104 protein-coding genes and 3 tRNA genes (1 of these 107 running past the window's edge) are annotated in these 115,343 nt (G+C 67.4%); 52 read left to right on the top strand and 55 right to left on the bottom strand.

Translation table 11 applies throughout. The features are described from left to right. The 3 genes in view from AU194_RS04025 to AU194_RS04015 are tightly spaced (at most 60 nt apart) and all read right to left on the bottom strand, a layout consistent with a single transcriptional unit that may run on beyond the window. Positions 1 to 468: the 5' portion of an SDR family oxidoreductase gene (locus tag AU194_RS04025; RefSeq protein ID WP_369804020.1), read on the bottom strand. The gene continues 408 nt to the left of window position 1, outside the view; the window shows 468 of its 876 coding nt (coding positions 1-468); it begins with the start codon at positions 466 to 468; the stop codon falls past the left edge of the window. A 60-nt stretch (positions 469 to 528) separates the two neighbouring features. Further along, positions 529 to 1,500 (bottom strand): tripartite tricarboxylate transporter substrate binding protein, encoded by a 972-nt coding sequence (locus AU194_RS04020; RefSeq protein ID WP_231743153.1) that lies wholly within the window; start codon positions 1,498 to 1,500, stop codon positions 529 to 531. Positions 1,501 to 1,556: 56 nt separating this feature from the next. Further along, a complete protein-coding gene (locus tag AU194_RS04015; RefSeq protein WP_059087939.1) occupies positions 1,557 to 1,913 on the bottom strand; it encodes a hypothetical protein in 357 nt (118 codons plus the stop codon). A 104-nt stretch (positions 1,914 to 2,017) separates the two neighbouring features. On the opposite strand from AU194_RS04015, the gene AU194_RS04010 reads away from it, so the two are divergent. Continuing rightward, positions 2,018 to 2,566, top strand: a complete 549-nt coding sequence (locus AU194_RS04010; protein ID WP_059087938.1) for a TetR/AcrR family transcriptional regulator — start codon at positions 2,018 to 2,020, stop codon at positions 2,564 to 2,566. On the opposite strand, the gene AU194_RS04005 is transcribed toward AU194_RS04010, so the two are convergent. Next, positions 2,563 to 2,991 (bottom strand): Lrp/AsnC family transcriptional regulator, encoded by a 429-nt coding sequence (locus AU194_RS04005; protein ID WP_231743152.1) that lies wholly within the window; start codon positions 2,989 to 2,991, stop codon positions 2,563 to 2,565. The two genes, AU194_RS04010 and AU194_RS04005, sit on opposite strands and share 4 nt — an antisense overlap. Positions 2,992 to 3,173: 182 nt before the next feature. Here AU194_RS04005 and AU194_RS04000 point away from each other — a divergent pair, with 182 nt between their 5' ends. From AU194_RS04000 to AU194_RS03970, 7 genes are all read left to right on the top strand, one after another. Continuing rightward, on the top strand, positions 3,174 to 3,440 hold the full coding sequence (locus tag AU194_RS04000) for a hypothetical protein (RefSeq protein WP_059087936.1): 267 nt from the start codon (positions 3,174 to 3,176) through the stop codon (positions 3,438 to 3,440). A gap of 15 nt (positions 3,441 to 3,455) precedes the next feature. Beyond that, positions 3,456 to 4,553, top strand: a complete 1,098-nt coding sequence (locus tag AU194_RS03995; protein ID WP_059087935.1) for a thiamine pyrophosphate-dependent dehydrogenase E1 component subunit alpha — start codon at positions 3,456 to 3,458, stop codon at positions 4,551 to 4,553. Beyond that, positions 4,550 to 5,548 (top strand): alpha-ketoacid dehydrogenase subunit beta, encoded by a 999-nt coding sequence (locus AU194_RS03990; protein ID WP_059087934.1) that lies wholly within the window; start codon positions 4,550 to 4,552, stop codon positions 5,546 to 5,548. The genes AU194_RS03995 and AU194_RS03990 overlap by 4 nt, the downstream gene beginning before the upstream one ends. Positions 5,549 to 5,564: 16 nt before the next feature. Next, positions 5,565 to 6,830 carry a dihydrolipoamide acetyltransferase family protein gene (locus AU194_RS03985; RefSeq protein ID WP_059087933.1) on the top strand — a complete coding sequence of 422 codons (1,266 nt, stop codon included), beginning with the start codon at positions 5,565 to 5,567 and terminating at the stop codon, positions 6,828 to 6,830. Between the two features lie 15 nt (positions 6,831 to 6,845). Continuing rightward, a complete protein-coding gene (lpdA, locus tag AU194_RS03980) occupies positions 6,846 to 8,228 on the top strand; it encodes a dihydrolipoyl dehydrogenase (RefSeq protein WP_059087932.1) in 1,383 nt (460 codons plus the stop codon). A 90-nt stretch (positions 8,229 to 8,318) separates the two neighbouring features. Then, positions 8,319 to 9,086, top strand: coding sequence for an enoyl-CoA hydratase/isomerase family protein (locus tag AU194_RS03975; protein ID WP_231743151.1), 768 nt, complete (start codon positions 8,319 to 8,321; stop codon positions 9,084 to 9,086). 43 nt (positions 9,087 to 9,129) lie between these two features. Then, positions 9,130 to 10,695: an AMP-binding protein gene (locus AU194_RS03970; protein WP_059087931.1), complete on the top strand. Its 1,566-nt coding sequence runs from the start codon at positions 9,130 to 9,132 to the stop codon at positions 10,693 to 10,695. A gap of 24 nt (positions 10,696 to 10,719) precedes the next feature. Here the strand turns inward: AU194_RS03970 and AU194_RS03965 are convergent, their stop codons facing one another. Both AU194_RS03965 and AU194_RS03960 read right to left on the bottom strand, forming a co-directional pair. Beyond that, positions 10,720 to 11,511 (bottom strand): FadR/GntR family transcriptional regulator, encoded by a 792-nt coding sequence (locus tag AU194_RS03965; RefSeq protein WP_231743150.1) that lies wholly within the window; start codon positions 11,509 to 11,511, stop codon positions 10,720 to 10,722. A gap of 66 nt (positions 11,512 to 11,577) precedes the next feature. Beyond that, the gene (locus tag AU194_RS03960) at positions 11,578 to 11,967 is read right to left on the bottom strand and encodes a thioesterase family protein (RefSeq protein ID WP_059087930.1); all 390 of its coding nucleotides are present in this window, start codon (positions 11,965 to 11,967) and stop codon (positions 11,578 to 11,580) included. Positions 11,968 to 12,177: 210 nt separating this feature from the next. Between AU194_RS03960 and AU194_RS03955 the strand changes: the two genes are divergently transcribed. From AU194_RS03955 to AU194_RS03945, 3 genes are all read left to right on the top strand, one after another. Continuing rightward, complete coding sequence (locus AU194_RS03955) at positions 12,178 to 13,557, top strand: MFS transporter (protein ID WP_059087929.1); 1,380 nt, start codon at positions 12,178 to 12,180, stop codon at positions 13,555 to 13,557. A 93-nt stretch (positions 13,558 to 13,650) separates the two neighbouring features. Beyond that, positions 13,651 to 15,027, top strand: coding sequence for a wax ester/triacylglycerol synthase family O-acyltransferase (locus tag AU194_RS03950; protein WP_059087928.1), 1,377 nt, complete (start codon positions 13,651 to 13,653; stop codon positions 15,025 to 15,027). A 166-nt stretch (positions 15,028 to 15,193) separates the two neighbouring features. After that, the gene (locus AU194_RS03945; RefSeq protein WP_059087927.1) at positions 15,194 to 17,647 is read left to right on the top strand and encodes a WD40 repeat domain-containing protein; all 2,454 of its coding nucleotides are present in this window, start codon (positions 15,194 to 15,196) and stop codon (positions 17,645 to 17,647) included. A gap of 62 nt (positions 17,648 to 17,709) precedes the next feature. Here AU194_RS03945 and AU194_RS03940 read toward each other — a convergent pair whose 3' ends face one another. Continuing rightward, positions 17,710 to 18,360, bottom strand: coding sequence for a DUF2293 domain-containing protein (locus tag AU194_RS03940; RefSeq protein ID WP_059087926.1), 651 nt, complete (start codon positions 18,358 to 18,360; stop codon positions 17,710 to 17,712). Between the two features lie 29 nt (positions 18,361 to 18,389). Further along, positions 18,390 to 20,450 carry an MFS transporter gene (locus tag AU194_RS03935; protein WP_231743149.1) on the bottom strand — a complete coding sequence of 687 codons (2,061 nt, stop codon included), beginning with the start codon at positions 20,448 to 20,450 and terminating at the stop codon, positions 18,390 to 18,392. A gap of 118 nt (positions 20,451 to 20,568) precedes the next feature. On the opposite strand from AU194_RS03935, the gene AU194_RS03930 reads away from it, so the two are divergent. Beyond that, positions 20,569 to 21,234 (top strand): TetR/AcrR family transcriptional regulator, encoded by a 666-nt coding sequence (locus tag AU194_RS03930; protein ID WP_059087924.1) that lies wholly within the window; start codon positions 20,569 to 20,571, stop codon positions 21,232 to 21,234. On the opposite strand, the gene AU194_RS03925 is transcribed toward AU194_RS03930, so the two are convergent. The 5 genes from AU194_RS03925 to AU194_RS03905 all read right to left on the bottom strand — a co-directional run bounded on the left by AU194_RS03925 (position 21,231) and on the right by AU194_RS03905 (position 30,215). Beyond that, on the bottom strand, positions 21,231 to 22,241 hold the full coding sequence (locus tag AU194_RS03925) for a TIGR03617 family F420-dependent LLM class oxidoreductase (RefSeq protein ID WP_059087923.1): 1,011 nt from the start codon (positions 22,239 to 22,241) through the stop codon (positions 21,231 to 21,233). The genes AU194_RS03930 and AU194_RS03925 overlap by 4 nt on opposite strands. 98 nt (positions 22,242 to 22,339) lie before the next feature. Next, positions 22,340 to 25,696 carry an ATP-binding protein gene (locus AU194_RS03920; RefSeq protein ID WP_059087922.1) on the bottom strand — a complete coding sequence of 1,119 codons (3,357 nt, stop codon included), beginning with the start codon at positions 25,694 to 25,696 and terminating at the stop codon, positions 22,340 to 22,342. Beyond that, positions 25,689 to 26,378, bottom strand: a complete 690-nt coding sequence (locus AU194_RS03915; protein ID WP_059087921.1) for a DUF4194 domain-containing protein — start codon at positions 26,376 to 26,378, stop codon at positions 25,689 to 25,691. The genes AU194_RS03920 and AU194_RS03915 overlap by 8 nt, the downstream gene beginning before the upstream one ends. Then, positions 26,375 to 27,811: a DUF3375 domain-containing protein gene (locus AU194_RS03910; protein ID WP_059087920.1), complete on the bottom strand. Its 1,437-nt coding sequence runs from the start codon at positions 27,809 to 27,811 to the stop codon at positions 26,375 to 26,377. The genes AU194_RS03915 and AU194_RS03910 overlap by 4 nt, the downstream gene beginning before the upstream one ends. A gap of 73 nt (positions 27,812 to 27,884) precedes the next feature. Next, a complete protein-coding gene (locus tag AU194_RS03905) occupies positions 27,885 to 30,215 on the bottom strand; it encodes an AAA family ATPase (protein ID WP_059087919.1) in 2,331 nt (776 codons plus the stop codon). A gap of 78 nt (positions 30,216 to 30,293) precedes the next feature. Here AU194_RS03905 and AU194_RS03900 point away from each other — a divergent pair, with 78 nt between their 5' ends. The 3 genes from AU194_RS03900 to AU194_RS03890 are packed head-to-tail and all read left to right on the top strand — an operon-like array spanning position 30,294 to position 32,437. Further along, positions 30,294 to 31,175 (top strand): alpha/beta fold hydrolase, encoded by an 882-nt coding sequence (locus tag AU194_RS03900; protein ID WP_059087918.1) that lies wholly within the window; start codon positions 30,294 to 30,296, stop codon positions 31,173 to 31,175. Between the two features lie 9 nt (positions 31,176 to 31,184). Next, positions 31,185 to 31,838, top strand: a complete 654-nt coding sequence (locus AU194_RS03895; RefSeq protein WP_059087917.1) for a TetR/AcrR family transcriptional regulator — start codon at positions 31,185 to 31,187, stop codon at positions 31,836 to 31,838. Next, positions 31,835 to 32,437, top strand: coding sequence for a TetR/AcrR family transcriptional regulator (locus AU194_RS03890; protein WP_059087916.1), 603 nt, complete (start codon positions 31,835 to 31,837; stop codon positions 32,435 to 32,437). Before AU194_RS03895 ends, AU194_RS03890 begins: the two co-directional genes overlap by 4 nt. On the opposite strand, the gene AU194_RS03885 is transcribed toward AU194_RS03890, so the two are convergent. Genes AU194_RS03885 through AU194_RS03870 form a run of 4 tightly spaced genes read right to left on the bottom strand, consistent with a single transcriptional unit; the run spans position 32,438 to position 35,667 of the window. Next, on the bottom strand, positions 32,438 to 33,304 hold the full coding sequence (locus tag AU194_RS03885) for an LLM class F420-dependent oxidoreductase (RefSeq protein WP_059087915.1): 867 nt from the start codon (positions 33,302 to 33,304) through the stop codon (positions 32,438 to 32,440). A gap of 55 nt (positions 33,305 to 33,359) precedes the next feature. Then, a complete protein-coding gene (locus AU194_RS03880) occupies positions 33,360 to 34,349 on the bottom strand; it encodes an SDR family NAD(P)-dependent oxidoreductase (protein ID WP_059087914.1) in 990 nt (329 codons plus the stop codon). 39 nt (positions 34,350 to 34,388) lie between these two features. Further along, positions 34,389 to 34,967, bottom strand: coding sequence for a YdcF family protein (locus AU194_RS03875; RefSeq protein WP_059087913.1), 579 nt, complete (start codon positions 34,965 to 34,967; stop codon positions 34,389 to 34,391). Positions 34,968 to 35,019: 52 nt separating this feature from the next. Then, the gene (locus tag AU194_RS03870; protein ID WP_059087912.1) at positions 35,020 to 35,667 is read right to left on the bottom strand and encodes a DUF3060 domain-containing protein; all 648 of its coding nucleotides are present in this window, start codon (positions 35,665 to 35,667) and stop codon (positions 35,020 to 35,022) included. Positions 35,668 to 35,814: 147 nt separating this feature from the next. On the opposite strand from AU194_RS03870, the gene AU194_RS03865 reads away from it, so the two are divergent. The 8 genes from AU194_RS03865 to AU194_RS03830 all read left to right on the top strand — a co-directional run bounded on the left by AU194_RS03865 (position 35,815) and on the right by AU194_RS03830 (position 42,869). After that, positions 35,815 to 36,033 carry a hypothetical protein gene (locus AU194_RS03865; protein ID WP_059087911.1) on the top strand — a complete coding sequence of 73 codons (219 nt, stop codon included), beginning with the start codon at positions 35,815 to 35,817 and terminating at the stop codon, positions 36,031 to 36,033. 44 nt (positions 36,034 to 36,077) lie between these two features. Further along, on the top strand, positions 36,078 to 36,545 hold the full coding sequence (locus AU194_RS03860) for a carboxymuconolactone decarboxylase family protein (RefSeq protein WP_059087910.1): 468 nt from the start codon (positions 36,078 to 36,080) through the stop codon (positions 36,543 to 36,545). A 69-nt stretch (positions 36,546 to 36,614) separates the two neighbouring features. Continuing rightward, complete coding sequence (locus AU194_RS03855) at positions 36,615 to 37,967, top strand: ABC transporter substrate-binding protein (RefSeq protein ID WP_059087909.1); 1,353 nt, start codon at positions 36,615 to 36,617, stop codon at positions 37,965 to 37,967. Beyond that, positions 37,964 to 38,833: a carbohydrate ABC transporter permease gene (locus AU194_RS03850; RefSeq protein ID WP_059087908.1), complete on the top strand. Its 870-nt coding sequence runs from the start codon at positions 37,964 to 37,966 to the stop codon at positions 38,831 to 38,833. Before AU194_RS03855 ends, AU194_RS03850 begins: the two co-directional genes overlap by 4 nt. Next, positions 38,830 to 39,621, top strand: a complete 792-nt coding sequence (locus AU194_RS03845) for a carbohydrate ABC transporter permease (protein ID WP_059087907.1) — start codon at positions 38,830 to 38,832, stop codon at positions 39,619 to 39,621. Before AU194_RS03850 ends, AU194_RS03845 begins: the two co-directional genes overlap by 4 nt. Further along, positions 39,618 to 40,658 (top strand): ABC transporter ATP-binding protein, encoded by a 1,041-nt coding sequence (locus AU194_RS03840; RefSeq protein ID WP_059087906.1) that lies wholly within the window; start codon positions 39,618 to 39,620, stop codon positions 40,656 to 40,658. Before AU194_RS03845 ends, AU194_RS03840 begins: the two co-directional genes overlap by 4 nt. A 9-nt stretch (positions 40,659 to 40,667) precedes the next feature. Continuing rightward, a complete protein-coding gene (locus tag AU194_RS03835) occupies positions 40,668 to 41,618 on the top strand; it encodes an alpha/beta hydrolase (RefSeq protein WP_059087905.1) in 951 nt (316 codons plus the stop codon). Between the two features lie 60 nt (positions 41,619 to 41,678). After that, positions 41,679 to 42,869, top strand: coding sequence for an acyl-CoA dehydrogenase family protein (locus AU194_RS03830; protein ID WP_059087904.1), 1,191 nt, complete (start codon positions 41,679 to 41,681; stop codon positions 42,867 to 42,869). Here the strand turns inward: AU194_RS03830 and AU194_RS03825 are convergent. From AU194_RS03825 to AU194_RS03750, 16 genes are all read right to left on the bottom strand, one after another. Then, positions 42,866 to 44,062, bottom strand: coding sequence for an SfnB family sulfur acquisition oxidoreductase (locus AU194_RS03825; RefSeq protein WP_059087903.1), 1,197 nt, complete (start codon positions 44,060 to 44,062; stop codon positions 42,866 to 42,868). The genes AU194_RS03830 and AU194_RS03825 overlap by 4 nt on opposite strands. Then, the gene (locus AU194_RS03820; RefSeq protein WP_059087902.1) at positions 44,059 to 45,228 is read right to left on the bottom strand and encodes an LLM class flavin-dependent oxidoreductase; all 1,170 of its coding nucleotides are present in this window, start codon (positions 45,226 to 45,228) and stop codon (positions 44,059 to 44,061) included. Before AU194_RS03820 ends, AU194_RS03825 begins: the two co-directional genes overlap by 4 nt. Before the next feature lie 10 nt (positions 45,229 to 45,238). Then, positions 45,239 to 46,690, bottom strand: coding sequence for an LLM class flavin-dependent oxidoreductase (locus AU194_RS03815; RefSeq protein WP_059087901.1), 1,452 nt, complete (start codon positions 46,688 to 46,690; stop codon positions 45,239 to 45,241). A gap of 507 nt (positions 46,691 to 47,197) precedes the next feature. Continuing rightward, on the bottom strand, positions 47,198 to 49,561 hold the full coding sequence (locus AU194_RS03810) for a lysylphosphatidylglycerol synthase domain-containing protein (protein WP_059087900.1): 2,364 nt from the start codon (positions 49,559 to 49,561) through the stop codon (positions 47,198 to 47,200). A 2-nt stretch (positions 49,562 to 49,563) separates the two neighbouring features. After that, entirely contained in the window at positions 49,564 to 51,357 is a 1,794-nt protein-coding gene (locus tag AU194_RS03805; protein WP_059087899.1) for a sulfatase-like hydrolase/transferase, read from the bottom strand. Further along, positions 51,350 to 51,772, bottom strand: coding sequence for an SRPBCC family protein (locus tag AU194_RS03800; protein ID WP_231743159.1), 423 nt, complete (start codon positions 51,770 to 51,772; stop codon positions 51,350 to 51,352). Before AU194_RS03800 ends, AU194_RS03805 begins: the two co-directional genes overlap by 8 nt. 63 nt (positions 51,773 to 51,835) lie before the next feature. Further along, positions 51,836 to 52,210, bottom strand: coding sequence for a MerR family transcriptional regulator (locus AU194_RS03795; RefSeq protein ID WP_059087897.1), 375 nt, complete (start codon positions 52,208 to 52,210; stop codon positions 51,836 to 51,838). Next, entirely contained in the window at positions 52,211 to 53,701 is a 1,491-nt protein-coding gene (locus AU194_RS03790) for a SulP family inorganic anion transporter (RefSeq protein WP_059087896.1), read from the bottom strand. Between the two features lie 230 nt (positions 53,702 to 53,931). Beyond that, on the bottom strand, positions 53,932 to 55,602 hold the full coding sequence (gene recD, locus AU194_RS03785) for an exodeoxyribonuclease V subunit alpha (protein WP_059087895.1): 1,671 nt from the start codon (positions 55,600 to 55,602) through the stop codon (positions 53,932 to 53,934). Continuing rightward, positions 55,599 to 56,534: an NYN domain-containing protein gene (locus AU194_RS03780; RefSeq protein WP_059087894.1), complete on the bottom strand. Its 936-nt coding sequence runs from the start codon at positions 56,532 to 56,534 to the stop codon at positions 55,599 to 55,601. The genes recD and AU194_RS03780 overlap by 4 nt, the downstream gene beginning before the upstream one ends. Before the next feature lie 13 nt (positions 56,535 to 56,547). Continuing rightward, complete coding sequence (locus AU194_RS03775) at positions 56,548 to 56,868, bottom strand: STAS domain-containing protein (protein ID WP_059087893.1); 321 nt, start codon at positions 56,866 to 56,868, stop codon at positions 56,548 to 56,550. Positions 56,869 to 56,978: 110 nt separating this feature from the next. Beyond that, entirely contained in the window at positions 56,979 to 60,296 is a 3,318-nt protein-coding gene (gene recB, locus AU194_RS03770; RefSeq protein WP_059087892.1) for an exodeoxyribonuclease V subunit beta, read from the bottom strand. After that, the gene (gene recC / locus AU194_RS03765) at positions 60,296 to 63,544 is read right to left on the bottom strand and encodes an exodeoxyribonuclease V subunit gamma (RefSeq protein ID WP_059087891.1); all 3,249 of its coding nucleotides are present in this window, start codon (positions 63,542 to 63,544) and stop codon (positions 60,296 to 60,298) included. The genes recB and recC overlap by 1 nt, the downstream gene beginning before the upstream one ends. Positions 63,545 to 63,579: 35 nt before the next feature. Beyond that, a complete protein-coding gene (locus AU194_RS03760) occupies positions 63,580 to 64,818 on the bottom strand; it encodes an MFS transporter (protein ID WP_059087890.1) in 1,239 nt (412 codons plus the stop codon). A gap of 1 nt (position 64,819) precedes the next feature. Continuing rightward, entirely contained in the window at positions 64,820 to 65,686 is an 867-nt protein-coding gene (locus tag AU194_RS03755) for a hypothetical protein (protein WP_059087889.1), read from the bottom strand. Positions 65,687 to 65,825: 139 nt separating this feature from the next. Beyond that, positions 65,826 to 66,791: a magnesium transporter CorA family protein gene (locus AU194_RS03750; protein WP_059087888.1), complete on the bottom strand. Its 966-nt coding sequence runs from the start codon at positions 66,789 to 66,791 to the stop codon at positions 65,826 to 65,828. A 30-nt stretch (positions 66,792 to 66,821) separates the two neighbouring features. Here AU194_RS03750 and AU194_RS03745 point away from each other — a divergent pair, with 30 nt between their 5' ends. Next, positions 66,822 to 67,184 (top strand): LapA family protein, encoded by a 363-nt coding sequence (locus AU194_RS03745; protein ID WP_231743148.1) that lies wholly within the window; start codon positions 66,822 to 66,824, stop codon positions 67,182 to 67,184. Here the strand turns inward: AU194_RS03745 and AU194_RS03740 are convergent, their stop codons facing one another. The 4 genes from AU194_RS03740 to AU194_RS03725 all read right to left on the bottom strand — a co-directional run bounded on the left by AU194_RS03740 (position 67,185) and on the right by AU194_RS03725 (position 70,881). Next, complete coding sequence (locus AU194_RS03740) at positions 67,185 to 68,717, bottom strand: HD domain-containing phosphohydrolase (protein WP_059087886.1); 1,533 nt, start codon at positions 68,715 to 68,717, stop codon at positions 67,185 to 67,187. 18 nt (positions 68,718 to 68,735) lie between these two features. Further along, positions 68,736 to 69,476 (bottom strand): hypothetical protein, encoded by a 741-nt coding sequence (locus tag AU194_RS03735; protein ID WP_059087979.1) that lies wholly within the window; start codon positions 69,474 to 69,476, stop codon positions 68,736 to 68,738. A 112-nt stretch (positions 69,477 to 69,588) separates the two neighbouring features. Beyond that, on the bottom strand, positions 69,589 to 70,179 hold the full coding sequence (locus AU194_RS03730) for a TetR/AcrR family transcriptional regulator (RefSeq protein ID WP_059087885.1): 591 nt from the start codon (positions 70,177 to 70,179) through the stop codon (positions 69,589 to 69,591). Between the two features lie 6 nt (positions 70,180 to 70,185). Then, a complete protein-coding gene (locus AU194_RS03725; protein ID WP_059087884.1) occupies positions 70,186 to 70,881 on the bottom strand; it encodes a crotonase/enoyl-CoA hydratase family protein in 696 nt (231 codons plus the stop codon). Between the two features lie 174 nt (positions 70,882 to 71,055). On the opposite strand from AU194_RS03725, the gene AU194_RS03720 reads away from it, so the two are divergent. Next, the gene (locus AU194_RS03720) at positions 71,056 to 71,634 is read left to right on the top strand and encodes an HD domain-containing protein (protein WP_059087883.1); all 579 of its coding nucleotides are present in this window, start codon (positions 71,056 to 71,058) and stop codon (positions 71,632 to 71,634) included. On the opposite strand, the gene AU194_RS03715 is transcribed toward AU194_RS03720, so the two are convergent. Together AU194_RS03715 and AU194_RS03710 are read right to left on the bottom strand one after the other, a co-directional pair. Then, on the bottom strand, positions 71,624 to 72,622 hold the full coding sequence (locus AU194_RS03715; RefSeq protein WP_059087882.1) for a DUF2235 domain-containing protein: 999 nt from the start codon (positions 72,620 to 72,622) through the stop codon (positions 71,624 to 71,626). The genes AU194_RS03720 and AU194_RS03715 overlap by 11 nt on opposite strands. Positions 72,623 to 73,059: 437 nt before the next feature. Continuing rightward, positions 73,060 to 73,710 carry an MBL fold metallo-hydrolase gene (locus AU194_RS03710; RefSeq protein ID WP_231743158.1) on the bottom strand — a complete coding sequence of 217 codons (651 nt, stop codon included), beginning with the start codon at positions 73,708 to 73,710 and terminating at the stop codon, positions 73,060 to 73,062. Positions 73,711 to 73,883: 173 nt separating this feature from the next. Here AU194_RS03710 and AU194_RS03705 point away from each other — a divergent pair, with 173 nt between their 5' ends. From AU194_RS03705 to rplA, 13 genes are all read left to right on the top strand, one after another. Next, a complete protein-coding gene (locus AU194_RS03705; protein WP_059087880.1) occupies positions 73,884 to 74,348 on the top strand; it encodes an Rrf2 family transcriptional regulator in 465 nt (154 codons plus the stop codon). Continuing rightward, a complete protein-coding gene (locus AU194_RS03700) occupies positions 74,345 to 75,532 on the top strand; it encodes a globin domain-containing protein (RefSeq protein ID WP_059087879.1) in 1,188 nt (395 codons plus the stop codon). Before AU194_RS03705 ends, AU194_RS03700 begins: the two co-directional genes overlap by 4 nt. 117 nt (positions 75,533 to 75,649) lie before the next feature. After that, positions 75,650 to 75,722: transfer RNA gene (locus tag AU194_RS03695), tRNA-Thr, on the top strand. A 31-nt stretch (positions 75,723 to 75,753) separates the two neighbouring features. Further along, a tRNA-Met gene (locus tag AU194_RS03690) sits at positions 75,754 to 75,827 on the top strand. Positions 75,828 to 75,873: 46 nt separating this feature from the next. Then, positions 75,874 to 76,041 carry a 50S ribosomal protein L33 gene (gene rpmG / locus AU194_RS03685; RefSeq protein WP_011558336.1) on the top strand — a complete coding sequence of 56 codons (168 nt, stop codon included), beginning with the start codon at positions 75,874 to 75,876 and terminating at the stop codon, positions 76,039 to 76,041. A gap of 50 nt (positions 76,042 to 76,091) precedes the next feature. Next, positions 76,092 to 76,571: a (3R)-hydroxyacyl-ACP dehydratase subunit HadA gene (hadA, locus tag AU194_RS03680; protein WP_059087878.1), complete on the top strand. Its 480-nt coding sequence runs from the start codon at positions 76,092 to 76,094 to the stop codon at positions 76,569 to 76,571. Continuing rightward, positions 76,558 to 76,986: a (3R)-hydroxyacyl-ACP dehydratase subunit HadB gene (hadB, locus tag AU194_RS03675; RefSeq protein ID WP_059087877.1), complete on the top strand. Its 429-nt coding sequence runs from the start codon at positions 76,558 to 76,560 to the stop codon at positions 76,984 to 76,986. Before hadA ends, hadB begins: the two co-directional genes overlap by 14 nt. 14 nt (positions 76,987 to 77,000) lie before the next feature. Next, the gene (gene hadC, locus AU194_RS03670) at positions 77,001 to 77,522 is read left to right on the top strand and encodes a (3R)-hydroxyacyl-ACP dehydratase subunit HadC (protein ID WP_059087876.1); all 522 of its coding nucleotides are present in this window, start codon (positions 77,001 to 77,003) and stop codon (positions 77,520 to 77,522) included. Between the two features lie 109 nt (positions 77,523 to 77,631). Then, positions 77,632 to 77,704, top strand: a tRNA-Trp gene (locus AU194_RS03665). 81 nt (positions 77,705 to 77,785) lie between these two features. Next, on the top strand, positions 77,786 to 78,229 hold the full coding sequence (secE, locus tag AU194_RS03660) for a preprotein translocase subunit SecE (RefSeq protein WP_059087875.1): 444 nt from the start codon (positions 77,786 to 77,788) through the stop codon (positions 78,227 to 78,229). Between the two features lie 81 nt (positions 78,230 to 78,310). Beyond that, positions 78,311 to 79,087 (top strand): transcription termination/antitermination protein NusG, encoded by a 777-nt coding sequence (gene nusG, locus AU194_RS03655; RefSeq protein WP_369804021.1) that lies wholly within the window; start codon positions 78,311 to 78,313, stop codon positions 79,085 to 79,087. Between the two features lie 37 nt (positions 79,088 to 79,124). Then, positions 79,125 to 79,553, top strand: coding sequence for a 50S ribosomal protein L11 (gene rplK / locus AU194_RS03650; protein WP_059087873.1), 429 nt, complete (start codon positions 79,125 to 79,127; stop codon positions 79,551 to 79,553). 140 nt (positions 79,554 to 79,693) lie between these two features. Further along, positions 79,694 to 80,401, top strand: a complete 708-nt coding sequence (gene rplA, locus AU194_RS03645) for a 50S ribosomal protein L1 (protein WP_059087872.1) — start codon at positions 79,694 to 79,696, stop codon at positions 80,399 to 80,401. An 86-nt stretch (positions 80,402 to 80,487) separates the two neighbouring features. Here rplA and AU194_RS03640 read toward each other — a convergent pair whose 3' ends face one another. The 8 genes from AU194_RS03640 to AU194_RS03605 form a co-directional block, all read right to left on the bottom strand. After that, complete coding sequence (locus tag AU194_RS03640) at positions 80,488 to 80,676, bottom strand: hypothetical protein (RefSeq protein WP_059087871.1); 189 nt, start codon at positions 80,674 to 80,676, stop codon at positions 80,488 to 80,490. A 66-nt stretch (positions 80,677 to 80,742) separates the two neighbouring features. Continuing rightward, the gene (locus tag AU194_RS03635; RefSeq protein ID WP_231743147.1) at positions 80,743 to 82,701 is read right to left on the bottom strand and encodes an ABC transporter ATP-binding protein; all 1,959 of its coding nucleotides are present in this window, start codon (positions 82,699 to 82,701) and stop codon (positions 80,743 to 80,745) included. After that, on the bottom strand, positions 82,698 to 83,450 hold the full coding sequence (locus AU194_RS03630; protein ID WP_157575882.1) for a TlpA disulfide reductase family protein: 753 nt from the start codon (positions 83,448 to 83,450) through the stop codon (positions 82,698 to 82,700). Before AU194_RS03630 ends, AU194_RS03635 begins: the two co-directional genes overlap by 4 nt. Then, the gene (locus tag AU194_RS03625) at positions 83,450 to 83,725 is read right to left on the bottom strand and encodes a hypothetical protein (protein ID WP_059087869.1); all 276 of its coding nucleotides are present in this window, start codon (positions 83,723 to 83,725) and stop codon (positions 83,450 to 83,452) included. The genes AU194_RS03630 and AU194_RS03625 overlap by 1 nt, the downstream gene beginning before the upstream one ends. 148 nt (positions 83,726 to 83,873) lie before the next feature. Beyond that, positions 83,874 to 84,569: a Crp/Fnr family transcriptional regulator gene (locus AU194_RS03620; RefSeq protein ID WP_059087868.1), complete on the bottom strand. Its 696-nt coding sequence runs from the start codon at positions 84,567 to 84,569 to the stop codon at positions 83,874 to 83,876. 10 nt (positions 84,570 to 84,579) lie between these two features. After that, the gene (locus AU194_RS03615) at positions 84,580 to 85,437 is read right to left on the bottom strand and encodes a S8 family serine peptidase (protein ID WP_157575881.1); all 858 of its coding nucleotides are present in this window, start codon (positions 85,435 to 85,437) and stop codon (positions 84,580 to 84,582) included. After that, the gene (locus AU194_RS03610; protein WP_059087867.1) at positions 85,437 to 86,309 is read right to left on the bottom strand and encodes a GAF domain-containing protein; all 873 of its coding nucleotides are present in this window, start codon (positions 86,307 to 86,309) and stop codon (positions 85,437 to 85,439) included. Before AU194_RS03610 ends, AU194_RS03615 begins: the two co-directional genes overlap by 1 nt. Positions 86,310 to 86,323: 14 nt before the next feature. Beyond that, entirely contained in the window at positions 86,324 to 88,714 is a 2,391-nt protein-coding gene (locus tag AU194_RS03605) for a RyR domain-containing protein (RefSeq protein WP_157575880.1), read from the bottom strand. Positions 88,715 to 89,012: 298 nt separating this feature from the next. On the opposite strand from AU194_RS03605, the gene AU194_RS03600 reads away from it, so the two are divergent. The 6 genes from AU194_RS03600 to AU194_RS03575 all read left to right on the top strand — a co-directional run bounded on the left by AU194_RS03600 (position 89,013) and on the right by AU194_RS03575 (position 97,826). Further along, positions 89,013 to 90,533 carry a sensor domain-containing protein gene (locus tag AU194_RS03600; RefSeq protein ID WP_059087865.1) on the top strand — a complete coding sequence of 507 codons (1,521 nt, stop codon included), beginning with the start codon at positions 89,013 to 89,015 and terminating at the stop codon, positions 90,531 to 90,533. Between the two features lie 244 nt (positions 90,534 to 90,777). Beyond that, on the top strand, positions 90,778 to 91,275 hold the full coding sequence (locus AU194_RS03595) for a hypothetical protein (RefSeq protein ID WP_157575879.1): 498 nt from the start codon (positions 90,778 to 90,780) through the stop codon (positions 91,273 to 91,275). Positions 91,276 to 91,303: 28 nt separating this feature from the next. Continuing rightward, positions 91,304 to 91,762 (top strand): hypothetical protein, encoded by a 459-nt coding sequence (locus AU194_RS31620; RefSeq protein ID WP_157575878.1) that lies wholly within the window; start codon positions 91,304 to 91,306, stop codon positions 91,760 to 91,762. 930 nt (positions 91,763 to 92,692) lie between these two features. Beyond that, positions 92,693 to 92,971: a hypothetical protein gene (locus AU194_RS03585; protein WP_231743146.1), complete on the top strand. Its 279-nt coding sequence runs from the start codon at positions 92,693 to 92,695 to the stop codon at positions 92,969 to 92,971. Positions 92,972 to 93,177: 206 nt separating this feature from the next. After that, positions 93,178 to 94,944 (top strand): DUF4012 domain-containing protein, encoded by a 1,767-nt coding sequence (locus AU194_RS03580; RefSeq protein WP_059087861.1) that lies wholly within the window; start codon positions 93,178 to 93,180, stop codon positions 94,942 to 94,944. Positions 94,945 to 95,693: 749 nt separating this feature from the next. Continuing rightward, positions 95,694 to 97,826 carry an acyltransferase family protein gene (locus AU194_RS03575; protein WP_197417506.1) on the top strand — a complete coding sequence of 711 codons (2,133 nt, stop codon included), beginning with the start codon at positions 95,694 to 95,696 and terminating at the stop codon, positions 97,824 to 97,826. Between the two features lie 135 nt (positions 97,827 to 97,961). On the opposite strand, the gene AU194_RS03570 is transcribed toward AU194_RS03575, so the two are convergent. After that, complete coding sequence (locus AU194_RS03570) at positions 97,962 to 98,954, bottom strand: endonuclease/exonuclease/phosphatase family protein (RefSeq protein WP_059087859.1); 993 nt, start codon at positions 98,952 to 98,954, stop codon at positions 97,962 to 97,964. A 112-nt stretch (positions 98,955 to 99,066) separates the two neighbouring features. Next, positions 99,067 to 99,252 carry a hypothetical protein gene (locus tag AU194_RS03565; protein WP_197417505.1) on the bottom strand — a complete coding sequence of 62 codons (186 nt, stop codon included), beginning with the start codon at positions 99,250 to 99,252 and terminating at the stop codon, positions 99,067 to 99,069. Positions 99,253 to 99,625: 373 nt separating this feature from the next. Between AU194_RS03565 and AU194_RS03560 the strand changes: the two genes are divergently transcribed. After that, positions 99,626 to 100,954, top strand: a complete 1,329-nt coding sequence (locus AU194_RS03560; RefSeq protein ID WP_059087858.1) for a UDP-glucose/GDP-mannose dehydrogenase family protein — start codon at positions 99,626 to 99,628, stop codon at positions 100,952 to 100,954. 21 nt (positions 100,955 to 100,975) lie between these two features. Here the strand turns inward: AU194_RS03560 and AU194_RS03555 are convergent, their stop codons facing one another. Then, on the bottom strand, positions 100,976 to 101,503 hold the full coding sequence (locus AU194_RS03555) for a hypothetical protein (protein WP_059087857.1): 528 nt from the start codon (positions 101,501 to 101,503) through the stop codon (positions 100,976 to 100,978). A 323-nt stretch (positions 101,504 to 101,826) separates the two neighbouring features. Between AU194_RS03555 and AU194_RS03550 the strand changes: the two genes are divergently transcribed. After that, positions 101,827 to 102,768: a glycosyltransferase family 2 protein gene (locus AU194_RS03550; protein WP_059087976.1), complete on the top strand. Its 942-nt coding sequence runs from the start codon at positions 101,827 to 101,829 to the stop codon at positions 102,766 to 102,768. Between the two features lie 53 nt (positions 102,769 to 102,821). Here the strand turns inward: AU194_RS03550 and AU194_RS30900 are convergent, their stop codons facing one another. Beyond that, on the bottom strand, positions 102,822 to 103,418 hold the full coding sequence (locus AU194_RS30900; RefSeq protein ID WP_197417504.1) for an SGNH/GDSL hydrolase family protein: 597 nt from the start codon (positions 103,416 to 103,418) through the stop codon (positions 102,822 to 102,824). 396 nt (positions 103,419 to 103,814) lie between these two features. Here AU194_RS30900 and AU194_RS03540 point away from each other — a divergent pair, with 396 nt between their 5' ends. After that, positions 103,815 to 104,558: a WecB/TagA/CpsF family glycosyltransferase gene (locus AU194_RS03540; RefSeq protein ID WP_082698457.1), complete on the top strand. Its 744-nt coding sequence runs from the start codon at positions 103,815 to 103,817 to the stop codon at positions 104,556 to 104,558. 80 nt (positions 104,559 to 104,638) lie between these two features. On the opposite strand, the gene AU194_RS03535 is transcribed toward AU194_RS03540, so the two are convergent. Next, complete coding sequence (locus AU194_RS03535) at positions 104,639 to 106,123, bottom strand: lipopolysaccharide biosynthesis protein (RefSeq protein WP_059087854.1); 1,485 nt, start codon at positions 106,121 to 106,123, stop codon at positions 104,639 to 104,641. Next, positions 106,120 to 107,217 carry a polysaccharide pyruvyl transferase family protein gene (locus tag AU194_RS31615; RefSeq protein WP_157575877.1) on the bottom strand — a complete coding sequence of 366 codons (1,098 nt, stop codon included), beginning with the start codon at positions 107,215 to 107,217 and terminating at the stop codon, positions 106,120 to 106,122. The genes AU194_RS03535 and AU194_RS31615 overlap by 4 nt, the downstream gene beginning before the upstream one ends. A gap of 100 nt (positions 107,218 to 107,317) precedes the next feature. Here AU194_RS31615 and AU194_RS03530 point away from each other — a divergent pair, with 100 nt between their 5' ends. The 5 genes from AU194_RS03530 (at position 107,318) to AU194_RS03515 (ending at position 113,451) form a co-directional block, all read left to right on the top strand. Next, a complete protein-coding gene (locus AU194_RS03530) occupies positions 107,318 to 108,334 on the top strand; it encodes a glycosyltransferase family 2 protein (RefSeq protein ID WP_231743145.1) in 1,017 nt (338 codons plus the stop codon). A 321-nt stretch (positions 108,335 to 108,655) separates the two neighbouring features. Then, complete coding sequence (locus tag AU194_RS31610; protein WP_157575876.1) at positions 108,656 to 108,946, top strand: hypothetical protein; 291 nt, start codon at positions 108,656 to 108,658, stop codon at positions 108,944 to 108,946. Continuing rightward, positions 108,943 to 109,857: a hypothetical protein gene (locus AU194_RS03525; RefSeq protein WP_059087853.1), complete on the top strand. Its 915-nt coding sequence runs from the start codon at positions 108,943 to 108,945 to the stop codon at positions 109,855 to 109,857. Before AU194_RS31610 ends, AU194_RS03525 begins: the two co-directional genes overlap by 4 nt. Before the next feature lie 190 nt (positions 109,858 to 110,047). Further along, positions 110,048 to 110,800 carry a class I SAM-dependent methyltransferase gene (locus AU194_RS03520; RefSeq protein WP_082698455.1) on the top strand — a complete coding sequence of 251 codons (753 nt, stop codon included), beginning with the start codon at positions 110,048 to 110,050 and terminating at the stop codon, positions 110,798 to 110,800. Positions 110,801 to 112,017: 1,217 nt separating this feature from the next. Beyond that, positions 112,018 to 113,451 carry a polysaccharide biosynthesis tyrosine autokinase gene (locus AU194_RS03515; protein WP_082698454.1) on the top strand — a complete coding sequence of 478 codons (1,434 nt, stop codon included), beginning with the start codon at positions 112,018 to 112,020 and terminating at the stop codon, positions 113,449 to 113,451. 42 nt (positions 113,452 to 113,493) lie between these two features. On the opposite strand, the gene AU194_RS03510 is transcribed toward AU194_RS03515, so the two are convergent. Together AU194_RS03510 and AU194_RS30895 are read right to left on the bottom strand one after the other, a co-directional pair. Continuing rightward, positions 113,494 to 114,531, bottom strand: coding sequence for a nitroreductase family protein (locus AU194_RS03510; RefSeq protein ID WP_059087851.1), 1,038 nt, complete (start codon positions 114,529 to 114,531; stop codon positions 113,494 to 113,496). After that, positions 114,528 to 115,343 (bottom strand): polysaccharide pyruvyl transferase family protein (locus tag AU194_RS30895; protein ID WP_197417503.1); only part of this gene is annotated, 816 nt, incomplete at its 5' end. The genes AU194_RS03510 and AU194_RS30895, both read right to left, overlap by 4 nt.

The following is a 115,343-nucleotide window of genomic DNA, read 5'->3' as shown; positions in this document are numbered from 1 at the left end:
GCGCTCGATCATGCCCGGTGCCAGCCCGCGGATGAGCCGCAGCGGCGCGTAGTAGTTGAGTTGCATGACCCGCTCGACGTCATGCCACCGTTCCAGTGAGTCGCCCAGCGGCCTGCGGATCGAACGCGCGGCATTGTTGATCAGGACATCAACGGGGCCAACGGTTTTCGTCAGTGCGTCGACCTCGTCCAGGTTCGCCAGGTTGGCGGGGCAGGCCGTTGCGGCGCCACCGGCGGCGCGGATGCGCGAGACCAGCTCCGCGAGCAACGTCTCGCGCCGCGCCACCGCGATCACGAACGCGCCCTGCGCGGCGAGCTTCTCCGCGGCCGCGGCGCCGATCCCCGACGACGCGCCCGTCAGCAGGATCCGCTTACCCCGCAGGTCGACCGGGTCACGAGCGGGCCATCGGGGGAGGGGACGCATCCCGGCCAGCCGCAGCGCTCTCTTGATGCTCGTCACCGGCGCCACCCCCCGTCCGCTGACAATGTAGAGCTCAACGGAACGCGGCGTCGCAGAATCAGCAAATGATCAGGGGCCGGCTTCCGCGAGTGCGGTCTTGACGTCTTCCTGTGTCTCCGCCAGGAAGGTCTCGAACTCCGCGCCCGTCTGGAACGTGGTGGTGAACTGCTTCTGCGCGGCGATCTGCTGCCAGGTCGGGGACGCGACCATCTCGCCGAGCACCTTCTGCCAGTAGGCGACCGCGACCCCCGGCATGTCCGGCGGACCGTAGAGACCGCGCCAGTTGGCCAGCGTCACGTCGAGACCCTGCTCGCGGGCGGTCGGGACGTCGAAGCCGGGCAGTCGGTTCTCGGACAGGACCGCGAGCGCGGCGAATTCGCCGGCCTTCACGTCGTCGACGACCTCGCTGACACCGGTGATCGCCACCGGGATCTCGCCCGCGCGCAGTGCGACCTCCTGGTCGCCACCGCCCTCGAAGGGGATGTAGTTGACGGTCGACGGGTCGCCACCCGCGGCCGCCACCAGGAGATCGAACGGGGCCTGGTCGTCGGTGGCGGCTCCGATCGGCAGGGCGGGGTCGGCCTTGATCGCCGCCATCACGTCACCGATGGTCTTGTACGGGCTGTCGGGTGCGGTGACGACGACGTAGTACTCGGTGATGAGGCGCGCGATCATCGTGACGTCGGTGTAGCCATACGGCGACAGTCCGCGCAGTTCGTTCATCATCATCGACAGCGAGGTGACCGACACCTGGTCGTCCCTGCCGCGATACTGCTCGACCATCGTCGCGAGGAACACCGCGCCGATGCCGCCCGGCCGGTTCTCCACCGGCAGCGGCACATCGACGAGGTGCTCCTTCTGCAGGGCGTCCACGACCGCGCGGATCGTGATGTCGAATCCGCTGCCGGGGTTCGAACCCGCCGTCATCGTCACCGGTCCCGACGGGTATTCGGTTGCGGCGTCGGCGGTTTGCGACTCTCCGCAGCCGGCCAGGACGAAGCAGGCGGCCAGGACGGCGCCGCACAGGGCACGAATCTTCACCGGGAAAGCTGTACACGCATATGGCGTCGCGCGGGGCCGATTCGGCCGTTGTGTGATCAGGCGGCGCGGCGCTCGGACTGTGCGAGGACCGGCTCGGGCGCGTCGTCGGTTTCTGGCGCACCGCGGTAGTGCGTCAGGTACGCGTCGATCTGATCGCGCTTCAGCGGCGTTGCGAAGATGTTGATGCCGGGGATGTCGATGCCACTGTCGTTGACCTTGGCGCGCATGCGGGCGCCCATGGGGAACAGCACCACGGCTGCGGCGAAGGCCGCGATCACGGCGATGCCGAACACGCCCGTGAGCGAACCGTCTGCGGTCAGTGCGTAGACGAACAGCCCCAAGGCGACGAAGCCCACGAGGAAGGACAGATAGGCCAGCAAGGTGACTGTCTCGGCCCGCAACTTCTTGAACACGTTCTCTCCACCTCTCACTACAAAACGCTACGCGTATCGTATCGCTACGGATAGTGTAGCGTTTTTCAAGCGGCGGATATTCCGCCGCAGGTGGGAGAGCGCGAATGGTGCAGCGACGGGATGTCGACGCCGGCATCGCGGAGGCGACCCTGGAGCTGTTGCGGACGAAGGGGCCGAGGTCGGTGACCGTCGAGGCCGTCACCGCACTCTCGGGCATCGCGAAGACGACGATCTACCGCCGGCACAGCGACCGCCGCGACATGCTGTCGGTCGCACTGTCGCGGGTGACCGCCCCGGAACCGTTGGCCCCCGACACCGACGCGCCCGACCGGCTGCGCTGGATCATCCGCGAAGCGGTCCGCGCGATCGAGGACGGGATCGGCAACGGCGGCTTCGCGGCCCTGCTCACCGATGACGACCCCGAGTTCACGGCGGTGTTCCGCCGCATCCTCGTCGATCAGCGGTCGGAAATCGAGGCGGTGATCGACGCGGGCAAGGCCGACGGATCGTTCCGCGCCGACCTCGACGGCGCGGAGTTGATCGACGCGGTGGTCGGTGCGCACATCACCGAACGTGCCCGCACGGGTGCGTGGGCCGAAGACTGGGAGCCGAGACTGTTCGACCTCTTCTGGCCCACGGTGAGGGCAGGCTAGGCACGACTCCAGGAGTTGAGCACCACCAGCGTCTTCGTGCCCGTCACTCTTCCGTTGGTGCGCAACAGATTCACGACGCGCTGAAGATCGTGGATGTTCACCGCCCGCACCCGGATGATCGCATCCGGGTCTCCGGCGAGTGTGAGGACCTCGGTCACCTCCGGCACGCCTTCCGCGATGGCCAGGATCATCTCGAGATCGAGGTTGCCCGCGACCCGCAGTTCGACGACCGCCTCGAGCTCGCCGTCCATGGCCGTGTTGATCCGCGCTGAGTAGCCGGTGATGACCCCGGTCTGCTCGAGCCGGTCGATGCGCCGCTTCACTGGCGCGACGGTCAGCCCGATCCGGCGGGCGATGTCGCGCACCGTGCGGCGGCCGTCTTCGCGGAGCAGGCGGATGATCTCCCGATCGATCTCGTCGAGCACTCGCTCACGATGCACTAAACAGCGCATTGCTGCAACGAAGTACGCGCAAAAGGTGCGACGTAGTTGTTGGAAGTTGCGCCTCAGGTCCCAATCGCTATTCGGATATTGCTCACCGTTTCGGCGGCACCCTAGCGTCATCTCCCAAGTCCGGCGTCGGCCGGCCACTCCAGGGAGGTGTCTCGATGCCGGAACAACAGCTCGCCATCGTGACCGGCCCCGGGCGCGCGGTGCCCGCCCGGCTGACCGGCATGGTCCTGCCCCTGGACATCGAGATCATCCACATGACGTTCGCGCACCCACCGCAGTCCGACCGCTGGGACGTCCGGCTCACCGTCCGGGTGCCCACGCGCGAACGCCTCGACTTGTTGATCGCCCGGCTCAACCGCCTGATCGACGTGATCGAGGTCAGCGCAACGCAATCCGCGTGCTGTCTGGCGCACGCACTCTGAGACGGAAGGCAGGACATGACGGATCTGGTCGACGCGCCGATGGTGGATACGGCGTTCAATTCGCCTTGGCAGGTGCTCGACGCCGACGGCGCCCTCCACGACCACGCGCACACCACCGCCGGCCGCTGTCGCGCCTTCTACCGCGACATGGTGCTCGCCCGGCGACTCGACCAGGAGGCCTATCACCTGCAGCGGCAGGGTGAGCTCGGTCTGTGGCTCTCATGTCGCGGGCAGGAAGCCGCGCAGGTCGGCAGCATCCGTGCGGTGCGCCCCAGCGATCACGTGTTCCCGTCCTACCGCGAACAGGCCGCCGCCCTCTGCCGCGGCCTCGGACCCGCCGAACTGCTCACCCAATGGCGAGGGACCGCACACGGCGGGTGGGATCCGCAACCGTATCGGTTTCACATCTCGTCGCTCGTGTTGAGCACGCAACTGTTGCACGCCACCGGATATGCGCTCGGTGTCGCCGCCGACCGGCGTAAGGACCCCACGCTCGACGAGATCGTGCTCTGCTACTTCGGCGACGGATCTGCCAGCCAGGGCGATGCCAGCGAAGCGCTCAACTGGGCTGCGGTGACCAATGCGCCGATCCTGTTCTTCTGCCAGAACAACCAGTGGGCGATCTCCACCCCCTCGGCCGCCCAGAGCCGAACCCCCTTGCACGTCAGGGCAGCCGGCTTCGGGTTGCGCACCACTCTGGTCGACGGCAACGACGTCGTCGCCGTCCATGCGGCCACCGCCGCGGCCGCCGACCGCATCCGTGCCGGCGGGCCGCCCGAGCTGATCGAGGCCGTCACCTACCGCATGGCCGGGCATTCGACGTCCGATGACCCCACCCGCTACCGCAGCGCAGACGACGTCGCGGTCTGGGAGGCGCGCGACCCACTGGTCCGGGTGCGGCGCCTGCTGGACGCGCAGGGCTGGGCCGACGAGGCGTTCCACACCGCGCTCGAGGAGGAGGCCACCGTGCTGGCCGAAACCACCCGCACCGCGTGCCGAAGCCTCGACGCACCCGCGCTGGAGGACACCTTCCTCAACACCTTCGTCCGCGAGACCGCGGCCCTGCGTGCCGAACGCGAGCAATACACGACGTGGAGGAATTCGTTCGCATGACCACCGCCGTTCCCGAGACCCTGTCCCTGGGCGCCGCCCTGAACGCCGGCCTGCGCCAAGCCATGCGCGACGACGAGTCAGTGGTCCTGATCGGTGAGGACATCGGTGCGCTCGGCGGCGTCTTCCGGGTCACCGAGGGACTGCAGACCGAATTCGGCGCCGACCGCGTGATCGACTCTCTGCTCGCCGAATCCGGCATCGTGGGGACGGCCATCGGCATGGCGTTGCGTGGCTACCGTCCGGTGTGCGAGATCCAGTTCGACGGGTTCATCTACCCGGCCTTCGACCAGATCGTGTCCCAATTGGCGAAACTGCGCGCCCGATCCGGTGGCCGGCTCACCGTGCCGGTGACCATCCGCGTCCCGTGCGGCGGTGGGATCGGCGCCGTCGAACACCACAGCGAATCCAACGAGGCCTACTTCTGCCACACCGCGGGTCTGCGGGTCGTGGCGTGTGCGAGCCCCGGTGACGCGCACACGATGATCCAGCAGGCCATCGCCTGCGACGATCCCGTGATCTTCTTCGAGCCGAAACGACGCTACTGGGACAAGGCGCCCGTCGCATTGGAAGCCGTTGCGACGGAGGAACTCCCGATGGACCGCGCCCGCGTCGTGCGCGCCGGGACGGACTGCACGGTGGTCGCCTACGGCCCGACGGTGCGGGTGGCGCTCGACGCGGCCACCGTCGCCGAAGCCGAGGGCAGGTCGCTGGAGGTGCTCGATCTGCGGTCGCTGTCGCCGCTCGACCTCGAGACGATCACCACCTCGGTCGCCAAGACCGGGCGGTTGGTCGTCGTCCACGAGGCGCCCACCTTCGTCGGGCTCGGCGCCGAGATCGCAGCATCGGTCACCGAACGGTGCTTCTCGGTGCTCGAGGCGCCCGTGCAGCGCGTCGGCGGCTGGAACATCCCCTACCCGCCGGCGCGCATCGAAGAGGCCTACTTGCCCGACCTCGACCGGGTGCTCGACGCAGTCGACGCCACCTACCAGTACTGACCAGCGAAGGATCGTCATGGCGCCCGCCCTCCAGTTCGCTCTGCCCGACGTCGGCGAAGGACTCACCGAAGCGGAGATCGTCACCTGGCACGTCAAGGTCGGCGACCCCGTCGATGTCAACGACACCCTCGTCGAGGTCGAGACGGCGAAATCCCTCGTGGAGCTGCCGTCTCCGTACGCCGGTGTGATCGCCAAACTTCATGTGCAGGAGGGCGACACGGTCGACGTCGGCACCGTGATCGTCAGCTTCGTGGGGGACGGCGAGGAACCGGTCGAGCACCCCGCCGAGCCCGCCGAGCTAGAGGAGCCCGAGGAGGAACGCCAGCCGGTGCTGGTCGGGTACGGACCCAGCCGGGCCAAGGTGGCGCGCCGCCCGCGCAAACCGGGCTTCCGTCCCGGCGATTCGGTGCCGCGCCAGGCCGCCTCCGGCCGGCCGCACGCGACGCCGCCGGTCCGGGTGCACGCCAAGCGTCTCGGGGTGGAACTGGCTTCGGTGGCGGCCACCGGTGCGCATGGACAGATCACCCGCGCCGACGTCGACAACGCCGCACAGGCGCGCATTCCCGCTGCAGGCGTGGATGATTCGGCGGAGACCCGAATCCCGATCAAGGGTGTCCGCAAGGTCACCGCCGAAGCCATGGTCTCCTCCGCGTTCACCGCCCCGCACGTCACCGAGTGGGTCACCGTCGACGTCACCGAGACCCTGGATCTGCTCGAACAGCTGCGTGGCGACCGGGCGTTCGCCGGCGCGCGGCTGACACCGCTGGTACTCATCGTCCGCGCCACGCTCTCCGCGCTACGGGCCCATCCGGAGATGAACGCCAAATGGGACGGCGAAGCCGGGGACATCGTGCGGTACCGCGACGTCAACCTCGGCATCGCCGCCGCGACACCGCGCGGTCTGCTGGTGCCGAACATCAAGGCGGCGCAGAAGCTGAGCGCCCGCGAGCTGTGCGACAACCTCGACGAGCTCATCGTCGCAGCGCGGGAAGGTAAGACGCGGCCCGAGGCGATGGCCCGCGGCACCTTCACGATCACCAACATCGGGGTGTTCGGCGTCGACGGCGGCACCCCGATCCTCAACCCCGGCGAGGCCGGCATCCTCTGCGTGGGCCAGATCGTCCGCAGGCCATGGGAACACAGCGGCGAGATCCACCTGCGCAGTGTGTGCACGCTGTCGCTGTCGTTCGACCACCGGCTCGTCGACGGACAACTCGGCAGCGCGGTGCTCGCCCACATCGCGCGGTTGCTCAGCCAACCGTCGCTCGCACTCGTCCACTGACCCGACGGAGAGAACATGACGGAGACAACAGTCGATCTGGTGATCCTCGGCGGAGGGTCCGGCGGGTACGCGTGCGCACTGCGCGCCGCCGAACTCGGCCGGTCGGTGGTGCTGGTGGAGAAGGACAAACTCGGCGGCACCTGTCTACACCGCGGGTGCGTGCCGACCAAGGCGCTGCTGCACGCCGCCGAGGTCGCCGACGCCGCCCGCGACGGCATCAAGATCGGCGTGCAGTCGCAGTTGAACGGCATCGACATGACCGCGGTCAACACCTACAAGGACGGTGTGGTCGCGCGTCTGCACAAGGGCCTGCAGGGCTTGGTGAAGTCGCGCAACATCCAGATCGTCGAGGGCGCAGGCACATTCGTCGGGCCGCGGTCGGTCGAGGTGGGCGGAGGCCGGTGGACGGGGCGGCACGTCGTCCTCGCGACGGGGTCGTATGCGAAGGTCCCCGCCGGAATCGAACTGGGCCCCCGCATCGTCACCTCCGATCAGGCCCTCACGCTCGATGAGGTGCCACGCCGGGTGGTCGTGCTGGGCGGCGGCGTGATCGGCGTCGAGTTCGCCTCGGTGTGGCGGTCGTTCGGCGCCGAGGTCACCGTCGTCGAAGCGCTGCCGCGGCTGCTGCCGAACGAAGACGAGTCCTCGTCCAAACTGCTCGAACGGGCTTTCCGTCGCCGTGGGGTCACGGTGCACACCGGGGTCACCCTGACCGCGGCCTCGGCGGGCGCCGACGACGTGACCGTGCGCCTGGGCAACGGCGAGACCATCGCGGCGGATCTCCTCCTCGTGGCTGTCGGGCGCGGACCCAACACCGCCGGCCACGGGTACGAAGACGTCGGCGTCGCGCTCGACCGGGGTTTCGTCGTCACCGATGACCGGCTGCGGACCACTCTCGACGGTGTTTACGCCGTCGGTGATGTCGTTGCCGGGCTGCAATTGGCGCACAGGGGTTTTCAGCAGGGCATCTTCGTCGCCGAGGACATCGCCGGACGCGACCCCCGCCCGATCGACGAGTCGGGCATTCCGCGAGTCACCTATTGCGAACCCGAGGTGGCCTCAGTCGGCCTGACCGAGGCGGAGGCGAGGGCGCGGTTCGGTGAGATCGACACCGTCGTCTACGACCTGGCGGGCAATGGCAGGAGCCAGATCCTGCAGACCAGCGGAGCGGTCAAGCTGATCAAGGCCGGCGGCAGGGGAGCCGCGGGCGCGATCGTCGGGATCCACATGGTCGGCGCCCGCGTCGGAGAACTGATCGGCGAGGCCCAGCTGGTCTACAACTGGGGGGCCGAGCCCGCCGATTTGGTGTCGCTGCTGCACGCGCACCCCACACAGAACGAGGCGCTCGGCGAGGCCTACCTCGCACTGGCCGGCCAACCTCTGCACGCGCACTCCTGACCGTCCCCGCCCCGTGCGCGGAGCGGCGTCCCTGTTGACACATGACAAAGGTCTAGCCAGACTACTGGCCAGACCACTAAAGGAGGAAGCGTGAGCGGAGTGGATCCGGTACTCGTCGACCGCGACGGCGGCGTCTCGGTGATCACGTTGAACAGGCCCGACGTGCTGAACGCGCTCAACGTCGAGCTGCTCGGATCGTTCGTCGACGCGTTGCGCCGCGAAACCCATTGTGCGGACGCGGTGGTCGTGCAGGGTGCGGGCCGGGCGTTCTGCGCGGGTGAGGATCTGACCGAGACGCTGGCGCCGGAGACCGGTTCGGCCGACGAACTGCGCGTCGCATTCGATCAGCTGCAGGACATCACCCGGCTGATGACCGGGGCCGCGTGCCCCGTGGTGGCCGCGGTCCACGGCTACGCGATCGGAGGCGGTGCGGAAATCGCGCTGGCCGCCGACTTCGTGATCGCCGGTCCGCGGGCCAAGATGAAGTTCCCGGAGTCGGTCATCGGACACGCACCGACCGGGGGCATCACCGGACGTCTTCCCCTGATGGTCGGTGTGCTGCGCGCGAAAGACCTGCTGTTGACCGGTCGTTGGGTCGAGCCCGCGGAGGGTCTGACGATCGGCCTGTACACCGAGCTGGCCGACGACCCCCAGGCCCGCGCGTGTGAGCTGGCGCGGTCGTTGGCGGGTAATCCGCGCCGCTCCCAGTCGAGCGTGAAACGCGCCGTCGAACTCGCCGCGCACGCCGGCCAGGAACTCAACCTCCGCATGGAGGTCGACATGGCCTCGTACTGCTTCGAATCCGCTGAGACCGAGCAGAGCTTCGCCGATTTCCGGGCGCGTGAACGCACCCGCTGACAGCCCCCAATTGACCACCCGTCGAGGAGAGAGCCGACCCACCATGCACGATGACGCCACGCTGACTTCCGCGCTCGCCGAGGCCGCGACCCGATGGCCGGACCGGACCTTCCTCAAGATCGAGGGCCGGTCGGTCACGTTCGCCGAATTCGAGGATGCGGCCGGCCGCCTCGCGGGCGGACTGCGGGAGGTGCACGGCGTCGGGCGGGGCGACCGGGTCGGGGTGTTCATGCGGAACTCGCTGGCCTGTGAGCACACATGGTTCGCGTCGAACCGCCTCGGCGCGGCGTGGGTGCCGATCAACACCGAGTTCAAGGGCCTGGGCCTCGAGCACGCGGTGCGGCTGGCCGACGCCAAGGTCTTCATCGCGGACGCGGACCTGCGCGACGTGTTGGTGGTGGCGCTGGCCAGCGCCGGCATCGACGCGCCGGTGGTGACATCCGGGTCCGCGCAGAACGCGCCGGATCAGTTGGGCAACCTGTACCGGCAGAGCGTGCCGCCGGTCGAAGTGCGGCACAGCGACGTCTCGGCGCTGCTCTACACCTCGGGCACCACCGGACGGTCGAAAGCCTGTGTGCTGTCGCATCGTTACTTCACCTCGCAGGCCCGCATCGCCATCCGGGACTTCGGCCTGCGCCAGGACGACGTGCTGTACTGCCCGTTCCCGCTGTTCCACGCCGATGCCACCGCGCTGACCACCGTGCCCGCGCTGCTGCTCGGCGCGACGGCGGCAATCAGCCGACGGTTCAGCGCGTCGCGGTTCTGGGCCGAGGTGCGCGAGACCGGCGCCACCGTATTCGATTTCATGGGCGCGACGCTGTCCATCCTGGCCAAGGCCGAACCGCGGCCCGACGACGCCGACAACCCCGTCCGCCTCGCCTGGGGTGTTCCCGTGCCGGAGTCGGTGGAGGCGTTCGAGAAGCGCTTCGGGCTCACCGTGGTCGAGCTCTACGGGTCGGTCGAGGGCAACATCCCCATCACGCAGCGTTTCGATCAGCCGCGGGTACCCGGATCCTGTGGCCGGGTGGTCGAGGAGTTCGAGGTCCGCATCGCCGATGACGTCGACGAGCCGGTTACGCCGAACACCGTCGGCGAGTTGCTGATTCGGCCCAAGGTGCCCTACACCACCTACTCCGGGTACTACGAGAACCCGGCCGCCACCACCGAGGCCCAGCGCAACATGTGGTTTCACAGCGGTGACCTCGCCAAGATGGACGAGGACGGCAACGTCTACTTCATCGGCCGGAAGAAGGAGGCCATCCGGCGTCGCGGTGAGAACATCTCCGCCTTCGAGGTCGAGGAGAGCGTCCGCGAGCACCCCGCCGTGCTCGACTGCGCGGCCTACGGGGTCGCCTCGGACCTCACCGAGGAGGACGTGATGGTCGCGATCGTCTTGAAGCCCGGGGCGTTCGACACCAGCGAGGACGAGATCTGGTCGTTCTGCCACGAGCGGATGGCCCGTTTCCAGGTCCCGCGCTACATCGAGTTCGTCGACGCGCTACCCAAGACGCCGACCGGCAAGGTGGAGAAGTTCAAACTGCAGGAGGCCGGCGTGGGCCCGAGCACGCGCGAATTCGAACTGCCGCGCCCGGTGGCGGTCTCCGGGTAGGGGCGCGGGCCGGACGCCTTCGCCTCACCCGAACGGAATGTGAGCGGCGAAGGCGTCCAGCGGAGCGCGCCGGTCGTCGGGGATGAACTGGCCGTAGTGATCCATCATGTCGCGCAACGCCATCCGCGCGGCCTGGGCCCCGTTGCGCTGTTCGATCTGGTCGAGCACCAGCGCGTGCCGCCGGCAACTGTCGAGCATGAGCTGTTCGATGTCGTAGGCCGCCTTGAGTTTCGCCTCGATCAGGTTGAGCACCACGCCGCAGGCGACCTCGTTGCACACGCGCAGCAGCCCGCTGCCCGCGGCCTCGGCGACCGAGCGGTGGAACTCGACGTCAGCGGCCGAGAAAGCCTCGTATCCACGGGGAACCGCCCGTGCGGCCGCCGCGTGTGCGGTCTTCATCCGCTCGAGCTGTTCGGGCGTGTGCGACACCGCAGCCAGGAACGTCGTCGACCCTTCGATGGACATCCGAAACTGGACGACATCGGCGAGGTCGAACTGCTCGAGGTGCACCATCGTGGTCAACGACCGGTTCAACGCGGCAGGTGAGAACTCCTGCACCTCTGCGCCGCCGGTCGGATCGCCCTGCCGAGATTTCACCAGGCCCTGGCTCTCGAGGACGCGCAGGGCTTCGCGGATGGTGGCGCGACTGACCGCGAACTGAACGGTCAGGTCGCGCTCGCTCGGAAGGCGTTGGCCGGGGCGCAGATCGCCGCGCAGGATCGCGCTTTCGATCTGCTCGACGACGCTCTCGTACGCGCGGATACGTTTGGCCGGCGTGAACTGCTGCTGCGGTTCGCCGGTGCTGCTCTTCGCCACGACTGCGCCCCTGCCTACCGATTGGTGAAGTGGTCCGACCACCTCCACCGTACCGCCCTCGGGTGGTCAGCCAGTCAGTTCCGCCGCACGGCTCGCCAGGCGCTGCTCGATCCTCTCGGCCAGGACGACCGCGCGGCTGTGGCTCACAGTCGCGCATACGTCGTCGCCGTCGTACACCTGTACCTCGAATCGAAGTCGGCGGCCCTCCCGTTCGACGAGGCGCGCCTGGGCGGTCAGCGTCGCACCGACGGGGCTGGGCAGCTGGTGCTCGATGGTCGCGGCGGTGCCGACGGTGACCTCACCTTCCGTCAGCTCGGGTGCAATCACATTGTGGCACGCCACTTCTGCGAGTCCGAGGACGAACGGTGTGGAGGCCGCGCGGGGAAAGTGGTCCCCGAACCCGGCGGCGGTGTCCGACTCGCCCACGGTCCGCGATAACGATCCTGTCAACGACATGTGTACTCCTTGTTGAACTCGCAGGTGGCGGGGGCGGAGCCACCGCCGCACTTCAGGGAATCTTCTCGAAAGCCGCGACACGGCGGCCATCTCAGTTTACTTTTACTACTGGCTAGACCACTACACCCGGTTTAGTTTGAATGTCCCGACTCTGCGGCCGCGCCACCCCTGTGGCCGCGGGGGCGGGCTCTGCCACCAAGGAGATCGAACGTGAAACCACACGTCCTTGACGACGCTCCACTGTCGGGATTCCACAAGCGACTGGCGCTGTTCGCCGCCGGCGGGCCGCTGCTGGACGGCTACATCCTCAGCAGTATCGGTATCGCCCTGGTGACTGCCGGGCCGCAGCTCAACCTGTCGGCGGCCATGGAAGGTCTGGTCGGCGCCGGCGCGCTGATCGGCATGCTCTTCGGTGGCGCGGTCTCGGGCTTCCTCACCGACCGGTACGGGCGTCAGGTCATGTACACGTTGGATCTGGGGCTCATCGCGGCGATCTCGATCGCGCAGTTCTTTGTGACCGAGGGCTGGATGCTGTTGGTGGCGCGCATCTTCATCGGGGCGGTGGTGGCCGCCGACTATCCGATGGCGTCGTCCCTGCTCACCGAATTCGCGCCGCGGAAGTATCGCGGCCCCTTCCTCAGCGGCCTGGTGTGCATGTTCTTCGTCGGCGCGGCCGGCGCCTACTTCGTCGGCGACGCGATGATGCGCTCCCTCGGCGACGACGGTTGGCGATGGTTCCTCGCGAGCGCCGCGGTCCCCGCGTTGGCCCTGCTGGTGCTGCGTCTGGGCACGCCGGAGTCGCCGCGGTGGCTCATCAGCCGTGGCCGTGCGGAGGAGGCCCAGCGCGTCCTCACCCGGATCTACGGATCCGACGTCAGCGTCGCGGATCTGCAGCTCGAGACCACCGCGAAGGCCACGTGGCGCGATCTGCTGCGCGGCGGATACCTGGGCCGGCTGCTCTACGTCGTCACGTTCTACACCTGTTCCAACATCCCGGTTTTCGCGATCTACACCTTCGGTCCGGACATCCTCGCCGCATTCGGCATGAGCGGAATCTCGCACAACATGGGCGCTGCCGTCCTGGAGTTCCTGTTCCTGATCGGGGTCGTCGCCGCGCTGTGTGTCATCAACAAGAGCGGACGGCGACGCATGGTGATCTGGGGATCGTTGTGCGCCGGGCTCTCGTTGTTGGTGCTCGGCGTCGCGCCGGGTGCGTCGACGCTGATCCTGGTCGCCGCGTTCACCGGCTTCGCGATCTTCAACGGCGGTCCGCAGGTGCTCACGTGGGTGTACCCGAACGAGTTGTTCCCCACCGCGGTCCGCGCCACAGCCGTCGGGCTGATCACCGCCTTCACCCGCGTCGGATCGGCCGTCGGCGTCTTCCTGGTGCCGCTGTCGCTGGAGCACCTCGGAATCGGCGGCACCATGGTCGTCGCGGCCGCATTGCTGCTCTTCGCCGCCGCGATCTCGGTCGTGTGGGCACCGGAGACCACGGGTCTGAATCTCGACGAGGCCAGCAGTATCAAGGCGGGCGGACCGGCCATGGCCGCACGCGCAGCCGATACGCCCGCGACGACGTCGACCCTTTGACTCCGAGCCACGGGCGGAGCGGTGGCAACGCTCCGCTCGGGGTCGGCGGCGACGACTGTTTGATCGAGACGCAAACGTGGGTACTGCACGCGAATGGAGCGGTTGAGCGGCCTGGACGCGGGCCTGTGGTACAGCGAGTCAGCCGCGGTACCGCTGCACGTGTGCTCGATCATCGAGTTGGATCCGTCGACGGTCCCCGGTGGCTACACCTTCGAACGCTTCCGCAGCGATCTCGCAGCGCGGATGGCGGCGCTGCCGGAGCTGCGGGCCAAGATCGCCGACAGCCGGCTCAATCTGGACCATCCGGTGTGGGTGGAAGACCGGTCCTTCGATGTGTCCCGACACGTGAAACGGGTCAGCTTGCCGTCGCCGGGCGGGCGCAAGGAACTGGCCGAACTGTGTGCCCACATCGCGTCGATACCACTCGATCGCGGCAAGCCGCTATGGGAGATGTGGGTGATCGAGGGCGTCGGCGACACCGAGGACAGCGGTGCGCTCGCGCTGATGCTCAAGTTGCACCATGCCGCGGTCGACGGGGTGTCGGCGGCCCATCTGCTCAACCAGCTGTGTTCGCCGGATCCTGACGCGCCACCCCCCGACCCGGTCGAGGGACCGGGTGACGCGACGCCGTTGGAGATCGCGGGCGACGGGCTGCTGCGGTTCCTCACTCGGCCGTTGCAGCTGGCGAGGGCCCTCCCGGGTACCGCGTCGACGGTCGTCCGGACCGTGGGCCGTGCCGTCAGTGGAACGGCCATGGCCGCGCCGTTCAGCGCTCCGGCAACGCGCTTCAACGCCGAGCTCACACCTGAGCGCACCATCGCGTTGACGCAGCTGAGCCTCGACGACGTCAAACGTGTGAAGAACGCGTACGACGTCAAGGTCAACGACGTGGTGATGGCGCTGTGCGCCGGCGCGCTCCGGGGGATGCTGCAGGAGTTCGGCGAGCTACCGGACCGTCCGCTGATCGCCGTGGTGCCGTCGTCGGTCCGTGACCAGTCCGACCGGCCGGGGCGCAATCAGCTGTCGGGAATGTTCTGCAACCTGCACACCGACATCGAGGATCCGCTCGACCGGCTGCGTAAGATCGCTGAATCCAATTCGAATGCGAAGCAACATAGTTCGTCGCTCGGCCCGACGCTGTTGGTGGATCTGGCCGAGCTGCCGTCGCGCGGTGCGTTCGGCTGGCTGATGAACTTGATGGCGCACACGCCGCTGAGCCGCACGGCGATCCACAACCTCGTGTTCTCGAACGTGGCCGGCCCGCCGATGAAGCTGTACACCTGCGGCGCCGAGGTCAAGGCGCTGTATCCGCTCGGTCCGATCTTCCACGGCTCCGGGCTCAACGTCACGGTGATGTCGCAGGGCGGGCAGATGAATGTCGGCATCATCTCGTGCCCGCAGCTTGTCGACGACCTGTGGGATCTCGCCGACCGCTTCGACACGGAGTTGAAGACACTGCTCAACCGTTGACTCCGCCCCGCCGGCGCGTGTGTGTCGTTCGAACGGGGGAAACTGCTTGATTTAGCTAGCACATAGCTGACGGTCGTGTTAATTGTATTCCGGCAAACACGACCGGGGGAACTACATGGCAAGTCAGCGCAGCGCACGGTGTTCGAAGAATGGGCATCGCAACCGCGTGGAGCCATATCAGTGGCTCGGCGCGGGCGCGGTAGCTCTCGGGCTGGGTATCGCAGTCGCTAACGGAACGGGTGTTGCCTACGCCCACGACGAGAGCGGGCCCGCCCCCTCCCCGTCGTCCTCGCAGGACGCTCGGGACAATGACGAGAACGCCGGTACCGCCGACGATAACGACACCGGCGATGAGAACGACGACGCCGGCGAGGAGAACGACACCGGCGACGAAAGCGGCGATCTCGATACCGACGACCGCGATACCGATGACCTCGATACTGAGGACCTCGACACCGGCGACGACCTCGACACGGATGTCGACACCGGCGGGTTGGAAACGGAGTCGACGCAGCACACCCTCACGCTCGTCGAGGAAGCTCCGGCACCGGTGCTGACCCCCGCCGTCGCGGAGATGCCGGCAGTCGAGGTCGAACCGATGCTGCCCGAGAGTCCGGTATCCGAAGTGCTTCCGGAGTTGATCGGCGACGACACCGGTCCGCAGGCGCCTACCGCGCCCGCCGCCCCCGCGCTGAGCGAAATCGCGGTGGCCGCCTATCGGCCCGAGAATCAGCGCGGCGCGAGCGCGGCTCCGGTGGCCCTGCAGACCACCGGCGAGTCGGCCCCCTCCGGCAACGCGCCGCTCGCGGCGGCAGCGACGCCGTCGGGGGTCGTCGACCGCGTTGAGTTCGGTAGCGGTCTGCCGTACGCGGTGATCGCCAGCCCCGACGGGCGCAGGGTCTTCGTCATCACCATGACGGGGCCGGGCGGCACCGCGTTGCCGATGAGCACGGTGCACGGCATCGACACAGCGACGAATCGGCGGCTCGGCGATCCGGTCGAAGTGGGATACGTTCTCCAGAGCGGATTCTCGACGTCGGCAAAGCCCTATGCGTTCAGCCCCGACGGGAAGAAGCTGTACGTCTCGGCGATCGGTCAGGGTGACGACGGGCGAATCTACAACAGGATCGTCGTCATCGACGCGGTCAGCGGGCAGGTCGCCGGGGACGCCATCGATCTGGGTAACACCACCGCGACCGGACTGGTGGTCAGCCCCGACGGCAGACGCCTGTACACCGCCAACACGGACAGCACCGTCACAGTGATCGACCTGCAGCACGACAACATCCAGGTCGCCACGATCCCGATCGGCGTCTTCGCGGGAGCCTACGGGTCCGGGACACTCGACATCGTCATCAGCCAGAACGACGCCCAGACCGTGTACGTCGCGGACTACGCCGAGCGGGCGGTGTACGTGATCGATCCGGCGACGAGCACCGCGGACCCCGACCCGATCCTGACCGAGGGATATCCGATGGCGTTGGCGCTGTCGCCTGACGGCGCCAAACTGTTCATCAGCACCATGACGTTCGAGCCGCTCGGGTCGACGACGAACCAGGCGAGCCTGACCGTCGTCGACACCGCCACGAAATCTGTTGTGGTGGAGGTGGACTTCGGTGACCGCTCGACTTCGCCGGCGACCAACGGCGTCATCCTCGTGAGCCCGGATGGCAGATACGTCTACACCGAAAGCTCCACCAACACACCCGGGGGCACTCCATCGGGGACGCTGTGGAAGATCGACACGACGACCGGGGCGGTGCATTCGCTCGTGAGTGGTGTGTTCCCGTCCCCGCCAGTGCTGAGCCCTGACGGCACCCGGTTGTACATACCCACCGCCACGGTCGTCGGCGACGAGGCCCAGATGGCCATCGGAGTGGTGAGCACAGCAGACGGGACGATGCTCAGTCGAATCGCGATCGACCCCGGGGCGCTGACGTCCGCGGTGGTCAGCCCCGACGGCAAGCGTCTCTATCTGGGGCAGATGGTAGGGAGCCTGGGTGGAGACCCCACGAGTCTTAGCGGACAACTCGCGGTCGTCGACACCGGCACGAGCAATGCGGTAACGCCGCCGAGGGCCGTCAACCCGATCACGTTGATCGTCCGGAGCGTCGCCAATGCGGTGCGGGCGTCGGTGGAGGCCATCGCGCACGCGATGCGCCAGACGGTTTCGACGGTGACAAGGGCGCTCGACACGCTCAACGACAGTGCGCGTGGATCCATCGTCGGCTTCGGGCAGCAGGTGACCAACGCCGTGCAATCGGTGGTTCAGGCGGCGCGCAACGTCGGGAGTTCCTTCGGCGGAGCGGTGCAGGAATGGGCGCGAGACAGTTTGAATTTCGCATACGGGGTGGGACAGGTCGTGCAGGCGATTCCCGACGCCGTCGTTAAAGGGTTGCAACAGGCGCAGCGCGACACCCAGAAGCGGCTCGACAATCTCTCCGCGTTGGCCAAGACAGCAGAGGGTGGACTGGCCCGCGTAGCGCAAGAGGCTAAGAAGGTTGCCGCCCCGATGGTGAAGCGAATTGAGGGATATGTCAACAAGGCGAAGGCAGTGGTCAAACTCGGGTGGGTTTTCGTTGTCTACGACTTGCTTTTCAACGGACCGAAGGTGTCTTAGTGACCCGTTGACCCTGCGCTGAGGGCCCACGCCACTCGCGTTTCGTCGCCGTGTACGCAGAGTCAGGCGTCGAGGGCCGCGAACCCGTCCCGCCACGCACTGAGCACACCCTCGACCCGCGCGCCAACCGCCGTCAGCGCGGCCTCGCGATCGACGCCCGCCATCAACAATTCGTCGAAGTCGGTGTCCACATGGCGGACCGACGCCTCGACCGCCGCACGCACCGCGTCCCCGTCCATCTCCGGGGCAGCGCGGCGTGGGCGCAAACTGAGTGCCACGGCGTGCAGCGCGATGGCGGCCGCGCGGTCGGGCGGACACCCGGGGAAGTGCTCAGCGATCACGGCGGTGGCCTCCGCCTGCGGCTGCGCGAGCCGGTCACTGAGGGAAGCCCGGAAATCACTGTCCGCCAGACACTCCCGTGCCGCGAACTCGACGGCCGCCGGCTCCACCAGGATGCCCCGTCGCTCATGGCGCATCCGGCGCAGGTTCATCTGCATCACGACCGCCGACATCCGGCTCGCCTTCCTGGCGTGCCGGGTGAGCGTGGCGTCACCGCACGGCAGGAACTCGAGGTGGCCGAGCCCGGCACACCACAGGCACACCCCGCGCTCCTTGCCCTTGAGGAAGAAGTCACCGGCCGCACTACATTCGTCGCACTCCCACGCGTGCTCGGTCGAGAGCACCGTCTTGGAGAGACGCGCCACCTTCGCCATGGCGTCCACGCTATGACGAGGGTCCGACACTACCGCCGGTAGCGCAGCGCCTCGGTGCGTGCCGTCGGGTCCACCACGCCGCGATGCGGTACGCGCAGCGGACGGGTCGGGCCCACGGTCCGCGCCAACCGCGGCGAGCGCAGCGGCGCCGTCTCGGCGTGGGGCGCGACGTGCGGGGGAGGGGTCACGCGTTGCCGGCGGTGCAGATCGTCGATGCCGTCGGACAACCGGCCGAGATAACCGATCAACGCCGCGACGTCACCGTCGTCCCACCGCGACAGCACCTCCTCGAGACCGCTGATGTTGGTCGACCGCTGGTGCTCGAACACCGCACGTCCGTGTCGGGTGAGCGTAAACCGCGGCGGCGCAGTCGGATCGGTCGTCGGGACGCGCCCGACAAGACCGTCGCGGATCAACGCCGACACCCGCTCCTCGACCGGCCGCACCTCGGTGCTCAGCGCATTGGCCAGCTCGGCCAGCGTCATCGCAGCCGTGCCGCCGAGGTAGGCGGCGATCACGTAGTCGCCGCGGTCGAGCCGGTGCGGCGTCGACGACACCCCCAGCGACACCGCGGACTGCCGGCCGACCGCGGTCATGACGTTCTCCAGCCGTTGCGCGCGGCGGCGGATCGCCGACGGCGACAGCACCGGCTCGGCGGCAGCCTGGGGCGCCGGGGCCGGGGCCGGCGTGGCCGACGGGATGGTCGCCGCGATCAGCGCGGCCACCACGGCCGCCACCCCGGCGATGATCAACGCGATGCGGAAACCGTTGAGCGACGGGATCATGTGCCCGGCGACGACCACCCCGGTCTGCACCAGGACCGCGCTCATCGCCGCGCTCGACACCGAGGTGCCCAGCGAGCGGGCGAGCGAGTTGATCCCGTTGGCGGCCGCCGTCTCCGACACCGGAACCGCGGCGTTGATCAGCGTCGGCAACGACGCGAACGCGAACCCGACGCCGATGCTGACCACCACCGTGAACGCCAGCACCCCTGCTGCGGAGCCCAGAAGTTGTGTGCCGCCGAGGTATCCGACGGCGATCACCACGCCACCGACGACGAGAGTGAACCGCGGGCCACGCGAGGCGATGATCTTCGCCGCGATCGGCGCCGAGGCCATCATCGCCAGACCGCTTGGCGCCATCCAGAGCCCGGCCGCGACCATGCTCTGCCCCAGGCCGTATCCGGTCGCGCTCGGCAACTGCAGCAGCTGCGGGCCGATCAGCGACATCGCGAACATCCCGAAGCCGATCGCGATCGACGCCAGGTTGGTCAGCAGCACCGGCGCTTTGACCGTCGTGCGGATGTCGACCAGCGGGGTCGGCGCGCGGTACTGCCACCACCCGAACGCCACGAACACCGCGAGCGATCCGATCAGCAGGCCGATCGTCAGCGGGCTGGTCCACCCCCAGTTGGCGCCCTTGGAGATCGGCAGCAGCAGCATCACCAGGCCGGCGGCCAGACCGACGGCACCGAGGAAATCGAAGCGCCCCAGGCTCTTCGACGGCACCACATCGGGGACGAAGAGCGCGAACAGTGCACACGAGCCGAGGCCGAGGATCGCCGCGCACCAGAACAGGGCGTGCCAGCTGAAGTTCTCGGCAATGACCGCCGACAGCGGCAGACCCAATGCGCCGCCCACCCCGAGCGAGGCGCTGACCATGCCCATGGCGCCGCCCACCCGCTCGGCGGGCAGGGCGGCGCGCAGCACGCTGATGCCCAGCGGGATGACGGGGGCGCCGAAGCCCTGCAGCGCGCGGCCGACCACGAGCGGGATCAGCGAACTCGTCAGCGCGGCGATGATCGACCCCGCGGTCAGCAGCACCGCGCAGGCGACGAGCACCCGTTTGGCGCCGAACATGTCGCCGAGGCGGCCGAACATCGGTGTCGCGACCGCACCCGTCAGCAGCGTCGCGGTCACTGCCCAGGAGGCGTTCGCCGACGACGTGCCGAGGATGTCGGGGAGTTGCGGGACGAGCGGTATGACCAGCGTCTGCATCAGCGAGACGCTGATGCCTGCGGCGGCGAGTACGGCGATCAGCGCCGCTCCGCCTTGGGGCGGCGACGGGCGTTCCACCATCTGAGTAGCCACGGAGATGTCCTCGGGAAGAAGTCGGGTACTTGGGCGACCGGCCAGAAATGGCACCGCGGTCGTTGCAATACTCGGGAAACAATAGCACCGGAGGCGTTTCATTCGTCATACTGGTGGGGTGAATCACCCGGCCGCCGCCGCGCCGCATCGCCGCGAAACCCCTGTGCGTGCTGGTCGTCCGACCCGCGAGCAGGCGCTACGGCGTGGCGAGGAACTGCTCGACTGCGCGCTGGAGGTGTTCCTCGGCCGGGGCTACGACCACGCGACGATCGACGGGATCGCCGCTACGGCGGGGATGGCCAAGCGCACGATCTACGCCCGCTATGCCGACAAGGAGTCGCTGTTCCGCGCCGCGGTGGAACGCGCGATCGACCGCTGGGTGGTGCCGGTCGAGGATCTGCACGCGCTCGACACCGGCGACCTGGAGGAGACGTTGATCGCCGTCGCCACGGCGCGGTTGCGGAGCGCGGTCAGTCCCGACGGGGTGCGTTTGCAGCGGATCCTCAACGCCGAGGCCTACCGCTTTCCCGACCTCAGCCGCATCGCCTACGAACGGGGCAGTCAGCCGGCGGTGCGGTTCATCGCCGAGGTGTTGGCCCGTCACGCCGCCGCGGGCAGCATCGCAGTCGACGATCCCGAACTCCTCGGGACGTCGTTCCTGAGCCTGGTGATCGGCGGTCCGGCGCATGGTGTGCTGTGGGGTGCGGTGCTCGACAACGATGCGGTGGCCGACCGCATCCGCATCTGTGTGCAGCTGTTCCTGGACGGGGCCCGTCCCCGCTAGGAGAGTTGTTGTGCGACAGCGCCGTACCGCTCGAGGCGCTCCGGATCGCTCAGCGCGTTGTACAGCACGAGGCGGGTCGCGGTGTCGCCGTACTTGGCCGCGAGCGCGTCGGCGAGCCCGTCCCACGTCGACTCCGTCGCGAACGTGGCCATGTGGTCGTCGGTGATCTGGGCCGCCATCCCGGCGTAGTCACCGGCCTTCTGTTTCTCGCGGATCCGCGCGGTGGTGCCCTCGAATCCGGCCTCGTCCCAGATGAACGCGTAGTTGGGGGTGCTGCCGTAGAAGCTCATACTGGCCCGGACGAGTTCGCGTTCGCGGTGGCGCTCCTCGTCGGTGTCGCCGACGATCGTCATCACCGGCACGATCAGCGCGATGTCCTCCGGCGGCCGGCCCGACTTCGCCGCTCCCTCAGCACGATTGGGCAGCACATGCCGCGCGATGTAACCCGGCTCTCCGAGCGGGTGCACATGGATGCCGTCGGCCACCTCACCGGCCATCCGCAGCATCCACGGATTGACCGCGGCGATGTCGACCTTCGGATCCGGGGCGTCGATCGGGCCGGCGCTCCACTGAGGCGTGATGAAGTCGAGGCTGTAGAAGTCGCCGCGGTGGTCGAGCTTGCCGGTCCGGAACGCCCGGAAGCAGGCCTTGACCGCCATGACGTAGTCGCGCAGCCGCGGACCCGGATGCTCGAACTCGGTGCCGTAACGGCGCACCACGTGGGTGCGGACCTGCGTGCCGAGGCCGAGCCGGAACCGGCCGTCGGTCGCCTCCTGCAACTCCCACGCCGTCGCGGCGGTCACGAACGGGCTGCGGGGGAACGCGACGGCGACGCCGGTCGACAGCTCCAGCCCCGGCGCGGCCTGCGCGGCGACCGCGGCGTTGAGGTAGGCGGTGCGGCCGGTCTCGGTGAACAGCAGACCCGCGAACCCGAGGTCCTGGCAGCGCCGCGCGAGCCCGCCGATCGATTGCAGGGGTTGGGGAGTCGTCATGACGTCGACGTGCACAGCCGCACCCTACGTGGCGGAGGCATGTCGCGAGACGGAACTGGCGCAGGGCCCTTCTCGCACTTCGGCTGCGTGGCTTCCGTCTCGCGAACGCCGCCCTACACCCCGGCCGGCACCTTCGCGTTCGCCCGCATCTCTCGGCGCAGCTCCCCGAACTCCGAGATCGTCCGCGTGACGACGGTCGCGACCGGGCGGGCGTTGCGGCCCGTCGCCTCGGTCTTGGACACCATCACCACGCTGTCGATGTAGGGCTGGATCGTGGTGGCGTTCTGCACCGTCGCCACGATCACCAGCTGGAAGCCGAACTTCTGGAACGCCGACAGCGCCTGCTGCGCGAACTGCGGATCCGACTTGGAGAACGCCTCATCGAGCATCAGCTGCGCGAAGACCGGTCTGTTGTCGCTGCTTTCAAGGCTCGCGAGGTTGAAGCTCAGCGCACCGGCCAGGCAGAACGCCATCAGCTTCTCCTGCTCGCCACCGGAGTTGTCACCGGCATTGCTGTGCGTGCGGATCAACTCGTCGCCCGACCATTCCGCGCAGTCGAACGTGAACCGGTTCCGTACGTCCAAAGCGTCGCGCGTCCACGCCTTGTCCTCCGGTGCCGTCGACGCCAACCGGTTCCGCAGTCGCAGGATGTCGGCGTACTGGTCGAGGATGGCCTGCTTGTCGCCGAGCCCGACCTCCGCGATACGCCGCGAGATCGCCCGCACGATCTCGGTCAACTCCGCCACCGCCGTCAACGACCGCGGCGTCGCCCGCAGCGTCAACCGGGTGCCGCGGTTGAACTCCACCGCGCCCAGCCCGGTGTTGACCCGTTCGATCTGCTCGGCGATCCGCCGCGCCTCCTGCTCGGCCACCCGGTGCAGCGTGAGGATCGCATCCGGTGCCTGCTCGGTGACCAGCCGCATCATCCGCTCGTAGGCCTCGGGCAACTCACGCTCGTCGATGTGGCGGCACAGCGCGACGTAGTCGTGCACGCGTTCGTCGAAGTTGTTGCTGTCGTTGGGGATCGCGTCGGGGAACGCGGTGTCGAAGGTGTTGAGGATGCGGGCCAGCTCGTCGTAGGAGCGGCGGCGGCTCTCCCGCAGCTGTTCGCGTTCCTTCTTGATCGCCGCGAACAGCGCGTCGCGGTGCGGTTCCGGGCTCAGCAACTCGAGTGAAACCGGCACCTGTCCGGCGTAACGGTGCAGCAGCTCGGTCAACGGTTCGGAGACGAACGCCGGCTGCAGCCGCTCCTGGAGTTCGAGCAGTTGCGTGCGCCGGGAGTCCAGATCGTCGCGGCGGGTCTGGATCGCGCCGCGCCGCGTCATGAGAACCTGGATCTGCGACCAGCATTCGTCTGCGCGCGCGTTGAGCGCCTCGATGTCCGGGTTGTCGGCGAGCAGCAGTTCGTACTGTTCGCGCAGGCGGTCGGCGTGGCCGTCGGCGGTCTCGACGTCGATGTGGCTCCACTGCGGGAACTGCTCGCAGATCGCCTTGCACGCCGCGGCCCGGTCTCGCCACCGCTGCCGCTGCGCGGCGATCTCGTCGGCGGCCCGGCGCGCCTTCTGGTACGCCTCCTCGGCGGCGGCGAGGTCCATGGTGAGCGCGTTGATCTTCGCCGACACATCACCCTGGTACAGATACTCCGACTGCTTCAGCGGCCGGCGGTCGTCCTTGATCGCCAACCGGTCGGAGTCCTTGTACAGGCCGGTGTCGGTGACCGCGCGGCGGAACCGTGCGAACACCTCGGGGGTGTCGACGCAGACGTGGTCGCCGGCGGTGGTGACGATGTCGACGGCCTCGGCCGCACACGGATGCGTCGGGTCGACGGGGAACAGCTTGCCCGCCAGCGTGTTCGACTCCGCGTCAACCGGGTCGGCGCCGTACAGCTTGGTCCGCACGTGGTGCAACGCCAGCCGCCCGCGCATGTTCGTCTCGTTGACGAACCGCAGCACCTGGTTCCAGTGCTGATCGGGCACGAGCAGCCGCAGGCCCGGCCCGCGCAGCACCTTCTCCACCGCGACGCGCCACCGCGTCTGGTCCGGCCGCAGATCCATCAGCTCGGCGACGTACGGCAACTCCGCGGCGTCCAGCCCGAGCGCGGCGCAGATCTGCTCGCGCATCAGCAGCGCGAACTCCGGCAGCGCGGAGCCCACATGCTCGACGCGTTTGAGCTCCTTGGCGGCGTCGTCGCGGGCGATGCGCGCGGCTTTCTGCGCGTACTCTGCGTCGGTGGACGCCTCGCGGTTGCGCTCCACCTTGGCCAGCAGATCGGTGGCCTCGGTGAGCAGTTCCTCGCGCAGGTTCCAGAACTCCTCGGCGGTGTCGGGCACGTCGAGACCCTGCGCGCTCACCGCGTCCTCGTAGGCGCTGCGCCGACGCGACACCTGCTCGGCCTCGGTCTCGGCGGCGGTCACCTGCGACTGCAGCGGCCCGATGCTGGCGCTGTTCCCGCTGATCTGCGCGTTGAGCGAATCCGCCTCGGCCTTCGCGAGATTCAGGCTGCGGGTGACGTCCTCGTACTCGTTGTCGAGCTGGTCGATCGTGGTGTCGAGCTGCGCGATCTGCGCCGGGCACTGCGCCAGCCGCACGTGGTCGGTGTAGGCGCGCACCATCGGCAGGTCGACCAGGTCGATGATCCCGAGGTCCGAGGACTCCGAGGCGTAGCGCTGCTGGATTTTCTCGATGTCGCCGAGGATCTTGCGTTTGCGCTGCGCGACGGCCAGCAGTTCGCGGGCCTCCACCAGCGGGTCGATCTGCTTGAGCGCCTCGGGCAGCCGGGCCAGGCTCTCGGGTTCGTCGAGCATGAACTCGCGGACGAACTGCTCCAGCCCGCCAACGCTTTTCAGTGATTTCGCCTTACCGAGCAACTGCTGGGCGGCGTCGGAGGCGCGGATGCCGATGGTCGCGTACAGCTGTGCGAGGTACTGCGACTCCACCTTGGTCGTGAACCGCCAGCCGTGATCCTTGAACACGCCCGTGTCGAACCTACCGGCCGCCCACCGGTTGCAGACGTCCTCGATGTCGAGGTCGCCGTCACCGATCACGAAGCGGCTCGACGAGTCCGACCGCGACTCCCCGGTCAGCCACTTGAGCACCAGCCCGGTGACGGTGCGACCGGAGTCGCCGGTGTAGGTGACCGCGACCGCCGACCACGCGGTGCCCTCACCGCGCAGGTACATCACGCGGCTGGTGCCGCCGTCGCTGCGCTGGCCCCACGCACCGCGCACGTACTTGTCGACGGTGCGCCGCCCCGCGCTCGACCCGGCCGCGGTGTTGTCGCCCGAGGCGTTGAAGTTGCGGCGGTTGAACGGCAGGAATCCCAACGAGATCGCGTCCAGGAGCGAGGATTTGCCGCTGCCCGAGGCGCCGGCGATCAGGGCGCCGCCGGAACTGAACGGGATGGAGTGGTAGCCGTCGAACACACCCCAGTTGATGATCTGCAGCCGGGACAGATGGAACTGTTCAGTCAACGTAGACCTCCTCGGCCGGCGCGCCGCCGCCCAGCAGCTGTTCGAACTGCTGCTGCAGTTCGGTGATCACCGAGGCCGTCATGACGGCGTTGATCACCGGGCTGATCGTGTAGCTGTCCTCGTCGTCGCGGCTCTTCCGGAGGATCTCCAACCCGGCGAGACGGGCGATCGCGCCGTCGATCCGCGCGGTGAACGTGACCGCATCGCGGTCGGTGTCGTTGAGCACCCCGGAGAACAATCCGTGCATCTCCTCGCGGGTGATCAGCACCTTCTGCCCACCGGCCGCCCGCATCATCTGCGCCAGGTGCAGGGCCAGGATCGAATCGTAGGTGCCGAGCGGTTCGCGCCGCAGAAGCTTGACACCCCTTGCCGATTCGTAGCGGGCCTGTTCGACGAACGCGACGTCGGTCCCGTCGACGATGCGCAGGATCAGGTCGAGCTCGGAGAGTCGCACGCTGAGCTGCTTGCGGTATTCGAGCACCCAGCTGTACAGATCGCTATCGGCCTCGGCGCTGATGTAACGGCGAGTCAGCAGGTTCTGCAGCGCCCAGCACGCCCGGTCGGGCAGTTCGGAGACGTCCCCGTCGAACCGCGGTCTGCGCTGGTGCGGGGGACGGGCGTTCTGGTCGACCTGGGGGAGTTCGGAGAACGCGGCGAAGTCGGCGTCGGGTTCGGTGGTCACGTGGCGGCTCCCACACTGATCGGTTCGGTGAAAACGAGGTCGGGGACGGCGATTTCGCGGTCACGGCCGTCGAGTGAACGGAACCGCACACTGGTCGAGGCCGGTTGCCCCTCGAACGGTTGTTTGAGTGCCCACGACCACAGCACGATGACGTGGCCGAGGTATGCGTTATCGAGCATCGCGACCGCGTCCGACAGGGACACCGGCAGCGCGCTGTTGAGCATCTCCGACATCGCGGGCGCGTCGACCTGTGTCGTGAGCGCGGCGAAGCTGCTCAGATCAAGTTCTCCTGCAGCGTGTCTCGCCGGCTTGGGCGCCGACAGGTCGCCGATCTTGAAGCTCAGGGCGCCGACCGAGCTGAACGCGTGGCGGGCCAGGGGCAGCTCGATCTCCAGCCGCGAGTCGGTGAGGCTCGACTTCAGCAGATTGCGCGCCGCGCCGATCGCCTCGCCCAGCTGACGGGCCACCCCACGGCTCTGCTCGAGCGTGCCGAACGCGGTGAACCGTTTCACCCGCTGCGCACAACGCTGCTGGATGCGTTCGACCTCGTCGATCTGGTGGCCGACCAGTTCGAAGAACCCGGCCATCACCTTGCGCAGCGCCGGGTCGAGCAGTGGGAGCGCCTCGGCGACCGCGGCGACGTCGGCCTCGAACTCCGCGCGCTGGTCGGGGTCGTTGATCATCCGCAGGAAGGCGCGGTGGCTGTCGCGGCCCTGGGAATCCCAGGCGGCCTGGTAGTCGGCGTACATCTGGCGCTGCCGGTCGCGGTATTCGGCGTTGCTGTCGATCGGCTCGTCCAGCGCCGCGGTGGCCTGTTCGATCATCGAGCCGTACTGACCGATGTCGGTGATCAGACGCTCCATCTGCATGGCGATGGCGCGGGCCTCGTCGTAGGCGTCGGTGACGTCGGGCTCGGGGCGGGTGCCGGCCTCGAGGTCGTCGAGCTCGGCCTGCAGGGCGGCGATCTCCGCCTCGATGCTCTTGCGGATGCGGGCGGGGTCGTTGCCGACGCGGATGGCGACCTGTTTGAGGCGTGACGCGATGCCGTTGATCGACCCGCCGGTGGCAATGGTGTCCTGGCGGCGCATCCCGCGCAGGAAGTCCAGCGCGCGGCGGGCGTCCTGGGTGAGGTAGCAGATGTTCTGGTCGCTGCGCTCGTCGACGATGCGGTGCAGCCAGCCCTGGCTGGCCCACGACTTGATCAGCGCCAGCCCGGACTGCCCGTCGGGGTCGAGGTCGTGCAGGTCACGCTCGAGGCGCACCACCAGCTCGGTCTCGGCGACCACCCCGTCGGCGAGGTGGCGCTCCATGAGCGTGGCGTACAGGGCCAGGTTGTGGGTGGCCAGCAGCCGGATCGCGCGGGATCCGTGCAGGTCGCGGTTGAGTTCGAGCAGCTCAGCCGCCGACAGCCCCCTGTTGTCGTCCACCCGCATTCCTCGATCTGTCCCCGTCCTGGCCGGACGCCCCAACATAGGCGATGGCACCGACATGGGCCGTGCCGGGGGATCAGCGCCCGGCCAGCCAGGTGAAGAAGTCGTCGGCGCAGAACACCGGCTTGCCGTATTCCTGTGCTTTGCGCGCTTTGCCCGACTGCGTGCCCACCTCGGCGGTCACCAGGACGTCGCACCGGGTTTTCGACACCGTCTTGACCGGGACGAGCCCGGCCGCGGCGGCCAGTTGCTCCATCTCGGGCCGCTCCACGATGCGCCCGGTGCCGTCCTGTGCGGTGCCGGTGAAGCAGATCCGCGTCCCCGGGGTCAGCGTCGCCGCGATGTCGTCGCCGTCCCCGCACAACCCGGCGGTGTCGATCTCCACGCGCAGCAGCCGCGAGGCCTCGTCGAGCCGGGCCGCCACGTCCTTCGGCAACCGCACCCGCTCCGCCGCCGCCCGCAGTTGATCGGCCACCGACCGTCGCGCGGCCGCGTCGTCGGCGGCGTCGAGGTCTCGGGCCGCGGGCCGGCCCAGCAGCACCGCACCGACGTCCCGGCTGATCCGCAACAGCGCCGACAGTCCGGGCAGGTGATCGGCGGTCGGTGTCGGCACGTCGGGGTCGCGGCTGACCAGAAAGCCTGCTGCCTCAACGGAATCCGGGTCCTCGAACGGGGAGGACCCGCTCTCGGTGTGCCGCCCGGTGTGTGCGGCCAGCGCCGATTGCGCCCGCTCCAGCGCGGTCCGCCCGTGGATCCGCGTCCCGCGCAGGTCGACGCCGAGCGGCATCGCCGTCACGTAGCCGAGGCGTTTGAGCTCGAAGTCGATGAGCCCGAGTTGGTCGTCGATGCCCGCGCCCACCGGGGTGCACCCGGCCAGCATCGGCGCGATCACCGCCCACGCCTCCCGCAATGTGGGCGCCAGCAACACATCCGAGACGCTGATGCCGTAGGCGGTGCGCGCGTCGGCCAGGTCGCGCTGCGGATTGATCAGCGTCGACACCGCGGTGCCGTCGTCGAACGCCACGGCCAGCTCGACCGGACGCGGCCGCGACATCCGGCCCTCGTCCCCGACGGTCAGCATCCCGATCGCGCAGTACCGCCGCGCGCCGGACCCGCCGGCGGCGCTGCGCAGGAACCGGGCGATGCGCCGGTCGGTCTTCAGATCCTTCGGCAGCACAGGGCGTTTGAGCACCAACCCGGCCAGCGAGGTGCAGCGGCTCAGCGCGACGTACAGCTGACCGGTCGAGAACATGCCGCCGGTCAGGTCGACGACCACCCGGTCGAGCGTCTGCCCCTGGCTCTTGTGAATCGTGATGGCCCAGGCCAGTTTGAACGGCAGCTGGGTGTAGGAGCCGATGACCTCACGGGTCAACGAGGACCCCGACACCACCGGTCGGGTGGCCTCCCACGTGTACGGGGTGACCTCGGCGACGGAACCGTCGGGGAACTCCACCTCGACGACGGCGCCGTAGCGGTCGTACCCGACACCGACGACGCGGCCGATGCTGCCGTTGACCCAGCGGTCGCCCTGGTCGTTGTTGAGCATCATCACCTGGGCGCCGACCTTGAACCGCAGGGTCTCCTCGACGGGCGGGTCGAACAGCGAGAGGTCCCCGGAAGCCGTTGCCTGATGGACCATCTCGTCACCGGCCAGCCGTTCGAGGTGCTGGCGGTTGCGGGCCGTGACGAGCCGGTTGGTCGGCGCCAGCGTCAACCAGAACTCGTGCTCGGGTGGCGCGAAGTCGGGATCGGTGCGGGCGTTGAGCTCCTGCTGGGCGTGGCCGAGCAGCACGCCTTCGCGGATCTCGTTGAGGATGGCGGTCATCCGGTCGTCGCCGAGTTGACGGAACACCGTCGTCAACGAAACGGTGGGGAAGTCGTCGCGGTCGAAGCTGCGGGCGGAGAAGAAGTACGGGGTCTCGTACGTGGTCGTGAAGTAGTGCGCCTCGTGTTCGCTGACCACCGGCGGGAGTTGGTAGAGGTCGCCGACGAGCACGATCTGCACACCGCCGAACGGGGCGCCCTGCACGGGGCCGAACCGCTCGAGCGCCGCGGCGACCATGTCGAAGACGTCCGCGCGCACCATCGAGGCCTCGTCGATGATCAGCGTCTGCAGTGACGCGAGCGTCTTGGTGAACCGCCCGGGACGGTAGCCGCCGGACCGGATGTCCTCGAGGGTCGTGGTGGTGCGGAACCCGAAGAGGCGATGGATGGTGTAGCCGTCGACGTTGAGCGCGGCGATCCCGGTGGATGCGACCACCACGACGTTGCGGTCGGTGTCGGCCATGAACCGGCGGATCAGCGTCGACTTACCCGTGCCCGCCTTGCCGGTGAGGAACAGGTGGCGGCCGCCGGCCAGCAGATCGAGTGCGTGGCGGAACTCGTCGGTGAGCACGATTCCGGCCATGGCCGCACTGTAGCCGCTGGCGGATCGGCGTCAACGCGTGCATAGTGGGTTATACAACCCAAAAAGGAGGCTTCGCCCATGCCCGCTGTGCACCACCGCTACGCCACCGTCGACGGCCACCGGCTCTTCTACCGGGAGGCGGGCGACCCGAACGCCCCGACCGTGCTGCTGCTGCACGGATATCCCACGAGCTCGTACATGTTCCGGCGCCTCGTGCCCGCGCTCGCCGACCGCTGGCACGTCATCGCCCCCGACCACCTCGGCTTCGGCCTGTCCGACGCGCCGGGCGTGGACGAGTTCGACTACACCTTCGACAATCTGACCGCGTTGACCACCGGCCTGCTCGTGCAGCTCGGCATTCACCGCTGCGCGATCTACGTGCAGGACTACGGCGCCCCCATCGGCTGGCGGCTCGCCCTCGCCCACCCCGACGCGGTGACCGCGGTCATCACCCAGAACGGCAACGGGTACGACGCGGGCTTCGTCGAGAGCTTCTGGAAACCCGTCTGGGCGTACCACGCCGAACAGACCCCCGAGACCGAAGCGCCGGTGCGTGAGGCGCTTTCCCTCGACGCGATCCGCTGGCAGTACGTCACCGGCGTCGCCGACGAAACGCTCCTCGACCCCGAGGCCTGGCACCACGACCACGCCCTCGTCTCCCGGCCCGGCAACGACGCGGTCCAGATGGCGCTGTTCCTCGACTACGCCACCAACCCGCCGCTGTACCCCCGTCTGCACGAGTACTTCCGCGCCTCCGGCGTGCCACTGCTCGCGGTGTGGGGCCGCGGCGACGAGATCTTCGGCCCCGACGGCGCCCGCGCCTTCGCCGACGACCTCCCCGACGCCGAGATCCACCTCCTCGACGGCGGGCACTTCCTACTCGAGTCCGCGTTCGACGAGACCACCGCACTGATCCGCGACTTCCTCGACCGTCGACTGAGTGGGCCGGCCGTCCCATAAACTCGGGGGATGGCCGAACCCGCCCAGCGGCGACTCACCCCCAAGGGGCAGGCCACCCGGGATCGCATCCTCGACGCCGCGGCCGACCTCATCGCGACCACCGGGCTGTCGACGCTGACCATGGTCGCGATCCGGAAAGCCGCCTCGGTGAGCGGATCGCAACTGACGCACTACTTCCCCGACCGGCAGGCCCTGCTCCGTGCGCTGATCGAGCGGCAGATCCACGCCGTCATCGCGTCGCAGGGCCGACTGGAGACCTTCGACGACCTCGAACGCTGGCTCGGGCTGACCCTGCGCCGGCTACGCGAGAGCGGGTTCAGCGGCACCCCGACCTACCACGGTCTGGCCGGCCAACTCGCCAAGTCCGACGCGGCGTTGCGTGAGGTGCTCGCCGACGGCTACCGGCAGTGGATCACCGTGCTGGAAGACGGGATTCGCGAGATGCGCCAGCGCGGACTCCTGATCGACGACGCCGACCCGCACCAGCTGGCCGTGGTGCTGGTCGGCGCCCATCAGGCCGGCGGCACCGTGGCGTTCGTCTACCGCCAGGAGTGGCCGCAGGCCGACGCGCTGCGCTTCGCCGTCAACCGGGTGCGCAGGTACGCCGCCGACCCCGCCGAACGCACACCCCGCCCGCCGCGCCGGCGCCGGAGGACCGCATGAGCGATACCCGGTTCACCCGCAAGGGGCTCGCCGCGCGCAGCCGCATCGTCGACACCACCGCGCGGCTGATGTTCGAGCGCGGCGTCGAGGGCACGACCCTCGACGAGGTCCGCGACGCCGCCGAGGTCAGCGGATCCCAACTGTCGCACTACTTCCGGGGCAAGGATGAACTCACCCGCGAGGTCGTGGCCGAACGCCGCCGTCAGGTCGCCCAATTCCACCTGGAAATGGGCGATCTGGACAGCCTCGACGCCCTACAGACCTGGGCCGACGCCTGCGTCGCCGACGCCGAGACGGTGTACCGGCGGGGCGGCTGCATCTACGGATCGCTGGCGGGTGAACTGGTCGAGGGGGAGGCTCAGATCCGCGACGACCTCGCCGCCGGCTACGACGAATGGCTCACGTTGTTCCGGGCCGCGCTCACCGCGATGAAGAAGCGCGGCGACCTGCGCGCCGACGCCGACCCGCGCCACCTCGCGGCCGCCCTGGTGATCGCCCACCAGGGCGGCGCGATGCTCACGTTCGTCACCGGTGATCCAGACATGTTGCGCGACACCGTGTATGCCGCCGTCGACTACGTGCGTCAGTTCACCGCCTGATCACAGCTCGGCCAGCTGCGGCACGACGGAGACGATGCCGTCGATCCACTTGGCGGGTGAGCCGCCCGGCGGCATCACGATCGCGGTGTGCACGCCGACCTTCGCGTACTCGGCCATTCTGCGGACGAAGTCGTCCTTGGTGTCGGGCGTGGGGCCGTCGTGGGCGAGGATCGTGACGCGGATGTCGTCGAAGTCGCGGCCGACGGTGTCGCAGTGCCGCCGCAGCACATCGAGCTTGTGCGCCACCTCATCCGGGGTGCCGAACAGGTTGCAGGAATCGCCGTACTGGGCCACCAGGCGCAGGGTCTTGCGTTCACCGCTGCCGCCGATCATCACCTTCGGCCGGTTGATCGGCTGCGGGTTACACAGCGTCTCCGCCAGCTGGTAGTGCTTGCCCTCGAAGGGTCCGTTGTTGTCGGGATCCCACATCTGCCCGCAGATCTGCAGCGCCTCCTCGAGGCGTTCGAACCGTTCGGCCAGCGGCGGATACGGCACCCCGAGCCCGACGTGTTCGCGTTCGAACCACGCGGCGCCGATGCCCAGCCAGGCCCGTCCGCCCGACAGCACGTCGACCGTCGTCACCGTTTTGGCCAGCAGTCCTGGGTGGCGGTACGTGACGCCGGTGACGAGCAGGCCGAGTTCGATCGTCTCGGTGTGGGCGGCGAGGAAGCCGAGCGAGGTGTAACCCTCGAGCATGTTCGCCTCGGCGGGCAGCCCGGTCGGTTCGATCTGGAAGAAGTGGTCCATGAACGACAGCCACGTCGCGCCGGAGGCCTCAGCGGCCTCACCGACGCGCGCCAGTTCGCCGGCGATGGCCGTCGTTCCGCCGTCGATGTCGAAGATGGGTACGTGATATCCGAGTTCCATGACTCGGCTCAACCCGTGTGACGGCCGTCGCATTCCCGCGCTCCGAGCGCCGGACCTACAAACGACCCACTTCTCGGAGCCCCGCCACGGTGTCGGCGATCGTCTCGGCGACGTCGCGCTGCACGATGCCGAGGTCGCGTTCGGCCGGTTCGTCGTCGGACTTCGGCATCTGCGTGTAGTACTGCATCGCCGCGGAGTTGATGGGCGTCTCGAACGGCAGCTGATCGCCGATCACGTCGAACAGCCGGCCGACCGTGCGCAGCGCGACATCGGGGATTGGGATCGGCGCGAGATCGCGGGCGGCCGCGTCACCCATCAATGCCGCCAACTCGCCGACGGGCACCCGACGGCCGCCGAGCATGTAGCGGCGCGGACCCTTCCCGGATTCCAGCAGCGCCACGTGCAGCGCGGCCAGGTCGCGGACGTCGATGACGATCCATCCCGCACCACGGCCGGGCACGGCGCGCATCTTCACCGACGCCTCGACGCCCTCGGCCGCCTCGCCGAACTGGTCGCCCGCGGGTGGGCCGAGCACCATACCCGGATAGGTGATGTTCACCGGGGCGCCGGCGTCCTGCAGACCGCGGGCGTACGCCTCGACGACGGCCTTGGACTTGCCGTACCCGTCGGAGCCGCCGGTGACCGGGAGGTCGGCGTGCAGCACGTCGAGGCCGGGGCGGAACAGGGCCGTGAAACTGGAGACGTGGATGATCGGGTCGATCTTCGCCTTCGCGGCGCCGCCGAGGACGTAGCGTGCGCCCTCGAGGTTGGTGCGCAGCATCTCGTCGGCCATGGCCGGATCGGTGGAAACCATTGCGGCGCAGTGGATGACCGCATCGCAACCGTCGAGCGCCTTCGCGGTGGAGTCGGGATCGGAGATGTCGCCGACGACGTAGTCGCTGATGTCGGCGCCGATCTTCTCGGCGCTGGTGGTCAGGCGTTCGGGTTTGCGAACGAGGAACCGCACCTGGTGGCCGGCGTCCTGCACGGCCTTCGCTGTCCACGCGCCGACGAAACCGGTGCCCCCGGTGACCAGAACCTTCACTGGACCCCTCTACCCGTCGTCAGGGCGAGCAAAACCGGATCAGCCGCGGTTGACCAGCGGGCTGATGACGTCGCGGGCGAATTGCGCGGCGTTGACCTGGGGGCTGCCGTCGGGGTAGCTGACGGTCGCGAGCAGGTTGGCGCCCGCGTCGACGAAGTTGCCGTCGGCGCGGTCCTGATGCGTCGACGAGGTGACGAGGATGATGCCGGAGGTGCCGGCCTCCTTGGCCAGCGGCACCGAGAACCGCGCGTTCTGCACGGTGCTGTTGGCCTTGTCCTCCACGATGATTCGGTGCGCGGGGAAGCCGAGGATGGTGAGCATGCGGCGCATCGCCGCGGCCTCGGTCACGCCATTGCGGGGGTTGCCGCCGGTGACGATGATCGGCGACTGCGGGAAGAACTGCGCGACGGTCAGGCCGGTGATGACGCGGCGCCGCAGGATCGGGCGCATCATGCCGTTGGGTTCGAGGCCGTAGCCGAGGATGACGATCGCGGGTTTGGAGAAGTCCTTGACCGCGACGGCGGGCTGCGCGTGGGCGATCGCGGGGGAGGCGTCGGCGAACACCGCGGCGAGCGCGAGGGCGACGGCGGCCAGGGCGGTTCTCCAGGTGTTCCGCATGCCTGTTGATCGTGATCGGAGTCACCGGTGTTACGGACGTGACGCGAGTGGGTCAGCCCCGCTCGACGACGTTGTCGCCGAAGCTGTCGATCTTCGGATCGCCCGACTGATACGTCACCCGGTTCTCGAAGCCCGACGCCCTGATCTCGTCCGCGCTCTCGACGACCACCTCGTTGCCCACCCCGGACACCACGACGGTCGTGCAATGACCGGTGATCGTCACCGTGTTCGACACCCCGCTGACATTGATCAGGCTGTCACTGCACGCGACCCGCTTGTTGCCCTCCACCCCGGACACACTGAACTGCCCACCCGGCGGTGCCTGCGCGACCGCGTCCCCGCCACCCGGCGGGATCACGAGCGGGGGGATTTCGACGAGAGTCTCCGGTATCTGGTCGAGCGCCCCGCCGCCGCCGGCGATCGTCGGCCGGCCCGCCGTCACCGCCCCGTCGCGCGGCGCCTTCGCGAAGTAGATCGCCACGCCCGCACCGAGCACCAGCAGCGTCAGCACCACGACGACCAGCACGACCACCCCGGTGCGCGACGGACCCCGCGGCGGCGTGGGCGGATACGGGACGCCGTACACCGCGTCCGGGTAGGCCGCGGCGGTGTAGGGCTGGGTTCCCAGTTCGGACGCCCGGTCGGCGAGCGGTCGCTCCAGGTCGCGGATCCGCGCCTCGGGGTCGTCCTGCGGGTTCATGGGCAGATGGTGCCATACGCATCGCCGCTGCTCAATGGGTCAATCCGGGTCTTCGGCGGCCGGCTGACAACGTTCGTTGCCGTCGGGACTTGTGATTCGGATCACGATCGGTTTGAATTGTGGTCCCAAGCACACGAAAGGGTGGCCATGGCTGCGTTGAACGACGGTTCGCTGGCTCCTGCTTCTCCCGCGGCGGCGCGTCGCCCCAAGGCGTCCGACCACCACACCCTGCAATCGATCGTGCTGACGGCGATCTTCGTCTTCGGCATCGTCGGCGTGGTCGCCACCCTCATGCAGGGCCAGAACACCGCGGCCTTCCTGATCGGGCTGTTCTCGAGCGCGATCATCCTCGGCACCGTCTGCTGAGTCGGCTCCGCCGAACGCCGCGCGGCGCTGCGTAGCATCGTGAAGTGTCAGAAAACCCGACGGGCACCCGCCACCTGCACATCGACAAGCATTCGCCGTCGGCCTACAAGGCATTGATCGGCGTCGCCACCGCCGTCAGCACGTTGGCCGAGGAGTCAGGACTGCCGCGCTCCCTCGTGGAACTCGTCAACGTGCGGGTGTCCCAACTCAACGGCTGCGCGTCCTGTCTCGACGTACACCATCGCCGCGCCGACGACGCCGGCGTCAGCGCGAAACAGCTCGCGACCGTGTCGGTCTGGCGCAACACCGAACTGTTCGACGACCGCGAACAGGCCGCGCTGCGGCTGGCCGAGATCACCACCACGCTTCCCGACTACGACACCGCCGAACGCGAATACGCCCGCGCCCGTGAGGTCCTCGGCGACGACGAGCTCTCCGCGGTCATCTGGGTCGCGACCACCATCAACGCCTTCAACCGCGTGTCCATCCTGAGCGGGCACACCGTCCGCTGACCCGCGATTCAGGATCGCGCTGAGTTTTTCTCTGTCGGCCGGCGCGCGGCGTTTGTACTGTCGCCCGTCGTGACTCCTCCCGCCTTCACCCGTCGCCGCGCACTGCAACTGCTGGGACTCGCCGGTGGCGCAGCCGTTCTGGGACCCGCCCTCGCCGCGTGCGGGTCCTCCGGTAGTGGCAGCGCGCTGTCGGCCGAGACGCCGGTGGCCGGGCGGTTCGAGGGCGTCACCCTCAAACTGCTCGTCAACCAACCGCACGTCACCTCGTTTCGTGACGTCCTCGCCCCCAAGTGGCGTCAGGCCACCGGCGGCATCCTCGATGTCACCGCCGCGCCCTACGATCAGCTGACCAGCAAGCAGATCCTCGACGTGCAGAGCGGCACAGGCGAATTCGACATCTTCGACTACTTCTACTTCGGCCTGGGTGACCTGGTCGACGCCGGTGCGCTCACCGACCTCACCGACTGGATCGACGCCAAACAGTCCGACCTCAACGTGCCCGGCTACCTGAAGTCGATCTACGACCCGTACACCCTGCTCGACGACCGCCGCTACGGACTGCCCTACGACGGCGACATCCACATCCTCTTCTACAACGCCGAACTGCTCGACCGGTACAAGGTCGCACCGCCGACGACGTGGGATGAGTACGACGAGGTCGCCGCGAAGATCACCCGCGACGCCCGCGGCGCGGCCTACGGCGCGATCGTGTCCGGCCAGCAGGTTCCGATGATCCTGGGCTGCTCGTACATCAACCGGCTCACCGGTTACGGCGGCAACCTCGTCGACGCGAACGGTAAACCGCAGTTGACCTCCGATGCGTCGATCGCTGCGCTGCAGCACCTCATCGACGTCGCCCCCAACGCGCTGCCCACCCCGCTGCAGGTCGGGTTCGACCAGGCCAACACCGCCTTCCTCACCGGCCAGGGGGCCTTGCTCGACACGTGGACCGATATGGCGCTGCGCGCCGAGGACCCGACGGCCTCCAAGATCGCCGGCCGCTGGGGTGCGGTGTCGCTGCCCGTCGGCGGCACCAACACCACCCCGCGCACCGCCCTGGACGCCGGTTTCGGCCTCGGCATCTCGACCGCGTCGAAGAACGTCGACGCCGCGGCCGCGTTCATCGCGTGGGCGACCGCCGCACCGCAGAACCTCGCGGTGTCCTCGACCGCGGGCGCCGGCATCGACCCCGTGCGCGGCGAGGTGCTCGACTCACCCGGCTACGCGAAGGTCGTCACCAAGGCCGTCGAGCCGATCCGCGAGGGACTGAACGGCGACCCGCTGGTCTGGCCGAAGCAGGCCGGTGCGCCGAAACTGTTGCAGGACCTGGTCGATCAGCTCGCGCTCGCGATCGCCGGCACCCAGACCGTCGAGCAGTCGCTGGAGAACGCCCAGGCCAGCTGGGACAGCGCCACGCAATGACGCGCCGCGTCCCGCTGTGGCTGGCGCTGCCCGCCATCGCCGGGTTGACGCTGTTCCTGGTCTACCCGACGGTCTACCTGATCGCGCTCGCGGTCACCGACTCGTCGCTGGCGAAACCGTTGCGCAGCTTCACCGGCGCCGAGAACTTCGCGAATGCCTTTGCATCCCCGGCCTTCACGCCGTCACTGATCAAGTCGACGGTGTTCGCCGTGCTGGCCGCGGTCGTGACGACCGCGCTCGGGTTGGCGCTCGCGGTGCTGCTGCGTCACCGCGGCACCCGGTTCGGGGTGGTGGGTGCGCTGTTCCTGCTGCCGCTGGTGACCGCCCCGGTGCTGGTGGGGGTGGCGTGGAAGCTGCTGCTGGCGCCGGTCGGCGGTGGGCTGGCGGGTGTTTTCTCCGCGATCGGCATGGGCGGGATCAACCCACTGGGCTCCGGGGTCGGCGCGTTCGTCGTGCTGTTGGCCATCCACATCTGGCAGTGGACACCGTTCGCGATCCTCATCGCGTTCGCGGCGCTCGGCGTGGTGCGACCTGAACTGCTGGAGTCCGCCCGCATCGACGGCGCCACCCCGTGGCGGACGTTCACCACCGTGACGTGGCCGGCGATCGCCCCGACGATCTGGGCCGTCACCGTGCTCGAGTTGGTCATCGGCTACAAGGTGTTCGACCTCATCGTCGTCATCACCTCCGGCGGTCCGGGCTTCTCGACGTCGTTGTCGCCGTATGTCATCTACCAGACCGGGCTGCGTGGCAGCTTCGACATGGGCACCGCCGCCGCCCAGACGCTGGTGTTCGCGTTCGTGGTCGGCGCCGTCGCGACGGTGGTGACCGGGCTGCGCGCCCGCGCGGTGAAGGCCGACGGATGAGGACGCGGGTCGCGCTCGTCGCTGCGGTGATCGTCTCGTTGGTGCCGCTGGGGTATCTGCTGTCGCTGGCCGTGCGGCCCGCCGAGGACGTGCTGAACTCCAGCCTGCTACCCACGTCGCTGACGCTGGACAACTTCGTCAAGGTCTTCGACACCATCGAACTCGGCACCATGCTGGGCAACTCGTGGATCTCGGCGGTCGGCGCGGCGCTGCTCGCTGTCGTGATCGCCGCGCCCGCAGCGTATTTCACCGCCCGGCACACCCGGGGTGATCGGTTGCTGACCGTGCTGCTCGCCAGCTACTGCGCCCCGCCGATCGTCGCGATCATCCCGCTGTTCTTCCTGCTGCGCCACGCCGGGCTGACCAACAGCGTCGGCGGGCTGATCCTGGTCAACGGCATCGCCAGCGCACCCGTCGCGGTGTGGCTGCTCGACGGGTTCGTCCGCCGCATCCCCGTCGAGATCGACGAGGCCGCCGTCATCGACGGGCTCTCGGTCGCCGCGGCGTTCCGCAAGGTCGTCCTGCCGCTGCTGTGGCCGGGCATCGTGGCAGCGCTGCTGGTGGTGTTCTTCCTGAGCTACAACGACTTCCTGTTCGCCGTCTACCTCGCCGTCACGAAGGAGAGCCAGACCCTCACGGTCGGGCTGTCCCTGTTCCAGGGGGACCGCAACGTGCAGTTCGGCCAGCAGGCCGCCGCCGGACTGCTCGGTGTCCTGCCCGTCTACGTCCTCGCCCTGGCCGCTCAGCGCTACCTCGTCGGCGGCCTCACCACGGGAGCCACCAAGTGAGCACCATCGAACTCGCCGGTCTGACCAAGACGTACGGGGAGGCCACCGTCGTCGACGACGTGAGCCTCACCCTGCCCGACGGGTCGTTGACCGTGCTCGTCGGGCCCTCGGGCTGCGGTAAGTCCACGACGCTGCGCATCGTCGCCGGGTTGGAGGGCGCCGACGGGGGAGCGGTTCGCATCGGCGACCGCGACGTCACCCGCGCCACCCCGCGCGAACGCGACGTCGCGATGGTCTTCCAGAACTACGCCCTGTATCCCCATCTCACCGTGGCGGGCAACATCGGATTCCCGTTGCGCAACAACGGTGTCGCGCGCGATGAGGTGACCCGGCGCGTCGGCGAGGCGGCCGAACGGGTCGGCATCACGGCGCTGCTCGACCGGAAACCCCGGCAGCTGTCCGGCGGTCAGCAGCAGCGCGTCGCGATCGCGCGGGCCCTGGTGCGCACGCCGTCGGTGTTCCTGTTCGACGAACCGCTGAGCAACCTCGACGCCAAGCTTCGCGTGGAGCTGCGGTCGGAAATCCGCCGCCTGCAACAGGACACCGGGATCACCGCGCTGTACGTCACCCATGACCAGGAGGAGGCGATGACGATCGCCGACCAACTCGTCGTGCTGCGCGCCGGGCGCATCGAACAGCGGGGGACACCGGCCGAGCTGTACCGCCGCCCGGCCAACACGTTCGTCGCCGGGTTCATCGGATCGCCGAGCATGAACCTGCTCGACGGACGGCTCGCGGGCAGACTGTTCACCGTGCGCGGTCTCACTGACGCCGTCACGCTCGGGGTGCGTCCCGAAGACCTGTTGGTGACACCTCACCGCGACGGGAACGGCCAGGTCGAGCTGGTCGAATTGCTCGGTCCCCGTTACGTGTTGATCATTCGGGCGGGTGCACACCGGCTGACCGCGGTGGTCGAGGCGGCGACCGTCGCGTCGTGGCCCGACGTGCCTGTGCCCGGTGATCCGGTCGCCGTCGACGTCCGGGCCGAACGCGTGCACCTCTTCGACGGCGCCTCCGGTGCGCGGATCGACGCCTAGGGTGGGGTCATGGCGCTGACCATCGATCCCGACGTCGCCGCGGCGCTGGCAGCATTCGCTGCCCCCGAACCCGCAGACCCGCCGGAGGTCGGCGACGTCGCCACCCGGCGCGTCAACGCCAAGGCCCTGTTCGACGCGGTGGCGGCGGCGCGGCCCACCTTCGACGGCGTCGCGGTCGACGAGTACACGCTGACCACTGCCGACGGCGCCGACCTGCCGTTGCGGTGGTACCGGCCCACCTCGAGCGCGCCGTCCAGTGCCGCGCTGCTGTACCTGCACGGCGGCGGGATGATCCTCGCCCTCGACGACGTCGGCGCCACTTACGATTCGGTGGTCCGCGAGTACGTCGCGGCGTCCGGGGTTCCCGCGCTGGTCGTCGACTACCGCGTGGCGCCGGAACATCCCGACCCGACACCGGTCGAGGACTGCTACGCCGCGCTGCAGTGGCTGGCCTCCTCGGCGTCGCGGCTCGGCGTCGATCCCACCCGCATCGCCGTCGGCGGTGACAGCGCGGGCGGCGGGTTGGCCGCCGGTGTCGCGCTGCTCGCCCGCGACCGCGGCGGCCCGTCGATTGCGTTGCAGCTGTTGATCTATCCGATGATCGACGACCGCACCACCACGCCGGATCCACAGCTGCCCGCGGAGCTGCTCATCTGGAGCTACGACGACAACATCACCGGATGGTCGGCGCTGCTCGGCGACTCCGACCCGTCGCCCTACGCGGCGCCCGCCCGCGCCACCGACCTCACCGGGCTCCCACCGACCTACATCGACACCGGCGACCTCGACATCTTCCGCGCCGAGGACGTCGAGTACGCCCGCCGCCTCGCCGCGGCCGGTGTGCCCACCGAACTCCACGTCCACCCCGGATGTCCACACGGCTTCGACACGTTCGCGTTCGACACGGCCGTGGCCCGCCGCACGATGGCCGACCGGGTGCGGCGGCTGCGCCAGCTCTGACTTCTGTTCTCACCGAGCAGAACCCGTGACCCCGATGCGGGGCGTCCATAGGGTGGGCCGGTGCCACGGACCCCATGGATCACCCCGCTGACCACCGATGAGACCGACCGTTGGGACGCTGTCGCCGACGAGGTCGGGCAGCTTCTCGCCCGCGATGCGTTGGCGCGCGACCGCGCCAACCAGCAACCCGACGCCGAACTCAAACTGCTCAAGGACTCGGGGCTGGCGAACCTGCTGATCCCCGTCGAGTACGGCGGACACGGCGGCCACTGGTCGACGGGGTTGCGGGCGGTGCGCATCCTCGCGCGCCAGGACGCGTCGATCGCGCAGATCCTGAGCTACCACTACTGCAACCAGGCCAGCATCGTGTTCTTCGGCGCTGCGGAGCGGTGGGAACACTGGTTCACCGCGTCGGCGGAAGGCAGCTGGCTGTGGGGTGATGCGGTCAACCCCGTCGACCCCGACCTCGTGCTCACCCCGGACTTGGACGGCTACCGGCTCAACGGACGCAAGCGCTTCGCGACCGGCGCGTCGACCGGGGACGTCACGCTGGTGATGGCCGCGATCGACGGCCGGGTGCTGGCGCTGGTGGTCGAACACGACCGTGACGGTGTCGAATTCGCCGGTGACTGGGACGCTTTGGGGCAGCGGCTGTCGGCCAGCGGCAGCGTCGACTTCCGCGACGTCGCCGTCGCCCCCGACGATGTGCTCGGCGAGGTGGGGGAGGAACCGTACTCGACGCTCGTCACGCCGGGGGTGCAGCTCGGCTTCGGCAACCTCTACTTGGGGATCGCCGAGGGCGCGGTGGCGCGAGCACGTCAGCTGACGTTGGACCGGCGCGGTGCGTGGCTGCTCAGCAATGTCGAGCATTATTCGCGAGACCCGTTCGTGCAGCGCGTCTTCGGTGAGCTGCTGTCACGCACGGCCGCGGTCGAGGCGTTGGCCGATCGGTGGAACACCCGTTTCGACGCGGCGATCGCGCGGGGCGCCGACATCACCGCCGCCGACCGCACCGAGGCCGAGATCGGCATCGCGCAGCTAAAGGTCGTCGCCACCGAGACCGCGCTCGAGGTGGCCCACCGGGTCTACGAGGTCACTGGTTCCAGTTCCGCGCGCAGCGAGGTGGGCCTGGATCTGTTCTGGCGCAACATCCGTACGCATTCCCTCCACGACCCCGTCGACTACAAGAAGCTCGAGGTCGGCGCGCACTACCTGACCGGCGACGTGCAGCCGATCACGCTCTACACCTAGATCTGGCCGTGGCGGGGTGGGCGCGTACCCGAGAGCGTGTAGCGGCCGATGTGCTGCAGCTTCCACCGCACCGGATCGTGCAGCGTATGCGTGCGGGCATCGCGCCAGTAGCGTGACAGATTGCCCGACAGCGATGCGCTTCGCGTGCCGCCCAATTCGAACAGCCCGGTCGCCGCCTCCAGCGACGCGCGCACCGCGGCCACCTTCGCCACCGCGACAGCCACGGACGCCGCGGCCGCCGACTCCTCGGTCAGATGCTCGGTCGCGGCGTCCACCGCCCGCGCGGCCTCGACGAGCAACGCCTGCGCCCCACGCACCGTGACCGCCAACTCGCCGGCGGCCTGGATCAGCGTCGGATCGTCGGCGGCCGTCGCGACGTTGGCCTCGAAGTGCGGGCGGGCCCGTTCGGCCTGGCGCACCCCCGCGGCCAACGCACCCGTCGCGATGCCGACGTCGATTGCACTGTGCAGCAACTGCGCTCGCGCACCGTAGGTCGTCGGCTCGGCGAAGATCGGCGAGAACGGCACCACCCGGTCGGCGGGCACCACGACGTCGGACAGCGTCACCGTGCCCGACGCCGTCGTCCGCTGGCCCATACCCTCCCAGTCGTCGACGACCTCCACACCGTCGGCGTCACGGGGCACGAACGCGATGGCCTTCGGCGTCGACGCCGTCGGCACCGACCCGTCGTCCAACGACGCCCGCACCACCAGCCAGTCCGCGAACAGCGCACCGGTGGAGTAGAACTTGCGACCGGTCAGCACGTAATCGCCCGAGGGGCGCCGCGTGAGCGTCGTGGTGTCGACGTCGATCGGATGCGGACCCCGCTCGGACTGCGCGTTGGCCAGCAGTGCCCCGTCGAGCACCTGCCGGTAGAAGAACGTCTGCTGCTCGTCGGTGCCCTGCAGTCGCAGCGCCTCGAGGAACACGAAGTGCGAGTGGGGGATCTGTGACAGCGACGGGTCGGCGTGGGCGATCAGCCGGAACACCTCGGCCAGGACCGTTGCGGGCGCGTCTATGCCACCGTGTTCGATGGGCACCGAGATTGCCAGCAGCCCAGCATCTTTGAGCGCCTTGACCTGCTCGTGGGGCAACCGACGTTCGGTATCGCGGGCCGACGCCTCGGCGTCGAACTCCGCGGACAGCTTCGCCGCGACATCCAAAGCGTCTTCGGCAGAGGCGATCACCGTCACCGCTGTGCGCCGATGAACGGAATGTGCGACGACGCCGTCGACGTCGCCTGCCCCTTGAACAGACCGCGCTCACGCAGCAGGGGCACCACACCCTCGCCGAACCAGAACAGCTCCTCCAGATGCGGGTAGCCCGAGAAGATGAACTCGTCGATGCCGATCTCGGCGTACTCGGCGATCCGGTCGGCCACCTCGACGTGGCTGCCCACCAGCGCGGTGCCCGCGCCGCCGCGCACCAGCCCGACACCGGCCCACAGGTTCGGGGCGACCTCGAGGCTGCGGGCGTCGTTCCAGCTGCCGTTGCGGCGGTTCTCCTCGTGCAGGGCGAGCATGCGCTTCTGCCCCTCGGACTGGCTGCGGTGCAACCCTTCCTGCGCCTTGCGCACGGTCTCCTCGTCGAGCGCGGCGACCAGCCGGTCGGCCTGCTGCCACGCCTCGTCGGAGGTGTCGCGCGAGATCGTGTGCAGGCGGATGCCGAAGCGGACGTCGCGGCCCTCCTTCTCGGCGAGCCCGCGAATCCACTCGATCTTCTCGCGCACCGCGGCGGGCGGCTCACCCCAGGTGAGGTAGACGTCGGCGTGCTTGGCGGCGACCGGGCCCGCGGCGGCCGAGCTGCCACCGAAGTACAACGGCGGCACCGGATTCGGCAGCGTCGGGATCGCGGCGTTCTCGACCTGGATGTGCTCGCCGTCGAGCGACACGCTCTCTCCGGCCCACAGCCGGCGCACGACCTCGAGGAACTCGTCGCAACGCTGGTAGCGGCCGTCCTTGTCGAGGTGGTCACCGAACGCGCGCTGTTCGTGCGCCTCGCCGCCGACGACGACGTTGAGCAGGATGCGGCCCGGGGCATGGCGGGCGAACGTCGCGGCCATCTGAGCCGACAGCGTCGGGCTGACCAGTCCGGGCCGGAACGCGACCAGGAACGCCAGCGACGTCGTCTCGCGGGCCAGCAGCGCGGCGGTGATGAACGCGTCCTCACACCAGGCGCCCGTCGGGATCAACGCGCCGGTGAACCCGAACGATTCGGCGGCCCGCACGATCGAGCCCAGGTAGTCGATCGAGGCGTCGCGGTCGCCGTGCGCCGCGCCCGCGGGCATCCCGTGCCCGCCGCCGACGATGAGGCGGCTGTCCCCGTAGGTGGGGAGGAACCAGTGCAGCTGAATAGACACGAAATACTCCTTAACGGCCGCGGGTCGGCTGCGATGCCACTGACGCCGCCGACGACGGCACCGTCGAGGGCCGGTCGATGATGGTAGACGCCGGTCCTCCGACACGGTAGCGGGCGCCGCGGTGCTCCTCGGGCAGCCGGTCACCGCGGCCGAGCAGCTTGTTGCGCAGCGTGCCCGGCGCGTACTCCGACTGGTAGGCGCCGCGCTCGGTCAGCACCGGAACCACATGCTCGACGAAATCGGCGAACGAACCGGGAGTGACGGCGTAGGCGAGGTTGAACCCGTCAACATCGGTCTCCTCGACCCATTCCTGCAACGTATCGGCAACGGACACACCGGAACCCACGATGCGCGGGCCCATGCCGCCGATCTTTCCCCACTCGGCGATGTCCTTGACCGCCCACTCGCGGCCGTCGGGATCGGCGGACTGGAACGCCGCGACCGCGGACAGGATCGCGTTGGAGTCGACGTTGCCGACCGGTTCGTCGAGGCCGAACCGGGCCAGGTCGACGCCCATCCAGCCGGACATGAACGTCAACGCGCCCTCGGCGTCGCCGTAGGACAGGTACTCGGCGTGTTTGGCGTGGGCTTCCTCGTCGGTGGCTGCAGTGATCACCGTCGACAGGTTGAAGATCTTCACCGCGTACGGGTCGCGGCCGGCGATCTCGAGTTCGCGGCGGATTGTGGTGACGGTCTCGCGCAGCAGCGCCTTGGTGGGGGCGGCGGTGAAGATCGCCTCGGCGTTCTCGGCGGCGAACCGGACGCCGCGCGGGCTCGACCCGGCCTGGTAGATGACCGGGGTGCGCTGCGGCGACGGTTCGGACAGGTGGATGCCCGGCACGCTGAAATGCGCGCCCTCATGGCCGATGTGGTGCACCTTCTCCGGGTCGGTGAAGATGCCGTTTTTCGCGTCCCGGATGACGGCGTCGTCCTCCCACGAGCCTTCCCACAGCTTGTAGAGCACCTCGAGGTACTCGTCGGCGTGGTCGTAGCGGGCGTCGTGGGCGGGCTGGTCGGTCTGGCCCATGTTGCGTGCGGCGGCGGGCAGGTAGCCGGTGACGACGTTCCAGCCGATGCGGCCGTTCGTCAGGTGGTCGAGAGTGGAGAGCCGGCGGGCGAACGGATAGGGGTGTTCGAAGCCGGTGCCGGTGGTGACGCCGAAGCCGAGGTTGTCGGTGACGTAGGCCATCGCCGAGACGAGCAGCAGCGGGTCGTTGACCGGGACCTGGGCGGCCTGGCGGATCGCGGCCTCGTCGCTGGCGCCGTACACGTCGTAGGTGCCCAGCACGTCGGCGATGAACAGGCCGTCGAAGCGGCCGCGTTCGAGGAGCTTGGCCAGCTCAGTCCAGTACTGCAGGTCCTTGTATCGCCACGACTGGTCCTCGGGGTGCTTCCACAGCCCCGGGGACTGATGGGCGACGCAGTTCATGTCGAAGGCGTTGAAGCGGATCACACGAGTCACCGAGAAATCGTTGCCTAGTCGCGCGGCGAGGTCACGGGTTCAAATCGGCGCGATTCTTTGAGGCCGCGCGGGGAAGGGGAGCGGCGTCACGCGTCACGCCGAACGTGCGCTTGTTGCCGAGAAATCGGCCGGATCTCGGCATCAAGTTCACGTTCGGCGAGGAGGCAGCGGAGGATGTCGCGCTCGGCTGCTTGGGCGCCCGACCTACACCAGGGTTGTGATTCCGGAGGTGGGCTTCGGATCAACAGCCGTGGTGTAGGTCCGGTGCACAAGGCTGTCGGCGGGACATGGTCTGCCGAGGCGGCGTCACGCCGAACGTGCGCTCAGTGCGAAAAATCGGCCCGGATTTCGCAGTGGATGCACGTTCGGCGAGGAGGAGCGGCGGGGACGAACGTCGCTTTACCGCGGTAAAGCGAGCGCGTGCTCGCTTGACGCGGTTGATCGCGCCGCGACTGCTTGGGCGCCCGACCTACACCAGGCTCGTGATTCTGTCACGCCGAACGTGCGCTAGATCATGTCGCGGCGCGTGAGCCACCGCATGACCTGCCAGCCGATGAACACCGGCAACCAGCACGTCAACACCCGGTACAGCAGCACCGCAGGCACCGCGACCGCCGCGGCCACGCCGAACGCCGCCAACCCGCCGATCAGCGCCGCCTCCACCGCACCGACCCCACCGGGCGTCGGCGCCGCCGAGGCCAGCGTCCCGCCCACCATCGTCACCACGGTCACCGTCACGAACGACGTATCCCCGCCGAACGCCTCGATACTCGCCCACAACGCCAGTGCAGCACCCAGAGTCGTTGCCGCACAACCCAACACGATCAACGCCAACCGCTGCGGTTCGGCCGCTAGGTCGCGGAAGTCCTGCAGCACCTCCACCAGCCGCGGCCGCACCGTCGTCACCACCCAGCGTCGCCACGGCGGCACTGCGAACACCACACCCACCAGCCCCAGCAGCACCCCGCAGACCAGCACCACCACCGTCCCCGACGGTACGAACCGCGCCAGATCCGCCGACGCCCCGGCCACGAAGCTGAACACCACCAGCAGCGTGATGTGCGTGACCACCTGCACCGACTGCTGCAACGCCACCGCCGTGGTGGCCCGCACCGCGCCGAGCCCGCCCTTCTGCAGGAACCGCGTACTCAACGCCAGCCCGCCCACCCCGGCCGGGGTTGTGGTCGCGGCGAACGTGTTCGCGATCTGCATCAGCGCCAGATGCCGGAACGTCACCAGACCATCGGCGCACGCCCACAGCGCCGCCGCCGCGCCCAGATACTTCAGCACCGACACCGCCAGCCCGACCAGCGCCCACCACATGTTGACGTTGCGCAGCTCGTTGGAGAACGTCGGCACCGCGGTGAGGAACGGATACGCCACGTAGACCAGCGCCCCGATCAACACCAGCTGGATGATCTGGTTGCGCGTGAACCGGGTGATGTTCTCGGTGCTGATCCGGTCGGTGCCGGTCTGGCGCATCACCTCCTCGCGGGTCGCCGAGGCGACGGCCCGGGAGTCCGGCAGCAGCTTCCAGAACCGGGCGCCCACCGCGTGTTTGCTCAGCCGGCCCGACGCGACGAGCACTTTGTCCGCGCCGAACGCCTCGATCGCCGCCGACACCGCCCGCTCCGCGCCATGCAGCCCCGCGGTGGTCAGCAGCAGCTGCGCCATGTCGGTCTGCAGCTGCGCGGCCGTCGCCCCGTACTCGGCGTAACCGAATCCGCCGAACAGTACGGTGCCGTCGTCGACGGTGATCTCGGCCGGCCGCAGGTCGCCGTGCGAGATCGCCGAGTCGTGCAGCCGCCGCAGCGCCACCCACGCCAGATGCGGGGGAGTGTCGGCGTCGAGCGGCTCACCGCGGACCGCGTCGTGCGCGTAGAGCGCCCAGCCGCGGGCCAGCGTCGTCGCCGCCACCTTCGAGGTATTCGCCAACCCCGACTGGCCGATCGCGATCGCCATCAACGCCCGGTGCTCGACCGCGCGGCGCAGCGAGGCCTGCAGCGGCGCCGTCTCCGACGACCGCAACCGCAGCTTGCGCCACACCTGCCGCAGCGCGCCGCCGCTGCGCTGGTTCGGCCCGTACATGTGCACCGTCGCGTGGCCGGGGTTCGTCGTCTCGGCGGTCATCACCAACGGTCCCCGGCCGGCCGGCCGAATCACGGTCAGCGCGGTGATCTCGAACCCGCGTCGCCCCAATGCGCGGACCGCGTCGCCGAGCGGCACCTCGAGCGCGGGGGTGCCCACCACCAGTACGACGAGCGCGCCGACGAAATACCCGACCGTCAGCCCGAGCAGCGAGCGGGCCGGCACCACCGCGCTGACCACCAGGTGGATCGGCACGAACGCCAGCAGCAGCGCCCACCACCAGCGCCGCCACCGCGCGGGCACCCACGGCCCCGACACCGTGAGCACCGCGGCGAGCATCGCGATCCACCGCGGATCGTCGAGGATCTGCGACAGCAGCGTGTCCAGGCGGTCGGACAAGTCGAAATGCCATGTCGGCGCGGCGATTCCATTACCGGTGATCGACAGCGCGAACCCCGCGAGCAGCCCGGCCGCGGCGAACGCGCCGAGTAACCGCCACTGCCGCACGATGATCAGGCCGACCAGGATCACGAACGGCAGCGCGAGGATGGAGACGCCGTAGGCCAGGTAGACGATGTTGGACTGCGTCGGGGTGAGCACGCCGACGATCCCGGAGATGGACTGTTCGAGCGCGCTCCACTCGTAGCGGGTGATGAACGAACTCGTCACGACGACGGCCAGCAGCACCGTCGCCAACGCCAGCCGCAGGATGTCGTTGGTACGTCGAGTCAGCGGCAGCAGCAGGCTGCCGGATACGGCGATCTCCCGCCCGTCGACTCGCATACTCAAACTGCGGCGCCGACCCCCAGGCGTCCCAGCGCCCGGCGGACGAGGGTCACCCGCTGTCCGGCCGGTGGGCGGCGGACGGCGTAGGGCCACGGTTGGTTGCGCTCCGGAATCGATTCGGTCCTGACGTGTTTGAGTTGCGTCCGCAGGTGGGCGCGCAACTCGTCGAGGGTGGGGTCGTCCCACCGGTTGACGGCCTCGGTCGGATCGTCGGTGAGATCGTAGAGTTCCCACTGGTCGTCGAGCGGGCTGGCCCGGTAGGCCTCACCGCCGAGACCGTTGGCGGCCAGGTGGCGCACACCGGGTTCGGTCCAGGTGGCCGGATCGTCGAAGCTGCGCACCAACTTCCACAGCCGTCCGTCGACGCGGGCCACCAGGCCTTCGAAGTTCGACGGCACGTGGGCGGGGATCCGGATGCGCAGTGGGCCCGGCGGATTGGTGCCGCGTTTGAGCAGGCGCGCCAAACCCGATGCGCCGGTGTCGCCTTCGAGGACGTTGTCGCGGGTCATCAGGTACACCACGCGGTCCTCGTCGGGGGCGGCGCCGTCGACCACCGGCATGAGGTCGCGGCCGGGCAGGGGGTGCACCTCGGAGAACTGGTCGGCCAACACGGCGGCCGTCGCATGAACGTCGACCCCGGCCGCACCGAGCAGCGTCGGCACCAGATCCACGTGCGACGTCGGGGCGTCCACGGTGCGGGCCTGCGTCGCGCCGGCCCCGATGCGGGCGATGACGAACGGGACGCGGGTGGCCTCGTCGTAGAGGTTGAACCACTTCTGGTGCAGGCCGCCGTGGGCGCCCAGCAGATCGCCGTGGTCGGCCGTGCGGACCAGCACCGCCTCCTGCGACCCCTCGACGACCGTGCGGCGTACCCGATCGAGCGGGCCGTCGACCTCGGCGTGCAGGCGGTAGTAGAGGTCGCGGTACTGCTGGGCGTTGGTGCGGTAGGTGCGCTCCATGACCGCGGCGGGGCCGTAGCCGGAGTAGTAGGCCTCGCGAAACGCGATCTGCGCGGCGGGTTTCGTCGAGAGATCCTCGTCGGCGGTCGGTGCGGCGGGCACGTGCGGCGGGTCCAGCGGCGACGGGTCCAGTGGGTTGCGGCGCACCCACTGCGGGAACAGCACGATGTCGTGCGGGTTGACGAAACTGGCCACCAGCAGGAACGGGCGCAACGCATCCGGATCGCCCGCGCGGCGGCGGGCGTAGCGGTCCTCCAGCCAGGCGACCACCCGGTCGGCGATCAGCGGGTCGCGGCGAAAACCGCTGTTGGCCAACGGCGCCCCGTGCGGTTCGGGACCGACCCAGCCGGAGAACCCGTACGGCGCCAACGGATCCGCGTCGAGGTAGCGCTGCACGGCCGCCTGGTCGACGGTGCCCGCCTCGTCGTTGGTGGCCAGCGGTCTGCCGGACGCGTCGTGCAGATCGGCGTGCGAGATGTGCCACTTGCCGTCGTAGTGGGTGTCGTAACCCGCGGCGCGGAACCAGTTTCCGAGCGTCGGGACCTCACCGGGCCGCAGCCATCGCATGCGGGAGTCGTCGGCGCTCTTGCCGATCCCGTCGGTCTGGGTGACGCCGTGCAGGTCGGGATACTGCCCGGTGAAGATGGTCGGACGGCTGGGCACGCACGCCAGCGATCCGGTGTAGTGCCGGGCGAAGCTCACGCCATGGTCGTCGAACCACTTGCGGCCGGACAGCACCCGGTCGCGCCACGCCAGCACGTCGGGGGTCTCGTACGGCGGGACGGCGCGTTCCTCGTCGGTCATCAGGATGACGATGTCGGGGCGGTCAGGCATGGTGGGTCTCCGATCGCGTGGCCAGGGCGGCGAGCATGGTGGTGGACGACAACTTCGCCAGCACCAGACACACCAGCCGGGCGGCCAGCCCCCGGATCCGGCCGGGGCCCAGGTCGACGGTGGTGGTCAGCGTTACGGCCGTGGCGGCGCCGTCGGCGTGCAGCGTCCAATGGTTGTTGAAGCGACGCAGCCACCGCGGCAGGCCGGCGATGTCGTAGGCGATCGCCGTCGGTGGGGTGAACTCGGTGATCGTCTCGACCAGCGTGATCCGGCCCATCTGCACGCGGCGCGCGGTGCCGACCGGGCCGTCGGGAGCGGTGCGCAGCAGGCACGAATGGTCGACGCCGGGCAGCCACTCGTGGATCGCCCCGAAATCGGCGAGCACATCCCAGACCGTCTGCGGGTCGGTGCGCATGGTCCGGCGTCGACTGATCTGGGCCACCACAGGGCCAACCCTACGGTGCGGGATGCTCGATGGTCAGCAGTAACGGGCGAGTCGTTCGGTGAGCTCGTGGGCGTAGGCGAGCTGGCGGGTGAGCTCACCGCACGCCTGCTCGGCGCGGGTGTGGCAGGCGGCGAGGTGGGCCTGGGCGTGGGCGCGCTGCGTGGCGTCGGCACCCGGCTCGGCGAGAGTGTCGAGTGCGTCGAGCAGTTCGCGCATCTCGTCGAGGGTGAAGCCGAGCGGTTTCATCCGCCGGATCGTGAGCAGCCGCTCGACGTCGTCGTCGGTGTAGAGCCGGAATCCGCCGGCCGAGCGGGCCGACGGGGTGACCAGGCCGACGTCGTCGTAGTGCCGGATCGTCTTGATGGACAGTTCGGTGCGGGCCGCGACCTCCCCGATCTGGAGATGCATCTACTGCGAACCCGCGAGGCGGTCGCTGAGGCGGCGGTGCCGTTCGGCGCTGGTGTCGTCGAGGCCGACGATCGTGGCGTTCTTGCCCTTGGCCGCGTACTTGGTGGTGATCGCGTCGAGGGTGGCGACGGTCGAGGCGTCCCAGATGTGCGCGCCGGACATGTCGATGACGACGTTGGCCGGATCGCCCGCGTAGTCGAACTGGTAGACCATGTCGTTGCTCGAGGCGAAGAACAACTGGCCGCTGACGGCGTAGACCTGGGTGTCCTCGTCGGGCTGGGCCACCTTGACGACGTCGGTGAGGTGGGCGACGCGGCGGGCGAACAGCACCATCGCGGTGAGCGTGCCGATCGCGACGCCGTAGGCGAGGTTGCTGGTCGCGACGGTCACGGCGACCGTGGCGAGCATGACCGTCGTCTCGCTCTTGGGCATGCGGCGCAACGTCTTCGGCGCGATGCTGTGCCAGTCGAAGGTGCCGACCGACACCATCACCATGACGGCGACGAGTGCGGCCATCGGGATCCGGCCGACGATATCGCCGAGCCCCACGACCAGCGCGAGCAGGAATGCGCCTGCGAGGAACGTCGAGATACGGGTGCGGGCGCCGCAGGCCTTGACGTTGATCATCGTCTGGCCGATCATCGCGCAACCGCCCATGCCGCCGAAGAAGCCGGTGACGATGTTGGCCGTGCCCTGGCCGAGCGTTTCGCGGGTCTTGCTGGAGTGGGTGTCGGTGATGTCGTCGACGAGTTTGGCGGTCATCAGCGATTCCATCAGGCCGACGATGGCCATGGTCAGCGCGTAGGGGGCGATGACCGTGAGGGTGTCGAGCGTGAAGGGGACGTTGGGCAGCAGCAGCGTCGGCAGCGTGTTGGGGAGTTCGCCTTCGCCCGCGACGTCGGGGACGTGCCAGCCGAAGGCCAGGCAGGCGCCGGTGAGCAGGACGATCGCGACCAGCGGTGCCGGGATGACGGTGGTGAGCCTGGGCAGCAGCACGATCATCGCGATGCCGACGACGACCAGCGGATAGACCAGCCACGGGACGCCGGTCAGGTGCGGCAACTGGGCGAGGAAGATCAGGATGGCCAGCGCGTTGACGAAGCCGACCATGACGCTGCGGGGGACGAAGCGCATGAGGCGTGCGACGCCGAGACCGCCGAGGATGAGCTGCAGGACGCCGGCGAGGATGACCGCGGCGATGAGGTAGTCGAGGCCGTGGCTCTTGACGAGCGGGGCGACGACGAGCGCGACGGCGCCGGTGGCGGCGGAGATCATCGCGGGGCGGCCGCCGACGATCGCGATGGTGACGGCCATGGTGAACGACGCGAACAGGCCGACGCGGGGGTCGACGCCGGCGATGATCGAGAACGAGATCGCCTCGGGGATCAGGGCGAGGGCGACGACGAGGCCGGCGAGGACCTCGGTCTTGAGCCGGCGCGGATTGCGCAGCGCGGCTCTCACGGATTGTTCTTCCTGCGGTGTGACGTGCATGACCGCCGCTCCCTCGTTCTGGCGTGGTGGGCGCAACGCTGCGCGAAAGGCATTGCGGCCCAGAGGCGATCGATGCCGTCGGGAACTCTACCCCTACTGGAGGGTTGCTCTCCAAATCGCCGTGGCCGAATGTGTCGGAGCGCACACGTCATCTACTACCTCGACGAGATCAGGGTTATCTCGCGTGAAACCGCGGATCCCGTGACCCAAGCCTGATCTCGGCGACCGCGCTAGCCCGCGGTGCGCAGCCGTCCCGCCAAGCCGGAGGCCCGCACCACGCGCCGCTCGATCGCCGCCCGCACCGCGGCCTCCGAGCCGACCACCCGCACCTTCGCCTTGGCCCGCGTCACGGCCGTGTAGAACAGCTCGCGCGTCAACAGTCGCGACTCCTCGTCCGGCAGCAGCACGGTCACCTCTTGGGCCTGGCTGCCCTGGCTCTTGTGGATCGTCATCGCGTGCACGGTCTGCACCTCCGCCAGCCGGCTCGTCGAGAACTCGCTCCCGCCGACCACCGCCGCCAGTCCGTGGTCGCGCACGACCGTCACCCCGGTGTCCCCGTTGTAGAGCTGCAGCCCGTAGTCGTTGGCCGTCACCAGCAGCGGCCGTCCCGCGTACCACTCCGACCAGATCGGCTCACCCGTCGCGTCGGTCAGCCACCGCTCCACCTGCCGGTTCCAGTACGCGACGCCGTACGGGCCGCGCCGGTGCGCACACAGCAGCCGGTGCTCGTCCAGCGTCTCCAACGCCACCTTCGCGTTGCCGAGGATCGCCGCCTCCCGCAGCCGCAACGCATGCGGTACGAGCACATCGCGCAGCCGGTCACCCGGCGTATCGGTGTTCACCCACTCGATCGAGGACCCGCCGCTGCGCAGCAGATCCATCACGTCGTCGGTCCGGCCGTCCCGGATCGCCGTCGCCAACGCCCCGATCGGCGCGCCGAACCGGTGCGAGGTGATCAGCCGCGCGATCCGCACATCCTGCCGGCCGCCCAGCCCGTCGACCAGGTCGGCCAGCACTGCGCCCGCCTCCACCGACGCCAACTGATCCGCATCGCCGACGAGCAGCAACCGGCTGTCCGGCCGCACCGCCTCCAGCAGCCGGGCCATCAACGTCAGCGACACCATCGACGTCTCGTCGACGACGATCACGTCGTGCGGCAGCCGGTTCTCCCGGTGGTGCCGGAATCGGGAGGCGTTGTCCCTGCGCCGCTGCAGCAGCCGGTGCAACGTCGACGCCGTCAGCTCGGGCAGCCGGTCCCGGTCGACGGCGTCGAGCTCCGCGATCTGTAACCGCACGGCCTCCAGCAGGCGTGCGGCGGCCTTACCGGTCGGGGCGGCCAGCGCGATTCGCAGCGGCGGCTTGCCCTCGAGCGCCGCCTGTTCGGCGAGCAACGCCAGCAGCCGCGCGACCGTCGTCGTCTTCCCGGTGCCCGGACCGCCGGTCAGCACGGTAAGCGATTGTGACAGCGCAATTTCCGCGGCGACGCGCTGTTCGGGGAAGTCCGCGGCGGGGAAGAGCCGGTCGAGAGCGGGGGCCGCACCCGGTGGCGTCGACTTCAGCAGCGTGAGCACGTCGTCGCAGACCTGCTGTTCCTCGCGCCAGTAGCGGTCGAGGTAGAGCAGATCGTCATGCAGGTGCAGCACCGACGGGGTGCCGGTGAGCGGACTGGCCCGCACGGCCGCCAGCCACTGCGACGGCTCCGGCCACGGCAACTCCGGGCGGCCCACCTGCGCCGCGACCGACGTCAGGTCCACACACACCGATCCGTTGCGCAACGCCCGCACCGCGAACGCGACCGCCAGCGCGACGGATTCGTCGGTCTCCGAGACCATTTCGGTGAGCCGCCGCGCGACGTGCACATCGGCGGGTTCGAACACCTCGGCATCGGCGAACGCGATCATGAGTCGCCGGGGGTCCGCAATCGCACCATCCGGGTGGTCGAGCTCTCGTCGAGGTCGACCAGATCGGCATGCGAGCGCAGGAAATCGCTGAACGACCGGTAGCCCAGCGACTTCTCGTTGAAGGACGGATCCATCCGCTTCATCTGTGCCTTGACCGCCGAGTTGTGCAGCCAGTCGGCGTCGTCCTTCTCCAGGCCGATCCGCAGCGCACGCAACAGCAGCGCGGTCGCGGAATCCGCGGGATCGATCTCCGGCTCGGTGTCCGGCTCGGGTTCGGGTTCCTCGGCCTTCTCGGGCTTGCGGCGGCGGGTGCGCTTGGCGGGTTCGGCCTTCTCGGCCTCGGCCGCCACGGCGGGCGGGGGCACCGGGACGCCGGGCAGCGCGTCATAGGTGACGAACTCGTCGCACGCGGCGGCCAGGGACCGGCTCGACGAGCCGGCCACCCCGATGCCCACCACGTAGCGGCCGAGCCGTTTGCAGCGCTGCGCCAACGCGATGTAGTCCGAGTCGCCGCCGACGATCACCACGTGGGTGAGGTCGGGCAGCCGGAACATGTCCTCGACCGCGTCGACGGCCAGGCGGATGTCGGCGCCGTTCTTGCCGTAGGCGGCCGCGGGGAACAGCTGCACCAGGTCGACGGCGCGGGCCACGAGTTGTCCGCGGTAGTTGGCGTTGACGTCCGACGACCAGTCCGCGTACGCGCGGGTGAGCACCAGCGTGCCGAACGACGACGCGAAGTCGATCACCGCGCCGATGTCGACGGTGGCGCGCTGCAGTTTCTCGGCGAACTCGTCGGCGTCTTTGGTCTTGTCGCGCTGATACGAGCTACGCCCGTTGACCTGGTCGTACCTGGAGATGACGATGTTGTCGAAGTCGAGGTAGACCGCGACGCGTGTGGCTCCCGGATCCGTCACGAGTCCAGTGTGGCCCATCGGCCGGCCGGAATCAGGCAGCCTGGGGCAACGTGAGGTGCGGATCGCAGATGTCGAGGACACGGCGCACGGTGGGGCTGCTGACCAGCGCCCAGTCGACGTTGGCGCGGATGCACCGCTCGCTGATCGTGCACAGCACGGAGAACCCCGCGGTCGACAGGAAGTCCACACCGGTCATGTCGAGGGTCAGCTGTCGGGAGTTCGCACCGCGGCGCAGCACGTATTCCTCCAGCTCAACGGCGTTCGCGGCGTCGACGGACCCGGCGACGGTGATGCGGACCTCGTACGGGCCGGTCCACTCGGTGGAGAACTGCAGATGATCGATAGAAGGCATTGAGATCAAGCTCCGAAACTGCGCGTGTACAGCGCGAAAGGAAATGGGGGGCGGCGTCTGCAGGTCCGAGTTCCACTGCCCGATCGCTGCGACATGCCGCGGCTGGTTGATCAACCTCGTCCAACACTACTCGGTTGGCCCCCCGTCACTGCAACCCCGTCGAGTAGATCCGACAGCGCGACGATCAGATCCGCGGGTGGGCGCCAACTGAACACGCCGGCCGGGTGTCCGTCGACGACGGGGGTCTGCGCCCCGCACATCCCGCGCAGGAACAGGTACTGCACCCCGCCGAGATGCTCCTCCGGTGTGTATCCGGGTTGGCGCCACCGCAAAAAGCGGTGTAGCACAACGCAATACAGCAGGGCCTGCAGCGGATAGTCCGAGTGCAGCATCGCCTCGGCCATCCGGGAGCGCGTGTAATCGGCTGCGGTGAGCGGTTTGTCGGGTTCGCCGAGCCAGTTCGTCTTGTAGTCCACCACCACGTAGCGACCGTCGACCCGCAGCACCGCGTCGATCGATCCCGACAGATACCCCCGCAGCGATTGCCCGCCCAGCGCCCGGTCGGTGAGCCGGTCGACGTAGGAGGCCAGCACGTCGTCGGCGGGCAGATGCGTGGCGAGCAGCCGGCCCACATCGGCGAGCGTGATCTGCGGGGCGTCGCCGCGCACATCGCCGCCGGCCAACGGGAATTCGAAGTCCAGCTCCCGCAGCCGGTCGGGCAGCCCGATCCGGCGCAGCGTGACCCCGGGGGTCAGCGGGCCGAGCGGAGTGTCGTGCATCGGCAGCAGCGCCTCGGCCAGTGCGTCGGGGGCGACGTCCACCGGCCACCACACCATGTGCTCGCGAATCCGCTTCTCCAGCTCGGCTTTCAGATCGGCGGCCAGTGGGTCGGCGTGTTCGAGCACCGCGTGCACCAGCGATCCGAACTTCGCGCCGGTCGGCAGCTCCGCCATCGGAGACGGCACGTCGGCGCCGACGGTGGAGGTCTGCGTCACCGGCACATCGGCGACCTCGTCGTCGAGTTCGATCACCTCGGGTTCGCTGGTCACCCCCGCGTCCTCGGCGGCGCGCAGCAGCCCCGAATACGACGTGCGCCGCCACGTGGTGTCGATGCGCCGGTGGAAGTGGCGGACGTCCAGACCCGTCGGCGGCGCCTCCGGACGAGGGGTCGACGGCGCGGCGATCACGGAGTCCTCGAGCACCGGACCGCCGAGGTCCTCCCAGGCGCGCAGCGCGGTGCGGGCGTCGGCGTCGTCGATGCGGGCCGGTTCGCAGCGGTCGGGGACGTGCGCCTCCCCGGGGCGACGGCCCCGCAGCAGCCGCGACAGGCCGCCGTTGGGTTCGTCCCACGACGGCGCCCACCACGCCACCACCTGTGACTGCGCGCGGGTCAGCGCCACGTAGGTGAGGCGGACGTCGTCGCTGGCGCCCTCACGCCTGCCCAGCCGTTCGACCTCGTGGTGGTCGGGGCTGTCCTCGCCGCCGATGTGCAGACAGCGGGTGCGGCCGTCGTGGAACAGCACGCAGTCGCGGGTCTGGATGTTGCGGTTGAACGCGAACGGCAGGTACACCACCGGGTACTGCAGACCCTTGCTCACCCACACCGTCATGATCTGTACGGCCGCGGCGTCGCTGTCGAGGCGGCGCATGCGCTCGACCGCACCGCTGCGCTCCTCGCGCTGGGTGCGCAGCCAGTCCCGCAGGGCGGGCAGCGCGAAGTGTTCGCGGTGGGCGGTGTCGTGCAGCACCTGGGCCAGATGCGCGAGGTCGGTCATGTGCCGTTCGCCGTCGCGCCAGGACAGCACCCGACGGCCCATGCCGGTCAGGTTCGCCGCCTCGAACACCGCCGCGACGCCGCGCTCGCGGGCGTGATCGGCCCACTCCCGCAACCGGTCCGCGATCTCGTCGGTCAACGCGTCGCCCTTGGTGGCGAGCTCCTCGGCGGTGCGGCCGAAGAACATCGTCGTCGCCGCCGCGCGCACCAGCCCGGAGCGGTGCGGTTGGTCGAACGCCTCGAGCAGGCACAGCCAGTCGTCGCCCGCGGGGGAGTTGAACACGTCGGAGTCGCCGGTGTAGACGGCGGGGATACCGGCCTCGGACAGCGCGTCGAAGCAGGCGCGGGCGTCCTTGTGTTTCTCGACGATCACCGCGATGTCCCTGGCCTGAATCGGCTTGTCGCAGAACGTCGCTCCGCTGGCGAGCAGTTGCCCGATGTCGGCGGCGAGGTCGCGGCTGATGTGCTCGCGCAGCGGGTCCATCTGGATGGTCTTGTCACCGCGGGTGCCGAACAGGTCGCGCGAGACGATCCGCAGCCGGAACGGATCGTTGCGCGGGGCGCCCTCGAGGCGGTGGCCCTTGTGGTGCGCCTCGACCGGTCGCACCACGATCTGCTCGTCGCCGAGTTCGGCGTCGCGCAGCACCACCTGCAACCGGTCGACGAGTTCGCCGTCGCTGCGCCAGTTGGTGCCCAGCGTCTGCCGGTGGCCCGCGGTGCTCGCCGCGTGCAGGTAGGTGACGATGTCGCCGCCGCGGAACGCGTAGATCGCCTGTTTGGGGTCGCCGATGAGGATCAGCGTCGAGCGGCCGGTGAACGCGCGGTCGAGCACCTGCCACTGCACCGGATCGGTGTCCTGGAACTCGTCGACCATCACGATCGACCACCGGCGGTGCATGCGCGCCCGCGCCGGGGACCCCTCGTCGGTGAGCGCGTTGGCCAGTCGCGACAGCAGGTCGTCGTAGTGCAGGATGCCGAGCCGGCGTTTGCGCCGTTCGAGTTCGGTGCACACCGCCTTCGCGAACGTGACCCTCACCTCGGCCTCGCTGCCCGGCGGCGGGTTCGACGGCCGCAGTTCGGTGCCGGCGTTGTGCACCACCTCGCGCGCCAAGTCCAGCGCCTGACTGCGGGTGAGCACCGGGTCGTCGCGCTGCTGACCGAAGTGGGCGAGGTACAGATCGTCGACGATCTCGGCGGTCAGGTCGTTGAGGCTCTCCACCAATTGCACGCCACTGTCTGTATCCCCGGCGACACCAAGGGATTTGAGGACGAGTTGGCAGAACTGATGTGTGGTCGCGATCGTGGCGGCGTCGAAACCGGCCAACGCGTCCTTGAGCCGCTGCTTGCGCAGGGCCCGTTCCTCGTCGGGGGCGTCGACGAGGTATGCGACGAGCTGGTTCTCGCCCGCGGCCGCCGGATCGTCGAACGCGACCAGTGCGTCGAGCATCTGGCCGCGGACGCGTTCGCGCAGTTCCTGGCTGGCCGCGCGGCCGAACGTCACCAGCAGCATCTGGTCGAGCGTCGCGACACCCTCGGCGACGTAGCGGGTCACCAACCCCGCGAGCGCGAACGTCTTGCCGGTGCCCGCGCTGGCCTCGAGCACCGTGGTGGTGCGCTCGGCGGGCAGCGGACCGAGCAGGTCGAAACTGTCCACTAGTCCGGATCCCTCTCGGCGGCGAGCATGGGTAGCCACAGGCGCTGGGCGTAGTCGTCGAGACCCGCCGCCACCAGCGCGCCCAGCGATGCGAACGGCCCCCAGACCCGCACGTTGGCCGGTTCGGCGTCCTCACCCGGGTAGCGGCCCGACTTCCAGCGGAACCCGGCCTCGCGCAACGGTTCTCCGCGGTGGTGGCGCGCCTCGGCCCACGCGTACGACGTCTTCGGCGGCAGCGGGATCGGCTGCTGTCGCCCGGCGTCGTACATGCGGACCAGGTCACGCAGTACACCGGTGGCGTCGTCGGGGGCGCCGAGCAGCCGCTCGCGCGGCGTGGTGCCCCGTTTCGCGCGGCCGATGCACACCGCCGCCCAGTCGGTGCCCGGACGGCCGGCGGTCAACGCCGCCAGCTGGATCCACGACGGCAGCAGGTGGCGGCCGTCGAGTTTGGAGTAGGTGACGGTGACGGTCCGGTCGCCGTACACGCGGGGGACGGTGCCGGTGAGACGGCGGCCGGCGCCGAGCGGGATGTCGACGTCGTAGGCGTGCATCGGCCGGCCGCGGTGCCGGTGGGCCGCGGTGGCCAGGGCGGCGGCCTGATCACGCAGCTCCTGGGCCTTGCGCCAGCCGAGCCGACCCGGCGGCAGCGACCCGCGCCGCCACTCCGCCTGTTGCGCCTGTTCGGGATTCAGCCCGCGCAGCATGTCGTCGAGCATGCGTTCGCCGACCTGCCATTCGGCGAGCGCGTCGATCTCCACGGGCATCGCGTCCTCGACGGCGTCGACGTCCCAGGGCAGCGTGTAGTCCAGCGCCCGGAAGAAGCCCTTGACCGGATCCTTGAAGAACGCGATCAAATCGTCGAGCGCGACGTCGTCCTGCGGGGGCGGGGGCAGCGGATGGGTGAGCAGACCCGGCCGCTCTTCGCGGTCGCCGGTCGAGACGGTGGCGGCGGTCAGCGCGGTCGAGTCGAACGTGAACGGGGTGTCGGGGATGCCGAGCGCGCCCGGGGTGACGTTGCGAACGTCGAAGGGCTGCAACGGATGCTCGACGAGCACACGCCCGCGCACCGGGTCCTCCGTGGTGATGTCGAGGGAGTCGAGCAGTTCGACCAACGGCACGGCGGGCGGTTTGCGCTGTCCGGAGTACTCGTTGGCGCCGGTGTAGGTGATGACGAGTTTCTCGGTCGCCGCGCCGATCGCGTCGAGCAGCAGTTGCCGGTCCTCCGAACGGATGTCGCGTTCCCCGGTCACTGGGTCGCGGGCCAGCGCGTCGTCGCCGTCGACCACGCCGAGGCGCGGGAAGAGCCCGTCGTCGAGACCCACGAGGCACACCACCCGGTGCGGCACCGAGCGCATCGGCACCATGGTGCACACCGTGAGCGTGCCGGTGCGGAAGTTCGCGCGGGTGGGCCGCCCGGCCAAGTGGCGGTCCAATAGCGCCTTCACGTCGGGCAGCCGCAGCAGCGTGTCCTTGCGCGGACCGGCCTGGGTGAGGACGTCGGCGAACTCGCGTTCCAGCTGGCTGGTCTGCCAGGTGTCGTCGTCGGGGACGGCGGTCAGCTGATCGATGCCGGTGCGCAGCGCGGCCAGCCACTCCTCGAGAGGCCGGGTGGTGCTGAGGCTTTCGACGGTGGTGTGCAGGCGGTCGACGTAGTCGGCGAGCCGGCCCGCCAGCTCGACGCGGTCGCTGCCAACGTCGTCGAGGGGCAGCGTGGTGTCGAGCCATGTGTGCGAGTCATCGGACAGTGCGACGCCGGCGAGCACCCGGTCCAGGCCGAACCGCCAGGTGTTCTGCACGAAGTCGACGCCGTAGGGGTGGCGGTGTTCGCGGTCGAAACCCCAGCGGATGTTGGCCTCGCGGACCCAGTCGCCGATGGTGTCGAGGTCGTCGTCGCTGAACCCGAACCGCGCGCGGATCGCGGGCGTCTCGGCGAGGTTGAGCACCTCGGTCGCCGTCGCCCGGCCGCCCGCCAGCGCCAGGAGTTGGCCCGCGACACCGAGCAACGGGTTGGTCTGCGTGAGTGCCCGGTCGGCGAGTTTGACCCGCAGCCGGTGCGCCGGATGCGCCCCGTAGATCACGTCGCCGAGGCCGAACCCGGCGACGATCAACGGCGCGTAGTGCTCGATGTCCGGGCACATGACGAGGATGTCGCGCGGTTCGAGCGTCGGGTCGTCGACGAGCAGACCGAGCAGCACCTCCCGCAGCACGTCGATCTGGCGGGCGGCGCCGTGGCAGCTGTGCACCTGCACGGAGCGGTCGGCGGCGTCGAGATGCCGGCCCTCCGGGCGGACCGCGTTGGCGGCGATGTCGGACTGCAGCCAGCCGAGCAGGGTGCCGGGATGGTGAGCGTGGCCGAGATATTCGTCGGTGGCCGCGTCGGCGGGCAGGCTGCGCTGCAGTTCGCGCAGATCGCGGCCGAGGGTGGCGAGCAGCGGGTGGCCGACCTCGCGATGGGTGTGGTCGTCGCGGCGGCGGACCGGGCCGCGGTGGGCGGTCAGCGAGGACCACAGGTCGTCGCTGGGGTGCGGCAGCCACAGGTGCAGGTCGTGATGGGTGGCAAGCGCTTCGATCAGTTCGACCTCGGTGGCGGGCAGCCGGGTGTGCCCGAACAGCGAAAGCCGGTCGGGCAAGTCGGTACGCGATTCGCGCAACCGCGCAACGGTTTTCGCGTGCCGGATGTGCGGCGGGTCGGCAGGCACCTTGTCCACGAGCGCGCGCCACAGATGCGGCTGCCAGTGCAGGTCCTCGTCGAGCCCGGTGGTGCCGCCGTCGAGCCAGTCGACGAGCAGCTGGGGACGCTGGCGGGCGTAGGAGGCGAACAGTCCGGCCAGCCGGCGCGCGACCGCATACCGGCGGCCCTGCCGCAGCTCCTTCTCCTCGCCGCGCTCGAACTGCCCGAGATGGGTGGCCAGAGTGGTGCACCACGGTTCGTCGAGGCTGGTGTCGATGACCTCGAGCAGCGGCCACACCAGCGCGTCGGGGGACCAGGGGTCGTCGTCCTGGGTGCCGGTCAAGTCGGCGATCAAGGAGCGCGGGTTGCGAAACGTGATGCCCGCGCAGACCCCGTCGTCACCCGAACCCCGCCCGAGGACGTGGGACAGCCGCTGACTCAGCCACCGCTCGACGCCCTTGGCCGGCACGATGACCAGTTCCTCGGCGAACGGGTCGGCGGGCGGGGTGGACAGCAGGGCACCGAGTCCGTCGGCCAGGAGGTCGGTGCGCTCCGCCCGGTGCAGATGGAATGGCATCGACCCAAACGATAGAGCGCGGGTCCGACGCTCGCCTACGCCGCGACGCTGTGAGGTCCGGTCAGCGCCGACGGACGGCACAGCACCGCGACGGCCACCACCGACAGCGCGGCCACGCCGAACGCGACGTAGACGTTCAGCGCGTCGGCCGCACCGCCGAGCACGGCCGCCGCGATCGGGCGGGACCCGAGGAAGCCGACGAGCCACAGCGCCATGATCCGGCCGCGCAACTCCTCCGGTGCGCGTTCCTGCACGACGGTGCTCAGCCCCGTCATCGCCCAGCCGAATCCGAGGCCGGCGAGCCCGAACCCGACCAGCGCCACCGGTGTCGTCATCGCGAAGGCCAACACGCCACAGCCCGCGCAGAGCAGCCACAGCCCGACCGACGACACGACGGCCGAGGCGATCCGCCCGCGCAGCAGCGCCAGCACGGCCATGCCCAGCGCCGCGCCGATCCCGAATACCGCTGACAGCGCGCCGACCAGGCGGGTGTCGCCGCCGAGGGAGTCGGCCATCGACGGGGTCAGCGTGATCGACGGATCCGCGGCGAACCCGACCGTCGTCACCGCCAGCAACGCCAGGAACAGCGGCTTGTCGCGCCAGACGTGCAGCAGCGCGACGCGCACGCGGTAGTCGGCGCCGTCGCGTTTGGGCGGGGGTGCGGGGAACCGGACCACCAGCAGGAAGATCGCGAAGACCAGATGCAGCGCGGCGCTGACCGCGAACGCCTCGGCGTACCCGAGGTGGGCGGCGATGTAGGCGCCGATCACCGGGCCGATCATCCGGCCGATCGTCATCGGAATGCTGTTGAGCGCCATCGCCGTCGACAGCTCACCGTCACGGATCAGGTTCGGGACGATCGACTGCATCGCCGGACCACCCACGACGAACCCGACACCGACGAGCAGCGTGCCGAGCAGGATCGCCGCTGCGGCCTGTCGCTCCGAGATCGCGAGCCACACCGCGATCGATCCGGACCCCATCAGGCACAGGATCCGGCCGAGCATGATCTGGCGCTCCGGGTTGCCGGTGTCGGCCCACTTGCCGCTGGTGGGGCTGAGGATCAGCTGCGGCCCGAACTGCACGACGCCGACGAGGCCGACCATGAGCGCCGACCCCGTCGCCTCGTACATGACGATCGCGGCGACGATGCCGTGCGTCCACACGGCGACGACCGAGAACATCTTGCCCCAGAACAGCGCCCCAAAGACCGGGTCGAACATCAGGCCGAGCGCGCCGCGCGCCTGCGGCGGGGCTGTCGTCTGCTCGGTCACCCTAATTGCATAGCACACCCATGTATCTGGCTCTGCGCCAGAGACCGCGCGCGACCAACGCTGCGTGCACGGCGCGCCCGACCGAATGAGGGGTGCGCCTCGGATGCGCGCGGACGTGGATCCACCCCAGCCGCTGAATCAGTTCCTCGGTCCTCAGAAACTGGACCATCGCGTAATTCTCGATCGGGCCTGGTTCCACGCTCACCCCGACCTTCGCCCACTCCCAGCCCATCGCGATGCGGGCCGACCACGACTCGTCCTCGACGTGGATGTCCGTGGTCGGCGTCGGAATGCCAGCGGTGACGAGACCGACGCGCAGCGCGCTCTCCTCCCGCGAGTGCGACCCGGCGTCCATCAGGCTCACCGCCTCCCGGGCCGCCGGTAGACCCCGCATCCCGGCGTACCGGTCGATCAGCTGTCGCACGTCGGCCTTGGTGAAGTCATTCTTGGCGGCGAGCGCGTCGAGTACGGCCACCGCCTGGACCAGCGGGAGGCGGCGGGCGACGTCGAGTGCGGTGCGGGCGGGTGAGGCCGCGGTGAGCCAGTTGCCGCGGCGGATCTCATCGTCGGAGATGCGCTCGTCGTGGATCTCGACGCCGGGCGTGGGTCTGCGGTACGGGGCGATGAGGTCGACGTCGTGCGATTTCAACGCCCAATAGACGCCGTACTCCCACGCCGCCGCCCGGCCGGTGACGATGCCCTTGCGCTTGGTCCACAGGTACGCCGCGAGTATTCGCCTGCTTTCGGTGCGTGGCGCGTCGTTGTGCAGGTAGACGTCCGGATGCAGTGCGGTGTAGTTCCACCGCAGTTGGCCGCGGGTCAGCCGGCCCGCGGCGATCTCTTCGGAGCCCACGATCGGGTAGTGCATGTCGCGAGCTTCCGGGGATGGTGTGACGTTTTCGTGCTTGAGCGCCGTACCTACACCAGGGCTGTGGATGAAGCGGACGGCTGTGGATTCACAGCCCTGGTGTAGGTCGGGCGCACAGCGTTGCGGGAGGGAGTGCCTCTCAAAGCCAGTCGCGGCGTTTGAACATGACGTAGAGGATCGCCACGAGCAGCACGATGATCACCGAACTCGTGATGAATCCGGCGACGGTGTCGATGCCCGGATACGCGACGTTCTGGCCGTAGAAGCCGGTGATCGCCGTCGGGACCGCGATGATCGCCGCCCAGCCGGTCAACTTCTTCATCACCATGTTCAGCCGCGCGTCCTGCAGCGACAGGTTCGTCTCGAACACCGTGGTGATCATGTCGCGCAGCGATTCGGTCCACTCCGAGGCGCGCAGGACGTGGTCGTACAGGTCGGCGTAGCGCGGGTCCAGCTCGGGCGAGATCTTCGCGTCCTGCCTGCGGTGCTGGATCGCGCTGACGACCTCGCGCATCGGCAGCACCACGCGGCGCAGATGGACGAGGTCCTTCCGCAGCTGAAAAGTCCTGCGCTGCATGACTTTACCGGGCAGCGTTTCGGCGAACAGCTCGTCCTCGAGCGCTTCGATCGCATCGTCGAGGTACTGCACCGCGTCGAAGTGGCCGTCGACCACGGTGTCGAGTAGTGCGTGCACCAGGGCGCCGACGCCGAACTGCTGACCGCCGAGCTCGTCGAACCGCTCCGACACCGCGTCGATGTCGAAGTCCGGCGACAGCCGCACCGTGATCAACCCCTGAGGCAGCACGAAGCCCGAGATGCGGTGGACGCGCAGCTCGGCGCCGGTGTCGACGCTGTAGACGGTGAAGAACGTGTGGGTCGGGTAGATCGTGGCCTTGGTGCGCTCGGCTTCGGCGACGGCGTCCTCGACGGCCCACTTGTTGAGGCCGAGCTCGTGGGCGAGGTCCTTGAGAATGGCGTGGTCGGAGGCGTAGACGTCGGCCCACACCAGCGTGCCGGGTTCGACGAGGTAGTCCGAGATCATCGAGAACTCGAAGTCGCCGTGCGGTTCGCCATTGCGCCAGACCCGGCCTCGGACGTCGCTCACCGGCCCATCTTGTCAGCCCAACCTGGTGTGATGGAGATCACTTCGGGCGTAGCCTGGAGTGACCTCGGAGGAAAGAAGGATGCGATGAAGGGTGCGCATCACGATCCCATCGACCACGCACGGACCTACCAATCGCGTGCCGGCGAATCGTTCATCGACACGCTGTGGTTCCCCGGGCTGGTGTTGATCGCGCTCGGCGTCATCGGGTTGGCGGCCATCGTGGCGTCCGCCGCGTACGGCGAGGGCCACCTGGTCCTGCCGCTGGCCCTGGTCACCGGCGCCGTGGTGACCGCGGGCGGCGGGCTGATCGCGCTGGAGCACCGGCGAGTGCTGAAGATCGAGCGGCTCTGGCAGACCCAGCACTCGGACAACACGCACCGCCACGCCGCCTGATCAGCGGCCGAGCAGCCCGTGCTCGAGCGCGTAGAGGCTGGCCGCGACGCGGTTGGACACGCCGAGCTTGGCGTAGGTGCGCTCGACGTGGTTGCGTGCGGTCTTCTCGCTGATCACCAATCGGGCGGCGATGTCCTTGTTCGTCGCCCCCTGCGCGACCAGGCGTAGCACCTCGGCCTCGCGTGCGGTCAACCCCGCGGGCCGGGGTTTCGGACCGGCCGATCCGCCCGCGGCGTGCAGCACCGCCTCGACGGCAACGGGGTCGAGACCGCCGTCGCGCACCTGCTGTTGCAGCCGGCGTGCGGCGTTGCCCGCCGTCATCGCTCCCCGGTACGGCCGGGGTTCGAGCGCCGCGCGGTAACTCACCGCGGCGGCGAGCACACGGTCGGGCATCGTCAACTCCCGCGCACCGAGTCCGCGCGGATAGCCCGTGCCGTCGAGCCGTTCGTGGTGGTTGGCCGCGACCGACGCCACCGTCGCGAGCCCCGCCACCTGATGCAGGATCCGTTCGGTCAGATACGGGTGCAACCGCACCCGCTCGAACTCCGCCATCGACAACGCCGACGGTTTCGACCACACCTGGTTCGACACCCCGATGCGGCCCACATCGTGGACATGGCCGGCGCGCCGCGTCACCGCGACACTCTCGTCGCTCGCCCCCATCGCGATCGCCGCATCGGCCGCCAATGCCGCGACCGCCCGCGAATGTCCGACCGTGAAGGGACATTTGAGGTCGACGAAATCGCCGAGTGCGACGAGCAGCGCGTCGAGCCCGGCGGCGTCGAGTTTGGTGTGGCGGTCGGGTGCCTGCTGCAGCGCCGTCGTCCAGACGTCCCCGGTCATCGGGACGGCCAGGACGGGTTCGGGGTCGGCGACGAACGCGTCGACGACGGCGGGGTCGAACTGCCCGCCCCGGCGGCCGCGGGCCATCGCGACCGCACCCTCGGTGCCGTAGCCGCGCTGGTGCACCTCGACCATGTCGGCGAACTGCGCGACCCGCATCTCGATCGGAATCGCCTCGCCCGCATGCCCGTTCGGCAGTCCGCCGCCGTCGAACCGTTCGAATGTGTAACCGAGGACGCGCTGTACGTCGGCGTCGAGGCCGATCCGCTCGGCCAGCATCGACGCCGACGCGCAGTGCGAATGGATGAGTTGCGAGATGTGTCCGCGCGCACCGGCATACAGCGTCGCGGCGGTCCGGATGCGCTCGAGCAGCGGTTCCCCGCGGGCGATGTTGGCGAGCAGGAACCGGTGGTACGGCAGTCCCGACCAGTCGACGAGGTAGGAGTCCCGGCGCACCGCGATGTCGTCGCCGAACCACCGCGCGTACTCGTGGGAGTCGGCGTGACAGCCGATCCACATGATCAGCGTCGAGTAGTAGGCGCAGTCGCGCTGCTCGGGGGTGAGCCCGAGCCGGTCGGCCAGCCGCGTCGCGATGAGCGCCGAGCGCAGCATGTGCTCAGCGGGCTGGCCGAGGCCCAGGTCGATGGCCACCGACAGGGCCGCGAGGACTTCCGCGCGGGTCGTCACCATCTGATTTTGCGTCGTCGGTCAGGTCAGTGACAGCCGATCGGCGTCCTGGTGTCGGCGCCGGTCGAACGGATCGAACAGACCCTGCCCGACGACGCAGATACCGCGTTGGGGCAGCCGGAAGTCGGCGAGCCGCGCCTGGCTGGGCAGCGGACCCGTCGGGCCGAGGTCCCTGCCGCGCACGGTCGCGGTGGAGTCGGCGACGACCCAGACCCGCTTGGGGCCGATGCGGAACTGCTGGCCGTTGGACGCGGTGCCGGTCAGCCGGAGGCTGCCCGCGCGCAGCGTGGGGCCGACGATGCGGCCGAGTACGGCGAGTGCCCGCGGGTCGGCCCAGGTCCTGGCGGGCAGGCGGGTGCCGACGGCGGTGAGGGCTCTGGTCGCGGCTGTCGCGGTGATGTCCACCTGCCACCGCAGGACGCCGGGGATCGTGATGCTCAGCGTCCAGGGCGTCGTCCACGTCGCGGTGATCGGGCAGACGACCGGGTCGACGGTGGTGGCGGAGCTGAAGTAGCGCGAGCAGCTCTGTGCGCCCGGGGTGGTGGCGTAGAACGTCCACACACCGTCGGGGGTGCGGTGCCACACCGAGAGGTAGGCGGGGGAGAACGAGGTGGCGGGGAAGTCGCGGAAGGCGAGGTAGTGGCCGCTGGCGAAGGGCAGGCCCATGACGCCGAAGCCGACGACGCGCTCCTCGTCACCGTCTGGAAGGGGTTGAGTCGCGGTCGCTTCCGCGGCCGCCTGGGGAGTGGGTTGTGTGTTCATGCTCCGATGCTGCGGCGCCCGGGCCGTCACGGGCATGGGGCATCCGCCTCAACTTCCGCATGTGCGATTTCGGTGTAGTTGGTTGCGGTGAGCGCAACCAGCTACACCGAAATCACGGGCGGAAGCCCGCGAGCAGTGCGTGCACCCCGACCTGCCACCGCCGGTCGACCGACCGCGCCGTCGTGCCCAGCCAACAGCCGGCCTCCTGCACGGCCAGCCCCTTCGCGAGTGCGAGCAACACATGCGCGATGTCGATGGCATCGCCGACGAGGACACCCTCGTCGAGGCAGCGCTGGATGCGGGTGAGGAAGATGTCGCGCACCGACTCGCCCGCGGCCAATTCCGCGGGGCCGGGGTCGAAGTCGGCGAACGGTCGGGAGAACATCACCTGCGCCAGCCGAGGCGACTGCGTGCAGAAGCGGCGGAACACCGGCACGATCGCCTCGACGTCGGCGACGGGATCGTCGGTGATCGGGGTTTCGGCGAGGTCGCGGCCGAGCCGGCGGAAGCCCTCGAAGAAGATGGCGCGGACGAGGCCGGCCTTGTCGTCGAACAGCTCGTAGACCGCGGGTACCGACGTCCCGGCCCGCTCGGCGACCCGCCGGGTGGTCAGCCGCGTGACGCCCTCGTCGTTGAGCGTCGCGACCGCGACCTCGAGCAGCCGGTCCCGTAGTTCGGGGGTGCGCTGCTTGGCCCTCGGCATCGCGTCCTAGCCGCCGAACTCCGTTGCCAGGCCGTCGATTCCGGCGCGGATCGCCTGCAGCGACTGCTCGCGGGCCTTGAGCTTGCTCGCGAGGTGGGCGTTGAGGTGCAGGGTGGCCGCGGCCTCGGCCGCGACCTGCTGTGCCCGTCCGACCGCGTCCTGTTCGACGATCTCGTCGAGCCACCCCGCGTCGATCGCCGCGTCGCCGGAGAACACCGCCGCCATCGAGATGCCGCGGTGGAACGCTGCGGGCGTCAACCGCATCCGCATCAGTTCGATCGCCGAGATGGGCAGCACCATGCCGATCGCGACCTCGTTGGCCTGGCAGCGGGTGCGCGGCGTGCCGATCCGGACGTCGCCGGACAGCAGCAGGAACGAGCCCATCGCGATCGCGGGTCCGGTCGCGGCCATGATGATCGGCTTGGGGAAGGTCAGGCAGCGCACGGCGAGTTCGAAGCCGCCGCTGAGCATGCCGAGGGCGGCCTGCGCGTCGCCGGAGGCGAACACCGCCAGATCGAACCCGCCGCTGAAGAGCTTCTGGTTGCCCGCCAGCACAACGGCTTTCGAATCGTCCTTCTCGGCCTGGTCGAGGGCGTCGTTGAGGTTGGCCTGCATCGCGGGGGAGAGGACGTTGGCTTTGCCGTCGTCCATCGTGATGGTGGCGACGGATTCGGTCAGGTCGTAGGTCGCGGTGTCGCTCATCGGGCTGACGTTACGTAACAACGTTACGAAAAGGAAGAGTGATGGCCAGATTCCGGCGTCATCTGTCCATCTGGACACTCGTGGTGCGCTGCCGTGCACGCGAGAGTGGATGGCGTGACGCTGACCGAAACCTCGGCATGGAATCTGCCCGATACCGACATCTGCTCGGCGGCAATGCGACTGGTGTTCGACGTCTCGACGCCGGTCATCGCCAACCACACCGTCCGCAGCTATCTGTTCGCCCGTGAACTCGCCGCCGCCAAAGGCATGCGGTACGACGACGAAGTCGTGTTCCTGACATGCCTGCTGCACGACCTCGGGGTCACTGAGCACGGCGCGGGGTCCCAGCGATTCGAGGTCGACGGCGCCGACGCCGCGCAGCGGTTCCTGTTGTCGCGCGGGGTCGCAGAGGAGCGGATCCGCACGGTGTGGGAGGGCATCGCGCTGCACACCAGCCTCGGCCTGGCCGAGCGGTTCGGCGCCGAACAGGCAGTGACGTTCTTCGGCATCTCGCTCGACATCGATGGCCGCGAAAGGGGTTTGCTCTCAGGGGAATTCGTGGAGCGGGTGCTGCAGGCGTGGCCGCGGCACGATCTCGGCTACGCGATCGCCGACCTCATCGCCCGTGATGTCGCCGCTGACCCGCGCAAGGCGCCGCCGTTCACGTTCCCCGCGCTGGTGCACGGAAGCGGGATCACCTTCGAGGACGTGGTGGCGAACTCGGGCTGGGGTGACCGGCCGGTCACGCCGTAGCGTCGGCGAGCTCGCGGGGTGCGGGCAGCGGCGTGTGCGTGGGCACGAGCCGTTCGCTGCGAGCCAGCCATTCGGCGTCGGCCCACTCGACGCGGGCGGGCAGCCGCCGCCAGTACTGCGGGTGGGCGCGGACGTAGAGCTCGACGCTGGCGTGGACGCGCGCGTCGTCGGGGAGCCTGCGCAGGGACAGCGGATGGCTGCTGCCGGCCAGGGCGTCGAACTCCGTCGGCGTGGGCAGGCGGTAGTCGCCGCGCAGGCGGATACCGGCGCGGACGGCGCCGTCGAGCACCCAGTCGAGGGCGATGTCGGCGAGTGGCCAGCACGCACTGCGGGTGCCGGCGATATCGCAGTGGGCGCCGCGGAACCACACCTCCTCGACGGTGGGGGCGTGGAGGCGTTCGCCGAAGTGGCCGCCGTCGATCGCGATGGCGTGGCGTCCGGCGGCGACGTTGGTGAGGTCGTCGGCGGTCGGGGCGGTGGTGGGGACGGTGACCGAGTCCCAGAGGCCGAGGTATTCGACGGGGACCGCGGCGCGGTCGCGGCCGGTCAGCGATGCGGCGAGACGGCTGACGCGTGCCCAATCCGCAGGGGTGCGGTCGGTGCGGGGGAGGACGTAGGTGTCGACGAGGTAGTCGAGTAACTGGTCGCGGCGGTCGTGCCAGATGCCGATGGTGCCGAGCAAGCGGGCGAGTTCGCGTGCACAGGAAGCGCCGCGGCCGACGCCGAAGAGGTAGATGTCGTCGCCCGGCGACCAGGTGTCGAGGAGGAAGCGGTAGGCGTCGACGATGCTTGCCCTGGCCTGTTCGGCGGCGGCATTGCGCCATTTCAAGGGGTTGGCGCCGCGGGGTTGGGCGCCGTGGCCGGCGTCGTACCAGGTGAGCTGGTCGGGGGAGCGCTCGACGAGGCTGAAGAGGGCGCCGGCGTTGGTGGAAGCCTGCTGACTCGGATGCGTCTGCGTGCGGTCAAAGCACAACACGATGTTCTTCACAGCAACCCCCGGCTGAGAACTGGCTTCGTTTGTCCTTAGTTTGCCCGTTCGGCCCGGCGATGTCGATACTTTCCGGGGGACTTAATGCGATTTGGCGACGGATTCTGTCGATGTCACGGTTCTCGGATACGGATTCCGTGGCACTCGGTGCGAAAACCCGGGGGAACGCGTGCTGACGGGTTCGGGGCTCGTGGGGCGGGTGGGACGTTGCCGAAGCTGCGGGACCGCGTGGGAAACCGGACGCGGCGCCGCGGGGAGCGCGGTGATATCGCAGGCGATATCAACTCCAGAGGGGACATACCGTCCGAAATCCGCGCCGCCGCAGGTGTGTGGGTCGTCAGAACCGATATCGCCGGCGATATCGCGTTCGTAACCAGGCGGCGGCCGGGAGGCCGTTTTTCCGCCGTGTGGTCACGAACGCGGACGCGGTGGCGGTTTCAGCCGCCCATCAACATCCGCCACTGCGCCAGGTCGCCCGCCCGGTACACGTAGTTCGTCCGTCGCACCTCATCCAGCGCCGCACTGGGCTCCGCCGAATACCAGTGCCCCGGGAACACCGTCGGATTCCCCGAGAGCTGAGCCAGCGCCTGCAGGCTCCGGAACATGTCGTCGACGTTCCCGCCTGGGAAATCCGTCCGCCCGCACCCCTCCAGGAACAGCGTGTCCCCGGCGACCAGTCGCCCGTCCAGCAGGAAGCACTGACTGCCCGGCGTATGCCCCGGCGTGTGCAGCAGCTCGATCTCGATCGCGCCGACCGAGACCACATCCCCATGCGAATGCGCCGTCAGGTCGCCCCGCGGAATCCCCGTCACCCGCGAAACCCAGTCTGCCTCATGGCTGTTCACATGCACCGGCACGCTGACCCGCTCCAACAGCTCCGCCAGCCCGGCCAACTCGAAGCCCATCATCGACCCGCCGACATGGTCGGGGTGATGATGCGTCGCCAACACCCCCGACAGATGCATCCCGTCGGCCTCCAACGCATCCACGAGATCCCCCGCCGCATACGCCGGGTCCACGACCACGCAGTCGCCGGTCTCGCGATCCCCGATGAGATACGCGAAGTTGCGCATCTGCGTCGCAATCATGTCGCCCACGGCGAAGTCACGGCCGGCGAGCAGCTGTCGGAAGTAGAGGCGGTCCGAATTCGTCACGCCCGACAGCGTAAAGCGGCAGGTGGAAAAACCGCACGTCGCGGGGTGTTTAACCGCACACGCTCAAAAGTGGCATCCAAGCTGCGCATTTACATACCGTTCGATTCGTGCAACTCACCCGATTCACCGACCTCGGCCTGCGGACCATGATGCTGCTGGCCGCGGGCGAGGCCGACGGGCAGCGCGTCACCACCCGCACCATCGCCGCGGGCGCCGCCGCGTCCGAACACCACATCGCCAAGGCCGTCGCCCGCCTCGCCGACCTCGGCATGGTGAACGCGCGCCGTGGCCGTGTCGGCGGTCTGGAACTCACCGACGACGGCCGTCACGTCTCGATCGGCTGGCTGATCCGCCGCCTCGAAGGTGACCGCGAGGTCGTCGACTGCAGCGGCGAGACCGCCTGCCCGCTCGTCGCCGGCTGCCGCCTGCGCAAGGCGCTCGCCGACGCCAAGGAGGCCTTCTACCGCGAACTCGACCGCTACACCCTCGCCGACCTGGCGACCCCCGCACTTCCCCTGGTGTTCCTCGGAACACCGCCGAAGACCCCCACCGAGGAAAGGAACATCCCATGACCACCGTCGTCGGCGAAGAGCTCGCCCCCGCGCACGCCCAGACGATCGCCGCCACCCTGCCGCTCGTCGGCGCGCACATCGACGAGATCACGACGGAGTTCTACCGCCGGATGTTCGACGCCCGCCCCGAACTGCTGCGCAACCTGTTCAACCGCGGCAACCAGGCCCAGGGCGCCCAGCAGAAAGCGCTGGCCGCGTCCATCGCCACCTACGCGACCTGCCTCATCGATCCGAACCTGCCGCATCCGGCCGAGCTGCTCTCCCGCATCGGCCACAAGCACGCCTCGCTCGGCATCACCGCCGACCAGTACGAGATCGTCCACGAGCATCTGTTCGCCGCGATCGTCGAGGTGCTCGGCGCCGACACCGTCACCGCCGACGTGGCCGAGGCCTGGGACGCCGTCTACTGGATGATGGCCGGCACCCTCATCGAGCTCGAGCGCGGCCTGTACGCCGCGGCCGGCGTCGACGACGGTGACGTCTACCGCCGCGCCCGCGTCGTCGCCCGGGAAGACGACCCGTCCGGCGCCGTGCTGCTCACGGTCCGCTCCATGGGCGCCCCGTTCAGCGCGTTCCGCCCCGGCCAGTACGTGTCGGTCGGCGTCACGCTGCCCGACGGCGCCCGCCAGCTGCGCCAGTACAGCCTCATCAACACCCCGGGCGACGGCGAGCTCACGTTCGCGGTCCGCCCCCAAGGCGAGGTGTCGACCTGGATCCACGCCAACGTCCACGAGGGCGATGTCCTCGACGTCACCGTCCCGTTCGGCGACCTGCCCGACCCCGACCAGCACCACCGCCCGCTCGTGCTGATCTCCGCGGGCATCGGCATCACCCCGATGATCGGCATCCTCGAACATCTCGCCGCCGTCGCGCCTGCGACGACCGTGAAGGTCTGGCACGCCGACCGGTCCACGGAGACCCATCCGCTCCGGGATCGGCAGCGGGAACTGGTCGCCGCACTGCCCGACGCCACGCTCGAGGTCTGGTACGAGGAGGCCGCGCCGGAGGCCCGTGAGGGTCTGCTCGACGTGACCGCCGTCGACCTGCCCGACGACGTCGAGGTCTACCTGTGCGGCGGGACCGGATTCGTCCAGGCCGTGCGCGCTCAACTGCAGGAACGTGGCGTGCCGGCCGACCGGGTGCACTGCGAACTGTTCGCGCCGAACGACTGGCTGCTGTCCTAGGAGGGGAATCAGAACGGCCCGCGCACGGTTGTGATGACCAGCGGTTTGGTTTGTGCGCGGGCCGGGCTGTACTCTCTTCAATGCCCGCGGCACGGTCTTCCGCCGTTCGAGGGTCAGGCCCCCTTAGCTCAGTCGGCAGAGCGTTTCCATGGTAAGGAAAAGGTCAACGGTTCGATTCCGTTAGGGGGCTCGGCGACCGCCGAGTGGTAGGCGCCTGGAATGGCGGTGTAGCTCAGCTGGTTAGAGCGCACGACTCATAATCGTGAGGTCGGGGGATCGAGTCCCCCCACCGCTACAGAGCACGAGTAACGCACGAGATTTGATGAAAGAGGGCAGCTGACGTGGCCTCCAGTACCGACGTCCGGCCGAAGATCACTTTGGCCTGCGAGGTGTGCAAGCACCGCAACTACATCACGAAGAAGAACCGTCGTAACGATCCCGACCGCCTCGAGCTGAAGAAGTTCTGCCCGAACTGCGGTACGCATCGTGCGCACAAGGAGTCGCGCTGATCGTCAGCCCGGTGGGCATCGCCTCCGCTGACTAGGTAGGTTCATCACTCGTGTCTTTTCTGGACGATTACGTCGGGACGCATTACCGCCATCCCGACCACTACATCGTCGGCCGCGAAAAGATCCGCGAATACGCCGTCGCCGTCAAGAACGACGATGCGGCGTTCTTCGACGACGCCGCGGCCGCCGAGCTCGGCTCCGACGGGCTGCTCGCCCCGCTGACGTTCATCTCGGTGTTCGGCTATCAGGCCCAGTTGGCGATGTTCCAGTCCAACGGCATCGCGATCAGCGACGCGCAGATCGTGCAGGTCGACCAGACGCTCAAGTTCATCCGCCCGATCAAGGCGGGCGACAAGCTGTACTGCGACGTGTACATCGACTCGATTCGCAAGGCACACGGCACCGACATCATCACGACGCGCAACATCATCAGCAACGGCGATGGTGACGTCGTACAGGAGTGCTACACCACGCTCGCGGGGCGTAGCGACGAAGACGGAGAAAGTGGCTTCAGCAATGGCACTGCGTGAGTTCGATTCGGTCAAGGTCGGCGATCAGCTCCCCGAGAAGGTGATCCCGCTGACGCGGCAGGATCTCGTCAACTACGCCGGCGTCTCCGGCGACCTGAACCCCATCCACTGGGACGACGACATCGCCAAGCAGGTCGGCCTCGACACGGCCATCGCGCACGGCATGCTGACGATGGGCCTCGGTGGCGGCTACATCACCTCATGGGTCGGCGACCCGGCCGCGGTCAAGGAGTACAACGTGCGGTTCACCGCCGTCGTACCCGTGCCCAACGACGGTGTCGGCGCCGAGATCGTCTTCGGTGGACGCGTGAAATCCGTTGACCCCGAGACGAAGTCGGTCACCATCGCGCTGACGGCCACGGCCGGCGGCAAGAAGATCTTCGGCCGGGCCGTCGCCGTCGCGACGCTGGCATAGGCGGGACTGCGCACATGGCACTGAAAACCGACATCCGCGGCATGGTCTGGCAGTACCCGGAGGCGTTCGTCGTCGGGCGCGAGCAGATCCGGCAGTACGCCACCGCCGTCAAGGCCAAGGACCCGGCGAGCCACGACCTGGCCGCCGCGGCCGAGTTGGGCCACGAGGGCCTCGTCGCGCCGCCGACGTTCATGTCGATCCTCGCGGTGATGACCCAGCGGCACTTCTTCCAGAACGTCGACGTGGGCTTCGAGACCATGCAGATCGTGCAGGTCGACCAGAAGTTCCTGTTCCACCGCCCGATCAAAGAGGGCGACCGCCTGATCGCCACGATGCACATCCTGACCGTGGACGAGCGCTTCGGCGCCGACATCGTCACCACGCGCAACGTGCTGACCGACGAAGAGGGCGGCGCCGTGGTGATGGAGGCGTTCACCACGCTGATGGGCCACGAGGGCGACAACTCGATCTCCGCGGGCTGGGATCCGGAGAGCGGCCAGGTGGTCCGCAAGCCGGTCAAACACGAAGCGGATTAGTAACTGGGACGGGTGGCGCGCTACACTCGTCCCCGGGGTTTTCCCATTACAAGCGCGCTTCCGACAGGACGTCTGGAAGCGCGCGAATTATGTGAGCCCCATACGCCGAAGGGGCGTAGCTCAACTGGCAGAGCAGCGGTCTCCAAAACCGCAGGTTGCAGGTTCAAGTCCTGTCGCCCCTGCAACTGAATACTGGACAAGCGTGGACACTGGACAGTGATGACAACCAAGAGTCCACACGAACCCGAGACGAAAGGCATGCGGTGAGCGACGAGCGCGATCGTGCCGGCTCCGCAGGCACCGGCAGCGACGCAGAGAACGACGGCGTCGACGACACCCACGGCCAGACCGCCGTGGTGACCCGGCCGCTGCGCCCCACCGGCAAGCGGACGCGGCGCGCGGCCGTCGACACCGATGCCGAATCCGATGCCGTCGAGCTCACCGAGAGCTCGGGCACCGAGAACGGCTCGGGGAAGACCAAGAAGAAGACGAAGAAGGAACCGGGTAAGTACCCGAACCCGTTCCTCTACGTCGTCAACTACATCAAGCAGGTCATCGCCGAGCTGCGCAAGGTCATCTGGCCGAACCGCAAGCAGATGGTCAGCTACACCAGCGTCGTGCTGGTGTTCCTGGTGTTCATGGTGGCGCTGATCGCCGGGGCCGACTACGGCCTGGCCCGACTGGTCGGACTGGTGTTCGGCGAATAGCCGAGGACGACCGGTAACCAAGAGAGGACTACAACCGTGACGAGCTTCGAGGGCGATACGCCTTCGGCCGAGAGCGTCGATCTGGTCGACACCGATGCGACCGACACGGCCAACACCGATCCCGCGACCGAGGACGCCGACGTCGCCGGTGGTGAAGTGAGCGAAGAGGCCGCCACCGACACGACCGCCGAGGCCCCCGCCGAGGCCGCGCCTCCGGCCGAGGAAGTGGACGAGGATCCCGCCGTCGCGCTGAAGAAGGAACTGCGGCTCAAGCCGGGCGACTGGTACGTGATCCACTCCTACGCCGGTTACGAGAACAAGGTGAAGGCCAACCTCGAGACCCGCGTGCAGAACCTCGACGTCGGTGACTACATCTTCCAGGTCGAGGTCCCGACCGAAGAGGTCACCGAGATCAAGAACGGCCAGCGCAAGCAGGTCAACCGCAAGGTGCTGCCGGGCTACATCCTGGTTCGGATGGAGCTCAACGACGAGTCGTGGGGCGCGGTGCGCAACACCCCGGGTGTGACCGGGTTCGTCGGCGCGACCTCGCGGCCCTCGCCGCTGAGCCTCGACGACGTGGTGAAGTTCCTGCTGCCGCCCGCCGCGGCGAAGAAGCCCGGCAAGGCCGCCTCGACGGCTGCCGGTGCCGCGTCCACCGAGGCGACGCTGGAACGTCCCGAGATCCTGGTCGACTTCGAGGTCGGCGAGTCGGTCACCGTCATGGACGGCCCGTTCGCGACGCTGCCCGCCTCGATCAGCGAGGTCAACGCCGAGCAGCAGAAGCTCAAGGTGCTGGTGTCGATCTTCGGTCGCGAGACACCGGTCGAGCTGACCTTCAACCAGGTCTCCAAGATCTAACTAGAAGCCCCAGAAAGAAGAAGAGGAACAGCACAGCATGGCCCCGAAGAAGAAGGTCACCGGGCTGATCAAGCTGCAGATCCAGGCCGGGCAGGCCAACCCCGCCCCGCCCGTGGGTCCGGCGCTCGGTCAGCACGGCGTCAACATCATGGAGTTCTGCAAGGCGTACAACGCCGCGACCGAGTCGCAGCGCGGCAACGTCATCCCCGTGGAGATCACCGTCTACGAGGACCGCAGCTTCTCCTTTGCCCTCAAGACGCCGCCGGCAGCCAAGCTGCTGCTGAAGGCCGCGGGTGTGCCGAAGGGCTCCGGCGAGCCGCACAAGACCAAGGTCGCCAAGGTGACCTGGGATCAGGTGCGCGAGATCGCCGAGACCAAGAAGGCCGACCTGAACGCCAACGACATCGATCAGGCCGCCAAGATCATCGCCGGCACCGCCCGGTCGATGGGCATCACCGTCGAATAATTCGGCGTGCTGCCCCGTTGACTCTGCGGTGACGGCGCGAAATTGCGAGTGGGCATAGCCCTGAGCGCAGAGTCAACGTCCAATCCGTGGGAGAGCTGGCATCGGCTCGGCAACCACGAACTTCGAAACAGGAGATACCAATGAGCAAGAACAGCAAGGCATACCGCGAAGCCGCGGCGAAGGTCGACAAGGAAAAGCTCTACACGCCGCTGGAGGCCGCGAAGCTGGCCAAGGAGACGTCGTCGAAGAAGCAGGACGCCACCGTCGAGGTCGCGATCCGCTTGGGCGTCGATCCCCGTAAGGCCGATCAGATGGTGCGTGGCACCGTGAACCTGCCGCACGGCACCGGTAAGACCGCGCGCGTCGCGGTGTTCGCCGTCGGTGACAAGGCCGAGCAGGCCGCGGCCGCGGGTGCGGACATCGTCGGCAGCGACGATCTGATCGAGCAGATCCAGGGCGGCATGCTGGACTTCGACGCCGCGATCGCGACGCCGGATCAGATGGCCAAGGTCGGCCGGATCGCGCGCATCCTGGGGCCGCGCGGTCTGATGCCGAACCCGAAGACCGGCACCGTGACCGCCGATGTGGCCAAGGCCGTGCAGGACATCAAGGGCGGCAAGATCAACTTCCGCGTGGACAAGCAGGCCAACCTGCACATCGTGATCGGTAAGGCCTCGTTCGACGAGACCAAGCTGGCCGAGAACTACGGCGCCGCGCTGGACGAGATCCTGCGGGCCAAGCCGTCGGCGTCCAAGGGTCGCTACCTGAAGAAGATCACCGTCTCGACCACGACGGGCCCTGGCATCCCGGTCGACCCGGCCGTGACGCGTAACTTCGCGGAGGCGTAGGCGCCAGCCGGAGCCGACCATCGGCCCAGTGGCCGAAGTCAGCTACAACGAACGCCCCCGCCACGGCGGGGGCGTTCGTCGTTTCGTCAGAGTGCCTGCAGCTGGCTCTTCCTGGCCGGCAGCCCGACAGGCTTGTGCTTGGTCAGCTGGCAGTGCTCGATGACATCGATGACGGCATTACCGCGAAACCAGCGCCGTTTGCCTTCATAACCACATTGGCACTGTGCTCGGTTGTTGAGCCAGCTAGTGATCATGTACGCCTGGTACCCCTCCATGTCGCCAGACTAAAGGCAGCAAATAATACGCGCCACAGAATCGCGAACTATGTAAGAAATCGACCGCTATGCGGTTGCCACCGGCTCGGCGTTCTGCGCCTCGTAGAGCTGCTTGTACAGGCCGCCGCGGGCGAGTAGTTCGGAGTGCGTGCCCTCGGTGGCGACGCGTCCGCCGTCGAGCACGATGATCCGGTCGGCCACGCCGGCGATGAAATCCATGTCGTGGCTGATCACGATGCAGGTCCGGTCGGAGGCGTACTCGCGGATCACCTGCGCGATGCGTACGCGCTGATCGGCGTCGAGGTTCTCGGTCGGTTCGTCGAGCAGCAGCACCTCGGGTCGGCGCAGCAGGCAGCGTGCCAAGGCGATCAGCCGCTTCTGTCCCCCGGAGGGCACCTGCACGTCGACGACGGTGTCGTAGCCGCGCTCGATCTTGAGCGGATCGGTGATGACGGAGTGGATGTGGGCGAGCCTGCAGGCCTCTTCGACCTCGGCGTCGGTGGCGTCCCGGCGGGCCAGACGCACGTTCTCGCGGATCGAGTCCTTGAGGAAGAACGGGAACTGCGACAGTTTGGACACCTGCTCGCGCAGCGTCTGAAGCGACAGGTCGCGGATGTCGTAGCCGTCGAGTTCGATGCGCCCGCGGTCGGGGTCGAGGAACCGCAGCAGCAGGTTGAAGATCGTCGACTTCCCGGACCCGATGTGGCCGACCAGCGCGACGGTCTCGCCCTCGCGGATCCGGAACGAGACGCCGTCGAGCACCTTCTGGCGGTCGCCGTAGCCGAACACCACGTCCTTGAACTCGATGTTGCCGTGCAGTTCGTCGAGTTCGACGGCGCCGGGCCGTTCCCGGATCGTCGGTTCGGTGTCCAGCAGCTCGTAGGTCGACACGACGTTGGGGACGACGGAGTTGTAGCTCGTGTAGGCGTCGATGATCCGTTGGGCCGGGGCGAACATCGTGGGCACGAAGCCGACGAACACGATGAGGCTGTTGAACGTCAGCCCGAAGGCTGTGCTGAACGCGAGGCCCACGATCAGCACGAGCGCCGTGCTCAGCGCGACGAAGATCTGCGTGCTGCGACTGCTGGCCTGCAGCCAGACCACCATCATCGCCGACGTCTTCGCGGCCTCCTCGGAGGCTTCGGCGAACCGCTCGCTGCGCCGCCCCTCGGCGTGGAAGATCTGGATGTCGGAGATCCCGTTGATGGTCTCCTCGAGTTCACCGCCGAGGTGTCGGCTGCTCATCATGATCTGGCGGGTGGTGGCCTGCAGCTTCTTGCCGACGAACCGCAGCGCCATCAACGCGAACGGCGACAACAGCAGCGATGCGATGGTCATCTGCCACGACAGCGACAGCAGATACGCCAACGCGATCACCAGCACGACCGCGTCGATCAGCGGCGGGATCAGGCAGTCGGTGAGCAGCTTCTGCACCCCGGCCGACTCGACCTGAATGCGCTGCATCAGGGCGCCGCTGCGTGCGCCGGTGAAGAAGTCGAGCGACAGCGACTGGAGGTGGTCGTGCACACGCTGCCGGATGGCGGTGAGCAGCTTCCAGTCCACCTGCGCGTCCACCCAGGCGCGGACGAAGCCCAACACCTGCGCGAGCACCAGCGACGCCGCCCAGATCGCCAGCCACCCCGCGAACGGCAGCATCGGGCCCGACACGGTGCCGTCGGGCCGGCTCGCGCGCGGACCGCTGACCGACCAGATGTCCTGCAGGCCGCCGCCTTCCGCGCCGGCGACCCGGCCCATGATGTCGATCATCGGCCCCCACACCGCGGGGGTGACGAACGGCAGTGCGGTCACGATCAGCCCGAGTATCACCGACACGGCGACCAGACCGCGCATCGGACGCAGCAGCTCCAGGCTGCGCCGCACGTACTTTCGCGCCATCCCGCGCGGAGGCGGTGGCCCACCCATGCGGACGGGCATGCCGACCGGTCGGCCGCCCGGAGGGCTCGGCGGTGCGCCCATGGCCGGTCCCAGTGCTCCGGATCGGGTGGCGGGGGGTTCGGTGGTCATGGGGTCACCTCGTCGAGCAAGTGTGTGATCGCTTCGCGCAGCGCCGCTTTGTCGGGTTTCGACGTGGCGACGCGGACGGTGCCCGCACGGTCGATCAGCGTGAAGGTCGGCACCCCGCGGGCGCCGTAGCGCAGCCGGGTGCGGTCGGAGACGACGGCCGCGCCGAAGGCGTGCCCGATCGGTTCGGTGCGACGGTCGGTCAACCCGAACACGTTCAATTCCTCGTGCTGCGAGAGCAATTCATCGAGGAACGGGGCCATCCCCGCACACGAACGGCACGACGGCGCCCAGAACTCGAGCAAGACGACGCGGCCGTGCAACGCGGTGAGCGTGGTGGGTTCACCGCGGAGCCAGTCGACGACGTCGAGTTCCGGCGCGGGCCGGTCGAGCAGCGCGATCTGGGCGGCGCGGTCTCGCAGTTGGTAGCAGCCGACGGTCGCGACATGCACCTCGTCCGGGGTGCCGGACTGCTGGACGAGTCTCAGGATGTGGTCGGCGTACAGCGCCTCGTGATGCAGCAGATCCTGTGCTGCCGAACGGTTTCCGACACCGATGTACAGGTCGGCCAATGTCAGCGCCAGCAGCACCCGGTCCCGGAACGGCACCCCGTACGGTTGCGAGCGGGCGTCGTCGAGGGCGGCGCCGACCAGAGTCACCGCGTCGTGCAGGCGGCCCTCATGCCGTAGCCGCGCGGCCGCCGTCACAGCCTCGGGTACGCGCGCAGGGCGCGTACCCGGCTGTGTCGGCATCAGCAGTATTCCTCCCAGTACACCCAGTTGCCGGAGCCGTCCTCGACGTAATACCAGCAGATGGCGGCGTATCCCTCGACGTCGCTGGACGGTCGGCCCGCGGGCACGACACCCTGGGCGTCTTCCTTGGACAGCGAATCCTTGCCGGGGAACAGCCGATTGCGGACCTCGTCGGTCATCGGCTTGAGATTGACTTTGTACTTGGACAGTTCGTCGTCGGGGATGTCGTAAAGGGCGGGGGCGCCCGTTTCGTCGACGCCGCTCAACACGCTCATGGGGGACTCCTTTTCTCGAAGTTCACCGGAGGGGAATGAGCCCCGCCGATGGGGACATTCCGATCTGACCACTGGGCGTGCGCCGCGGACAATCAACTGCGCGACAGTACGGTGACAAACTTTTTACACCCGCTGAATGCGTTGTGCATCAGCACAATTTCTCCAGCGCGGCCATCCCGAGCACCATCACGTGGTGGTCAGCGCACATCTCGACGACGCGGTGGCGCCGCAGCTCGCTCAGCGTGTGGTTGACGCGCACCCGGGAGGCGCCGACCATCCGCGCCAGGTCGCCCTGGGTGAGGCGCAGCGGGATCCGCACGCAGTCCGATCCTGGTTGCGGCTCACCGTATTCACGGGCGAGCAGTAGCAGGTGCCGCACGATGCGGGCGCGCACGTCGACCCCGGCGAGCGCCTCGATACGGTCGTTGGCGAACTGCACCCGGCGGGCCAGCACGCCGGCGAGGTTGACGCTCAGTTCCGGCATGGTCTGGATGCAGCGTTCGAAGGCGTGCCGGTCGATCCACAGCAGCTGTGTCTCGTCGAGCGCGAGAATCGAGTGGGCGACGGTGGAGGTCTCGCCGAGAGTGAGCGCGCCGATCACCTCACCGGGCCCGAGCAGGGCGAGCAGCAATTCGCCGCCGTCGCATTGCTCCCGCACGATCCGCACCACGCCCTTCTGGATGACATAGACGGTGTCATCGAGCTGGTCGGTCATCACGATGCGCCCACCGGCAGGCAGCACGTGCCTACGCATCAACCCGTTGAGCACAGCCAGATGCGGTAACCCCATGCCGCGGAACAGGTTCAGGCGACGCAGGGTGGTGGGGTCGGGATTGGCGGGCACGCGCGGACTCTCATTTCGTCCCGAACAGCGGGGGCGGCTCGCTGACCTTGTTGCGGTCGACGTTGGCGGCCAGCTCGCGCAGGATCGTCTTGAGCTGGAACACGGTGAGTCCTGGATGCTTTCCCAGGATCTTGGCGACGAGTCCGGTCATGTGCGGTGAGGCGTAGCTGTTCGCGGTCATCGTGCGCCGGGTGTGGTTGTGCCACGCGATGTTCACGTCGATACCGAGTGCGCCGAACTCGACCGGCGGATGCGGGTTGTAGTAGAAGAGGTACGGATCCTGCACGCCGTGGGAGGCGACCGAGAGCACCGAGGAGTACACCGACGGGAAGCTCGGGATCGGCATGTTGTTGGCGGCGGTGACGAGGACGAGGTTCTTGAAGTACGCCTCGTCGACGAGTTCGTGGAAGATGCTGAAGCAGTCACGTTTCGTGGTGCCGAGGCTGAGGTTGCAAACGTGCATGCCGTTGTCGATCGCCCAGCGGATGCCCGCGGCGAACACCCGGCCTTTACCTTTGTTGGCGCCGCCGAGCACCTTCACGCTGTACAGCTCGCAGCGCGGCGCCAACGAACGGATGATGCCGGCGCAGGCGGTGCCGTGGCCGAAGCTGTCACCGTGCGGGGAGGCGTCGTGGACGAACCGCAGATCCTCACCCTCGGTGATCGCGACGTAGCCGTCGACCGGCCCGACGTCGGGGTGGGTGGCGTCGATCCCACTGTCCACCACCGCGACCTTCACTCCCTCGCCACCGCTGCCGCCCCACGCCCACTCGGGCGTGAGCCGCTCGATCGGGTCGAACGGCGCGAAGCGGACCAGCTGGCTGTCGGCGAACGCGGAGCTGTAGGCGGGCCGAAAGCTCGCGACCATCAGGCGTCCTCGAAAGTGGCTGTGCGAGCGGGTGTCCGGAGGAATTCGACGAGGTTGGTGAGGATGCCGCGGCAGGCGTCGGCGGCCGCATCGCCGTAGTGCACGATCTCCTGCACCAGCCGTGCGATCTCCAGCGCGTCGCGGTAACCGCTCTGCCGGCCCAGGTCGGTGGTGAAGTCGCGGGCGCGCTGGGTCAGGCCGTGCCGGTCGTAGTCGGGGGCGCCGTCGACGGCCAGGATCAGGTCGCGGACCATTGCGCCGATGCGGGTGTGGGTGCGGGACTGTTCGAGGGCGACCGCGGCGAGGTTGGCGAACAGCCCGATGGCCTCCATGTCAGCGACGCTGAACGCGTCGGCGCCCTCCTTGTCGAGGAACTCCAGTACGCCGATCACCTCGTCGTCGAATGACAGTGGCACACACAGGATGTTCCGCGGCGCGAAACCGACAGCGGCGGCGATGTCGTTGGCGTCGCGGTCGTCCTCGTCGGTGTCGGAGATCGCCATCGGTTGGCCGGTCAGCGCGACGAGGCCGGCCACACCGTGCCCGACCGGGATGCGGACACCCTGGGGTGCGGCGCCGTCGTCGCCGATCGCCTCTTCGAAGACCAGTTCGTCGTGCTCGGTGTCGATGAGGCAGAGCAGCGCCGCGCGGGCGTCGATGATGTCGGCGGCGGTGGCCACGATCATCTCGACCAGCTGCGCATAGCTCACGGGCGCGCCGATCGCACCGGTGGCCGCGGCGGTGGTCAGCGCGTCCCGAAGATCCTGGGCGAAGCGGTCTTCGGCGATGCGGCGGCGCAGCAGGTCGATCTCGGCTCGCTGCCGGGCGATGGTGGTGGCGGCGCCGAGGGTGGTCCCGGTGTCGGTTTCCATGCGTGGCTCTTTCTCTAGATCAGTGCTTCGTCGCGGCTGGTGAGTTGCTCATAACCGTCTTGGAAGCGGTCGTCGGGGACGGGCCACCGCTCACCGTGCGGGCCCTGGACGATCCAGTCCCCGTCGCGGGCGATGACCTCGCCCTCGAGGGTGGTGACGATCTCGCCCGGGGTGGCGCGGCGGGCGAGTACGGTGCCGGTGCGGCGGTAGCGGCCGGGTCCGATCCGTTCGTGGGTCGCGGGGAAGACGTCGGCCGCGACCGAGCGGGTGTCGCCGGTGTCATCGGCGACCAGCCAGTCCCCGGCGCGGGCGTGCATGACCTCACCGGTCGAGGTCGTCCACGTCCAGGCCTGCGCACGCTGTTCGGCGGTCACCTCACCGCGGCGGCGGTACCGCGACCACTGTTGCGCCGCGGATTCTTTCGGCACCGACCGATAGCCGAGGGCACGAAGGTTGATCAAGGTGGTGGCCAGGCTGCGCTGTGCATCGCGCACGAACTCGGGATGCCGCGCCACCAGGTCGGGCCAGGGCAGTAGTTTGTCGTGGCGGCGGTGGGTGTCGTCGCGGTGTTCGGCGTACCGCCACCCGGCGTCCTGGTGGTAGCGGCGCCAGTCCTCGTGTTCGGCCTGCACCATCGCGGTGACGGTGGATTCGTCGTAGCCGAGGATCTTCAGTTGCGCCAGCGGTTCGAGGCCGGCGAAGTCCCCCGGCAGCGGGGTGGCCGGTTCGGGTTCTTCGAGGCTGTTCCAGGTGTGGCCGGCGTAGGTCTCCACGATCGAGAGCGTGTTGAGCAGTTGGCGCCGGTTGGACTGTTTGACGAACGGGTCGAGGTCGGCCCACCGGCGGCTCGGGCGCGTCGAGCCGGCGCTGTAGTGCTCGTGGATCAGTTCGGCAGCGCGTTCCCAGACATCCTGCGGCGCATCGGGTTCGAGTTCCATGTCGACAGGGAAGGCGTACAGGTGCCCGATGATCGAGATGTCGAGCAACGAGGTCGACGCGGTCGACGCCAGGTACACCCGCAGGGTCGGGAACCGGGACGCCAGCCGGGTGCCGAGGGTCTCCATGACGGGATCGCCGAGGATCAGCGCGTGGCGTCGCGGATCGGTGCCGCGCAGGTAGGAGGCGAGCGCGTCGACGGTGGGGTCGGCGTCACGCGCGGACACCGGCAGCGCTGTGCCGTCGGGGGCCATCCGGGCCTGACGGATGTGGTGGTCGTCGACGAAGCTCTGCGCGCGGCGGGCGAAGATGACGACGTCGGTCGGCGCGGTGACGCCAGGCTTGGCGTACAGCTGCAGTTCGCGGTGCACCTGGGCGAGTTCGGAGATCAGCGCGTAGGTCAGCGGTGTCAGCCCGCACAGGACGACCGTCGTGGGTTCCGGCATTCGGGCGGTGAGGTGACGGACCAGCTTGGCGGCGGTCACCTCGTAGCGTCCGACGGCGTCGGCGACCCAGCTGTCGGTGTGGGTGAGGAAGCTGCGCCGCCACACCTCGGCCTGCCAGGGGTCGTCGATGCGGACGGTCAGCGGCATCCTCGGGTGCTCGTTGCCTGCGGTGGCGACGGCGGCGTCGATGCAGTCGAACCGTTTGATGTTCTCCATCGGATCGGCCGACAGCAGGTACAGGCGGTCCAGGCGCCACCAGATTCGCAGCCGCGAAACCGCCTCGTGGTCAAGGAGATCGACGACGCGCAGTTTGGCGCCGAGTTGGTGGGCGGCCCGCGCGGCGTCGGTATCGGTGTCGCCGGTCAGGACGACGACGGTGGCGGCGGGGCTCTTGGTGCGCGCGATCGCCCGCAACATCGACACCGTCTCGTCGTCGATGCCGACCACGACGGTCAGCTGGCGCGCCCGCCAGATCGCGATCCGGTCGAGTTGGGAGCGGAACAGTTCGAGGGCGGCGGCCAGGGCGGCGGTGAGCGTGGTGACGATGGCGAGCAGTCGGGCGATCTCCAGTGCGACCGGCATGGACAGCGATGCGCACGGACCGCTCGCCGCCGCGCCGAACGGGTTCTCCACGTTGCCGACGAACAGCGCCAGCGTCCACGCCAGCGGCGCGAAAGCGGGTGCCTGCTCGCCGTGACAGTGCCAATAGGCGCTCATGCCCAGAACGACGGCCGAGGCTGCCATCGCGGCGATCACGACGAGCGGGGGACCGGGCAGCGGGGCCCGGCCGGTGAGGCGGCGCAGCGCGAAGTGCGCGAGCGGCAGGCCGAGCAGGACCGCGATGGTCGCGGGGCTGCCCGGGGCGGCGAACCACGCCAGCCCGGCCGGCGCCGCGGCGGGCAGGGTCGGGTCGAGCGCGACCGCGCAGACGTAGAGCAGAGCGACGACATAGCAGAGGTCGAGCAGGCGGAAGGCGCGGGACATGCGGGCCTCCTGCCTGGCGAAGGTGCGGTACCCCCGCATCGTCACACCGTCGCGCGCGCCGTGTGCGCGGTATCGGCGGATCGTTTGCCAAAGATTTGACACCGGGGTCAACGGCGGCCGAAAAGGGGCAGGTGCGGGGCGTCGCGCGAGGCTGATTGAGTGACGGAGATATGTCCTTTGCAAGGAAAAACGGGGTGGCGGACCGGTGCCGAGCGGCGGCCGACGCGGTGAGGTCGCCGGTTTTATGCCGTGGCGCGTCAATTTTTGCTACCGTTCGGCTTGCATGCGCCGCGGGGTGGCGCAGCCGGGCCCTCTGCCGTGAAGAAGGTGCGATGCCATGGCCGTGTTCATGAGCTATTCGAGTCGGGACCGGGCGCTGGTCGAGAACGTGCTCAAGGCGCTGCGCCGGGCACACGAACAGATCTGGCTGGACGAGGAGCTCGGCGGGGGCGAGGCGTGGTGGCGTGAGATCCTCGAGCAGATCCGCGGCTGCGAGGTGTTTCTGGTCGCGCTGTCGAAGAACATGCTCGAGTCGAAGGCGTGTGCGGCCGAACTGCGGTACGCCCAGCAGTTGGGTAAGCCGATCCTGCCGGTGCAGGTGGGCGATCTGGACAACATGCGGATCAACCCGTTGGCGGCCATGCAGGTGATCGACTTCCGGAGGCCGAGCATCGACTCGGGCATCGAGCTGGTGTCGAGTGTCCACGCGCTGCGGGCGCGGGCGCATCCGCTGCCCGACCCGCTGCCGGAGGAACCGCAGATCCCGTTCGCCTATCTCATGAGGCTGGCGACCACCATCTCGGATCCGTCGCCGCTGAGCGCCCAGCAGCAGATGACGTTGGTGGCAGAGTTGAAGGCGGGTCTGGACGAGGACGGCGACGACGTGTCTGCCCGCCGTGACATCGCGCAGCTGCTGACGATGCTGCGCAACCGGTCCGACGTGACGTGGCGGACGCGCACCGAGGTGGAGGCGGTGCTGGCGGCGTTGACCGCGGAGCCGGTGGCCGCGGCCGGGCCGGCGCCGACCTACGGATTCGGTGCGCCGCAGTATCCGACCGGTCCGCAGCCGGCGTATGCGGTGCCGCCGATGGATCCGGCGGGGATCGGCCAGCCGTATCCCGGCGCTGTCCCAACGGGTTTCGGGTCGTCGTCGCGGAAGTCGAACGCGACGGCCAAGTGGCTGATCGGCGGCGGGGCGGCGGTCGTGATCGTCGCGGTGGTCGCCGTGGTGGTGCTCGTCGCGGCCGGCGGGGGTGACCCAGCCCCGGCGCCGCCGCCGGCCGCGACCCTCACCCCGAGCGAGGTGAACTCGCTGCTGCTCACGTCAGGGGAGATCGAGTCGATCGTCGGGGTGGACAACCTCGAGCCCAACGCGGTGCGTGACGAGATGGCCACGACGTCGGCGACGTTGTCGGAGCCGAGTTGTGCAGGCGCGCAATACAATGCGCTGCAGTCGGTGTATGCGGGCAGCGGGTACAGCGCGGTGGCGGACCAGATTTTGAAGGCTGAGACGCCGAAGTACGTGTTCGTCAACCAGAGCGTGGTGCTCTTCCCGTCGGCGGATCAGGCCAAGCAGTTCGTGACGAAGTCGGCGGAGGCATGGAAGGCGTGCGGCGGTGACAACGTCACCGTCACGATGGAGGACGGGACCGCGTACACGTGGACGTTCGACCGGGTGGACCAGACGGATACGCAGATTTCGCAGCGGGTGACCCAGGAGGGTATGGAGGGATACGGCTGCGAGCACGTGCTGCGGGTGGCATCGAACGCGCTGCTCGAGGTCGCGGCGTGCCGTGACAACGTGACCGACGACGGGACCCGGATGGTCGATGCGATGGCGGCGAAGGTCCCGGTGTGAGGGCGGTGTAGCCGGCCAAGGCCTGTCGGCCGTACGTACGATTTTCCTGGGCCGGCGCTTGCAATGCGCGCGGCCGGGGACGGCGACCTGCTACGTTGCCAGACGCTTCCGTAGGTCGCGGATACGCGCGCGTGCTCCGCGCGTAAGCGTTGCCACACAGGGAGACACGAGCTTGAGCCGACGTTTGCTTCCGGTAGCCGCGGTGGGCCTGTCGTTCGTGATCGCCGCATGCGGAGGTGGTTCCGTGAAGCAGGGCGACGGCGGCTCGGCTTCGGGCAATGCCGCTGGAGAGCCCGAGGAGTCGACTGCTGCGACGGTCCGTGTCGAAGGGTGTGCCGCCTATCAGGGGTCCAATCCGTCGGCGGAGGAAGCGCGCGCCGCGATTCTGGACATGTGGAACGCGACGCCAGTGGACGTCCGAGCGCGAAATCCGCTCGAGGCGTACCCGTTCGACGATGCCTACGCTCTCGTCGAGCCGGACGGCGTCGAATGGGTGTCGAACTACAACTGTCAGCTGGTGCAGGACGCTCGCGACAAAGGCGTGATGGACCCCATGGCGATCGGTCTTGCGGACTGGCAGTTGGGCAGCACCAAGTACATGATGGCCATCGCCGCGAACGGGGCAGCGGCGTCGTGCTGGGGAGCGCTCAAAGACAACGGCTACCCCGTTCAGAATCCGAAGGAGTACTTCGCGATTCCTTTCGCCGTGTGCCCGGAATCTGTGCCAGAGCAGTACCGCTGACCCGGGACGAATGACCACAGGAGTGTGAATGTCGGTGTCTGGCGTGGTCTTCAGGTTCGAGCGTGTAGCCGTCGGTGTGGTGTCTGCCGCCGTTGGCCTCGCGCTGTCGGCGTGTGGTACGTCAGCGCCTCCATCGGCAGCCAGCGGCGCCGGCGCGCAAGTTGGCAATGAGCAGTCCTCGGAAGCGGGCTCTGAACTCGCTTACGAAGACGTCGGGGACTGTACGGTGGTCGTCGGGCCGAATCCCGATTACTTCGATGTGGCCGCACCGAAGGCAATCTCTTTCTATGACTTCTTGAATGGAAGAACTGTCACCTACGAGGAGTACCTGGAGGAGCAGTTGGCCCTCAGCGACGTAGATGGCTACTTCGCTACGGGCTACCAGGAGTGGGTGCGGCCGGGCGGTGTGGAGCAGATGTCCACGCGAATTGTGCCGCTACGCCGGTGGTGTGCAATCGGTCGACCGGGCTGTACTCGAGGCCCTTGACTTCTACTACCTTCCCAAGAGTTCTCTGACCACTGCCGCGGACGGGCAGGAGCACGCCGCAGGACGCGCGGTACTGTTCGCCACCCTCCTGTGTGTCCAGGCGATGCATACGAACGGATCCCAGGCCTATAGCCAGCGGTCGCCGGTCGTCGACGCTGTGTGCCAGGACGAGCCTCCCGGCTAGGGGGTGGCGTTCTTACTCCTTCAGTCAGCGGTTCGAGCGGCGCTGGACGGAGGCGCCGGGAATTCAGTGAGGGCCCAGCCGCGACGCCGTCGTTGAGCCGACCGGGAACGGGTGAGGGCCTCAAGAACCACGACCAAGATGCAGATCGTGTCGTCGCACGCGTTGCTCGCCTCGCCGAGAGACACCCTGGCGCTCACCAAATCCGTGAGGACGTAACTCATCGTTAATGGACACATAGTGATGACGAAACGTAGTTTGCCCGCTCTTTTGCAGCGCAAGCGGATTCTGGCAAATTCGCACCCGAGCCTAGGCGAGGGTCGCCGCGGATGTAGGGCGGTCAAAGTCCGAGGTAATCGGCAATGCGGACCCTCTGTGGCCGATCTTCTTGCCGTCAGCATGCTGTTCTCGCAACGTTGACCTGCGCCTATCGCCGAAGATCTCAGTCTGCATGGACCGAACAACGGAAGAGTGTTCGGAATCTTGAGGCACTCGAAGGCCGCCGTTTGAATGGCCATCGACGATGCCATCGGTGACTGGCGGTTCCGGTTGACACAACCGTCAGCGTCTGAGAAGCTTTGCTCACCATAACTGGACCGAAACTGGACCTGAAATATCAAGGGGGGGACATGTCGACTATTGCGACAAATTTTCGCGGGGGGCTTACTCGACTGCAGGTCGGGACCGCTGTCTGCGCAGTAGCTGCTGCGGCTGCAGTGCCGGCGGTTGCGGCTAACGCTGCGCCCGCTGTGCCTGCGCCCATCGCTCCGGTCACGCAGATCCTGGTCGACGCGCCGCTGAGCCCGATCATGACCTTCGCGCCGATGAGCCCGGTCATGAACTTCGCGGAGCAGCCGAATCTGCCCTGGTGGTACGAGAGTGGCCGCCGGGTTGTTGAGCGTTTCGGCGCCCTGGTGTTTGCGGTCGCCGGTGCGATCATTGCGCCGATCGCTGCCGTCACGCAGGCGATCGTCACCGCCGTTCAGCGGTTCTTCCAGATCGGTCCCTACTCGACGGGCCGCGGCTAACCCGCCCTAGGGCGACACACGTGGTGCGGTTCTCCATGCGTTGGGGAACCGCACCGGTGTTGACCACCGCATGGAAGCGCCATTGAGCGCGGTTCGGCAGTGAGTCTCAGGTATTCGCCTACTGGTTGTTTATGCGTGAATCATTCAATGGCGGCGACGCGCTAGACGATTCTTCGAGATCTGACGAGGGAGAGGGGCGGCCGAAGATGCTGCGACATCTTCGGCAGCGCCATGTCGTATTCGGAGCACTGCTGGCGCTGGTCGTTGTCATAGCGTTCGGGTGTTGGCTCGCGATACGTGCATTCGATGCGAAGTCCCACCTAGAAGCCGCACGCGACAGCGCGCAGCAGGCGAAAGACGCGCTGCTGGACGGCGATACCGAGGGCGCAGCCCGTCACGCGGATGCGGCGCAGTCGAGTGCCCAGCAAGCGCGCGACGCGACCCACTCGGTTCCGTGGAATATCGCGTCAGCGGTGCCCTGGTTGGGCAATCCGTTTGACACCGGCCAAGAGATCTCTCATGTCGTACTAGGCCTCGCTACCGACGTGCTGCAGCCGGCGGCAGAGGTCGGCGCAGTACTGTCGCCTGACACTCTCCTGCAAGACGGTCGAGTAGACGTCCAGGCGCTTCGCGAGCGCCAAGGACAGCTGAGCGATCTTGCGACAGCCGCGGACTCGCTCAGTGGCGATGCGAAGGCGATACCGGAACCGACTTACGTTTCGCTTCTCGGCGACGCCCGTTCACAGTTGCAGGAACAAACGTCCAACATTGCAGGCCTGCTTGACAATACGGCCTTGGCCGCTCGTCTTGCGCCTTCGATGATGGGTGCCGACGGTCCCCGCACCTACTTCATGGGCTTCCAAACGAACGCTGAGGCGCGCGGTACCGGCGGCTTGCTGGGTGGGTTCGGTGTTCTCAGATTCGACAATGGAACCGCAAACGTGGACACGTTGGCATCGAACCTGGACCTGGAAGGCGCCACGGCGTCGGTCGATCTGGGGCCGGAGTTCACGGAGATGTACGGGTTCACCAATCCCACAACGGATTTCCGGAACAGCAACCTGAGCTCGCACTTTCCGTACGCAGCGCAAATCTGGAAATCCATGTGGGCTGAGCGGACGGGAGTGAACGTAGACGGGGTCATCGTGCTCGACCCCGTGACGCTCAGTTACGTGCTCGGCGCTGTGGGCTCAGTGAGGATGCCCGACGGTGAGGTAATCACCAAGGACAACGTTGTCGAACTCACTGAATCGACCGCGTATAGCCGCTTCCCCACCGATCAGATTGCGCGGAAGAACTACCTCCAAGACATCGCAAGTGAAGTGGTCAGAAAGGTCACCGGACGACTCGAATCGCCTCAGAAACTCCTCAACGCCTTGGGCAAGGCCGTTGGGGAGCGGCGAATTGCGGTGTGGAGTGCGAACCCTGCCGACCAGGCGATGCTGGAAGAAACGCCGCTCGCTCACGTGGTTCCGGACGATCCAGCACCGTACGCTTCGGTCGTCATCAATAACCTCGGCGGCAACAAACTCGACTACTACTTGCGGCGGCAAATTGAGTACGTCGCCGACGGGTGCACTGCTGGCGTGCGGAACTCAACCGTAACGGTCCGGCTTTCCAATGAGGCGCCAGAGGCTGGGCTTCCCGACTACGTCGCCGACGCACCCGGAATTCGTTCCGACATTCCGCTCGAGGTGCCGAAGGGCGCGATGGTTACCTCTGTGCGCCTATTAGCGACTGCAGGTGCGACGTTGACCAGCGCACTGGTCGACGGTCAACAAGTGCCTGTCTTCAGCGGAGTCGAGCGAGGCCATCCCACCTTCGAAGTGCAACTCGGCATACCGCCCGGGCAGTCTGGTGAGTTGAGCTTCCGGCTGTCGGAACCGACATCGCCCGGCGCGGCGCGTGTCCCGGTGCAGCCACTTATCGACACTGTGCAACCTAAGGTTTCGGTACCCCAGTGTTCGGACTGAGCCGGATATGCAGAAGTTAAGTGACTGAAGCCCGCACGCAGGCCAAACTGGCTCGTGATCGGTATGCTTCGGTCGACGAGACGTAGCTGCCGAAAACTACGGTGCCGTGGTGGCTAGATCCTGCGTGACCCTTCCGCCGGCGTCGGAGGGTTGTTACTCCTGTTCACAACCGTCGCCGATCCGGAGTCGGCCGACGTCCTCGCCAACCGTCAGTTCGGTACCCGACGCTAACCGGTTGCGGCTCGCCGACGACACCTTCGTGCGGACTTAAGAGTGCCTGTGTCACACCGTGTTTGTCACCGTCGCCTACACGACAATGATCCTCGGCCGAGCCGTCGCCACGCCCAACCGGTCGGAAATCTGTTAGCGCAGGCGTTCGGCCCTCGCCACGCGGCAGTCGAATATCGATGCGTCGATTCATCATTCAGACCCGCGGCTCGCGCAACTATCGCTGACCTACGCCGACGGACCGCTGTTGCTCAAAATCACCCCGTCGGTTGGCTTCGTGGTGGCGATGAGATGACAGCGCGGCCAGGCCGCTCATGATCAACGGATCCGACAGTCAAGCAAATCGTGAATGCGCTCAGTCGCGCCAGCTGGCGGGATTATCGTCGATTCGTCTGTATGGCGGTGCGCGACAGGAAGATCGTGCGGCGACGGTGGCCTCGGCCGCTGCATGGAAAGACGCCGTCAGATACTCTGCGCGGGGACGGTGCGCATTGCGGCCCGAAGACTTCCAGGGGGATGTCATGACTTCGTTGATCCGCGGGCTGGATCGAGCGGTCACTTCTGCCTCTTCGAGAAAACGCCGTCGAAAGCGGAAAGAGGAGAAGGCAGCATTCCGCCCTGACATCGAGGGCTTACGCGCGATCGCCGTACTCTTCGTGCTCATCTGGCACGCCGGTGTTCCCTGGCTGCCCGGCGGATTCGTCGGCGTCGACGTGTTCTTCGTCGTGTCCGGCTTCTTGATGACGACGATCCTGCACCGTGAGCACGTCAGGTATGGACGGATCAGCGTCACCGAGTTCTATGGCAGGCGTGCCCGAAGACTCATCCCGGCCAGCACACTAACGCTCCTCGCCACCGGCTTGGCCACCTTCCTGGTCCTCCCCGAGACGCGGTGGCGCGACATCGGTCTCGACATCGCCGCGGCGGGTGGCTACCTGGTGAACTGGCGGCTCGCTGACCGGGCGGTGGACTATCTCGCTCAGGACACTGCGCCGAGCCCGGTCCAGCACTTTTGGAGCCTGTCGATAGAGGAACAGTTCTACATCTTCTGGCCTCTGCTCATTGTGCTCGTCGCCTGGGTCGTCAAGCGCGCACAGGGCTCGGCCACCGGAGTCACGTTCGCGGCTCTGGGGGTCATTGCGGCGGGTTCACTCGCCTGGTCGGTATATCTCACCGACGCGGACGCGTCCCGCGCGTATTTCGTCACGACAACTCGGCTCTGGGAACTCGCGCTCGGGGGCCTCGTGGCGCTGGCCATGCCGTTGTTCCTCAAGATGCCCAAGATGTCTGCGGTCGCGTTGGCATGGATCGGGGTGGCGGGAATTCTCGGCACCGGGTTCTTGCTCACCACTGCGGTTCCCTTCCCCGGCTCCATCGCGTTGATCCCTACCGTGGCGACCGCCCTAGTTCTTGCCGCTGGCCCAGCCGCCGGTAATGCCGGACCCGTCCGCATCTTCGCGAACAAGCCGACGCAGTGGATCGGCGGTTGTTCTTACTCGATGTACCTCTGGCACTGGCCGGTACTCATCATCGGCGGTTATTGGATCACCGACGGGCTCCGCGAAATCAGCGTGATTGAAGGCGTAGTGCTGGTGACATTGTCGGTCCTGCCGGCGTGGTTCTCGCTCAAGTTCGTCGAAAACCCGATTCGGCGGGCCGAGACGTTCGTCGATTCAGTCAAGAACTCAATGGCGTTGGCGTTCCTGGGAATCGGCATCAGCGTTGCCATCGGGCTTCTCGTCGCTGCCGCTGTTCCACGAGCTCCAGACGCCTACCAGTCCAGATACGTGCCGCCGCAGTCTGACGAAGTGGTGGCTGCCGACCAACCAATCGGCGCTGAGGTTCTAGGCGATGACCCGCTGGCCAGTACCGCAGCCGCATTGCTCGATAAGGTGCCTTCGATCACTCCTAGCCCCCAGGCTGCGAATGCCGACAACCCCGATGTGAGTGACTGCCAGCTCAACTACACAGAGATCACTCCGAAGTTCTGTGAGTACGGGAACAAGGACGCAGACATCGAAGTCGCACTGGTCGGCGATTCGCACGCCGGTCAGTGGATCCCGGCGATGGAGGCAGTGGCCGCTGAGCGCGGATGGAAATTGGTGGTCTCGACGAAGAGCGCCTGCCCGTACGTCGACATTGCGGTTTTCTCCGACAATCTCAACCGTCCCTACGACGAGTGCCGTGCGTGGAATGAACAGATGGGCGCGTATCTGACGGGCGCAGGGAAACCCGATGCGGTGGTGCTGTCATATGGCGTGTACAACACCGGGGACATGGATCTCCTCATTTCCGGCGCACAGGTCCGCTGGGCCCCGCTCGTGGCGCAGGGAACGAAAGTCATCGTGATCCGAGATACCCCGGCGCCGGGTAGAAACGTGCCGGATTGCGTAGCTGAGCACCAGGATCGGCTCACAGCGTGCGCCCGACCGAGGGACGAGGCGCTGGCCAAACGCGACCAGTCTCAGCCCGCTGCTGTCGAAGCAGTGCCCGGTGTACAAATGGTGGATCTCACCGACTGGATCTGCCCGGGTCCGCAGTGCGCCCCGGTCATTGGCGGCGCGCTGGTCTTTCGGGACAACACCCACATGACTGCTACGTATTCGCGCAGCTTGGCCGCGCAGCTCGCCAAGAGGTTCCCTTCGGTTCCGTGATGAAGCGCCCAGGGGCCGAACATCAGCCCCTGAAACTCCGACTTCTCGGGTGCGCACCTTGGATTGTCGGAATGGGGGTCCCGCGAACCCGATTTGGGCGCGCAGGCGCCGACGGGTTCCAACGATGCGCCACGGTCAAGGAGCCGTGGGATCGAGGGGCAATTCGATTGTGGCCAAGAGGGCGCGGTGATCGGAGCCCTTGATGTCGAGAGTCTTCAGCGAAGAGGCTGCGGCATTGCGGGTGAGCACGTGGTCGATGGTTATCAGCGGTCGGAACCAAGGGTAGGAGGGGAACGTCGGACCGAGGCCGGCGCCGGTCTGCTCGACGGCGTCGCGGTAACCGTTGGTAAGCAGATCGCGGAACTGCCTCATATCAGGTGTGCTGTTGAAGTCACCGGCGACGACCACCGCACCGGCACCGGCAGTCTCCGCGAAGCCGCCCATGCTGACCTCGAGGTCGGTGATGCCTCGATGCCATCGATCGAAGGTGTCGATGCCGACGGCCAGCGGAGAGGTGACGTGGACGCTGGCGACCACCGAGTCGTACCGCACGCCGGGAATCTGAAGTTTCGCGGCGGCGATGGTGGTGTCGCGGCGCTTCGGAGGTGAAACCGTGGCGAGCGGGAACCGGCTCCAAAGGCCAATTCCCCCGCCGCCCGAAGCAGGCGCGAGCACGGAGTAGGGGAAGGTTGAATGCAGACCTGCGCGAGAGAAGCGTCGGACCTCCTCTGGCGTCAGTTCCGAGACCGTGATGACGTCAGCTCGTTCTCTGGCCAGATCCACCAAGGACGCTGCGTCCGCACGCCCTTTGCGAAGGTTCGACGAAAGTACGCGCAGCTCGGTGTGTTGACCGACTGGAGAAGGGCTGCCGAAGTAATACCACGGCGCCTGAACCGCCACGGTGGCAGCCAAGACCGCCACTGCTGCGATGGAGAGGACGATTCGACGGCCCACCGTAGACGACGCAAGGCCGAGAAGGGCGACGAACGGGGTGAACGGCGCTCCGACGGACATCAACAGCGCGACGATGTTGGGCAGTGGAACGACGCGTACGACGAGTACGAAGACGCAGTAACCGCACGCTGCCGCTGCGAGCGCTGTCCACAGCACACTGCGCCTGCCGAACACGGGACGGCTCCTCTCTCGCGTCCGGTCGCCTGCCAGGCTATCAGTGCCCGGGCGGATGACTACGGAGCGAGGCAGTCACGTTGAGATTGGCGGCGCGGCAACCAATCGGCCGCTACAGCGCCTGCATCTGCTTGACGGCGGGCAGGCCGACCGGCTTGTGCTTGGTCGCTTGGCAGTGCTCGACGACATCGATGACGGCATTTCCGCGAAACCAGCGGCGTTTGCCTTCGTAGCCACACTGGCAGCGGGCTTGGTTATTCAGCCAGGAAGTGACGAGGTAAGCATGTGCGCCGTCCATGTCGCCACAATATAGGTAGCAAAGATTCTCGTCACCCGAAGCTATCTCTCCTCGCGGAATTTCATTGCTTATGGAACGGTCAACTGCTGACGGACCGGTCTCCGGGTTTCTTGTCGATGCGACGTCGTCGTTCAAACCGCCATCAAGAGACGTCATGTCGAAACGCCTACTCGACTTCGAACCGGGCGTCGGCCATCGCTGCGTGGTCTACGGCATTGTCGCGTAACGCGTTGTCGGGCATCCCCGCTCCATCCACGACCTGTTCTGGCGATGTGGGCCTGCTGGGTTTCTCACTGGGTCGCAACGCCCTTCGGCGCGGAATTCCGAACGGATAGTTAGGATGACGCGTGGGAGGAAATCAGAGGGGGGACTCATGAGGTGCCGAATCGCAGTGTTCGGTACCGGATATCTCGGTGCGACCCATGCCGCATGCATGGCAGAGCTTGGCCATGATGTGCTGGGTGTGGACATCGACGAAGGCAAACTAGCCAAGCTGGCGATGGGCGAGCTGCCTTTCTACGAGCCCCGCCTACCGGAGGTGTTGCGGGCCAACATCGATGCCGGCCGGCTGCGTTTCACGACTTCCTATGAGGAGGCCGCCGAATTCGCCGACGCGCACTTCATTGCCGTGGGCACGCCGCAGAAGCAAGGCGAACTCGCCGCAGATCTCAGGCACGTCGAAGCCGTTGTCGAGTCACTGGCGCCACTGCTGACCCGTCCAGCGGTCATCTTCGGCAAGTCAACCGTGCCGGCCGGCACGGCAGCGAGGTTGGGCGCCCGCGTGCGCGCTCTTGCGCCCGCTACAGGGCAGGTGGAACTCGCATGGAACCCCGAATTCCTGCGGGAGGGCTTCGCGGTTAAGGACACATTGCATCCCGATCGCATTGTGCTGGGTGTGGATCGCGACCGCCCCGGCACTGCCGAGGCCGTCGCTCGCGACGTCTATGCCCCGCTGCTGGAAGAGCAGATTCCGTTCCTGGTGACCGATTTGGCGACCTCTGAGTTGGTCAAGACATCCGCGAACGCGTTTCTCGCAACCAAGATTTCGTTCATCAACGCGATCGCGGAGGTGTGCGAGGCGACGGGCGCGGACGTGTCGGTACTTGCCGACGCCATTGGCCACGATGCCCGGATCGGGCGGCGGTTCCTGAACGCAGGAATCGGCTTCGGAGGTGGCTGCCTGCCGAAGGACATTCGCGCCTTCATCGCCATGGCAGGGGAACACGGCGCTGGACAGGCCTTCGCGCTTCTCCGTGAAGTGGACAGCATCAACATGCGTCGGCGGAACAAGATGGTGGAGTTGGCACGAGAGGCCGTAGGCGGTTCCTTCATCGGCGCGCGCGTGGGCGTCCTCGGAGCTGCGTTCAAACCCGACTCCGATGACGTTCGCGATTCGCCGGCGTTGAACATCGCGGGGCAGATCCAGCTTCAGGGCGCCGCGGTGACCGTCTATGACCCCGAGGCCATGCAGAATGCGCGACAGCTCTTTCCGACGTTGCAGTACGCCCCGGATATGACTGCAGCGTGCGCAGGCGCCGACGTCGTCATGATTCTGACTGAGTGGAAACAGTTCACTGCCGTAGAGCCGACCGACCTCGCGGGTGCGGTACGCCGAAAAGTCGTGATCGACGGGCGAAACTGTCTTGATCCGGTCAGGTGGCGCGGAGCGGGCTGGTCATACCGCGGTATCGGCAGACCGTAGCGGCCAAAAGGCGGCCGCAGCCTACGCTTCCTGCTGTCGACAAAGCGCAAGAACCGGCGGAAGGAGTTCGGCGATACGCGCGCCCACCGTTGCGAAGACTTCCGCGTCTTGCCCAATCGGATCGGGGATGTCATCCGCCTCGTGCGAGCCCAGCCGCGGTCGGAGCGCTGATAGGTCAGCGACGTTTCGGGCGTCGTAATCTGTTGCTAGCCGGGCGGCTTCGCCCACGGTGAAGGTTCTACGCAGTTGGCGTGGTGCGACTTCCAATACGGCGTCTCGATGGGTCTTCGTCATGGTGAGGATCAGGTCGGCCTCGGAGGCGATCCTCAACGTGAGTTGCCGGGCCGCGAAATCCGTCGATTGACCGCCCAGCTTCTCCAGTACCGCTGCCGCCTCGTGATGAATCGGGTGCCCGATCACGGCTCGCGTTCCAGCGCTGGACACTTCGATGTCGCCGTGAGTCTGGGATCGAGCGTTGTACGCGATCGCAAGCCGCTCTGCCGTCGGGGAACGACAAATGTTCCCGGTGCAGACGAACAGGATCTTCACGGCGGTTCTCCATTCGTGTGATGCTCGACGAGGTGCGACGCACGGAACGGCGTGATCGTCATGAGCGCAGTTCGTCGCACGGACGGCTCGGTGCCGCACGTCGACAGCTTCCACTGAGCAGCTTGCCGTGGATGGCTCTCCGCCGCAAGTACTTTCGACCGCCCTGAGCTGCAGTGTGATCGTGCTTCGCGCCAGCGGGGGAGCTCACCTCCAGGCGCCGGCCCGGATATACTCTGCGAAACAATTGCGTAGATTTGAGCCGATTCTCGGAATTGTCGATACGTCGATTGTGCATGCCCTCAGGCGAAGGAGACCCCAAAGCCATGGTCGATTACAACGACCCACCGCTTTTCTCCGTCATCATCCCGACCTACAACCGATCCGAAGTGGTTCGCTCTACATTGGAGTCCGTTCAGTCGCAGACGTTCCCAGGTTTCGAGTGCATCGTCGTGGATGACGGCTCGCGTGACGGGGATGAACTCGCGGCTGTGGTTCATTCGATGGACGACAGCCGGTTCCGTTATGTTCGACAAGATAATGGCGGGGCCAGTAGCGCGCGTAATCATGGATTCGAGCTGTCGAAGGGGCGTTATATTGCGTTACTGGACTCAGATGATCGCTTCTTGCCGAAAAAGTTGGAGAAATGCGCGGAGGTGCTCCAGCAGCACGACGGCGATGTGTTGCTGTATTCGCAGATGATCGTCGAGAGGGGGATGGAGAAGAAGTGGGTCCGCCCTTCCAAGGGCGCTCTGGAAGGCGAACGGATCGACGAGTACATCCTGTGTACGCCCGGGACGATCAGAACGTCCACCATCGTTGTATCCGCCGCTCTTGCACGCCGCGTACGATTCGACGAGTCTTTGCCGTGGTTTCAGGACAGCGACTTTGCAATTCGCGCTGCGAACGCCGGTGCTCTGTTCGAATTCGTTGATGAGCCGCTGATCGTGCTCGAAGACAAAGTCGGTTATGCGCGCGTGTCCAGGAACGCGAGTTACGCGCCATTGCTCGCGTACTTCGACCGGATGAGAAAAACTGGTGAGATATCAGATCGCGCTTACTGGGCGGGCCGTGGTTGGCCGTGTGCGCGAGTCGCATCCACTTCGAATCGCCCCTATGCGATCGTGCTGTGTTCCCAGGCCGTCGCGAAACGGGCGTTCCCACTGAGGCATGCGATCATCGTCGCCGCCCAAGTGGTCATCCCGTATCGCGTGTACCAAGCGATTGCCAATGGTGTGGTGCGAATCAGGGGGCGCAGGGTCGCTTAGCGGGACTCGGCGCGCGCCGTTTTGAGCCTGCAAACGATGCCGGTGAGCTGCGCTTACGACGGCGGCGTCGGCGCTCCTGCTAGCTGCCCCGCAATGAGCGGAGCGATCTTCTCAGCGAGGAGAATCTGGCCGGCAGCATTCGGCCGCCCTTTGTCGTTGGCCAGTTCTTGGCTCGTGAACCAACCTTCGGCGAGAGGATCTACGAACGTGGCTCTGTGCGCTTGTGCCTGCTCTCGCACGATGTCACGCACCTGCAAAATATCGTTCGGCGGCTGCGGACCCATCACCGCCGGCCCAATGACGAGTAGGCGTGCGTTGGGGGCGAGGTCCTGAACGCGCTGCATGGTCAAACTCACGAGAGATGCCAGGCGGGCGCCGTCGGGCAGCATTGTCTTGTCTCGGGCCGCGCCGAACAGCACCACCACGTCTGTGTTCTTCCCGACCACACGCGGTGCAATGTCGTGGAATTTCCGGCCTTCTGGGCCGCGCGGGATATATCCATACGACGAGGCGGCCGAAGTGCTGGCCTGGACCACGTGGCCTCGTCGATGCAGCAACGGCCGGATCAGACTGGGCCACGCATCTGGATCGCCGCCGGAACCCTTGCTTCCAACACTGAAGCCGTCTCCGATGATGGCGATGTAGTCCACGCCCGGTTCCGGTGTCGCCTCGAGTGGAGGTGGTGGAGGATTCGTGTGGACTGCGGCTGGCTGGGCGCCTGCGCAGGCAGTGAGCGCCAGAGTGGCTATTAGCACCCATATCCATCGGTACACCGTCAACCCCCTCAACGTCGGAGATACATTAGCCGACGGTTCGTGTGGAACGTCGAGACAGGCTTCGAGGCTCGGGTATTGCGGCCATCGCGCCAGGTGGTCGTTGAGTTCGCCACGCTGAGCGATCGCTTTGGCGCACGTCGAGTTGCTAGTCCACTCAAATAGACGTTAGTGTGAGTTTTTGCGTCCGCAACTGGCCGACTGAACAACAGCACCAGAAATTCGGCGAGGTGGGGTGCGTGCTGGATTTGACGTGACCAGGGGGGATTCGCGTTGACCATCAACTATGCAGAGCAATGGGTACGGATTGATCCGCTAGAAATATCGGTGACGCCGCTTACCGCACCCGAGGTGGCGGAGATTGTCGCCAACGCATCTGGTAAGCGGCTGCTGCTCAATCACAATCTCCACAGCGCGTATTTGCACGAGGTGGACAGCCGATTTCGCGAACTCTATCGGCGAGCCACCTGGGTCATCGTCGACGGTGCGCCAATTCTGTGGCTCGCCTCCCGGTTCTCCACGACCAGGCTCGGCGCTTCTTGGCGCGTCTCATCGACGGACTGGCTTGACGCGCTCTCGCGGGTCAACTCATCGGGACGGTTGTTCATCTTCGGCGCTACGGCGAGCTCCAACGAGAAGGCTGTCGACGCACTGCGGCGCAAGCTCGCGAATTGGACGATTTCGGGTGTGGACGGCTACGTCGACGACGAAGCCGCCGTCAAGGCGATCACGGATTTCAATCCTGACCTGGTCATCGTCGGTCTGGGCATGCCGCGTCAAGAGCACTTCCTGTTGAGGAACTTCGATCACCTTCCGGCGGCGACTTACGCGACGGTGGGTGGTGCCATCGACTACGTGGGAGGAAGCAATCGGCTGGCGCCCAGATGGCTCGGTAGTCTTGGGCTTGAGTGGTTATGGCGTCTGGCCAACGAGCCACGCCGTCTCGCATACCGCTATCTGATCGAACCCTTGCTGCTGCTTCGCCGGGTGGTTCCGCGGGCGTTGCGTCAGGTCTGAGAGCGTGATCGCGAGAGGTTGCACACCTAAATCGCCCTCGCCATCGCTGCTCGTTGTTCGAGTCCTGTTGGCGCACAACTCTATTGGGGGTCGGTAACGGATTCCGGTCGCTTCTTCGGCGACTTGCGATCAAGCGCGAGCCTCGCGAACCGTACGGCCTCGGCTCTGTAACGGGGAACCAGGTATACAACGCCTGCGACCCAGAGAGCCGTCGCGAAGCAGCCGACGCCTATCGCCAGCAGGTCGCTGTCGATCATGAACGAGGCAGTGGCTCCTACCGCGGTGACTGGAAGCCCGAACACTCCGACAAGTGTCAGCCCCGACAGCGCCAGTTGACCGATGGGGAGCCCGGTGACTCGCCGCGCCCACCACATGTTGAGCACCCAGAAGCCGCCGTAGCCAACGGAACATCCCGTTGCTACGCCGATGCCGCCGCCCCAAAACGCTCCCACTGCGATGGCCGCAACGATCAGTGGCTGGCCGACCAAATACAGGTACAGCTGTTTGCGGGTCTCACCCAACGTCACGAACACCCAGTATGGAACCTGGCTGAGTGCGCGAAAGACGCCGGATACGGCGAGAATCTGCAGGATGGGTGCCGCTTCGACCCATTGATCACCGAGAACGACGCCGACGAGTGGGTCGCCCATCCCGATCATCACACCGTAGACAGTCGAAGTGACTGTGACAGTCGCGAATTGGGCTGCCGTGAGGTACTTCATGAAAGTTTGCACAGAGTCTTGCAGGCGCGACAGCACTGGAATGGCGACACGGGAAAGTGGTGCTGTTACCTGGTTGAGCGGAAGTACCACGACCTGATACGCACGGTTGTAGAGGCCGAGTTGAGCGGGTCCCCCAAGGACGCCGAGCAATACGCTGTCGACATTCTTGGGTAGGTACGCAAGGCCCTGTGTGCCGACGAGTGCGCCGGCAAATCGGACGAAGCGGCCAATCGGTACGTCGCGGCGGTACATAGACGGACGCCAACCAGCCATCGCGATGCAGAGCAGCGCTCCGAGAACTGCGGTGACAAGAGCTTGAACTACCAGAGCCCAATAGCTGTGAAGAGTCGCGGCAAGCGCGATTGCGGCGCCCAGCCCCGCTGCCTGCGGTACCGCCTCCGTCACCCCAAGAGCCACGAAGCGGAGGTCCCGGTTGATCTGTGCCTTGAACTGGGTTGCGATGCCGTTGATCAAGAACGTCACGGAGAGGGCCTGTGTGATTCCCACAAGCCTCGCATCACCGTAGAGGTGCGCAATGGGCCAGGACGCCGCGAAAGCCGCGATCGAGAGTAAGGCGCCGAATACGGTGTTGAGCCAGAACAGGTTCGATTTCTCTTCGGGGCTGAGGGTCTTCGACTGAAGGGATGCCACTGAGAGCCCGAAATCGCGGAGCAACTCCCCGATGCCGATCAAACCGGTCACCATGGCAATGAGCCCGAAGTCGTCCGGTGCCAACAAGCGCGCGAGCACGACAAGCGAGATGACCAGCAACGCTATGCGCGTTCCCTGCCAGAACAGGGTCGCGGTCGCACCGCCGAGCGCTTTGCGCGCCAAAGAGCTCAACGGGGAGTACCTTTCAGCCCTCGCGTAGATGCGCGGGCTGCGAGCTGTTGAGTGAGATTGTCGAGGTCATTAAGTGCCGCATGCACTGCGGTGAGTGCCTCATCGCGCCTCGATAGGTGCTGCGCAAGGTCTTCGGTCAGTGCGGCAGAAGTTGTGTCACCAACGGTGGTGGTTGAGCGGTGGTAACCGACTGCGTCGAGGTGCCGGCCGACCTTGGCGTCTCTGCGGTCAGTGACGCAGACGGGGACTGCACCTTCCGTCATTCCGACGATCAGGGCGTGGAGGCGGTCGCTTATCACCATGGCGCTGTTCCGGTAGACCTCGCGAAGGACACATTCGTGTTCTGCCAGTGATCGCTCGGCGGGCCACGGAATAAGCTCTCCGCCAAGGCGTGACGCGAGGTCGGCACTACGTTCTGCATCTCGGCGGACCTGAGTGACGACGACCATGCGCCTCGAACCAGCGTGGGCCAGCGCGCGAATCGAGTCGATGATGGCGTCGGATGGCGGCTCTCGGTCTGCCCGGTACGTGACCGCAATGTCACCACCGCTGGTGTTCGAGACGTCCCGCGCGGGCGACTCCCAACCGAACGCCCAATCCGGAGAGACCTCACCAAAGCCGAATGCTGTTCTAGATTCTGTGTCGCGCCATCGAACGCACGTCGATAAACGGAAAAGTGGACGCAAAATCTTCACGTACAACTGATTTTCCGCTCGCATAGCCACTCCCAAGCGGAGCACCTGCCCTTTGCGAGCCCTGACGCCGAGGATCAGCGGGAGAAACTTCACGTTGCGGCGGAAACTACGGCCGTCGACCAAGAGCTCACCGGGCTTGTCGACGAACCAAACCGGCCCGCGGGAGAGGGCGCCCCACGCGGCCGAGTGCCACCTCCGAAGTTCGTCGTAGATGACGTCGGCTTCTTGAAGCGCCAGACTCTTGAGGAAATCATCTGACGCCGGTCCGAGATAGATATGCAGCCGCCCGAATCGACGAAGGCGGTCGAAGTATTCCCGCCTCAGAACCACGTCGCCGACATTGTCGTCCTGGCCACTTCCAAGGACGAAAAGGGCAGGTAACTCATTACCGGGTCCCAACCCCCGACTCCTCCCCGTCGATCTCGTGTAGCTTATAGCCCGCGCCCCCCTGTAAGCGCACCACAAGTCGGACCGGATCGTCCGGTCAAGGACCCTCGACATGATGGTGGTCGATCGGGGTGCTGTGGTCAAGTCGATGATGCCGAACCAGCCATCGCATGGCTCCGTGACAATCAGGGAACTGCGCGCTCCCGCCGACACCGACGAGAATGGCCAGATTATGGACAACTATCTGATTGCAATCGCCTCGTATCGTCGACCGTCAGCGCTGCAGCATCTGCTGGATAGCCTTGCAACAGCCGTCGGTTCGGTCGCAGCGGAAGTTGTCGTGGTCGATAATGATGCCGACGAATCAGCTCGCGCCGTTGCGACCAACCACCCACTTCGACCCCTGTATCTGGTGGAGCCCGAGCCCGGTATCGCGGCAGCGCGAAACCGGGCGCTGGATCACTTCAGCGACCGTTATCACGCGATCATCTTCGTGGACGACGACGAGTGGGTTTCGCCCGAGTGGCTCTCCACGCTCACCACATACGCCCGACGCACCCAAGCCGATGTCGTACAAGGCCCTGTAGTGAGCGTATTTCCCGAAGAGGCGCCCAAGTGGGTTGAGCGGGGAGGCTTCCTACAACGCCGGGTTCAAGAGAGTGGCCTTGAACTTCCGAGTGCGGCTACCAACAACACTCTGCTGACCCGTGAAGCCTGGGTCCGGGCGGGCTCTCCGCGATTCGACCCGTCTTTTTCCCTGACTGGCGGTTCGGATGCGGACTTGTTCTGGGGGATAAGGAAATCCGGATCCAGGATCGTCTTCTGCGCCGAGGCGGTGGTGTACGAGGACGTACCGAACAATCGCTTGTCCCTGCGATGGGCTCGCCGCAGGGCCATCCGGAATGGCATCGCCGAGACCCGGATACGCCGGAAGCATGGAGATCTGTCGCCGGCGTGGTTGGCTGTGAGCGTCCTGCGTGCGGGGTACAGCGTTTTTGTGCTCGGGCTCGGGCTGGTCATGGGTAGAGGGCTGCAGGCGGAGCCATTTGTCAATCTGTTCAAAGGGTATGGGCGCCTGGCGGCGCTGTTCAACTATCGAATCCACGAGTACGCGAGACCTGCCTCATGACCTCCTGGCGAACCCCTTCTGACATCTGAGTGGGGATCACTCGGGCCCACTACTATTCGAACGGGGTCGACCAACGGTCGACAGCATGCTCTGATATCGAAGTACCCGGTGTCGGAGGCGGAGGGGGAGCGTGTGGCCACGGGGCAGAGTCCGAAAAAGACGCCTTGGCGATTGATCGTCGTTGTCGTATTCGCGTTGCTACTCATCGGACAGGGATACCTGTCATTCGCGATAAGGCCCGAGCCATATCCGAGCATCCGAATGCCGAGTTTCGGTCCTGCCGCGAAGGACGACGGAACAGTCGGAGTCACGTTCGCGCGCGTGGAGGCGATCGGAAGCGACGGCTCGATACGACAAATCCCGGTGGCCGAGCTCATGGATGATTTCCGCTTCTCAACTGCGCGCCCTTCGTTCGATTATGTTTTCAGAGACAGCGAACCGTCGCACATTTCACCCTCGGTCAAATCGTGGTTACGTGAGCGGATCGGCGAGATTGATTCTGGGATCGACGCCACGGCCGTTCGAATATGCTGGCAAGCGTCGAAAGTGCGGATATCCGATTCTTCCGTCGCGAGTGAGCCGCCTTGTGCCTGGAAGACGATAGTCCTGTGATCGCCCGGATCGAATCGCGTCTGGCGTGGGTTGCCCGTGCGTACGCCCCCGACCCTCGGGTTCTGGCCGCGCTCCGGATTGTCTTCGGTATCTGGGTGATTCTCTTCCCCAGCGACGTCACCTGGATAGCCGATGTGCCCGCGGATTTCGTGAACCCACGTCCTGGACTGTTCGCATGGCTGTCCACGCCTCCCGACCTCACGACACTGTATGTGCTCATGGGGGCAAAAGTCCTGTTCGGAGCGATGGTCGCGGTAGGGCTGTGGACGCTACCGGCGTCGGTTGGGCTTTCGATCGCCCTGATTTGCAGCTCTGGGGTTTCGTACTCCTTCTCCAAAGTCGACCACTTCATCCTTTTCGAGTTGGCTCCGGTCTTCCTGGCCTTCACGGGCTGGGGTTGCATGTGGTCGGTCGACGCGATCTTCCGGCGGCGCCGGAGGCAGAATCCGGTCGCAGTCAGGGGTTTCCCCGTTCTCCTCTACGCAATGACGATCGGCTGGGCCATGCTTTCCGCGGCCGTGCCGAAGGTTGCCGGTGGCTGGGCTTCGCTAGATAGGTTCGCGACGCGCGGTTACGTGGCAAGGGATCTGGCACTCGGCGAAAAGGTGGGCCCGCTCGGACCGTGGCTCCTGAACATCGACAGCAGTGTCTTCTGGAAGTTCCTCGATTACGCCACGTTGATCGCTGAAGGCGGACTCATTTTCGTTGTTTTCTTTCCGCTTCTTTTCAGATTGTGGCTCGTGCTTGTGATCGGTTTTCATGTCGGGGTGTATGTAGCGCTCGGTATAAACTTCGCAGATAACCTGCTCGCGTATGCAATATTTTTTTCTCCGGTCATCGCATGGGTGGCCTCAAAACTCGGCGAAGCTTGGCCATCAAGGCGAGAGAAGGAACAAGTCAGCCCAGCTTGAACGCTCGGACCGATGACCAGTGCCATAAGTGATGGAGCTCACCACGAGCGGTCCCGGCAGGGCTTCAAGTCGAGGGCGTCGGCCGGAGCGACAGACTTCCAAGCTCGTGATCATCGCGGGACGCTGTGTGGACGTCAGCTGCGCTGCCCTCAATCCGCCGCACAATGTATATAGTTGGTAGGTTGATGCAATGGGGATGACCGCGACAGCGCAAGGACTAAAGACGAGGCTTAGCAGGGGGATCCGTCAAGCAAGCCCATCGGCGTTCTATTTACTCAAGGGCACTGCGAACCTCTTGCGGGTCGAGAAGTACGAGTGCAATCTCTGTGGATACTCCGGGAAATTCCTGCCCTTCGGGAATCCTCCGCGCGGAGGTGCAGTGTGCGCGAAGTGTTTCTCCAAGGAGCGCCACCGCCTCATGGGCTTGTGGGTTTCGGCCCACCCGGATGCGGTGGACGGCGCCCGGGTTCTGCACTTCGCGCCTGAAGAGGTGCTCGCCAAGCTGTTTCGCAGCCGATCATCGGCGTACCAGTCGGCAGACCTCGAACCAGGTGCCGCTGACATCGTCATCAACATAGAGGCGATCGACCTGCCGGACGCGTCCGTCGACCTCGTTGTCTGTTCCCACGTTCTCGAACACGTCGACGACACGAAGGCACTTCGAGAAATCCACCGCATTCTGCGGCCTGGCGGACATGCACTGTTGATGTTCCCGATCGTAGAGGGATGGGATCGGACCTACGAGGACCCGACACACACCTCCAAGGCTGACCGCGTTCGATACTTCGGCCAGGACGACCACGTCAGGATGTTCGGACGCGACGTGCGCGACCGGATCAAGGCTGCAGGTTTCGAGCTGGCTGAGTTCACCGCCGAGGAGCCATCTGTTTCTCGTCATGGACTTCTCCGCGGTGAGAAGGTGTTCGACGCGTCGAAGACCTGACACGGCATCCGCGGCATGAATGTCGGTGCGACGTCTAACTCATTGCGCTAGCTGATCACCCGCGAGGCCGCAGCCCCTGTGGCGAACGGCGACCTCGTCTGCATGGTCTCCATCGAGTCCGACAGGTCGCGATGGAGCCTGGGAAAAACCATGTGTTCACCGGGCTGCTGGGATGAGCGCTCGAGGCCTTGCCATGACTCGTTGCCGGTATCAGCCGCTCAGGATCCGGATGACAGAGTTGACGTCAGCCCGCTCGCTCTCTTAGCTAACCTTTTTCGAGTTCCGTGGTTCTTCTTTCCTAAATCATTCGCTCAAGCTAACGACTTGGCACGGTGTGAACCGCAGCTTACTGCGTGATAGGCGGGCGAATCCCAGACGGCAGTCATCGCGAATTTGCTAGATATCGCAGAACGTCGCGCAGTTGCCGATGTTCGGCATCGATCCGCATCGGCAGACGGCCTAAACGCGGTGGGGGAGAACGTATTTCATCCTCACGTCGGCACGGCGTCAAGTTCGAGGTCGGCTGTGAATCTGTTGCCAAGAATGGCTATTTATGCGCAATTTATCGATCAAGCGCGGCTGTGACCAAACGGCGCCATGGCCAACTGTATCGCCCTGAAAATAGGCGCGCCCGGCAACCATCGTTCGCGTTGACAACCTGAGCGTATTCTGAGATGCTCACTGCGATCCACTCAGGATCATTGCCTCAGGGGGGGTATGTCTGCAATCGCGACCAGATGCTCGATGCGTTGGGGAAGGCATTGAGTGAGAGGCAAATAGCGGTCTGGAGCTCTTTTCCTGATGAGCAGAATTTTATGTGGGAATCCCGATTGGCCCACACGATCGTTGGTGACGCGGCCCCTCACGCCGAAGTTGTGATCAGAGACTTGGCCGGCGATAGAACCGATTACCGCCTCGACCGGAAGGTCGGCGAGGTCGCGAAGGGATCTAGTGGCGACACAAGCATGTCGGCCGTGAACATGCGGTTGATGAATACGGCATCCACTCAGTCGCTGCCGGATTATTCGGCCGGTTCCATGGGCCCCGTGCGCCGGCTCGCACTTCAAGGCCCCTCCCGGCACTATCGTGTCGTCAGTGCACCAAGGGGGCTCTACACGTATGCAGGTGCGGCGTGGCGCCAGACAGTTTGATTTGAGGCTTCCGATGTTCATTACGTGGACATCGAAGCCGCATGGTTCTTTCATTAAGGGGTTGCGTTGAACCTGCAGGACATCGTCAAGTCGCTGCGATCTAGGTGGATCACCGTCTGCGTGGCGATCGTGGTCTTTCTCCTGGGCGCGGTAGCGACGATTTTGCTGACCACCCCGCTGTATCAGGCGTCCACGAGACTCTTTGTGTCGACCTCCGCCGGATCCACACTTGCCGAGACCTACCAGGGTAACCGCTTCTCTCAGGAGCGGGTGATTTCCTACAGCGAGCTGATCAAAGGCGAAACGCTGGCGCAGCGCACGATTGACAAGCTCGGCCTCGATATGAGCTCGGAAGCGCTGCGGCAGCAGGTCAAGGCGAGCGCAAAAGCGGACACGGTGCTGATAAATGTCTCGGTGTTGGATCCTTCGCCCGTCCGGGCCCGCGACATCGCCAATACGATGTCGGACGAGTTCGTCACGCTCGTACGGGAATTGGAGACGCCCGAAGCCGGTGCTCGGCCAGACGCCCGGGTGGTGGTGGAACAGCGTGCATCAATTGCTGACGCACCGGTGGTGCCGCAGACGAAGCGGATCCTCGCGATCGGCTTGGCGCTGGGCGTAGTTGTCGGAATTGGGCTTGCACTTCTGCGCGATCTGCTGGACAACACGGTGAAGGACAGAAAGACCGTTGAAGAGATCACGGGTGCCGGGATCGTAGGGACCATCCCACTCGACAAAGAGCGGCGCAAGCAACCGGCGATTCCGTTCGAGAGCGATAATTCGTCCATCGCCGAGGCGTTCCGCAAGTTGCGGACGAATCTGCAATTCCTTGCGGTAGACAATCCTCCGCGTGTGATCGTCGTGACGAGTTCTGTTCCCAGCGAGGGAAAATCGACCACGGCGATCAATATCGCCCTGGCCTTGGCGGAAGCTGAGCACAGTGTGGTGATCGTCGACGGCGATATGCGCCGCCCGACACTGCACAAGTACCTCGACATGGTGGGTCCCGTCGGGTTCAGCACCGTACTCAGCGGCGGAGCCTCCCTGGACGACGCCCTGCAAGAGAGCCGTTTCCCGGGGCTGAGTGTCCTCACGTCGGGGGCCATCCCTCCGAATCCGAGCGAGTTGCTGGGTTCGTTGGCGGCGAAGAAGGTGCTCAAAGAACTACGCACTCGCTTCGACTACGTCATCGTGGACACCACCCCGTTGCTAGCTGTCACCGATGCTGCGATTCTGGCAGCGGGGGCCGACGGTGTGCTGATCATGGCGCGGTTCGGACAGACGAAGCGTGACCAGCTGACCCACGCGGTCGGCAGCCTTACCGACGTCGGAGCTTCAGTTCTCGGTGCGGTATTCACAATGACGCCGATTCGAGGTGGCTCGGCGTACAGCTACAGCTACAGCTACTACGGCGAAGACAGCGCGGCATCTTCATCCAACACAGATTCCGGAGTGACGCTTCGTCAGCGGCACAGCGCGAAGAAGTCGTCCACGGCGTAGGTGATGGGCTGAGACGCCTAATCCGCTACAGCCCTGCTGGTTTCACTGACCGGCGATCACCGCTGGTTGCGCTGCAGATGACCCTTCGCCGCGTCGACGGACGAATGAGGCTGCAGGCTTCCGATCGGAAATCGGCACAACCGTTTCCTCCGGGAAGTCTCCGACAGCGATGAACATGGTGATCATCTCCGAGTCGTCGATGGACAGCAATTCGCGCACCGCAGCTTGATCCTTGTAGTACATCATTGCGTTGAGCGGCACCGCAGCGAGCCCTTCATATTCAAGGCCGTACATGACGGACATCGAGAAGAGTCCACCATCAACGAAGGCCTCATTACGCTCGACCGGGCTGAGGAACGTGCTGTTGGACACCGTGATGGTCAGTAGCACCTCTGGCATCTGTCGTTGCCCAAATCCCCTCTGGTGTTTGAGGACTCGTGCCGCGAGGTCCTTATCCTCCACCCAGTAGACTCGCCAGCCCTGGCGGTTACACACCGAGGGCGTCTTCTCGGCGGCGCGCAGTGCGGCCATCACCTTTGAAGTATCGATCGGCCGGCCGGAGAATTGGCGGACACTGCTGCGGCCGGCCGCCAACTGGTAGAAGTTCTTCTGATCGTTGTCTTGCTTTTCGGCACGTCGGACGATCTTGGTTCCCGCGACTCCTTTGTCCGCGACGGCATCTAGGAATGCCGGATCGACGATCTCTTCGAGGAAGCTGACGTCGTGGTCGAATTTGGCGTGCAACTCACGGTACCGCTGAAGTATCGAGACGCCTTGTCCGTATGCGAAACCGTCGAGATCATGACCCGCGGTGCGGTAGACGACCAAGGTGTCGTTCAGATCGGACAAGGCTTTACGGCCGAACCCGGGACGGAAGTCAGCCGTACGGGCAAGACCTTTCTCTATCGCGTGGACGTTGTACATGATGCGCGAGACCACTTGCTCGTAATCGGTGTCAAAGATGGAGAACGAAGCGGTCCTCGAGAAGCGCGCGACATCCTTGTGCGCGAGATACCGCAGCCGGACCTTCTGCAGAACCTTCTTGGCCTGCTGCTTCGACCTGGTCGTATTCCTTTTCACGGCATCTCCTGGGCGGTCGGAAAAAGAACGTTCGCGGCGAGGTAGTTTCGAGCGCTGGCACGCTCCGAAGCCAGAGCCGCGTCGATCGCGCCATCGTCCAGAGGGGTGGACAGTAGTTGGCCGATCGCCTCCGGACCGTCGAGCCGACGTGACGACAGCCCGAACGTTTCCAGAAGGAACTTGAGCTTCTCCTCGTTGCCGTACCCTCCTGCGGTGCTCGCGCGGACGATGGTCGCAAACGGGCGATGATTGATGATCGAGAAAATCGTGCCGTGGAACGTGTCTGTCACGATTCCAACCGCGTCACGGAAATAGGCGAGTAGTTCGAACGGGCTGCACTCGACAAAGGCGTCGCCGCACTCCTGCACTCCGCCGAATGTCAGGACCCGCGCCCCGATCTGACGGGCGTAGTCGCGAAGCGACGCATTCTCGTGTGGTGTCAGCCGGCCTGAGTAGCCGTACACGATGAGGTATGGATCGGCGTGTAGCCGACTCTTCGGCACGCGCGGATCGGCCAGGAGATCGTGGGCTAGCGCAGGATCGACGTGCAGGAGAGGCTCGCGGCCGGTCAGCTCGCGAACGATCGAGCGGGAATTTCCGTCGCGGACTGAAAGCGCATCGAAGCGCTCGAGATCTCGTGCCAGCTCGCCTTCGATGCCCGCGGCGCGGATCTTGGCTAGCGTCGTGTTCCCGAAGGTGGGGCGGGAGGGGAGGGGCGCCCCCCGGGGGGGGGGGGGGGCGCGGGACCAGGCGGGGGGGGGGGGGGGGGCGGGAGGGGGCGGGATGGGGGGCGCCCGGCGCAGGCAGACGCG

Source organism: Mycobacterium sp. GA-2829 (genome assembly GCF_001499965.1).
In the GTDB taxonomy this organism is placed as follows: Bacteria; Actinomycetota; Actinomycetes; order Mycobacteriales; family Mycobacteriaceae; genus Mycobacterium.
The sequence above is the reverse complement of the archived record's forward strand: the minus strand, read 5'-3'. Positions and strand labels throughout refer to the sequence as shown.

What these genes read in the sequence shown, in the direction of transcription:
- AU194_RS04010 (WP_059087938.1), top strand. Translation starts at nt 2,018, where the DNA reads ATGGTGCAGCGACGGGATGTCGACGCCGGCATCGCGGAGGCGACCCTG.
- AU194_RS04000 (WP_059087936.1), top strand. Translation starts at nt 3,174, where the DNA reads ATGCCGGAACAACAGCTCGCCATCGTGACCGGCCCCGGGCGCGCGGTG.
- AU194_RS03995 (WP_059087935.1), top strand. Translation starts at nt 3,456, where the DNA reads ATGACGGATCTGGTCGACGCGCCGATGGTGGATACGGCGTTCAATTCG.
- AU194_RS03990 (WP_059087934.1), top strand. Translation starts at nt 4,550, where the DNA reads ATGACCACCGCCGTTCCCGAGACCCTGTCCCTGGGCGCCGCCCTGAAC.
- AU194_RS03985 (WP_059087933.1), top strand. Translation starts at nt 5,565, where the DNA reads ATGGCGCCCGCCCTCCAGTTCGCTCTGCCCGACGTCGGCGAAGGACTC.
- lpdA (WP_059087932.1), top strand. Translation starts at nt 6,846, where the DNA reads ATGACGGAGACAACAGTCGATCTGGTGATCCTCGGCGGAGGGTCCGGC.
- AU194_RS03970 (WP_059087931.1), top strand. Translation starts at nt 9,130, where the DNA reads ATGCACGATGACGCCACGCTGACTTCCGCGCTCGCCGAGGCCGCGACC.
- AU194_RS03960 (WP_059087930.1), bottom strand. Translation starts at nt 11,967, where the DNA reads ATGTCGTTGACAGGATCGTTATCGCGGACCGTGGGCGAGTCGGACACC.
- AU194_RS03950 (WP_059087928.1), top strand. Translation starts at nt 13,651, where the DNA reads ATGGAGCGGTTGAGCGGCCTGGACGCGGGCCTGTGGTACAGCGAGTCA.
- AU194_RS03940 (WP_059087926.1), bottom strand. Translation starts at nt 18,360, where the DNA reads ATGGCGAAGGTGGCGCGTCTCTCCAAGACGGTGCTCTCGACCGAGCAC.
- AU194_RS03910 (WP_059087920.1), bottom strand. Translation starts at nt 27,811, where the DNA reads ATGCGGGTGGACGACAACAGGGGGCTGTCGGCGGCTGAGCTGCTCGAA.
- AU194_RS03905 (WP_059087919.1), bottom strand. Translation starts at nt 30,215, where the DNA reads ATGGCCGGAATCGTGCTCACCGACGAGTTCCGCCACGCACTCGATCTG.
- AU194_RS03900 (WP_059087918.1), top strand. Translation starts at nt 30,294, where the DNA reads ATGCCCGCTGTGCACCACCGCTACGCCACCGTCGACGGCCACCGGCTC.
- AU194_RS03895 (WP_059087917.1), top strand. Translation starts at nt 31,185, where the DNA reads ATGGCCGAACCCGCCCAGCGGCGACTCACCCCCAAGGGGCAGGCCACC.
- AU194_RS03890 (WP_059087916.1), top strand. Translation starts at nt 31,835, where the DNA reads ATGAGCGATACCCGGTTCACCCGCAAGGGGCTCGCCGCGCGCAGCCGC.
- AU194_RS03885 (WP_059087915.1), bottom strand. Translation starts at nt 33,304, where the DNA reads ATGGAACTCGGATATCACGTACCCATCTTCGACATCGACGGCGGAACG.
- AU194_RS03875 (WP_059087913.1), bottom strand. Translation starts at nt 34,967, where the DNA reads ATGCGGAACACCTGGAGAACCGCCCTGGCCGCCGTCGCCCTCGCGCTC.
- AU194_RS03870 (WP_059087912.1), bottom strand. Translation starts at nt 35,667, where the DNA reads ATGAACCCGCAGGACGACCCCGAGGCGCGGATCCGCGACCTGGAGCGA.
- AU194_RS03865 (WP_059087911.1), top strand. Translation starts at nt 35,815, where the DNA reads ATGGCTGCGTTGAACGACGGTTCGCTGGCTCCTGCTTCTCCCGCGGCG.
- AU194_RS03850 (WP_059087908.1), top strand. Translation starts at nt 37,964, where the DNA reads ATGACGCGCCGCGTCCCGCTGTGGCTGGCGCTGCCCGCCATCGCCGGG.
- AU194_RS03845 (WP_059087907.1), top strand. Translation starts at nt 38,830, where the DNA reads ATGAGGACGCGGGTCGCGCTCGTCGCTGCGGTGATCGTCTCGTTGGTG.
- AU194_RS03835 (WP_059087905.1), top strand. Translation starts at nt 40,668, where the DNA reads ATGGCGCTGACCATCGATCCCGACGTCGCCGCGGCGCTGGCAGCATTC.
- AU194_RS03810 (WP_059087900.1), bottom strand. Translation starts at nt 49,561, where the DNA reads ATGCGAGTCGACGGGCGGGAGATCGCCGTATCCGGCAGCCTGCTGCTG.
- AU194_RS03805 (WP_059087899.1), bottom strand. Translation starts at nt 51,357, where the DNA reads ATGCCTGACCGCCCCGACATCGTCATCCTGATGACCGACGAGGAACGC.
- AU194_RS03800 (WP_231743159.1), bottom strand. Translation starts at nt 51,772, where the DNA reads ATGCGCACCGACCCGCAGACGGTCTGGGATGTGCTCGCCGATTTCGGG.
- AU194_RS03795 (WP_059087897.1), bottom strand. Translation starts at nt 52,210, where the DNA reads ATGCATCTCCAGATCGGGGAGGTCGCGGCCCGCACCGAACTGTCCATC.
- AU194_RS03790 (WP_059087896.1), bottom strand. Translation starts at nt 53,701, where the DNA reads ATGCACGTCACACCGCAGGAAGAACAATCCGTGAGAGCCGCGCTGCGC.
- recD (WP_059087895.1), bottom strand. Translation starts at nt 55,602, where the DNA reads ATGATCGCGTTCGCCGATGCCGAGGTGTTCGAACCCGCCGATGTGCAC.
- AU194_RS03780 (WP_059087894.1), bottom strand. Translation starts at nt 56,534, where the DNA reads ATGGGCCACACTGGACTCGTGACGGATCCGGGAGCCACACGCGTCGCG.
- AU194_RS03775 (WP_059087893.1), bottom strand. Translation starts at nt 56,868, where the DNA reads ATGCCTTCTATCGATCATCTGCAGTTCTCCACCGAGTGGACCGGCCCG.
- recC (WP_059087891.1), bottom strand. Translation starts at nt 63,544, where the DNA reads ATGCCATTCCATCTGCACCGGGCGGAGCGCACCGACCTCCTGGCCGAC.
- AU194_RS03755 (WP_059087889.1), bottom strand. Translation starts at nt 65,686, where the DNA reads ATGCACTACCCGATCGTGGGCTCCGAAGAGATCGCCGCGGGCCGGCTG.
- AU194_RS03745 (WP_231743148.1), top strand. Translation starts at nt 66,822, where the DNA reads ATGGAGATCACTTCGGGCGTAGCCTGGAGTGACCTCGGAGGAAAGAAG.
- AU194_RS03740 (WP_059087886.1), bottom strand. Translation starts at nt 68,717, where the DNA reads ATGGTGACGACCCGCGCGGAAGTCCTCGCGGCCCTGTCGGTGGCCATC.
- AU194_RS03735 (WP_059087979.1), bottom strand. Translation starts at nt 69,476, where the DNA reads ATGAACACACAACCCACTCCCCAGGCGGCCGCGGAAGCGACCGCGACT.
- AU194_RS03730 (WP_059087885.1), bottom strand. Translation starts at nt 70,179, where the DNA reads ATGCCGAGGGCCAAGCAGCGCACCCCCGAACTACGGGACCGGCTGCTC.
- AU194_RS03725 (WP_059087884.1), bottom strand. Translation starts at nt 70,881, where the DNA reads ATGAGCGACACCGCGACCTACGACCTGACCGAATCCGTCGCCACCATC.
- AU194_RS03720 (WP_059087883.1), top strand. Translation starts at nt 71,056, where the DNA reads ATGCGACTGGTGTTCGACGTCTCGACGCCGGTCATCGCCAACCACACC.
- AU194_RS03710 (WP_231743158.1), bottom strand. Translation starts at nt 73,710, where the DNA reads ATGATTGCGACGCAGATGCGCAACTTCGCGTATCTCATCGGGGATCGC.
- AU194_RS03700 (WP_059087879.1), top strand. Translation starts at nt 74,345, where the DNA reads ATGACCACCGTCGTCGGCGAAGAGCTCGCCCCCGCGCACGCCCAGACG.
- hadB (WP_059087877.1), top strand. Translation starts at nt 76,558, where the DNA reads ATGGCACTGCGTGAGTTCGATTCGGTCAAGGTCGGCGATCAGCTCCCC.
- hadC (WP_059087876.1), top strand. Translation starts at nt 77,001, where the DNA reads ATGGCACTGAAAACCGACATCCGCGGCATGGTCTGGCAGTACCCGGAG.
- rplK (WP_059087873.1), top strand. Translation starts at nt 79,125, where the DNA reads ATGGCCCCGAAGAAGAAGGTCACCGGGCTGATCAAGCTGCAGATCCAG.
- rplA (WP_059087872.1), top strand. Translation starts at nt 79,694, where the DNA reads ATGAGCAAGAACAGCAAGGCATACCGCGAAGCCGCGGCGAAGGTCGAC.
- AU194_RS03640 (WP_059087871.1), bottom strand. Translation starts at nt 80,676, where the DNA reads ATGGAGGGGTACCAGGCGTACATGATCACTAGCTGGCTCAACAACCGA.
- AU194_RS03635 (WP_231743147.1), bottom strand. Translation starts at nt 82,701, where the DNA reads ATGACCACCGAACCCCCCGCCACCCGATCCGGAGCACTGGGACCGGCC.
- AU194_RS03630 (WP_157575882.1), bottom strand. Translation starts at nt 83,450, where the DNA reads ATGCCGACACAGCCGGGTACGCGCCCTGCGCGCGTACCCGAGGCTGTG.
- AU194_RS03625 (WP_059087869.1), bottom strand. Translation starts at nt 83,725, where the DNA reads ATGAGCGTGTTGAGCGGCGTCGACGAAACGGGCGCCCCCGCCCTTTAC.
- AU194_RS03615 (WP_157575881.1), bottom strand. Translation starts at nt 85,437, where the DNA reads ATGGTCGCGAGCTTTCGGCCCGCCTACAGCTCCGCGTTCGCCGACAGC.
- AU194_RS03610 (WP_059087867.1), bottom strand. Translation starts at nt 86,309, where the DNA reads ATGGAAACCGACACCGGGACCACCCTCGGCGCCGCCACCACCATCGCC.
- AU194_RS03605 (WP_157575880.1), bottom strand. Translation starts at nt 88,714, where the DNA reads ATGCGGGGGTACCGCACCTTCGCCAGGCAGGAGGCCCGCATGTCCCGC.
- AU194_RS03600 (WP_059087865.1), top strand. Translation starts at nt 89,013, where the DNA reads ATGGCCGTGTTCATGAGCTATTCGAGTCGGGACCGGGCGCTGGTCGAG.
- AU194_RS31620 (WP_157575878.1), top strand. Translation starts at nt 91,304, where the DNA reads ATGTCGGTGTCTGGCGTGGTCTTCAGGTTCGAGCGTGTAGCCGTCGGT.
- AU194_RS03580 (WP_059087861.1), top strand. Translation starts at nt 93,178, where the DNA reads ATGCTGCGACATCTTCGGCAGCGCCATGTCGTATTCGGAGCACTGCTG.
- AU194_RS03575 (WP_197417506.1), top strand. Translation starts at nt 95,694, where the DNA reads ATGACTTCGTTGATCCGCGGGCTGGATCGAGCGGTCACTTCTGCCTCT.
- AU194_RS03565 (WP_197417505.1), bottom strand. Translation starts at nt 99,252, where the DNA reads ATGGACGGCGCACATGCTTACCTCGTCACTTCCTGGCTGAATAACCAA.
- AU194_RS03560 (WP_059087858.1), top strand. Translation starts at nt 99,626, where the DNA reads ATGAGGTGCCGAATCGCAGTGTTCGGTACCGGATATCTCGGTGCGACC.
- AU194_RS03550 (WP_059087976.1), top strand. Translation starts at nt 101,827, where the DNA reads ATGGTCGATTACAACGACCCACCGCTTTTCTCCGTCATCATCCCGACC.
- AU194_RS03530 (WP_231743145.1), top strand. Translation starts at nt 107,318, where the DNA reads ATGATGGTGGTCGATCGGGGTGCTGTGGTCAAGTCGATGATGCCGAAC.
- AU194_RS03520 (WP_082698455.1), top strand. Translation starts at nt 110,048, where the DNA reads ATGGGGATGACCGCGACAGCGCAAGGACTAAAGACGAGGCTTAGCAGG.